The organism is Alicyclobacillus hesperidum, assembly GCF_900107035.1.
Classification (GTDB): Bacteria; Bacillota; Bacilli; order Alicyclobacillales; family Alicyclobacillaceae; genus Alicyclobacillus; species Alicyclobacillus hesperidum.
Map to the genome: position 1 here is coordinate 1 of NZ_FNOJ01000005.1, position 114,998 is coordinate 114,998.

The 114,998-nt window shown below is 53.8% G+C and carries 134 protein-coding genes, 2 tRNA genes, 1 rRNA gene and 1 other annotated feature (1 of these 138 running past the window's edge); of the genes, 14 read left to right on the plus strand and 123 right to left on the minus strand.

The features are described 5' to 3' along the window. Together BLU70_RS04950 and BLU70_RS04955 are read right to left on the minus strand one after the other, a co-directional pair. Positions 1–142 (minus strand): 16S ribosomal RNA (locus BLU70_RS04950); the annotation flags it as partial. Positions 143–445: 303 nt separating this feature from the next. Continuing rightward, positions 446–1,819: a UvrD-helicase domain-containing protein gene (locus BLU70_RS04955; RefSeq protein WP_083341169.1), complete on the minus strand. Its 1,374-nt coding sequence runs from the start codon at positions 1,817–1,819 to the stop codon at positions 446–448. 150 nt (positions 1,820–1,969) lie between these two features. Between BLU70_RS04955 and BLU70_RS04960 the strand changes: the two genes are divergently transcribed. Continuing rightward, positions 1,970–2,671 carry a metallophosphoesterase gene (locus tag BLU70_RS04960; RefSeq protein ID WP_040288983.1) on the plus strand — a complete coding sequence of 234 codons (702 nt, stop codon included), beginning with the start codon at positions 1,970–1,972 and terminating at the stop codon, positions 2,669–2,671. 275 nt (positions 2,672–2,946) lie between these two features. Here the strand turns inward: BLU70_RS04960 and BLU70_RS04965 are convergent, their stop codons facing one another. Continuing rightward, entirely contained in the window at positions 2,947–3,669 is a 723-nt protein-coding gene (locus BLU70_RS04965) for a class I SAM-dependent methyltransferase (RefSeq protein ID WP_006446271.1), read from the minus strand. A gap of 140 nt (positions 3,670–3,809) precedes the next feature. Between BLU70_RS04965 and BLU70_RS04970 the strand changes: the two genes are divergently transcribed. Then, positions 3,810–4,181, plus strand: coding sequence for a hypothetical protein (locus BLU70_RS04970; protein ID WP_006446270.1), 372 nt, complete (start codon positions 3,810–3,812; stop codon positions 4,179–4,181). Here BLU70_RS04970 and BLU70_RS04975 read toward each other — a convergent pair. From BLU70_RS04975 to BLU70_RS04985, 4 genes are all read right to left on the minus strand, one after another. Continuing rightward, positions 4,139–4,447 carry a rhodanese-like domain-containing protein gene (locus BLU70_RS04975; RefSeq protein ID WP_006446269.1) on the minus strand — a complete coding sequence of 103 codons (309 nt, stop codon included), beginning with the start codon at positions 4,445–4,447 and terminating at the stop codon, positions 4,139–4,141. The genes BLU70_RS04970 and BLU70_RS04975 overlap by 43 nt on opposite strands. Positions 4,448–4,540: 93 nt before the next feature. After that, the gene (locus BLU70_RS04980; RefSeq protein WP_232302221.1) at positions 4,541–5,248 is read right to left on the minus strand and encodes a S1C family serine protease; all 708 of its coding nucleotides are present in this window, start codon (positions 5,246–5,248) and stop codon (positions 4,541–4,543) included. A gap of 107 nt (positions 5,249–5,355) precedes the next feature. Next, on the minus strand, positions 5,356–5,529 hold the full coding sequence (locus BLU70_RS14560) for a hypothetical protein (RefSeq protein WP_176780842.1): 174 nt from the start codon (positions 5,527–5,529) through the stop codon (positions 5,356–5,358). An 86-nt stretch (positions 5,530–5,615) separates the two neighbouring features. Then, entirely contained in the window at positions 5,616–6,428 is an 813-nt protein-coding gene (locus BLU70_RS04985; RefSeq protein WP_100218598.1) for a DUF2797 domain-containing protein, read from the minus strand. Positions 6,429–6,470: 42 nt separating this feature from the next. Here BLU70_RS04985 and BLU70_RS04990 point away from each other — a divergent pair, with 42 nt between their 5' ends. Further along, a complete protein-coding gene (locus BLU70_RS04990) occupies positions 6,471–7,142 on the plus strand; it encodes a PrsW family glutamic-type intramembrane protease (protein WP_237716403.1) in 672 nt (223 codons plus the stop codon). A 19-nt stretch (positions 7,143–7,161) separates the two neighbouring features. On the opposite strand, the gene BLU70_RS04995 is transcribed toward BLU70_RS04990, so the two are convergent. Both BLU70_RS04995 and BLU70_RS05000 read right to left on the minus strand, forming a co-directional pair. After that, entirely contained in the window at positions 7,162–7,539 is a 378-nt protein-coding gene (locus BLU70_RS04995) for a hypothetical protein (protein WP_040288981.1), read from the minus strand. Between the two features lie 213 nt (positions 7,540–7,752). Next, on the minus strand, positions 7,753–8,433 hold the full coding sequence (locus BLU70_RS05000) for an SIR2 family NAD-dependent protein deacylase (protein ID WP_040288980.1): 681 nt from the start codon (positions 8,431–8,433) through the stop codon (positions 7,753–7,755). 118 nt (positions 8,434–8,551) lie between these two features. On the opposite strand from BLU70_RS05000, the gene BLU70_RS05005 reads away from it, so the two are divergent. Further along, positions 8,552–8,971 (plus strand): helix-turn-helix domain-containing protein, encoded by a 420-nt coding sequence (locus BLU70_RS05005; protein WP_040288979.1) that lies wholly within the window; start codon positions 8,552–8,554, stop codon positions 8,969–8,971. A gap of 249 nt (positions 8,972–9,220) precedes the next feature. On the opposite strand, the gene BLU70_RS05010 is transcribed toward BLU70_RS05005, so the two are convergent. The 19 genes from BLU70_RS05010 to spoIIAA all read right to left on the minus strand — a co-directional run bounded on the left by BLU70_RS05010 (position 9,221) and on the right by spoIIAA (position 22,866). Beyond that, complete coding sequence (locus tag BLU70_RS05010) at positions 9,221–10,987, minus strand: ATP-binding protein (RefSeq protein ID WP_006446261.1); 1,767 nt, start codon at positions 10,985–10,987, stop codon at positions 9,221–9,223. Then, positions 10,984–11,688: a response regulator transcription factor gene (locus BLU70_RS05015; RefSeq protein WP_040288978.1), complete on the minus strand. Its 705-nt coding sequence runs from the start codon at positions 11,686–11,688 to the stop codon at positions 10,984–10,986. The genes BLU70_RS05010 and BLU70_RS05015 overlap by 4 nt, the downstream gene beginning before the upstream one ends. 111 nt (positions 11,689–11,799) lie before the next feature. Next, positions 11,800–12,423, minus strand: coding sequence for a YhcN/YlaJ family sporulation lipoprotein (locus BLU70_RS05020; RefSeq protein ID WP_052012231.1), 624 nt, complete (start codon positions 12,421–12,423; stop codon positions 11,800–11,802). Between the two features lie 61 nt (positions 12,424–12,484). Beyond that, the gene (locus BLU70_RS05025) at positions 12,485–13,336 is read right to left on the minus strand and encodes a pseudouridine synthase (protein WP_074692499.1); all 852 of its coding nucleotides are present in this window, start codon (positions 13,334–13,336) and stop codon (positions 12,485–12,487) included. Between the two features lie 56 nt (positions 13,337–13,392). Continuing rightward, positions 13,393–13,938 carry a spore maturation protein gene (locus BLU70_RS05030; protein WP_040288977.1) on the minus strand — a complete coding sequence of 182 codons (546 nt, stop codon included), beginning with the start codon at positions 13,936–13,938 and terminating at the stop codon, positions 13,393–13,395. After that, a complete protein-coding gene (locus tag BLU70_RS05035) occupies positions 13,938–14,534 on the minus strand; it encodes a nucleoside recognition domain-containing protein (protein WP_006446256.1) in 597 nt (198 codons plus the stop codon). Before BLU70_RS05035 ends, BLU70_RS05030 begins: the two co-directional genes overlap by 1 nt. Before the next feature lie 97 nt (positions 14,535–14,631). Then, complete coding sequence (gene ytfJ / locus BLU70_RS05040) at positions 14,632–15,054, minus strand: GerW family sporulation protein (RefSeq protein WP_052012230.1); 423 nt, start codon at positions 15,052–15,054, stop codon at positions 14,632–14,634. Position 15,055: 1 nt separating this feature from the next. After that, positions 15,056–15,685 (minus strand): DUF2953 domain-containing protein, encoded by a 630-nt coding sequence (locus BLU70_RS05045; protein ID WP_006446254.1) that lies wholly within the window; start codon positions 15,683–15,685, stop codon positions 15,056–15,058. 69 nt (positions 15,686–15,754) lie between these two features. Further along, positions 15,755–16,315: an SMC-Scp complex subunit ScpB gene (gene scpB, locus BLU70_RS05050; protein WP_040288976.1), complete on the minus strand. Its 561-nt coding sequence runs from the start codon at positions 16,313–16,315 to the stop codon at positions 15,755–15,757. Position 16,316: 1 nt separating this feature from the next. Further along, positions 16,317–17,036, minus strand: coding sequence for a segregation and condensation protein A (locus BLU70_RS05055; RefSeq protein WP_006446252.1), 720 nt, complete (start codon positions 17,034–17,036; stop codon positions 16,317–16,319). Positions 17,037–17,049: 13 nt separating this feature from the next. Next, on the minus strand, positions 17,050–17,655 hold the full coding sequence (locus BLU70_RS05060; protein WP_006446251.1) for a site-2 protease family protein: 606 nt from the start codon (positions 17,653–17,655) through the stop codon (positions 17,050–17,052). Between the two features lie 32 nt (positions 17,656–17,687). Beyond that, positions 17,688–18,425, minus strand: coding sequence for a spermidine synthase (locus tag BLU70_RS05065; RefSeq protein WP_237716402.1), 738 nt, complete (start codon positions 18,423–18,425; stop codon positions 17,688–17,690). A gap of 268 nt (positions 18,426–18,693) precedes the next feature. After that, on the minus strand, positions 18,694–19,302 hold the full coding sequence (locus BLU70_RS05070) for a stage V sporulation protein AE (protein WP_074692502.1): 609 nt from the start codon (positions 19,300–19,302) through the stop codon (positions 18,694–18,696). A 5-nt stretch (positions 19,303–19,307) separates the two neighbouring features. Beyond that, positions 19,308–19,670, minus strand: a complete 363-nt coding sequence (spoVAE, locus tag BLU70_RS05075) for a stage V sporulation protein AE (protein WP_006446247.1) — start codon at positions 19,668–19,670, stop codon at positions 19,308–19,310. Positions 19,671–19,673: 3 nt separating this feature from the next. Then, positions 19,674–20,693 carry a stage V sporulation protein AD gene (gene spoVAD / locus BLU70_RS05080; protein ID WP_006446246.1) on the minus strand — a complete coding sequence of 340 codons (1,020 nt, stop codon included), beginning with the start codon at positions 20,691–20,693 and terminating at the stop codon, positions 19,674–19,676. Between the two features lie 13 nt (positions 20,694–20,706). After that, positions 20,707–21,171, minus strand: coding sequence for a stage V sporulation protein AC (gene spoVAC, locus BLU70_RS05085; protein ID WP_052012235.1), 465 nt, complete (start codon positions 21,169–21,171; stop codon positions 20,707–20,709). Positions 21,172–21,277: 106 nt separating this feature from the next. Continuing rightward, the gene (sigF, locus tag BLU70_RS05090) at positions 21,278–22,033 is read right to left on the minus strand and encodes an RNA polymerase sporulation sigma factor SigF (protein ID WP_006446244.1); all 756 of its coding nucleotides are present in this window, start codon (positions 22,031–22,033) and stop codon (positions 21,278–21,280) included. A 15-nt stretch (positions 22,034–22,048) separates the two neighbouring features. Continuing rightward, the gene (gene spoIIAB / locus BLU70_RS05095) at positions 22,049–22,510 is read right to left on the minus strand and encodes an anti-sigma F factor (protein ID WP_040288974.1); all 462 of its coding nucleotides are present in this window, start codon (positions 22,508–22,510) and stop codon (positions 22,049–22,051) included. Between the two features lie 5 nt (positions 22,511–22,515). Then, complete coding sequence (spoIIAA, locus tag BLU70_RS05100; protein WP_006446242.1) at positions 22,516–22,866, minus strand: anti-sigma F factor antagonist; 351 nt, start codon at positions 22,864–22,866, stop codon at positions 22,516–22,518. Between the two features lie 164 nt (positions 22,867–23,030). Here spoIIAA and BLU70_RS05105 point away from each other — a divergent pair, with 164 nt between their 5' ends. Further along, positions 23,031–24,347: a helix-turn-helix domain-containing protein gene (locus BLU70_RS05105; RefSeq protein ID WP_040288973.1), complete on the plus strand. Its 1,317-nt coding sequence runs from the start codon at positions 23,031–23,033 to the stop codon at positions 24,345–24,347. A gap of 82 nt (positions 24,348–24,429) precedes the next feature. Here the strand turns inward: BLU70_RS05105 and BLU70_RS05110 are convergent, their stop codons facing one another. From BLU70_RS05110 to moaC, 11 genes are all read right to left on the minus strand, one after another. Then, a complete protein-coding gene (locus BLU70_RS05110; protein ID WP_040288972.1) occupies positions 24,430–25,689 on the minus strand; it encodes a D-alanyl-D-alanine carboxypeptidase family protein in 1,260 nt (419 codons plus the stop codon). A gap of 124 nt (positions 25,690–25,813) precedes the next feature. Then, complete coding sequence (locus BLU70_RS05115; protein ID WP_006446239.1) at positions 25,814–26,992, minus strand: phosphopentomutase; 1,179 nt, start codon at positions 26,990–26,992, stop codon at positions 25,814–25,816. 21 nt (positions 26,993–27,013) lie between these two features. Then, the gene (gene xerD / locus BLU70_RS05120; protein WP_074692503.1) at positions 27,014–27,895 is read right to left on the minus strand and encodes a site-specific tyrosine recombinase XerD; all 882 of its coding nucleotides are present in this window, start codon (positions 27,893–27,895) and stop codon (positions 27,014–27,016) included. A 94-nt stretch (positions 27,896–27,989) separates the two neighbouring features. Beyond that, complete coding sequence (locus BLU70_RS05125) at positions 27,990–28,316, minus strand: RNHCP domain-containing protein (RefSeq protein WP_040288970.1); 327 nt, start codon at positions 28,314–28,316, stop codon at positions 27,990–27,992. Between the two features lie 11 nt (positions 28,317–28,327). Further along, the gene (gene spoIIM / locus BLU70_RS05130) at positions 28,328–28,993 is read right to left on the minus strand and encodes a stage II sporulation protein M (RefSeq protein ID WP_074692504.1); all 666 of its coding nucleotides are present in this window, start codon (positions 28,991–28,993) and stop codon (positions 28,328–28,330) included. Between the two features lie 173 nt (positions 28,994–29,166). Next, a complete protein-coding gene (locus BLU70_RS05135) occupies positions 29,167–30,348 on the minus strand; it encodes an endonuclease Q family protein (protein WP_237716401.1) in 1,182 nt (393 codons plus the stop codon). Then, positions 30,327–30,860: an NUDIX hydrolase gene (locus BLU70_RS05140; RefSeq protein WP_006446234.1), complete on the minus strand. Its 534-nt coding sequence runs from the start codon at positions 30,858–30,860 to the stop codon at positions 30,327–30,329. The genes BLU70_RS05135 and BLU70_RS05140 overlap by 22 nt, the downstream gene beginning before the upstream one ends. Position 30,861: 1 nt before the next feature. Beyond that, positions 30,862–31,944 (minus strand): M20/M25/M40 family metallo-hydrolase, encoded by a 1,083-nt coding sequence (locus tag BLU70_RS05145; protein ID WP_006446233.1) that lies wholly within the window; start codon positions 31,942–31,944, stop codon positions 30,862–30,864. A 22-nt stretch (positions 31,945–31,966) separates the two neighbouring features. Next, positions 31,967–32,659: a lipoyl(octanoyl) transferase LipB gene (gene lipB, locus BLU70_RS05150; RefSeq protein ID WP_006446232.1), complete on the minus strand. Its 693-nt coding sequence runs from the start codon at positions 32,657–32,659 to the stop codon at positions 31,967–31,969. 59 nt (positions 32,660–32,718) lie between these two features. After that, complete coding sequence (gene lipA, locus BLU70_RS05155; RefSeq protein ID WP_081503888.1) at positions 32,719–33,642, minus strand: lipoyl synthase; 924 nt, start codon at positions 33,640–33,642, stop codon at positions 32,719–32,721. A gap of 82 nt (positions 33,643–33,724) precedes the next feature. Continuing rightward, positions 33,725–34,219 (minus strand): cyclic pyranopterin monophosphate synthase MoaC, encoded by a 495-nt coding sequence (gene moaC / locus BLU70_RS05160; RefSeq protein ID WP_006446230.1) that lies wholly within the window; start codon positions 34,217–34,219, stop codon positions 33,725–33,727. 51 nt (positions 34,220–34,270) lie between these two features. On the opposite strand from moaC, the gene BLU70_RS05165 reads away from it, so the two are divergent. The 3 genes from BLU70_RS05165 (at position 34,271) to BLU70_RS05175 (ending at position 36,928) form a co-directional block, all read left to right on the plus strand. Continuing rightward, positions 34,271–34,945, plus strand: a complete 675-nt coding sequence (locus BLU70_RS05165; protein WP_006446229.1) for a molybdenum cofactor biosynthesis protein — start codon at positions 34,271–34,273, stop codon at positions 34,943–34,945. Between the two features lie 101 nt (positions 34,946–35,046). Further along, a complete protein-coding gene (locus BLU70_RS05170) occupies positions 35,047–36,405 on the plus strand; it encodes a glycosyl hydrolase family 18 protein (RefSeq protein ID WP_074692506.1) in 1,359 nt (452 codons plus the stop codon). A 19-nt stretch (positions 36,406–36,424) separates the two neighbouring features. Then, on the plus strand, positions 36,425–36,928 hold the full coding sequence (locus tag BLU70_RS05175; RefSeq protein WP_006446227.1) for a hypothetical protein: 504 nt from the start codon (positions 36,425–36,427) through the stop codon (positions 36,926–36,928). A 24-nt stretch (positions 36,929–36,952) separates the two neighbouring features. Here the strand turns inward: BLU70_RS05175 and BLU70_RS05180 are convergent, their stop codons facing one another. Continuing rightward, on the minus strand, positions 36,953–37,468 hold the full coding sequence (locus BLU70_RS05180; RefSeq protein WP_074692508.1) for a hypothetical protein: 516 nt from the start codon (positions 37,466–37,468) through the stop codon (positions 36,953–36,955). Between BLU70_RS05180 and BLU70_RS05185 the strand changes: the two genes are divergently transcribed. Beyond that, a complete protein-coding gene (locus BLU70_RS05185; RefSeq protein WP_006446225.1) occupies positions 37,463–38,314 on the plus strand; it encodes a M48 family metallopeptidase in 852 nt (283 codons plus the stop codon). The genes BLU70_RS05180 and BLU70_RS05185 overlap by 6 nt on opposite strands. Before the next feature lie 72 nt (positions 38,315–38,386). On the opposite strand, the gene BLU70_RS14875 is transcribed toward BLU70_RS05185, so the two are convergent. From BLU70_RS14875 to hemQ, 3 genes are all read right to left on the minus strand, one after another. Continuing rightward, the gene (locus BLU70_RS14875) at positions 38,387–38,509 is read right to left on the minus strand and encodes a hypothetical protein (protein WP_269744863.1); all 123 of its coding nucleotides are present in this window, start codon (positions 38,507–38,509) and stop codon (positions 38,387–38,389) included. 118 nt (positions 38,510–38,627) lie between these two features. After that, entirely contained in the window at positions 38,628–39,803 is a 1,176-nt protein-coding gene (locus BLU70_RS05190; protein WP_006446223.1) for an amidohydrolase, read from the minus strand. Positions 39,804–39,832: 29 nt separating this feature from the next. Beyond that, the gene (hemQ, locus tag BLU70_RS05195) at positions 39,833–40,579 is read right to left on the minus strand and encodes a hydrogen peroxide-dependent heme synthase (protein ID WP_006446221.1); all 747 of its coding nucleotides are present in this window, start codon (positions 40,577–40,579) and stop codon (positions 39,833–39,835) included. 130 nt (positions 40,580–40,709) lie between these two features. Between hemQ and BLU70_RS05200 the strand changes: the two genes are divergently transcribed. Further along, complete coding sequence (locus BLU70_RS05200) at positions 40,710–41,078, plus strand: hypothetical protein (RefSeq protein ID WP_040288968.1); 369 nt, start codon at positions 40,710–40,712, stop codon at positions 41,076–41,078. 58 nt (positions 41,079–41,136) lie between these two features. Here BLU70_RS05200 and BLU70_RS14565 read toward each other — a convergent pair whose 3' ends face one another. From BLU70_RS14565 to BLU70_RS05355, 31 genes are all read right to left on the minus strand, one after another. Beyond that, the gene (locus BLU70_RS14565) at positions 41,137–41,289 is read right to left on the minus strand and encodes a hypothetical protein (protein WP_176780844.1); all 153 of its coding nucleotides are present in this window, start codon (positions 41,287–41,289) and stop codon (positions 41,137–41,139) included. Positions 41,290–41,614: 325 nt separating this feature from the next. Continuing rightward, complete coding sequence (gene spo0A / locus BLU70_RS05205; protein ID WP_074692511.1) at positions 41,615–42,412, minus strand: sporulation transcription factor Spo0A; 798 nt, start codon at positions 42,410–42,412, stop codon at positions 41,615–41,617. A gap of 185 nt (positions 42,413–42,597) precedes the next feature. Continuing rightward, the gene (gene spoIVB / locus BLU70_RS05210) at positions 42,598–43,875 is read right to left on the minus strand and encodes a SpoIVB peptidase (protein WP_074692513.1); all 1,278 of its coding nucleotides are present in this window, start codon (positions 43,873–43,875) and stop codon (positions 42,598–42,600) included. A gap of 92 nt (positions 43,876–43,967) precedes the next feature. Next, the gene (recN, locus tag BLU70_RS05215; protein WP_006446635.1) at positions 43,968–45,659 is read right to left on the minus strand and encodes a DNA repair protein RecN; all 1,692 of its coding nucleotides are present in this window, start codon (positions 45,657–45,659) and stop codon (positions 43,968–43,970) included. A 7-nt stretch (positions 45,660–45,666) separates the two neighbouring features. Beyond that, complete coding sequence (locus BLU70_RS05220) at positions 45,667–46,518, minus strand: NAD(+)/NADH kinase (protein ID WP_040289228.1); 852 nt, start codon at positions 46,516–46,518, stop codon at positions 45,667–45,669. Between the two features lie 16 nt (positions 46,519–46,534). Further along, on the minus strand, positions 46,535–47,035 hold the full coding sequence (locus tag BLU70_RS05225) for a hypothetical protein (protein WP_006446637.1): 501 nt from the start codon (positions 47,033–47,035) through the stop codon (positions 46,535–46,537). A 41-nt stretch (positions 47,036–47,076) separates the two neighbouring features. After that, the gene (locus tag BLU70_RS05230; RefSeq protein ID WP_074692516.1) at positions 47,077–47,907 is read right to left on the minus strand and encodes a TlyA family RNA methyltransferase; all 831 of its coding nucleotides are present in this window, start codon (positions 47,905–47,907) and stop codon (positions 47,077–47,079) included. Between the two features lie 19 nt (positions 47,908–47,926). Further along, positions 47,927–48,511 carry a CNNM metal transporter family protein gene (locus BLU70_RS05235; protein ID WP_058094514.1) on the minus strand — a complete coding sequence of 195 codons (585 nt, stop codon included), beginning with the start codon at positions 48,509–48,511 and terminating at the stop codon, positions 47,927–47,929. Positions 48,512–49,299: 788 nt separating this feature from the next. Then, positions 49,300–50,175, minus strand: a complete 876-nt coding sequence (locus BLU70_RS05245) for a polyprenyl synthetase family protein (protein WP_074692629.1) — start codon at positions 50,173–50,175, stop codon at positions 49,300–49,302. Between the two features lie 5 nt (positions 50,176–50,180). Continuing rightward, positions 50,181–50,429, minus strand: coding sequence for an exodeoxyribonuclease VII small subunit (gene xseB, locus BLU70_RS05250; RefSeq protein WP_006446641.1), 249 nt, complete (start codon positions 50,427–50,429; stop codon positions 50,181–50,183). After that, entirely contained in the window at positions 50,383–51,786 is a 1,404-nt protein-coding gene (xseA, locus tag BLU70_RS05255) for an exodeoxyribonuclease VII large subunit (RefSeq protein ID WP_074692519.1), read from the minus strand. Before xseA ends, xseB begins: the two co-directional genes overlap by 47 nt. Further along, a complete protein-coding gene (locus BLU70_RS05260; RefSeq protein ID WP_074692523.1) occupies positions 51,779–52,645 on the minus strand; it encodes a bifunctional 5,10-methylenetetrahydrofolate dehydrogenase/5,10-methenyltetrahydrofolate cyclohydrolase in 867 nt (288 codons plus the stop codon). Before BLU70_RS05260 ends, xseA begins: the two co-directional genes overlap by 8 nt. A gap of 100 nt (positions 52,646–52,745) precedes the next feature. Further along, complete coding sequence (locus tag BLU70_RS05265; protein WP_052012284.1) at positions 52,746–53,711, minus strand: NAD(P)/FAD-dependent oxidoreductase; 966 nt, start codon at positions 53,709–53,711, stop codon at positions 52,746–52,748. A gap of 167 nt (positions 53,712–53,878) precedes the next feature. Beyond that, on the minus strand, positions 53,879–54,874 hold the full coding sequence (locus BLU70_RS05270) for a tRNA (adenosine(37)-N6)-threonylcarbamoyltransferase complex transferase subunit TsaD (RefSeq protein WP_074692526.1): 996 nt from the start codon (positions 54,872–54,874) through the stop codon (positions 53,879–53,881). Then, positions 54,858–55,337 (minus strand): transcription antitermination factor NusB, encoded by a 480-nt coding sequence (nusB, locus tag BLU70_RS05275; RefSeq protein WP_420168236.1) that lies wholly within the window; start codon positions 55,335–55,337, stop codon positions 54,858–54,860. Before nusB ends, BLU70_RS05270 begins: the two co-directional genes overlap by 17 nt. After that, a complete protein-coding gene (locus BLU70_RS05280) occupies positions 55,334–55,564 on the minus strand; it encodes a DUF2273 domain-containing protein (protein ID WP_006446647.1) in 231 nt (76 codons plus the stop codon). Before BLU70_RS05280 ends, nusB begins: the two co-directional genes overlap by 4 nt. Then, positions 55,561–56,106, minus strand: coding sequence for an alkaline shock response membrane anchor protein AmaP (amaP, locus tag BLU70_RS05285; protein ID WP_040289234.1), 546 nt, complete (start codon positions 56,104–56,106; stop codon positions 55,561–55,563). The genes BLU70_RS05280 and amaP overlap by 4 nt, the downstream gene beginning before the upstream one ends. 17 nt (positions 56,107–56,123) lie before the next feature. Next, positions 56,124–56,555 (minus strand): Asp23/Gls24 family envelope stress response protein, encoded by a 432-nt coding sequence (locus BLU70_RS05290; RefSeq protein WP_040289235.1) that lies wholly within the window; start codon positions 56,553–56,555, stop codon positions 56,124–56,126. Positions 56,556–56,607: 52 nt separating this feature from the next. Beyond that, entirely contained in the window at positions 56,608–57,951 is a 1,344-nt protein-coding gene (gene accC / locus BLU70_RS05295) for an acetyl-CoA carboxylase biotin carboxylase subunit (protein WP_040289236.1), read from the minus strand. A gap of 66 nt (positions 57,952–58,017) precedes the next feature. Beyond that, positions 58,018–58,494, minus strand: a complete 477-nt coding sequence (gene accB, locus BLU70_RS05300; RefSeq protein WP_040289304.1) for an acetyl-CoA carboxylase biotin carboxyl carrier protein — start codon at positions 58,492–58,494, stop codon at positions 58,018–58,020. 134 nt (positions 58,495–58,628) lie between these two features. After that, positions 58,629–59,207 (minus strand): SpoIIIAH-like family protein, encoded by a 579-nt coding sequence (locus tag BLU70_RS05305; protein WP_040289237.1) that lies wholly within the window; start codon positions 59,205–59,207, stop codon positions 58,629–58,631. A 25-nt stretch (positions 59,208–59,232) separates the two neighbouring features. Next, the gene (locus BLU70_RS05310) at positions 59,233–59,688 is read right to left on the minus strand and encodes a hypothetical protein (RefSeq protein WP_006446653.1); all 456 of its coding nucleotides are present in this window, start codon (positions 59,686–59,688) and stop codon (positions 59,233–59,235) included. Between the two features lie 2 nt (positions 59,689–59,690). Next, on the minus strand, positions 59,691–60,227 hold the full coding sequence (locus tag BLU70_RS05315) for a stage III sporulation protein AF (RefSeq protein WP_083341163.1): 537 nt from the start codon (positions 60,225–60,227) through the stop codon (positions 59,691–59,693). Continuing rightward, complete coding sequence (spoIIIAE, locus tag BLU70_RS05320) at positions 60,224–61,444, minus strand: stage III sporulation protein AE (RefSeq protein WP_237716428.1); 1,221 nt, start codon at positions 61,442–61,444, stop codon at positions 60,224–60,226. Before spoIIIAE ends, BLU70_RS05315 begins: the two co-directional genes overlap by 4 nt. 16 nt (positions 61,445–61,460) lie before the next feature. Further along, positions 61,461–61,847 carry a stage III sporulation protein AD gene (gene spoIIIAD / locus BLU70_RS05325; RefSeq protein WP_006446656.1) on the minus strand — a complete coding sequence of 129 codons (387 nt, stop codon included), beginning with the start codon at positions 61,845–61,847 and terminating at the stop codon, positions 61,461–61,463. A 9-nt stretch (positions 61,848–61,856) separates the two neighbouring features. Next, on the minus strand, positions 61,857–62,060 hold the full coding sequence (gene spoIIIAC / locus BLU70_RS05330) for a stage III sporulation protein AC (protein ID WP_040289238.1): 204 nt from the start codon (positions 62,058–62,060) through the stop codon (positions 61,857–61,859). Positions 62,061–62,111: 51 nt separating this feature from the next. Continuing rightward, the gene (locus BLU70_RS05335; RefSeq protein WP_052012274.1) at positions 62,112–62,627 is read right to left on the minus strand and encodes a hypothetical protein; all 516 of its coding nucleotides are present in this window, start codon (positions 62,625–62,627) and stop codon (positions 62,112–62,114) included. 13 nt (positions 62,628–62,640) lie between these two features. Further along, complete coding sequence (gene spoIIIAA, locus BLU70_RS05340) at positions 62,641–63,633, minus strand: stage III sporulation protein AA (protein ID WP_074692532.1); 993 nt, start codon at positions 63,631–63,633, stop codon at positions 62,641–62,643. A 258-nt stretch (positions 63,634–63,891) separates the two neighbouring features. Beyond that, on the minus strand, positions 63,892–64,173 hold the full coding sequence (locus BLU70_RS05345; RefSeq protein ID WP_006446661.1) for a YqhV family protein: 282 nt from the start codon (positions 64,171–64,173) through the stop codon (positions 63,892–63,894). Between the two features lie 135 nt (positions 64,174–64,308). After that, positions 64,309–64,866, minus strand: a complete 558-nt coding sequence (efp, locus tag BLU70_RS05350) for an elongation factor P (protein ID WP_006446662.1) — start codon at positions 64,864–64,866, stop codon at positions 64,309–64,311. Between the two features lie 31 nt (positions 64,867–64,897). Further along, on the minus strand, positions 64,898–65,338 hold the full coding sequence (locus BLU70_RS05355; protein ID WP_040289239.1) for a type II 3-dehydroquinate dehydratase: 441 nt from the start codon (positions 65,336–65,338) through the stop codon (positions 64,898–64,900). 107 nt (positions 65,339–65,445) lie between these two features. Between BLU70_RS05355 and BLU70_RS05360 the strand changes: the two genes are divergently transcribed. Further along, positions 65,446–66,030: a histidine phosphatase family protein gene (locus tag BLU70_RS05360; protein WP_040289240.1), complete on the plus strand. Its 585-nt coding sequence runs from the start codon at positions 65,446–65,448 to the stop codon at positions 66,028–66,030. Here BLU70_RS05360 and gcvPB read toward each other — a convergent pair. The 3 genes from gcvPB to gcvT are packed head-to-tail and all read right to left on the minus strand — an operon-like array spanning position 65,986 to position 69,949. After that, on the minus strand, positions 65,986–67,464 hold the full coding sequence (gene gcvPB, locus BLU70_RS05365; protein ID WP_074692535.1) for an aminomethyl-transferring glycine dehydrogenase subunit GcvPB: 1,479 nt from the start codon (positions 67,462–67,464) through the stop codon (positions 65,986–65,988). The two genes, BLU70_RS05360 and gcvPB, sit on opposite strands and share 45 nt — an antisense overlap. Then, positions 67,461–68,816: an aminomethyl-transferring glycine dehydrogenase subunit GcvPA gene (gcvPA, locus tag BLU70_RS05370; RefSeq protein WP_006446666.1), complete on the minus strand. Its 1,356-nt coding sequence runs from the start codon at positions 68,814–68,816 to the stop codon at positions 67,461–67,463. The genes gcvPB and gcvPA overlap by 4 nt, the downstream gene beginning before the upstream one ends. A 38-nt stretch (positions 68,817–68,854) precedes the next feature. Beyond that, positions 68,855–69,949, minus strand: coding sequence for a glycine cleavage system aminomethyltransferase GcvT (gene gcvT, locus BLU70_RS05375; protein WP_074692538.1), 1,095 nt, complete (start codon positions 69,947–69,949; stop codon positions 68,855–68,857). Positions 69,950–70,133: 184 nt separating this feature from the next. Here gcvT and BLU70_RS05380 point away from each other — a divergent pair, with 184 nt between their 5' ends. Together BLU70_RS05380 and BLU70_RS05385 are read left to right on the plus strand one after the other, a co-directional pair. Continuing rightward, positions 70,134–71,849 (plus strand): DEAD/DEAH box helicase, encoded by a 1,716-nt coding sequence (locus BLU70_RS05380; protein ID WP_040289310.1) that lies wholly within the window; start codon positions 70,134–70,136, stop codon positions 71,847–71,849. Positions 71,850–71,854: 5 nt separating this feature from the next. Then, positions 71,855–72,772 (plus strand): YqhG family protein, encoded by a 918-nt coding sequence (locus BLU70_RS05385; protein ID WP_074692635.1) that lies wholly within the window; start codon positions 71,855–71,857, stop codon positions 72,770–72,772. 15 nt (positions 72,773–72,787) lie between these two features. Here the strand turns inward: BLU70_RS05385 and zapE are convergent, their stop codons facing one another. From zapE to BLU70_RS05535, 30 genes are all read right to left on the minus strand, one after another. Continuing rightward, positions 72,788–73,714, minus strand: a complete 927-nt coding sequence (gene zapE / locus BLU70_RS05390; protein WP_074692541.1) for an AFG1/ZapE family ATPase — start codon at positions 73,712–73,714, stop codon at positions 72,788–72,790. Positions 73,715–73,726: 12 nt separating this feature from the next. Then, positions 73,727–74,245: a shikimate kinase gene (locus BLU70_RS05395; RefSeq protein ID WP_074692545.1), complete on the minus strand. Its 519-nt coding sequence runs from the start codon at positions 74,243–74,245 to the stop codon at positions 73,727–73,729. A gap of 5 nt (positions 74,246–74,250) precedes the next feature. Then, a complete protein-coding gene (locus BLU70_RS05400) occupies positions 74,251–74,655 on the minus strand; it encodes a hypothetical protein (protein WP_143027486.1) in 405 nt (134 codons plus the stop codon). Then, the gene (locus BLU70_RS05405) at positions 74,655–74,960 is read right to left on the minus strand and encodes a hypothetical protein (protein ID WP_040289245.1); all 306 of its coding nucleotides are present in this window, start codon (positions 74,958–74,960) and stop codon (positions 74,655–74,657) included. Before BLU70_RS05405 ends, BLU70_RS05400 begins: the two co-directional genes overlap by 1 nt. A gap of 97 nt (positions 74,961–75,057) precedes the next feature. Beyond that, complete coding sequence (locus BLU70_RS05410; protein ID WP_040289246.1) at positions 75,058–75,399, minus strand: hypothetical protein; 342 nt, start codon at positions 75,397–75,399, stop codon at positions 75,058–75,060. Then, complete coding sequence (locus tag BLU70_RS05415; RefSeq protein WP_074692550.1) at positions 75,396–75,872, minus strand: pilus assembly FimT family protein; 477 nt, start codon at positions 75,870–75,872, stop codon at positions 75,396–75,398. Before BLU70_RS05415 ends, BLU70_RS05410 begins: the two co-directional genes overlap by 4 nt. After that, complete coding sequence (locus BLU70_RS05420) at positions 75,872–76,252, minus strand: type II secretion system protein (protein ID WP_074692553.1); 381 nt, start codon at positions 76,250–76,252, stop codon at positions 75,872–75,874. The genes BLU70_RS05415 and BLU70_RS05420 overlap by 1 nt, the downstream gene beginning before the upstream one ends. Before the next feature lie 26 nt (positions 76,253–76,278). Continuing rightward, positions 76,279–77,283, minus strand: coding sequence for a type II secretion system F family protein (locus BLU70_RS05425; protein ID WP_074692554.1), 1,005 nt, complete (start codon positions 77,281–77,283; stop codon positions 76,279–76,281). A gap of 43 nt (positions 77,284–77,326) precedes the next feature. Continuing rightward, a complete protein-coding gene (locus tag BLU70_RS05430) occupies positions 77,327–78,313 on the minus strand; it encodes an ATPase, T2SS/T4P/T4SS family (RefSeq protein ID WP_006446678.1) in 987 nt (328 codons plus the stop codon). Positions 78,314–78,438: 125 nt separating this feature from the next. Continuing rightward, entirely contained in the window at positions 78,439–78,810 is a 372-nt protein-coding gene (locus tag BLU70_RS05435; RefSeq protein ID WP_052012277.1) for a Mov34/MPN/PAD-1 family protein, read from the minus strand. Continuing rightward, positions 78,794–80,074 (minus strand): GTPase ObgE, encoded by a 1,281-nt coding sequence (gene obgE / locus BLU70_RS05440; RefSeq protein WP_006446680.1) that lies wholly within the window; start codon positions 80,072–80,074, stop codon positions 78,794–78,796. Before obgE ends, BLU70_RS05435 begins: the two co-directional genes overlap by 17 nt. Positions 80,075–80,080: 6 nt before the next feature. Then, positions 80,081–80,548: a Spo0B domain-containing protein gene (locus BLU70_RS05445; RefSeq protein WP_006446681.1), complete on the minus strand. Its 468-nt coding sequence runs from the start codon at positions 80,546–80,548 to the stop codon at positions 80,081–80,083. An 87-nt stretch (positions 80,549–80,635) separates the two neighbouring features. Next, complete coding sequence (gene rpmA, locus BLU70_RS05450) at positions 80,636–80,935, minus strand: 50S ribosomal protein L27 (protein WP_040289316.1); 300 nt, start codon at positions 80,933–80,935, stop codon at positions 80,636–80,638. A 17-nt stretch (positions 80,936–80,952) separates the two neighbouring features. Continuing rightward, positions 80,953–81,276 carry a ribosomal-processing cysteine protease Prp gene (locus tag BLU70_RS05455; protein WP_074692557.1) on the minus strand — a complete coding sequence of 108 codons (324 nt, stop codon included), beginning with the start codon at positions 81,274–81,276 and terminating at the stop codon, positions 80,953–80,955. Beyond that, entirely contained in the window at positions 81,276–81,587 is a 312-nt protein-coding gene (gene rplU / locus BLU70_RS05460; protein WP_006446684.1) for a 50S ribosomal protein L21, read from the minus strand. The genes BLU70_RS05455 and rplU overlap by 1 nt, the downstream gene beginning before the upstream one ends. Positions 81,588–81,595: 8 nt before the next feature. Then, positions 81,596–81,673 (minus strand) — a sequence feature (ribosomal protein L21 leader region). Positions 81,674–81,717: 44 nt separating this feature from the next. After that, complete coding sequence (locus tag BLU70_RS05465; protein WP_006446685.1) at positions 81,718–82,617, minus strand: M50 family metallopeptidase; 900 nt, start codon at positions 82,615–82,617, stop codon at positions 81,718–81,720. Continuing rightward, a complete protein-coding gene (locus tag BLU70_RS05470) occupies positions 82,614–83,522 on the minus strand; it encodes a M23 family metallopeptidase (RefSeq protein ID WP_006446686.1) in 909 nt (302 codons plus the stop codon). Before BLU70_RS05470 ends, BLU70_RS05465 begins: the two co-directional genes overlap by 4 nt. 67 nt (positions 83,523–83,589) lie before the next feature. After that, positions 83,590–84,384 carry a septum site-determining protein MinD gene (gene minD, locus BLU70_RS05475; RefSeq protein ID WP_040289247.1) on the minus strand — a complete coding sequence of 265 codons (795 nt, stop codon included), beginning with the start codon at positions 84,382–84,384 and terminating at the stop codon, positions 83,590–83,592. A 5-nt stretch (positions 84,385–84,389) separates the two neighbouring features. After that, on the minus strand, positions 84,390–85,085 hold the full coding sequence (locus tag BLU70_RS05480) for a septum site-determining protein MinC (protein ID WP_040289248.1): 696 nt from the start codon (positions 85,083–85,085) through the stop codon (positions 84,390–84,392). Positions 85,086–85,200: 115 nt separating this feature from the next. Beyond that, positions 85,201–85,722, minus strand: a complete 522-nt coding sequence (gene mreD, locus BLU70_RS05485; protein WP_006446689.1) for a rod shape-determining protein MreD — start codon at positions 85,720–85,722, stop codon at positions 85,201–85,203. Next, the gene (gene mreC / locus BLU70_RS05490) at positions 85,719–86,588 is read right to left on the minus strand and encodes a rod shape-determining protein MreC (RefSeq protein ID WP_040289250.1); all 870 of its coding nucleotides are present in this window, start codon (positions 86,586–86,588) and stop codon (positions 85,719–85,721) included. Before mreC ends, mreD begins: the two co-directional genes overlap by 4 nt. A 24-nt stretch (positions 86,589–86,612) precedes the next feature. Beyond that, positions 86,613–87,647: a rod shape-determining protein gene (locus BLU70_RS05495; RefSeq protein WP_040289252.1), complete on the minus strand. Its 1,035-nt coding sequence runs from the start codon at positions 87,645–87,647 to the stop codon at positions 86,613–86,615. 36 nt (positions 87,648–87,683) lie between these two features. After that, positions 87,684–88,379 carry a RadC family protein gene (gene radC, locus BLU70_RS05500; RefSeq protein ID WP_074692560.1) on the minus strand — a complete coding sequence of 232 codons (696 nt, stop codon included), beginning with the start codon at positions 88,377–88,379 and terminating at the stop codon, positions 87,684–87,686. 109 nt (positions 88,380–88,488) lie between these two features. Beyond that, on the minus strand, positions 88,489–88,728 hold the full coding sequence (locus BLU70_RS05505; protein WP_157785461.1) for a DUF4321 domain-containing protein: 240 nt from the start codon (positions 88,726–88,728) through the stop codon (positions 88,489–88,491). 117 nt (positions 88,729–88,845) lie between these two features. Next, a complete protein-coding gene (locus BLU70_RS05510) occupies positions 88,846–89,859 on the minus strand; it encodes a hypothetical protein (RefSeq protein WP_074692563.1) in 1,014 nt (337 codons plus the stop codon). Between the two features lie 264 nt (positions 89,860–90,123). Further along, positions 90,124–91,110 carry a 3D domain-containing protein gene (locus tag BLU70_RS05515; protein ID WP_074692565.1) on the minus strand — a complete coding sequence of 329 codons (987 nt, stop codon included), beginning with the start codon at positions 91,108–91,110 and terminating at the stop codon, positions 90,124–90,126. 265 nt (positions 91,111–91,375) lie between these two features. After that, positions 91,376–92,767, minus strand: a complete 1,392-nt coding sequence (gene murC / locus BLU70_RS05520; protein ID WP_006446697.1) for a UDP-N-acetylmuramate--L-alanine ligase — start codon at positions 92,765–92,767, stop codon at positions 91,376–91,378. 14 nt (positions 92,768–92,781) lie between these two features. Continuing rightward, the gene (locus tag BLU70_RS05525) at positions 92,782–94,086 is read right to left on the minus strand and encodes a bifunctional folylpolyglutamate synthase/dihydrofolate synthase (RefSeq protein ID WP_074692637.1); all 1,305 of its coding nucleotides are present in this window, start codon (positions 94,084–94,086) and stop codon (positions 92,782–92,784) included. Positions 94,087–94,119: 33 nt separating this feature from the next. After that, entirely contained in the window at positions 94,120–96,774 is a 2,655-nt protein-coding gene (locus BLU70_RS05530; protein ID WP_074692567.1) for a valine--tRNA ligase, read from the minus strand. A gap of 288 nt (positions 96,775–97,062) precedes the next feature. Next, positions 97,063–97,596: a hypothetical protein gene (locus BLU70_RS05535; protein WP_006446700.1), complete on the minus strand. Its 534-nt coding sequence runs from the start codon at positions 97,594–97,596 to the stop codon at positions 97,063–97,065. Positions 97,597–97,735: 139 nt separating this feature from the next. On the opposite strand from BLU70_RS05535, the gene BLU70_RS14570 reads away from it, so the two are divergent. Then, on the plus strand, positions 97,736–97,897 hold the full coding sequence (locus tag BLU70_RS14570; protein ID WP_176780846.1) for a hypothetical protein: 162 nt from the start codon (positions 97,736–97,738) through the stop codon (positions 97,895–97,897). Positions 97,898–97,987: 90 nt separating this feature from the next. On the opposite strand, the gene BLU70_RS05540 is transcribed toward BLU70_RS14570, so the two are convergent. From BLU70_RS05540 to rdgB, 16 genes are all read right to left on the minus strand, one after another. Continuing rightward, a complete protein-coding gene (locus BLU70_RS05540) occupies positions 97,988–99,496 on the minus strand; it encodes a hypothetical protein (protein WP_074692568.1) in 1,509 nt (502 codons plus the stop codon). 131 nt (positions 99,497–99,627) lie between these two features. After that, positions 99,628–100,929, minus strand: coding sequence for a glutamate-1-semialdehyde 2,1-aminomutase (gene hemL, locus BLU70_RS05545; protein ID WP_006446703.1), 1,302 nt, complete (start codon positions 100,927–100,929; stop codon positions 99,628–99,630). A 13-nt stretch (positions 100,930–100,942) separates the two neighbouring features. Continuing rightward, entirely contained in the window at positions 100,943–101,923 is a 981-nt protein-coding gene (gene hemB, locus BLU70_RS05550; protein WP_074692570.1) for a porphobilinogen synthase, read from the minus strand. An 11-nt stretch (positions 101,924–101,934) separates the two neighbouring features. After that, positions 101,935–102,669: a uroporphyrinogen-III synthase gene (locus tag BLU70_RS05555; protein WP_052012278.1), complete on the minus strand. Its 735-nt coding sequence runs from the start codon at positions 102,667–102,669 to the stop codon at positions 101,935–101,937. Next, positions 102,659–103,606 carry a hydroxymethylbilane synthase gene (hemC, locus tag BLU70_RS05560; RefSeq protein ID WP_074692571.1) on the minus strand — a complete coding sequence of 316 codons (948 nt, stop codon included), beginning with the start codon at positions 103,604–103,606 and terminating at the stop codon, positions 102,659–102,661. The genes BLU70_RS05555 and hemC overlap by 11 nt, the downstream gene beginning before the upstream one ends. A gap of 22 nt (positions 103,607–103,628) precedes the next feature. Next, complete coding sequence (gene ccsA, locus BLU70_RS05565; protein ID WP_244885121.1) at positions 103,629–104,441, minus strand: cytochrome c biogenesis protein CcsA; 813 nt, start codon at positions 104,439–104,441, stop codon at positions 103,629–103,631. 6 nt (positions 104,442–104,447) lie between these two features. After that, positions 104,448–105,830: a glutamyl-tRNA reductase gene (hemA, locus tag BLU70_RS05570; RefSeq protein WP_244885122.1), complete on the minus strand. Its 1,383-nt coding sequence runs from the start codon at positions 105,828–105,830 to the stop codon at positions 104,448–104,450. Between the two features lie 114 nt (positions 105,831–105,944). After that, positions 105,945–106,550 (minus strand): ribosome biogenesis GTP-binding protein YihA/YsxC, encoded by a 606-nt coding sequence (yihA, locus tag BLU70_RS05575; protein ID WP_040289257.1) that lies wholly within the window; start codon positions 106,548–106,550, stop codon positions 105,945–105,947. Continuing rightward, positions 106,547–108,982, minus strand: a complete 2,436-nt coding sequence (gene lon / locus BLU70_RS05580; RefSeq protein WP_074692572.1) for an endopeptidase La — start codon at positions 108,980–108,982, stop codon at positions 106,547–106,549. The genes yihA and lon overlap by 4 nt, the downstream gene beginning before the upstream one ends. A gap of 84 nt (positions 108,983–109,066) precedes the next feature. Continuing rightward, positions 109,067–110,755 carry an ATP-dependent protease LonB gene (gene lonB, locus BLU70_RS05585; RefSeq protein WP_006446711.1) on the minus strand — a complete coding sequence of 563 codons (1,689 nt, stop codon included), beginning with the start codon at positions 110,753–110,755 and terminating at the stop codon, positions 109,067–109,069. Positions 110,756–110,874: 119 nt separating this feature from the next. After that, complete coding sequence (gene clpX / locus BLU70_RS05590) at positions 110,875–112,149, minus strand: ATP-dependent protease ATP-binding subunit ClpX (RefSeq protein WP_040289259.1); 1,275 nt, start codon at positions 112,147–112,149, stop codon at positions 110,875–110,877. 75 nt (positions 112,150–112,224) lie between these two features. Further along, positions 112,225–112,806 carry an ATP-dependent Clp endopeptidase proteolytic subunit ClpP gene (gene clpP / locus BLU70_RS05595; RefSeq protein ID WP_006446713.1) on the minus strand — a complete coding sequence of 194 codons (582 nt, stop codon included), beginning with the start codon at positions 112,804–112,806 and terminating at the stop codon, positions 112,225–112,227. Between the two features lie 105 nt (positions 112,807–112,911). Continuing rightward, the gene (gene tig / locus BLU70_RS05600; RefSeq protein ID WP_006446714.1) at positions 112,912–114,204 is read right to left on the minus strand and encodes a trigger factor; all 1,293 of its coding nucleotides are present in this window, start codon (positions 114,202–114,204) and stop codon (positions 112,912–112,914) included. Positions 114,205–114,377: 173 nt separating this feature from the next. Continuing rightward, positions 114,378–114,454, minus strand: a tRNA-Arg gene (locus BLU70_RS05605). A 1-nt stretch (position 114,455) separates the two neighbouring features. Next, a tRNA-Gly gene (locus BLU70_RS05610) sits at positions 114,456–114,529 on the minus strand. Between the two features lie 14 nt (positions 114,530–114,543). After that, on the minus strand, positions 114,544–114,998 hold the 3' portion of the coding sequence (rdgB, locus tag BLU70_RS05615; RefSeq protein WP_074692574.1) for an RdgB/HAM1 family non-canonical purine NTP pyrophosphatase. It continues 151 nt past the right edge of the window; 455 of the gene's 606 nt are visible here — the last part of the coding sequence; its start codon lies off the right edge, out of view; its stop codon occupies positions 114,544–114,546.

A 114,998-nucleotide genomic window follows, 5' to 3' on the forward strand; every position in this document is an offset into this window, starting at 1 on the left:
GAGTGTTATTCCGGTCTGAAAGGCAGATTGCCCACGTGTTACTCACCCGTCCGCCGCTGACATCCGAAGATGTCCGCACGACTTGCATGTATTAGGCACGCCGCCAGCGTTCGTCCTGAGCCAGGATCAAACTCTCAATGAAATCTCACTATCCCGCATACGCGAGACAGATGAACTGGCGTGGTGTGTGTTTAGTTTTCAAGGAGCGACGCTGCCGTTCGAGGCAGCCCAATCAATATATCACATCTCACACTTCATCGTCAACCGGTAAGTTTTGCACCGCTCACGCACTCGCGAGCTCAGCATCGTAACCGACTGGCCACCGGGCGTCACAAACTGCGCCGTCCGCAGCGGCATCGACTACTATACTACGCAGGATGCTGGTTGTCTACTGGGAAATAGGTCCAAATAGCAACCTGCAACACGCATCTTTTCTCAATATGTGTTACGCCTCTACCGTCAAACACTGTTGAATTTGTTGCACTTCCCCTTGTGACCACGTCCCAAATAAGACTTGAGATTCAAACAGAAAGGGACTCGGCAGGGTTTTGACACCGTCAATGGTCCGCGGCACAAGGCATAGCAATACCGATCTGGCACGAGTCATCGCCACGTAGAATAGACGGCGTTCCTCATCATTGATGACATTTGGATCAACACGCTCAACGACGGTGTCTAGCAAAATGACAATATCCCATTCCTTTCCCTTGCTATCGTGGAACGTTCGAAATTCCACTCTTCTTTGCAACGAACCCCATGTGACTCCTAGTTCACGTTGTAGCGCCCCCCAGACGCGAGCGACCTGCCGACGGGTTCGCGCTAAAATCGCTATCGAACAGGGGATTTCCAGACAGCTTTTCAGGATATCTTTGATGCAGTTGATTTCAGCCCCCTCATGATCTATTTCCACAGCACGAACGTATCCCTCGCGGCTCGACACGGACCGTAATGGCTTATCAATGCGAGATGACACGTGCTGAATCAGTCGTTCAGCTGCATGTACGATAGAGATACACGACCGAAAGTTTTTGGTGAGTAGAAACTGCTCGATATGAAACAGTTGTTCGGACGCGTGTTGCAAAAATAATGGTGAGGCTCCGCGGAACCCATAAATGGATTGATCGTCATCGCCGACAACAAAGATAGGCGTATGGTAGGATTCGTGTAACAGGCGGACAATTTCCCACTGCGGCTGATTCGTATCCTGGAATTCATCGACAAGAATATACCGGATTTTGGTCCACCGCTCAGGCTTCGTTCCGGATCGAAGAACGGCCAAACTTTCAGCAAGAATATCGTCATGATCCCACCGATTGGCACAACGCTTGATGCGATTGTAGGCCTGATAAATCTTATGCTCGTGCCGCTCCCCCATCGTTCGGCCTGTGCCGACATATTTTGTGTAACGCGTCAGCCAAGATGCGGTTTCGTAGAAACCTACAGCCTTTGACTGACCGATGACTTTCTCAATGGCCTCTCGCATACATGCGAATTGTTCTTCACGGCTGAGTAGCACCGGAATATCAGAACGCAGCTCCATCATGAAGCGAAACATCGATCCATGAAATGTGCCAATCTGTATAGACTCGACCTCCTTTTCGTTGAGCAAGGGATGAGTACGAAGTTTCATGCGCATATGTTCAGCGGCTTGCCTGGTGAAAGTCATCGCCAACACAGAGGCTGGCGCAACCCGACGAGCCTTGACAACCTGTGCAATATGTTCGGTTAGAACCGAAGTTTTGCCGCTACCAGGTGCGGCCACTACACATGTTGATCCTTCACGCGGGGAAATAATGCTAAATTGTTCATCAGTCCACATCTCGCCACTCACCTCGACAATCATCCTGGCAAATGTGGCGCGAGCAGTCGATAATGTTTAGACCAATTCGAACTGATTCAAGAAAAAATCCGCAATCGATTTATTCTTTCAGAAGTCGTGGTATCATGGGCATTTAAGGGGGCGTCGTATATGGCAATATACGCAATCGGCGATTTACACTTGGGAAGCTCGGTCAATAAGCCGATGGACATCTTCGGTGCCCTGTGGAAGGATCACGTTGCTCGCATTCGCTTTGCATGGGAAGAACGCGTTACTGATTCGGACATCGTATGTATTCCTGGCGATATATCGTGGGCCATGACACTGGACGAAGCCCGGAGCGACCTACATTGGATCCAACAGCTCCCTGGCACCAAAATATTGATTCGTGGAAACCATGACTATTGGTGGAGCGGGATTCAAAAAGTTCGTCAGTGCATGGATGCGCAGACATTCGCGCTACAAAATGATTGTATACGCATTGGCGGAGTCTGTTTTGCAGGTACCAGAGGCTGGCTCCTGCCATCACACCCAAGCTTCACAGAAGATGACGCCAAGCTTTTGCATCGAGAAGAACACCGCTTAACGCTGTCATTAGAAGAGGCGAGTCGCACCAACTTACCTATCGTATGCTTGATGCATTACCCGCCCGTCGACAGCACCGGTGAGTCAAGCACTTTTTCGTCACTGTTACAGTCCTATAACGTGAAGGTTTGTCTATATGGGCATTTGCACGGGGCGTCACACAAATTTGCCTATAACGGTCATTTAGAAGGCGTTTACTACCGGCTTGTAAGCAGCGATTATCTCGGGTTTGCACCCTTTCGTATTCCTGATGAATGGCTGTTATAAATACGGCCGGCGGTCACCCAACCGCCGGCATCAAACACCGCTTCGCGATTCCCCCGTATCCGACTAACCTTGGAATTCAAGTTCAGGCGTTTGACAGCTCTGTTGAATCCCATAAGGCCCAAACCGTCCTCTGCAACCTACACAACTGACATCCGTCGCCCTGATATCCGTCGAGACCGGGTTCAACATAGGCTTGCATCATCGGACGTTTGGAGCAAATACGATCGCGATCGCGAAAACGATGTCGATTGTACTATGTCCAGTGAGCACAAGGTTTATGTTCGTCTACAACGTAGTTCAAACACGCCGTAACCCATTTCTTTCCCATGCTCATCCATCCATTGGGCATTACGCTGCAGAACTGCTCTAATTTGAGGATCCAATAATGCCTTCGGATCAGCCAAAGTTGAGTCTTGCTGATTTACCGGCAGGGGCAAACTTGACACCGAGCCGGAGCGCAGCACCTTGACCTCAAAACCGGCATCGTGAAAAAGTCGTTTCCACCCGGACAGATCGGGCACATACTGAGCGCCATACAGATTTCGGACTTCTCTTCGCCAGGCGTCCGTCACAGGGCCAAGTGTCATCATCTCAACCGCAATCACGACACCACTTTCCTCCATCACGCGTCGATATTCTCGAAGCGCACGGTGGGACTTCGTAAAGACCAATACAGATTCACTGACAATCGCATCGAACGATTCGCGCTGGAACGGCATCGCCTCGGCCGAACCCACCACTCCACGCAAACGTAGATTGCGCTCGGAAGCCAAACGAAGAGCGTGATCGATCATCTTGCGACGCACATCGAGCACGGTGACATTTGCATCCCAACGTTGCGCAAGTAAACATGCAGTTGCACCGTTACCACAGCCAACATCCAAGACACGAGCGTGTTCTCGCAACGAAACGCGATCCATCCACCACGTAGTCAATTGTTCACCGCCAGGGTGCGCATGAAGAATTCCAAGTTGTGCCAAGGCATCATGATATGTCACCGCTCGCCCCTCCTCAGCCCATTGTATGCGGCCAAGAAGCTTTACGAACCCGATGAATGCCTAGACACCGACAACCTGCAAGGTTGCAGCGCCTGGTCTGATCTCGTACAGTGAAGAAACGAACCAGGAGGGAACTTGACATGGCCAAGATCAGGCGTATCTTTGAGGCAAGTATTGAGGAAGCAGGGGATTACATCTTCACACCGTCCGGAGTGATCATCCTGATGGAGAGCGGGGATTTTCAAATATATAGCGAGAGCGCTCGCCACAACCTCCTGCGTCGCACTTGCATGCGCTACGCTTGGGATCAGCTCGTCGACGGTGTGAAGGTGGATGAACTAAACATCCGAATTCGCGACATCACCGCAGATCTACGGCGTCGCCTCGACTCCGAAAATGAATGGACGACGGACGAAATTCTGAAGACGTGGTACGAGCAAAACCCACGCCAATTATTTTTTCTCCGCCGTTATTCAAGCTCGCCATCCCACACCAACATGCCGCCGCTGTAATTGGCCACATGTTCGAAACCGTTGGCACGTAAAAATTCCGCAACACGCTGCGATCGATTGCCGCTACGGCAGACAAACACATACGACTTTTGCGGATCGAGCTCTGACATCCAATCTGCTACTTCCTGCATCGGTCGCAGCGGCACGTTGGGAATGTGGCCCTCTGCGTATTCTTCTGGTGTCCGCACGTCGATCACCTGTACATCGCCAGCCTGTAGCAACCGCTTCAGTTCATCCGCATTGTACTGAGGAATATCGTTGACCATAACTGCCTCCAAGGTACAGATTTATCTCCGCCTCGCAACCTAGTCGTGGCAGACGGACATCGATACTGTACCACAATCGTGAGGCAATGAATATCAGAGTGGCTCATGCAAAATTTCGCTCACTCGTTTTCTAAGCACATCCGCGCTGATGGCAAAACCGATGCCCTGTGAACTTTGTGACACCGCTGTGTTCATGCCAATCACTTCGCCACGAAGGTTGATGAGTGGTCCACCACTATTGCCTCGATTGATGGCCGCGTCTGTTTGGATGAGATTTGGGTAGTCGCGATCGCCAATTTGTAGCGGACGGTTTTTCGCACTAACGATGCCTACCGTCACCGTATGATCGAGGCCGAGCGGCGAACCAATGGCCAACACCCATTCTCCCACGTGAATGTCTCGACTGTGGCCAAGTCTTAGGATGGGTGAAGGGACAGGCATGTCAGCCCGTAAAATGGCGATATCATGCCGGCGATCGCGCCCGACAACTTCGGCATCGATGAGTTCCTTGCGCCCAAAAGCACGTAGCATAATGCGATCTGCCTCGGCGATCACGTGTTCATTGGTCAAAATGTACCCTTTGGGGTGGAATACAAAACCTGTTCCAATGTTCAGGGCGGAGCGACCGACTCTTGGCACAGGGCGATCCCAGGGGAAAAACAGCGTTCGATCGCGGTACGGAGTCTGAACAACCTCAATGCCGAGGACAGACTTTTTATAACGCTCAACCAATTTCACGAAATTGGGAATCGCAGCTCCGGAATGCCGCTTCCCAGCCGACACCTGCGACTTTTTCATCATGTGCGTCACCCCTAAGAACAACAAAAGCCGCATACGCCCACGACGATGCGTTGTACATTGTATTCTTGGGGAGAAACGGGCGTGAGATGGGTTTCCAAAAACGGGCTTTAGACCGATATATTTCTCCGATAGCGCACACCATAGTTGCCCCGTCGTGTTTTGTAGACCTGGACGCGAAGATCCGTATTGCCACTTTGTAGATGATCGTCCCGTATGCACATTGCGACGTATGACGCCACCGACTTCGAGTCGTATAGGCGAGCTTCATACACCCATGTCATGTGATATCCCCCTCGCATGGGATAGTGTGTCCACATAGCATGAGTTCATGAAATGGTTTTACGGATAGCTCCTACACTACCAATGTCTACAGACATGTAATTGACACTTCATAACCAGCGAACTTCTTTACATTCCACACCCCCTCGTCAAACAACAAGTATTGGCCCTTAGCGCCCCTTAACGTCCCCTCCCAAATCGGTTGCTTGTCCAATTGAACAGACTTTATATTGACATTAAACCCTTCCGGCCGCGGATAACGAAACGCGTATGTTGTAACATCCGAAAGCACGTACTGTGAAAACTCTGGTGTCAATCGTGCCACGACTTCTTGACGAAGTTCCGCAAGCGACTGTTCCGGCCGTTGCTCTTCTTTAAGCATTTTTCGCCAATCCGTTTTGTCCGGCAAGTGCTTCGCAATTTCCATTTCCAGTTCCCCAGCTAACTTTCTAGTTGGAACTTCCGCTATCGGCAACGCCAGTGTGGCACCTTGATCCATCCATCGTTTAAACTGTCTTCCCTTTCTGGTAAGACCAACCTTATAACCACTACTCCAAGCGAGATATACATAGTGCGGAACCATGCAATGTTCTTCTGCAAACGTCTCGTCTCTGCATGTACCGAGGTGAAAGTGACAGTCATGGGGTTTGACAATGCAAAGGTCACATTCAGCCAATGAGCGAACGCACGGGAAACAATATCCGTTTTGAAAAAGCTTGTTTACCTTCCGCCCACAAACAATGCATCGCCGGACGCCTGTAAAGTTCACTCGCACCGTCTTGTTAAACCAACTGGCAAGTTCTATCGTTCCCGACGATAACGATAAGCGATAGGTGACGGGCTCACCTACCTGCGGGTCTAATTCCCGGATGTCTCCTTCAAACATATTTGCCGCCTCCATTCGCCAAACTACGGGCACAATTTCCGACAAGGAGTGGGCCCAATGTTGTATGTTGCACTCGCCGTCATTCCGGGCTTATTTTTGTTGATCTTTATTTACACGCGCGATCAACTCCACCCCGAACCCAAGCGGCAAATCATACGGCTGTTCCTCCTCGGGGCCGCCATCGTCTTTCCAGCAGGGCTCATCGAGCGAATGACAATGGATAGCCCAGGCTTTCAACAAGGAGGTCTCGAGGGACGGATTATTACGGCCTTTTTTATTGCAGGGATGATTGAGGAATTTCTTAAAGCCTCGATTTTTGACCGCACAGTCCTTCACAGCAGTCTTATCCAAGGCCGTGTCGATTGTATCGTCTATGCGGCTGCTATCGGACTTGGTTTTGCAACCGTCGAGAACATCTTATATGTGACAAGTTCTGGCTTTTTGACGGCCATCGTACGCTCGGTCACAGCCGTGCCAGCTCACTTCATGTTTGCCATCATCATGGGATATCGATTCGCTAAAACTAAGTTTGACGGCAAGAACAAAGCTTTCGCATATTTGCTGCCAGCGCTTGCTCACGGAACCTACGACACGTTTGCGCTGGCCTCCACCTTGTGGGCCGACATGATCTTGGCCGTATTGCTTCTCGTTCTCGCCGAAATGTCTGCAAAAATTTTACGAAATGTCGGCGCCACACGGCGTAGGACAGTACACCTTCGCAACAGCTAGCACAACTGCAAACCGGTGCCTAGCGTAAATCAAACCCGTTCTGTCCAAACGGCACCGGTCCAGTAGCGACACCATGAAATTCAAAGAGCCAGGCCCGCTCGGCACGAAAGATAGACATCTCTATGCTTTCATCTAGCATCAGCATTTGAAATAAATTCATGGACGTACGGAAATAAGGGCTCATGTGCTCATCTTGCAGACGAAGGTTTAACACTTTGTAGCGATCTGGCTCCCTTACGCGCACGCCATCCCGTCCGATTACCTCACCGAACACCGCAACGTCTAGTAGATCCTCTTGCTGTGCGCGAGCGCGTAGGACGTCATATAATTGCCGGACCGATTTTGCTTTACGGCTATTGTCGAATACAAGCGCATGATGCGCTATCCGCTCTGTCAACCGTCCATCCCTCTACTTTTTCTCGCAGACGGCGCACCGGCCATCTCGAATATGTTCCCATGCAAAACGCCCCCTGTGGTAAACCAACCTGATTAGGGGGCGATCTGCGCATAAGGATATGGGAAAGTCTGTTCTCATTATACATGACAAAAGTCGAGAAAGAAATAGGACGGGCCCTAGTTCCTGTAGAAAATTCGCGATTTTGTACGAACTTTAACGACACGCATCTACCAATGCGCAAACCCATGCCTCCGCGTCATCCAACACCCAAATGATGTCCGCACCAGCTCGCACCCCCACTTCTCGTAACCTGCGAACGGGATCCATATTCATTTCTGTGCCCACAACGAGCACACAGCGCGCAGCTGTGACCCATTCCGTCGCTCTCGCGATGTGGCGTACCTGTTCACCCTCAAACACAACTCCAGGGAATAGCCTTCCCGCACACGTTGGGCATCGGGGAACCGCTTCCCGAAAGGCCAACTTGGCGGTGAAAAGCGAGCTACATGCATCACATCGCAATTCCCGCAAATTCCCATGTAATTCAATTACGCTTTGGCTACCAGCATCACGATGAAGGCCATCGACATTTTGGGTGACAATGCGCACGCCCGCACGTGCCAATGCCAAATGTGCGGCATTGGGAGAAGCGCTCCGCCATGTCGACACCATGTGACGATAAGCATCAAAAGCTGAGTGAGGATCATCCAGCCAAATATCCCGTCGAAAAAAGTCGTCAAGCGAAACACCCATAACGGCGCCGGTTCCAACAGGTAAACCACTTTCCACACTGATGCCTGCACCTGTAATGGCCACTAATTGGGAACTGTAAAACCGTGACATATCGATGCGTTTTAAGGTATCCAGGATATTACCGTTACAGTAAAAAACCATTTCATCGCACACCTATACAAAATTTTATAGATTATTTCCAGTATTGTATTTACATATGCACGCTCAGCCTATATATTTACACCGTGAGCATGATTCACTAATTGTTAGGAGGATTTACATGAAGGATTCTTTTGGGAGCCGTGTTCGAGCCATTCGACAGAGCAGATCGTGGTCACAACAGGAATTGTCTATGCGCTCGGGAATTTCGACACCGCACATCTCGTCGATTGAACGCGACAAGCGTCACCCGTCGTTGGACTATGCCCAGCGATTGGCCGCGGCATTGGGCGTACCGTTGCATGTTCTATGTGATCCCCATACGGCGTACAGAGCGCCGAACATGCGCAACTCGCCGGATGAACTGCCGCTCTCCATGCAAAACTTTATTTTGAATGAATCGGCCATGCCCTACCTTGAAGCAGCCCAGCGAATGGCTACACTATCCGAAGCAGAGGCATCATTTTTACGCGTCGTTATCGAATTATTAGCACAACGGAAATGCCTGATGAACTCCGACAAAGAGAACCGCAAACCGTGACAAAACGGTGCGGGTACTATCGCCGTCTCATCCGATTTTTCAGGTACTTGTTCCACCCCGTCGCAAGGGGCGCATCAGTCCCAAAGAACCTTGACGCCATAGCGTCCACGCTGCGTTTGGAAGACACCGATGAACCTGGGCGGACGCTTTGGCATCCACCATACTCCCTCTTCCAAGCGGGCTGCAAGGCAGTCCGCTTGAAAACGAGTATCAACCAATCGATAATAATATACCCAGGCCAACGTTGATTCACTCCCACTCGTCGGATTGACGTTGCTCTGAATCGGTGCTGATGGGTAAAACAACTGTGAACGTTGTGCCCTCGCCGAACCGGCTTTCAACCAATATGTCGCCGTGGTGTTCCAGCACAATTTGTCTCGCAATCGCTAAGCCGAGACCTGTGCCAGATCGAGAACGCGTTCTCGCTTTGTCCGCCTTATAAAACCGCTCGAAGATATACGGTAAATCTTCTTCAGGAATGCCTGCTCCCGTATCGGACACCCGAATGTATGCGTAGCCGTTGCGAATATCCGACGCAAAGGAAATCGTGCCTTCCGCTGTATGGCGAAAAGCATTGTCCAACAGGTTTGTAAAGACTTGTTCAAGCCTGTCTTCATCCGCCTCAATCCATACCGGTTCGTCCTGCGTAGACAGCTTGAACGCCAATCCATAGTCAGAGGCGAGCGCCTGAAATTTCCGTGCTGTGCGCCGGATCAGTTGCACCAAATCGATATGATGAATATTCATTTGGAATTGTCCACTTTCTAACTGTGCCAAGTTGAGCAAGTCGTTGACCAAGCGTTTCATGCGGAGCGTTTCATCGTGAATGATCTCGGTGAGCTCGTGACGCATGGCCGGATCGTCCGAGATATCATCCAGAAGTGCTTCTGTATACCCTTGCATCATACTCAGAGGAGTACGTAACTCATGTGACACGTTTGCAATAAAATCCTTGCGCAAGCGGTCTAGCCTGCGCTCTTCCGTCACATCTCGCAATACGCATAACGTTCCCCGCATCGTCGTAGCATCGGCCTCGTACAAAGGAAGCATCGTGATGGCCATCGTGCGACCTTCCCACGTATCTTCGCGGAAGACCGGTTCCTGTTCTTGGGTAACCCGAGCAAACAGCTTCATCAATCGATCCGGCAATAGTTGTTCATTGACCACGCCTTGCTCGGCAACCGATAGCATGCGCAACCTTCTCCTTGCCGGAGGATTGGCAAGGACCACACGGCCTTGCATGTCCGTTGCAACAACACCATCCTCGAGTGAAGACAAGATGCGCTGTAGCCCTTCTCTCTCCATCGAAAGTTGTTCAATCGTTGCGGACAACTCCTCGGCCAGTGCATTAAAGGTGTGGCCCAACCTGCCGACTTCGTCATTGGTTACGACTTTGACTCGCTGCCGGTAGTGTCCACGGGCCATTTGCTCCGCCGCACGATTCATTTGCAACAACGGCCGTGATAGGTTGTTCGAAATGACAAAAGCGAAGCCTGTCGCGAGGATAACACCCAAAACCGTATCAAAAATAACTAAGTTGCGCATCTCGTGCGCAGGTTCATCAAGAACGCTCATCTGCTGCGTGACTACCAGCATACCGGGCGGCGCCCCCGCATCCGCGAGCTTGACATAGACAGCCAACTCATCGGATTTGTTCCCCACGCGATGCACAGCTACCGGCTCGCCAGCGTTAAATTGGGATTTTTGCGACGGTGTCAAACTGCGGTATGCTTGAAGCAATGTGGGGGTTTTTGTATAAGGAATTCCATACTTAATCTCCGCTCGCTCCACATTTCGTGCGAGATCGCTCGCAACCCGTTCCTTGACACCACGATCGGAATTAGATGTCAACACGGACTGGATTGACGTGGCGAGTTGAGTCAAGGTTTCAACTTCCCGCTGGACAATGTATTTGTTAAAGACCTGTTGCAAAAGCACGGACAACAGGGCCTGAATGACGAATACCATACCTACGATGGTCAGCCACAGCTTCGCGACCACACTGTTGCGAATCACGAGGCCACCTCGAACTTGTAACCGACGCCCCAAACCGTGACGATGTATTGGCTGACGCTATGCGACACTTGTCCAAGTTTTTCTCGGAGTCGTTTGATATGCGTGTCGACCGTGCGCTGATCTCCGTAGAACTGATAGTTCCAAACATCGCGCAACAACTCTTCGCGGCTGAACACTTTGTCGGGACGCTGTGCCATGTAGACCAAGAGGTCAAACTCTTTTGGGGTCAAACCCACCTCATTTCCATCCACTTCCACGCGGCGGGCATCAATCTGGATGGACAACCCGGGAAACGTAAGCGTCTGGTTTAAATCATTACGAGCGTAATCGACTTCTCCCGTTCGTTTCAGCAATGCCTTGATGCGCATCACCAATTCACGAGGGCTAAACGGTTTGACAACATAGTCATCCGCGCCAAGTTCGAATCCGTGTATTCGATTGGATTCATCGCCCGCAGCCGTCAACATAATGATGGGCACGTTGCTATGTTGTCGAATTTGCGTACACACATCGCGCCCGTCCATTCCTGGCAACATCAGATCCAAAATGATCAGCGAGTAGGGCTCGGACAGCGCCTTGTCCACAGCCTCAATGCCATCTTCCGCCTCCGCAACAGAGAATCCGCTACGTTCCAAATACATTCGAACCAATCGCCTTATGCGCTCTTCGTCGTCAACGACCAGAATACGTGGTTGTGGCATCTTGCGACCTCCGTCCCTGTCTTTCTGTCCATTATAAGGCCAGAAGATCTCGTCAACAACGATCCGCCGATCGCAGAGCGCTCAAAGCCCTGCAACCGACGGATCGACTGTTTAGGATTGAGTCGGAAACATCCGGCTAACAGAGGTCCGAAAGTTGTTCCAGACTGCATCTACCGGTCGACCTGCAGCTAGGTCTTTCGAAAAACTTTGGAAACGCGTATAAACGTCTGGATTAGCGCTTACATACACTGTGCGAATTTGCGGATTCATGCGACGTACGCGATGACTGATGGCCTGTTTGTCCTTCAGTCCCTGATTGGTCGTTGCAGGGTGGGCTTGTTGCAGTGCAACATAAGCCGTGTCGCCAGCGACAAACGTCACGGCCCGTTTAGCATAGCCGGCCCGCACAAGATCATCGGAGATCTTTTGGGCAATCTGCATGTGCACAGCATTTGCATGCTGGGGATTGGCCGGGACGCCCGGGACGCGATTGCCAATGTCGGCGGCAGCTTGTCCTGCTCGACGAGTTGCCGTCGCCGCGCCATTCGCGAGATCGCGCGCGCCCTTGTCCGCTATCTGTCCGGCTCGGCCTGTGGCGTTTGTCACCGCGTTGCCGGCTTGACGCGTGGCATTCAAAACATCAGTACCTGTTTGCGCTGCGTTTTTGCCTGTACCACAACCGGCGACGGACAGTGCAACCAAACCAACTGCTACCATACGTACAACACGTTTCACTTGGCAACACCTCCTCCGCCCTTAGCATGTGGCCTAGGCGAAGGAAAATACGTAGCGAATTTCACCGAAAGCCAGTCGTGTTGCCCTTCCTCCGCGCTCCTGTTGCAGATTTCTCCTTGCGCGCCTGCGTAACACCGCGTCGAGAATCGCGCTTCGGGCGTGGTGAATCAAGAAATGTCGGCTTTGTGTATGGCGGCGCCGTCAAATCGACACTCCGATATAACGCCTTCCATTCATCAGGCTCAAGCATGCGCCACTCACCCGTCTTTAAGTGGCCGAGTGCGATAGGGCCAAACGCGATTCGCTTGAGCCGCTTCACCGGTAAGCCGAGCGCCTCGAACATGCGGCGAACCTGCCGATTACGCCCTTCGTGAATCGTCAAGTGAACAACGGACTCTTCCCCTTGCCGCAACACCTCGACGACTGCAGGTGCGGTTAACCCGTCGTCAAGTTCAACACCTTGCTGCAACAATTGACGGGCCTCTTTGTTCACTCGGCCTTGCACCGTGACCCGATAAACCTTCTCGACATGATGAGAAGGGTGCAACAAGCGTTCCGTCAATGCGCCATCGTTCGTGAACAGCAAGAGCCCGCTCGTATCATAATCGAGCCGGCCAATGGGATAGAGCCTCTCTTCGATTTTCGGCAAAAGAGACATAACCGTCCGTCGCCCTTCCGGGTCGGACACCGTCGACACGTAAGCCGTCGGCTTATTCAGCAGAATAGTAACCTTTGCTTCGAGGCGAATCGGCTTGCCGTCGACGGCGATCACTTGACGAGCGGGGTCGACTTTATAACCAAGCTCGGTCACTGCTTTTCCATCGACGCTTACCCGACCATCTGCAATCAAAGACTCACACTTGCGTCGAGATGCGACGCCAGCATGTGCCAAAACCTTTTGCAGTCGTTCCATGCTTATACTCCCGTCTGCCGCCCTATGTAGATGTCTTCAAAACATCCCGCGATGTATCAGAAGTGTATCATACCAGAAAAGAGCGATACGGCGAACACGGATGCAAGGACACTGATGAAGTCGCTGAGTAAACCTACTTTCAGCGCATACCGAAAGCGGCTGATGCCCACGCTGCCAAAATAAACAGTTAAAATATATAACGTTGTATCCGAAGAAGCTTGCATCGTCGATGCTAGCATGCCAAGCCACGAGTCTGGACCATGCTTCTGAAAAATGTCGATCATCATGGCTAGACTACCTTGGCCGCTGATAGGACGGAGAATGCCCATAGGGGCAACCTCAGCAGGAATGTGCAACCAATTGAGTACGGGATGCAAACATTTGACGAGCAAGTCCATGGCACCTGATGCCCGAAACACGCTGACCGCCACAACCATCGCGATCAAATGCGGGATCAAACGAACTGCCGTGCCAAAACCACCTTTCGCACCGTCGACGAACGCGCTATAAATGGGCACGCGTTTCACGATGCCATGAAGCAAAATGACGCCAACAAGCAGTGGCAACATCCATTCGCTAATTGCCGAAATCGCCTGCTGCATCACGCTCTCCCCCGCCGTCGCCGATCAACTGCACGGTACATGCGATCCAGCGCGATCGCGGCGACCGTTCCGATGGCCGATGCGATGAGTGTGGTACCGACGACCGCAGTCGGATGCGCCGAATGATATTGCATGCGCATGGCGATCACGGTCGTTGGAATCAGCGTGATACTCGCCGTATTGACTGCCAACAGCGTACACATGGCGTCACTGGCAGTCTCTTTGTCGGGATTGAGTGTCTGCAACTCGCGCATCGCCTGTAGACCGAGCGGTGTGGCCGCATTGCCAATACCAAGCAAGTTGGCACTCATGTTTGCGAGAATTGCACCCATAGCCGGATGGTCCGGCGGCACGGACGGAAACAAAAAACGCGCCACAGGTCGCAAGCGAGCGGATAACCACCCCACCGCACCGGCCTGCTCCGCAATCTTCATGAGACCCAGCCACAGCGCAATTGCGCTAATCAGTCCAATCGACAACTGCACGCCGCTCTCCGCCCCTTTTAATATGGCGTTTGCGACGTGCGACATCTGGCCTGTAAACATAGCTGTGACGATGCCTGAGAGAAACAAAGTGAGCCAAATAAAGTCGATCACGCAGGAAACACCCCCGTCGGACAACACCTTGTCCGTACAGGGTATGCCGACTTTGGCCCAGATAACACTCGCGCAGAGCCAAAGCCGGAACTCGATATCACATCACAGGAGGTTGGCCGTGCTGCTTGTTTGCCTGTCCACCGCCGCCGGCAAACAACTGTTGAATGCGTTCGATTACGCTAGGAGCCATATCGATTAACCGGTCATACAACTGGTTTTGATTGTCGGTTGAAAGTAACCTCACATTGTTTCCGTGTACAATGAGGAAGCCGATTGGCGTGATCGAAACACCGCCGCCAGAACCTCCGCCAAACGGGTGTTCACCTCCCTGGCCAGATCCCCCGTCGCCGCCTTCAAACTCGCTACCGCCAGCCGCAAAGCCAAACCCCACTTTTGAGACGGGTAAAATGACAGTCCCATCAGGGGTTTCAACAGGATCACCAATTATAGTATTGACATCCACCATTTCTCTGATGTTGGCCATCGCCGTTTGCATCAATCCTTGGATTGGGTGCTCCACGTCAAAAAGCCCTCCTTTTCCAGGCTACAAGCAGTCGGATTCCTGCGCTGATAACGTACCCCATTCGTATCCGCAATATGCTTTGCGTTCGCAGATGAAACAGAGTCTGATGAAAGGCGGGACGTACTTGAATATACGGGCGATCGACAAACTTGCACTGGTGACTGAGCCAACCAAGCAACGTGCTGATCGCTGCATACATGGTGCCTACAAGCATGCCCGTTTGCACCGAGTCGTTGACCCCTATGTGGGCTTCGACACGTAGATTGTAGATGTGAATGTGCGGGGACGTGTTTTTGGCGATGTGCAGAGCACGCTTAATAAACGCGACGAACTCGCGAATTTGATCCCAGCGCCGGGGAACATCCGCCGTCGAAATGCCTCCCTCGTCGGTTGGGCCATCGTGCCCTGCTTTGCCATGCACAACGACGGCCGGTCCTCCCTCGGTCTGCGTCGCTTCCAGTTTCGTCAACTCGCGCCGCACGCGAACCAGACCAAGCAGTGTTCGAACTTCAATAGACGCGCTGTCGTCCGCATGCACGCGCTCATAGGCAAGCGAAATTTCAACAGGAAGGCAAAGGAACAAAAAGACGAGTACAAGCAGTGCCAATACAATGAGGAGCAGCCACATGGTACGCACGCCACCTCTTTCGTGTCGATGACATTATGCGTACCTTCCAGCACTCCTATACTTAACCTGTCAGTCGCGAGCGATATCGGACGGCAGTTGGAACAGTGAGACGCCTTCGCGCCCTAAATCTTCTGGCAAGGGGGGCAGTTCGTCGAGCGAACGAAGACCGAATTGGCGTAGAAATTCGCTTGTTGTGCCATAGAGAATGGGCCTACCTGGGGCATCCTGACGACCGACCTCTGCGACAAGTTGGCGGTGAACCAATGTAGCCAAGGCGCGATCCGACTGCACGCCGCGAATTTCGTCGATTTCCGCGCGTGTGATGGGTTGCTTGTAGGCCACGACTGCGAGCACCTCGAGCGCCGCGGTCGACAATGTGCTTTGCATCGGCGTTTGCGCCATCCGCTTAAGATAATCTGCGTATTCAGGGCGAGTGACCAATTGCCACGTATCGGCCACTTGTTGCACGGCGATCCCGGCCGCGCGCTCGTCCAGTTGTGCCCGCAACTGTAGGCATAGACTCTCCGCCTCGCCCAGGGAAACACCGAGAATGGAGGCGATGTCCCTCGTCTCTAAACCGTCGCTTCCGACTGCAAACAAGACGGCTTCTAATGCGGACAACAAGTGCATATCAATCCCCTACCCAAATCAGCTCAAGTGGACCAAAAGGTTCTGTTTGGCGGCACGCCAAGCGGCCATCTTTAATTAGTTCAAGGACGGCAAGAAACGCCGTCACGAGCGCTGGGCGCGTGCGTGCTCCCTGAAATAACACGGCAAACTCCGTCATCCGGTAGCGGCGCATTCTTTCCACGATTTCTTCCATAACGTGTTCGACGCGCTCAACATGGCCCCGAATTTCGGCGACCCGCTCGCTAGGCGGTAAACGCAAGTACAACTTGCGAAAGGCGTCCACCAAATCCCAAAGTGTAACGCCGGATAAAGGAGGTACTTCACGCGTGCGAAACGGATGCAAATCCATCGGCTGCCGGGAATAAACCTCGGCACGATTGGCAGCCATCGTCGACAATTGAGCAGCTGCCCATTTGCAGCGCTCATACTCCAATAATTGCTCGACGAGAGGAGCGCGCGGATCCTCGACTTCTTCTTCATCGTTGGTACGCGTGCGCGGCAGAAGCATCCGCGATTTGATAGATAAAAGCGTTGCAGCCATCACCAAAAACTCACTGGCGATTTCCAGAGACCAAGTTTCCATCTCGTGTAGATACTCCATATATTGATCCGTAATGGATGCCATCGGAATATCATAAATGTCGACCTCGTGCTTGCGGATCAGGTGTAGTAACAAATCCAGTGGGCCTTCAAACTGAGCCAGGCGAACTTCGTAAGACATGGCACACACCCCTTCACGTCCCGTAAAACCAAGACATGAGCAGATACACGAGATCGGAAAAAGCGGCGTTCAATGGCGGCACAAGGAAAACGAACAGCAGAATCCACGGCCCGTAAGGTTCAATCCGACTGTACACAGCCGCTTGCCGATACGGCAACAGTTCGTATAAAATGCGCGAGCCATCAAGCGGCGGGATGGGAATCATGTTCAGCACGAACAGCGCAATATTGATCTCAAAGAGCATGCCAAGTACCGTGCCCAAAATTCCGTATGTGTACGGTTGCATCGCCCGCAACACGCCATAACTCGCCGCCGCGATCACAAGGTTGGAACATGGACCGGCGGCCGCCGTGACGATCACGCCAAGACGCCGATGGCGAAAGTGTGCAGGTTGGATGGGTACAGGGCGCGCCCAGCCAATTGGCGCGATGAGCATGGCGATGACACCTGTCCACTCAAGGTGAACGAGTGGATTCAAGGTCAACCGTCCCTCGTGGCGAGCCGTCTTATCTCCTTGAAGATCAGCTGCCAAAGCGTGGGCAAATTCATGAAGAACGAGACTCGCAAGTACCAGTAAAACGCGCAAAATCCAGGTTGGCGACGACCATTGAGCGAACAAAGCGAAACCTCCCGCCGCGATCGATAGACGAATTATAGCACAGCCCCGCGCAAGTCACGCAGACGAGCACGCCATAGGCTACGCTCTACGAAAGCGGCATCCGTGCACAGGAGAGCCTCTTTTAATTCGCCGGCAAGATTGAGTTTGTCACTGGCAATGAGCAGGCGATTTTGGCTCGTCCACGGCACGCCCACAGGTAGATCGACGATAGATGCGAAACGTTCGGCACCTGCTCTGACAAACGCTCGCAACTGTCCAGCCCGATAATGGGATGCGATGATGTTGTAGACGATGATCCCTGACGGTTGCAAAACGGCACGCAACCAATCCCACACCTCAGTGGCCAGGGCTGGCTGGTATATGCGCGTCTTGAGGTAGGCATCGACGAAAATGAGATCGTATATTTCGGCCATCTCCGAGCGAACAAACGCGAAGCCGTCACCCACCCAGTAGTCGGCCTCCTTGTGTGTTGGCGCTTGAAAGTACTCGATAGCGAGCCCAAGGACCGTTTCGTCGATCTCGACGCCGTGGAGCTGACAGTTTGGATGTGCCTTACGAACATGGTACAGACTTGTACCTGCACCCACACCTATTGATAAAAACGAAGATAACTGAGGTCGTGTTTGAACAAGTCCCCGAAACGCACGTTGATAAGGGAAAACCGGCCGGTCGGGCCGGGCGAGATCGACCGCTCCCTGCCACCCGCCCCGCTTTCCAAATCGCATTTGGCGCACGCGTCCGTCTTCGATGACTTCTATCCAATCGTGCACCGAACCAGGTCCAGAAAATAGTTCTGAAATCGCACGTCATCCCCAATCGCAATCAGTCTGCAATTAGTATAACGGAACGACGTCAGGCTGTCGCTGTCGCTGGCTGACGTGACCAGAACCGTGAAAGAAACGGCCAAACAGGGCGAACGATCCCCACAAACGTCTGAAACATGCCGAAATAGCGGAATAGCCGGGGAAGGAACATCAACATGCTGAGCATGACGGCTCTCACCTCCACCTCTCTTCTGCACGATATGCGCTGGCGAGGTCATTCTTGTGGGCGCTCTTGCCGATGATTGTGCGCCAACATCAACACCCATTCGATTGCGGAGGTGGTGACAGGAGAGCCACGTTGCGGAGCATCGCGCCCTTGCATTTTGCCGATGTCTCCGATGCCAATGACCACGGGGGCGTCAAGTCGCCGCAAAATATCGACCGTGTCCCCTTCGACGATGTATGAGTTTAATTCAAAGCCATCCTTATCGACTGCCCGTTCCACCCGGTTGCCAAAACGGTCGATGCTAAAATCGACCGCCGCACCTTCGACATCTGTAGTCTTGGAAGCGACGGCGAGCGCTCCAATGACCTCGATGTCAGGGTGGTGTAAGAGCACGCTTAACGCCGACTCTCCGCCTGACTCGTGCTTGTTGCCGTTATCGTCGAGCATGACAATCACAGGATCGCCTGCAGACTGGCGAATCCAGTCGACTAGTTGGATGCCTGTCGCTGGCGTCGGATTGCCGGCACTCTCCGCAATCACTTGGCAGCCCGTACGCCGCGCCGCCATTTTGAGCGCACGTAAGGCCATGTGATCGCCATCGGTGACGACAATGACTCGCCTCCTGCATCCCCCTCTGCCGCTATTTGCATGTGACATAGCACTCACCCTTTGGGTTTAGCAAACATGGCCGCCAAAAAGGCGAAGACGATTGCCGCAGAGATGCCTGCGCTGGTCACTTCAAAAATGCCAGTAATAACGCCAATCCAGCCATGTGTCCGCGCTTCGAGCAACGCCCCGTGGACAAGCGCATTGCCAAAACTGGTGATGGGAACTGTCGCACCCGCACCCGCAAATTTAATGAGCGGATCGTAAAGTCCTAACCCGTCGGCCACTGCCCCAGCCACGACCAATATGGACATCACATGTCCAGGCGTCATTCGCGTCGAATCCATCAGAATTTGCCCGACGGCACAGATGGCACCTCCGACGAGAAACGCCCAAAGAAACGTCGACCAAGTTGGCATGGCTTACACATCCTTTCGTTCGAACGCGATCGCGTGGGAAATGCCAGGAATGGTGTCGCTTTGCTGGGCGCTGACCGTCGATAGCAAGGCACCCGTAGCACTGACCAGAATCCGTTTGTAGGTACCGTCGAGAAGTCGTTTAAAGAGATGCCCAAACGTGACGATGGTACAGCAGGCTCCGCCGCTTCCACCGGAAAAAACTTCAGGCTGCTTCGCATCGTAAATCAACGCCCCACAGTCGTTTAAGCGCTCTGGCTCAGGGTTTATACCACGTTCTAGCAAGAGCTTACGCAACAGCCGCAAACCGATGTGGCCAAGGTCTCCCGTGACGACCAGATCGTAATCGGCAAACGTACGCCCTGTATCGCGCAGATGTTGCAAAAGGGTATCGCAAGCGGCTGGTGCCATGGCGGCACCCATTTCCCAGGGCGACTTAATACCGTAGTCGACAACACTGCCAATCGTCGCGTGAGTCAGTTGAATGGTGCTCGATGCTCGAGAAAGAACTGCGGCTCCAGCCCCTGTCACGGTCCGTTGCGCTGTCGGTGGCTTTTGTGCGCCGTACTCTGTCGGGTAGCGAAATTGACGCTCTGCCGTGCTGGTGTGGCTGGACGTCCCGACAATCACCCGCTGTGCGTGACCAGTGTGAACAATCAAGGCACCAAGCGCCAACGACTCACAAATCGAAGCACAGGCGCTATACACTCCTAAGGCAGGCCGCAGAAAGGCGCGCGTACCAAAGTAGAATCCCGTCAACTGAGCGTTGAGGTCGCCCCCGACTAAAACGTCAACATCTTCGCTCGTCACATGTGCTTTCTCCATGGCAGTCTGTACCGCTTGCGAAAACATTCGCTGTTCTGAATGCTCCCACGTGTCATCGTCGATGCGGTCGTTGTCAAGACGAATATCAAAATCTTGTCCCAGCGGTCCTTGCGCTTCGACCTGACCGGCAACCGTACCAACGCCAGAGACGTATACAGGGTTTTGTTGCAAATCCCACGTGGATCGCCCCAGACGCGCCATGTCCTCATCCTCCTTACAGGTGCTCGATGATATAACGAATGAGCGCGATAAAGAAGGCACTCACGACCCCATAGACAATCACCGGGCCGGACACCTTAAACATGTTGCCACCGATACCTGCAACAAGCCCCTCGCTCCTATGTTCCATGGCGGCCGAAGTCATCGTGTTGGAGAATCCTGTGACAGGCACAGCGGACCCCGCTCCGGCCCACTGCGCAAATCGATCGTACACGCCAAAAGCGGTGAAGCAGGCCGCGAGGAAGATGAGCACTGCGACGGTAGGGTTTCCAGCTTCTGTAGGTTTGAAGTGTCCGTAGCGGATAAACAGCGTTTGGATGACCTGTCCAAGTTCGCAAATCAGACCACCCACGATAAACGCCCGTACCGTGTTTCGTACAATTCGGCGAGCAGGCCGCTCGCGTTTGACCAATTCTTGATAACGAAGGCGATCCTCTTTTGTGACCAGCGACACGCACATCCCTCCCACAAGCGTTCGTTTGATCGACGATAGGATGCCCAGTGCAAAATGAAAAAAGCCGCCAATGGCGGCTTTGCAATTATCCACTTAAAGAATTTCCAACCCGTCACTCCAGTTCCTTCTTGATGTGCTGTAAAATGCGTTTCTCAAGCCGCGACACTTGAACTTGCGAAATTCCCAAGACGCGGGCGACGTCGCTTTGCGTCTTGTCGCGAAAGAAGCGCATGTACACAATGAAACGCTCTCGTTCGGGCAAACGCCCGATAATTTCATGAAGTTCGACTTTATCAAACTTCCCATCCGTCTCTTCGTCGGCAATTTGATCCATCAGATAAATCGGATCGCCGTCATTTTCGTACACCGTTTCATGAATCGATGCGGGTGCCCGCAAAGCCTCCTGCGCAAAGACGATCTCCGAAGGCTCCATGCCCATAGCTTCTGCGACCTCGGTAATGTGCGGCTGCCGGCCAAGTTCTTTGGATAGCCGATCGCGCACGTGTCGTATTTGTTTTGCCGTCTCCTTAAGGCTACGACTCACCTTTACCGTGCTGTCATCGCGCAAAAATCGTTGGATTTCGCCGATGATCATGGGGACGGCATACGTGGAAAACTTCACGTCGTAAGACAAGTCGAACTTATCGACCGCCTTCATCAGGCCAATGCAACCGATTTGAAAAAGATCATCCGCCTCGTACCCGCGGCCCAAAAAGCGTTGCACTACCGCCCACACAAGCCTTTGATTATGTACGATCAACTTATCGCGTGCCTCTGTATCACCATCGTGACTCAACTCAAGCAGCTTGCGTACCTCGTCATCGGAGAGCTTCTGATGTTTCAAAGACGACTCTTTCGCATAGTCCATCGCGAAACTGCCCCCTTACATGACGTCAGGGGCGGTTCGAAACGTTTTAACGAGCGTGACGCGAGTTCCTTCCCCCACTTCAGAGACAATTTCCAGCGAGTCGACAAATGTCTCCATGATGGTCATGCCCATCCCAGATCGCTCCAATTCGGGACGCGATGTATACATGGGTTGTTTGGCCATTTCAATATCAGGGATACCTACACCATGGTCCTCGATGACGACGCGCACCGTGTGTTCAAATAACGCACACTCGACGGTGACTTCTCCGTCACCCTCCTGATAGCCATGAATAATGGCATTTGTGACCGCCTCCGAAACAGCCGTCTTTAATTCTGTCAGCTCTTCCATCGTTGGATCCAATGCTGCAACAAAAGACGCAACGGCAACCCGGGCCAGTGATTCGTTTTCCGACCTACTTGGGAACTGCAGACGCAGGTAATTGTCAAGGCGGACATCCTCAGCGATGTGATCCATATATATCACGCTCCCAGAATGGCTGCCATCGCAGCTTCCTCAGATTCATACACGGGCAGTATTTTTAACAGGCCTGACATCTCAAACAATCTTCGCAACGGCGCACTCACTTCACAAAGAGCCATCTTACCACCGTGTTCCATGACAGTGCGATACCTGCCAAGAATCAGCCCTAACCCCGAACTGTCCATAAAGTCGATGTTGCGAAACGACATCACTAAGCCCCGATACCCATGTTCCTCCAACTGCTGTTCGATTCTATCCCGAATTTGTTCCACAGCATGGTGGTCCAACTCACCTTTGAGTCCAATGACCAAGACACCTTGTTCGTATCTCGTCTCTACCGGCACTGTCATTCTCCCTCCATATCAGCGATCTGGCCAAGAAATTCACGCTTCAAACGGTCAATTCCTGCCCGTTGACAAAAGTAGTTGTGATTCTTGCGTTTTCGACAATTCTCCCATTTCAAGCTAAACTTCTACGTAGTAAAATGGACAAAAGCGGTCGTGGAGGTAGCTTTATGGAAACCCTCGGAACAAAAATGCGGGCTTTGCGCAAGCAACGCGGTTTAACTCAACTACAACTCGCCAGTGGAATTTCAACGCCAAGTATGATTAGTCAAATTGAAAGTGACCGAGCAACACCGTCACCACAATTGCTTGAACAACTCGCAAATCGTCTCGGTGTCGAACTCAATTATTTTGAAACTGAGTTCATTGAAAAATCGGACGAACTGCAGTGCTATCGGTCAGCAAAAGAACACATGGAGGCAGGGAATTACCGTGAGGCTATCGACTTGTTCCAATCCCTAAGTTGGCCACTAGCGCCACAATTTCGTCCAGACTCCATCTATCTGGACGTGGCCACCTGTTACTTCCGACTTGGGGAGTACGAACGGGCAGCCAATATGTATGAGTCGCTCGTCGAGTTGGGATGCAACCGCTCGGAAGTTTCGGTGGTGGTGAGTGGATATTACCATGGTGCGTTGGCGCACCGGAAACTAGGTCACGACGATGTTGCGATCGCGTACTTAGAACGTGCTCGCGAAATCATCCGCACTCATGTGGAACATTACTCCTCTATGTCAATCAAAGTAGGGCTCAGTTTGGCGCGACTTTACCTGCAATCGAGTCATTTTAAACAGGCAAAGGAGATTTATCTCGAACTACTCGAACTCTCACAGACATATTCGAGCCGTGTTGACTTCGCGACGATTTACCATGGTCTAGCGTGTTCGTCGACCTACTTAGGCGAATATGATGACGCTTTAGTTTACTGTGAGCGAGCCGTCGAAGAACACCAAAGCTTACAGAACATCGGCAACGCCATGCGCTGCCGGATCAATCGTAGCCTCATCCTGCGTATGGCGAATCGCTACGACGAGGCCTACACGTATCTGCAGGAGCTTGGTGCGCATGTAAATCCGCATGACAGTTTACTTCGGACCGCCATACACCATGAACTCGCTCAACTCTGCTTGCAGTTCGAACGGCTACACGAGGGGATTGAACACACCGAAATCGCGCTTACATCAAAACGCCTTGACAGACGAGCGGAGGTCGCATTGCGAACGTTGCGTATCAAGATCTTTTTACAACTTCAGGATCTTGTGAACGCGCATGCTGAATTGGATCGATTGGAAGGTTGTTGCAAAGACGATGCAACGGCGTTGCCCACGGACTATGTCCGCTTGAAGTGCGAGGTTCTACACCAAATTGGAGCTGACGCTGAGCTTATCAAGTTTTGTCAAGCACAAGCGGAACAAACAATCTCCGCCGACGAAAACCAAGAGCAAGAGATAGCACCGTTCACATTTTGGATATTTCCAAGACAATAAGATTCATCAGCAAAAAACTCGTTCGCTCGACACGTTGTCGATAGGAGTCGAGCGAACGAGTTGCAATTTCGACACGAGATCGTCATGACTCGGCGTGACCAAAGGTGACGACCTTTTTGACGGTTTTCGCAAACCCCTGGAAGAAATTCGCCTTGTCCACGGACTCCTTGGCCACCAAAGGCACTTGTGCGACCGTCTGTCCTCCCGAGCGTACAACGACCTTGCCGACCACAGTCCCCGCATGCACTGGCGCCTTGACCTTGTCGAGAAGTACCTCTGTCGTATAGGGCTTGCGCATTCCCTTTTCCGTAACAAAGGCGACAGGTTGTTGCGTGACGGCTTCCACCGTATCTCGTTTACCCTTTAAGACCTTTGCCTTACCCACAACTTGCCCCTTTGGAAATACCGAGACGGTCGTATAATGAGCGAACGCCCAGTTGAGCATACCGCTGACTTCTGCGTTGCGCACCGCAGGCTTGGGCTCGCCCATGACCACCGCGATCACGCGAAATCCTTCGCGCTTGGCAGTCGCCGATAAGCAATATTTGGCTTCCTGTGTATACCCCGTTTTCAATCCGTCGACACCATCGTAAAAACGCACCAGTTTATTGGTGTTGACCAGCCAAAGCGGGTGATCGGTGTCCTTGCGCAGATAGTCGCTGTAGATGGATGTAAAGGACGTTACTTCCGGATGTGCCAACAGCGCGCGCGACATCACCGCAATATCGTGTGCACTCGAATAATGGTTTGCGACAGGAAGCCCGTTACAATTCGAAAAGTGCGTATCGGTCATGCCAAGCTGTTTGGCACGCTCATTCATGCGAGCGACGAAGGATTCTTCACTGCCATCCAGATGTTCCGCCATCGCCACACATGCGTCGTTCGCAGAAGCGACGGCAATGCCTTTGACCATGTCGCGGACCGTCATGCTTTCTTCGGGTTCGAGAAAAATTTGTGACCCACCCATGCTCGCCGCGTGTTCACTGACCTTAACCGAATCGGTCCACTTGAGCTTTCCTGAGTCGATGGCCTCAAAGATGAGAAGAAGGGTCATGATTTTCGTGATGCTCGCCATGGGAAGCCGTTCATGTGCGTCCTTGGCGTATAACACTTTTCCTGTTGTCGCGTCCATGAGCACGGCAGAACGGGCCTGTTTGGCGAGATCGACAGACGCCCCCGATTCTGGTGGTACGGGTGTTTCTAGTATCTCCTTAACCTGGACGCCAGAGCTAAGTTTCGAAGTTGCATCCGCGTACACCATGGGTGCACATGGCCCGGCGAGAGTCGCCAGCAACGCGGTTGTGGCGACGGCCTTGTGCATACGTTTGGAGTGCCGTTTCATCCTGCACAACCCCCTTTTCGTTCGGTTTCGAATCGAATCGGGGTTATTTTGTGCAGAGAATCACGCATCTACACGCCCGCGCTGGCCGATACCCCACAGTCTCTACACGATGTCCAAAATCTGTTTAGCAGTCGAGCAAATCGAGGAACGAACCACCTACGGGTGGCGCTTCCACGCCAAAGAACGCAGCAACCGTCGCACCGACATCGGCGAAAGTAGAGCGTACGCCTAAATCGATGGGGGAGGACATCCGCGTGTGCCAAACGAGCAGCGGAACGCGTTCTCGCGTGTGATCCGTACCAGGAACCGTTGGATCACATCCGTGGTCTGCCGTCACAATGAGCAAATCCTGCGGCCGCATCGTGGCGAGCAAAGAGCCCAATGAGTGATCGAATGCTTCGATGGCCCGCGCAAACCCGACCGGGTCATTGCGGTGTCCATACTTGGCATCAAAGTCCACTAGATTTGCATAAATGAGACCTTCTTGGACGACTTGCATCTGCTCCAGAAGGATGCGCATCGCATCGTCGTTGTCGTGTGTATGAATACTCGTGGTAATGCCCGATCCACCATAAATGTCCCCAATCTTTCCGATCCCGATGACCGGATACCCAGCTTGCTCGACAGCGTTCAACACCGTATCGCCAAAATGTAAAGAGAAATCGCGGCGGCGATCCGTGCGCACAAAATGGCCAGGCTCACCGATAAACGGACGAGCGATCACGCGCCCGACCGCATGCCGTCCTGTCAGGATAGAACGCGCATACGCACACCAATCGTACAACGTGTCGACGGGTATGATCGCTTCATGAGCAGCCACCTGAAACACGCTATCTGCCGACGTATAGACGATTGGACGACCGGTCTGCATATGAAGGTGGCCATATTCGTCGATCACGACGGTGCCTGAAGCCGGCTTGTTCGCAAGCACAGGTTTGCCAACATACCGCTCAAACGGCTCTATAATTTCGGGAGGAAATCCATTTGGGTACGTCGGCATTGGCTCGGACAAAACGACACCGACGAATTCGAGGTGCCCGTTAGTCGTATCCTTTCCCGCGGAGCGTTCGACCATTGTGCCGTATGCGCCTGTCGCCGCAGCGGCCGACACACCTGGCACGCGATCGATCCGCCCCAAGCCCAGGCGCGCCAAGTTGGGAGCAACCAGGCCGCCCACGGCCTCGGCGACGTGAACGATGGTATTGCTCATAGCGTCAGGTTCACCGTACGATGACGCGTCTGGTGCGGCGCCAATGCCACAACTGTCAAGGACAATCCAAATACAGCGTCGCGATGCCAACATGACATCTCCTTCCTAAAACACTTAAGAACGTGGATGAGCAGATGCGTACACTTGCTTCATGCGCGTCTTCGTCACGTGCGTATAAATTTGCGTCGTCGAGATGTCAGCATGCCCGAGCATCTCCTGTACTGCCCGCAAGTCGGCGCCCCGCTCCAAAAGATGTGTCGCAAATGAATGCCGCAGCGTGTGGGGCGTAATGTCCGATACGATGCCTGCTTCACGCGCATACTTCTTAATAATTTTCCAGAATCCCTGCCTGGACATTTGCGTGCCATGATGATTGACAAATAGTGCAGCCTCACCCACACGAACCAGAGTAGGGCGAGCATGCTCAAGATATAAAAGAAGCGCTCGCAAGGCGTACTCCCCAATGGGAATGACACGTTCTTTGCCGCCCTTGCCAAAACATCGCAAAAAGCCTGCGGCAAGATGAACGTCTTCACAGCGTAGTGCGACGAGCTCACTCACGCGGATGCCTGTAGCGTAAAGCAGTTCCAACATCGCTATATCGCGAAGTCCAGTCGGGCCACTAGGGTCTGGTGCGCGCAGCAGACGATCCACATCTTCCGGCGCTAATACGCGCGGCAACCGCTTTTCAGTTCGTGGCGTCTCCACATGTCGCGTTGGGTCCCGCTCAAGAAGATCCTCACGTACAAGAAAGTGAAAAAACGAGCGAATGCTCGCCAAATTGCGCGACAACGTTGAACTCGCTCGACCTCGAGCATGCAGATGAGCTAAGTATGCGTTGATGTGGTGCCTTTCTACGTCCTCCCAGCGACATCCGCGTTCGTTTAAGAACGCATGAAAGGCACGCAAGTCGCGCTCATACGAGTCGAGTGTGTTGACGGACAACCCTCGCTCCACACGAAGATGTTCCATAAACTGCCGAATCCACTCGTCCATAAGAACGCTCCTTTGCCGTTCAAAACTACACGCATTGGAGTATTCCACGATCCGAACTGAAAGTCCTGCAACAACCATACGAGCCGGAAAACGATCACGCCTTTGGGTGTTTCATCAATTCATAAAGAGCCTCTTGTTCATCGGGTTGAACCGCCACATCTTGAAGTACAATGTTGCGCGATTCGTGACCACATCGCTGGCAACGATGGACGATTTGATACCCTTTGCGCGAATTGTACTCTATTCGCAAAGGTTCCATGATGCCGCCGCAGTTCGCCTGTCTGTCACCCGGAAAGACGTCGAGATGCACAGAGTATAGGCAATGTGGACAGTGATTGCGGCATGTCCTTTCGCTCGGCTCGACTTGAAGCCCGCAGTTTATGCAGGTAAACGATTCGTTGCGATGCGTAAAACGAGACAAGAGCTAAAACCTCACCCAATGAGTTGAGTCAGCAAAGCGGGAACCATGAAAGCCTGAATCGACGCACCCAACATGATGCCGCCGCTGCATAACAAAAATGTACCAGTATATCGCAAAAACTGCACGGTGAGACGAGACACCGGCACTGCTTGCATCACCAATTCGTATGAAAAACGGATGGCAGTGGCACTCGCAATGAACAGCGTGAACAGGAAAATCAACTGATGTGCAAAAATGCCGATGGAGGCTACGACAAATCCTTTCCATCCGAACTGAAGCGTGGTATAGGCGACACCGAAGCCTACCGTGAACGATTTAAGGAACACGGCACCCACAATGAAGGGAATACCGATGACCGAGACGCCAAATAGCCAAATGCAACCAATGAGTTCTGCGTCAGACAATGCTCGCTGTGCCCACACTTCGCTGCCAGAAGCTACCTGATGATGTGCGAGCGCGATAAAAAGCTGCTCCAAGGCATTGCCCAAAACCAATTTGTCCGCCTGCCCCAGTTGTCCCGCAACAATTGCGCCAAACACCAGTCCGCAAACGGCAATACCAAGCAAAAACGACCATGTGTGCGCATGTTTTCCGACCTGTGCGCGCAGCTGGCGGCGGATCGTATGCGTGAGTAGATCCCAGCGGCGTCGTTGTGGTACGAATGCGGTCGATCTCACGTTCCATCCCCCAAATTCGGCCTCGGCTGCCTGGCCTGACAGGCCGTTTATGCGAAAGGTAGTACCTCAGCCACCTCTCATCAGGATTCTATGAAACGAACATCGCCGCTAGACTTCGAAATTGAGATGACATGATGGAATGCAAGATTCGGCGAAAAAAGAAGGATGCCGCCTCACACTAAAACTTTGCCATAAGTGCCTGCCCCGCCAACAGCAAACGAGACATGACCCTGCAACGTCTGAAACACGCGTTCGCCGAGCGCTGCCCCGACGACCTGTTGCACATCTTGTTTGGCGACATGTTCGCGGAGCAACGCCAATTCGCTACCAAACGCATCGACAAGTGAGCGATACGCCTTCGGTCCAACCCCGGGGATGTCTAGCAACGGTACTATGTGGCGATACGGTGGCCGCCACTCTGGGTGTTGCGGTTCATCAAAATCGGCCAGAGCGTCAATCCGATCCGAGACGCCGGTAACGACGTTGCGATCCGTGCCACAACTGCACACGCGGCCATCCCCTGCGATCTCGCCACAGCGCCGGCAACGTGTCTGATAATACTTGCCGTGAACCGGATGCAGACCGATATTTTCGACAATCTCCCTGCCATCCTGACGTGCGAGAAGGCGACGCACCTCGGCGAACGATACGTGGTCGAGACGAACGCGATTGCATTCACGAGCGATGGTATCGAGACCATGTGCGTCGGAATTGGAAAGGTATGTGAAGGGCTGAATTTGCTCAATGCGATCAGCCATTGATGTATCCGCCGAAAGGCCGAGTTCCAACGCATCGATGGCGCCGAGATCGATAAAGTCGGAGACGCGATCGACGGCAGCGCCGAGAATACCTTTAAATGGCGTGAACGCGTGATGGATGACAAGCAGCCCGCCGCGCTCATGCGTCTCCTGACTTAGCGCAAAAGAGCTGGTCCGGGCAAGCTGGGACGACAAGGACGTGTTCTTTTGCACCGTCTTTAACCACGCATTAAAATCGTGTGCCGCAGCCAGGTTGGGAAACCAGCAGCCAAAGTGAGCGGCACGTCCCTTCGGCCCCTTTAACTCGACCTCTGCCCCAGCGATGACCAGCAGTCGATCCCGGTATAACAGCCCCCCTTCCGGCAACTCGGCGAGCTCCCCTGCGGCGACCAACTCGTCGAGTTCGGCCAACACCGGGTCACACACGCCGTCGATCACGCCGACAATGTCGAGCCCCTTGACCTTTTGTGAATGCTCCAGCAGGTTCGTGAGCGTGAGATTATTCCCAGCGGCAATTTTCACAGGCCGATCTTTTGCGCGCCCTACATGAATGTGGAAGTCAGCAAAGTAGGTCTTCATCGGCCGTTCTGGCGCCACCAGTAAAGCGCCACCAGCGTTTTCGCATCTTCGATTTCACCGTTTTCGAGCATTCGCTCGACTTCATCCCTCGTAAACAGGCGCGCTTCGACGAATTCATCTGCGTCCGGATGAACTTCACCCGCTTCTACAACACTCGTGAAGTACACGTGCAGGCGCTCGTTTGTAAATCCAGGAGCTGTGAAAAAACGGTGTACCAATTGCACGTCCTTCGCCACATAACCCGTCTCTTCCGCTAACTCGCGCAGCGCAGCTTGTTCCGGTGCCTCACCCGGTTCCAACTTGCCCGCAGGGATTTCCCATAAGATCTTTTCACACGGCTTGCGATATTGCTGCACAAGCACGATGGAACCGGGTTTGACCTCAGCCAACACCGCCACCGCACCTGGATGAACGACCACTTCCCGGGTACTGGTCGAACCGTTGGGTAGTTTCACCGTCAAACGCTTCAGTTGGATCATGCGTCCGGTAAACAAAGATTCCTCGCCAATCGTCTCTTCGTGATGAATCACGTCACAATCCCTCCTCTTCCATACCGAGTCCGCTGCAAATCTTAACAATGAGATGCTCCAACTGGTACAGACTGTTTACACTGATGCGCTCGTCCTCCGAGTGCTCGCCTTCATAACCAGTGCCTAGGTTCAAGGCTTCCACGCCAAGTGTGGATAACCAATTCGCGTCACTGCCATGCATGACATGAAGTTCTTGACATGCGAGGCCACAATCGCGGATCGCAGAAGACACTGCGCGATACCAACCTCCATCGCGCGCGATGGCGTAGGGTGGGTACAACAGTTCCTGCTCAACTCGAGCGTCATATCCCCATAAAGTGGCTGTCTGCCGAAACCTATCTGACGCAATACGGGCAGCCTCAGCGAGTCCAAGCGCTTCGCTTGATACCACCCTCCCCACAACCTGTATCCCATTTTCGATCGGTTGAAACGAATCGATTTCGATTGTCGCACCGCCAAACTGTGGCTGGCGCATGGCCGCGATGGCTTGCGTGGCCGCTTGCACCAGCCCGACTCGTGGCACAACCCCGCCAGTCGGCAAGCCTAGCGTGCAGGTCAGGCGAACGAGACCGGCTCCAGATAGCACGACGGACCCCACCGGCCCATGACAGTCCAGTACCAGTGCTCGCTTGGCGCACAGAGCACTCGGGTCAAGTGCCCGCACACCATAAAGTCCTGCCTCTTCGCCGACGGTCATAAGGATCTGAATATCCCCATGCGGTAGGTGCTCTTCGTGCAAACGGCGAATGGATGCGAGAATGGCGGCAACCCCTGCCTTATCATCAGCCCCTAGCTGGGATCCGGTTCGACTGCGAATCATGCCTTGACAATCCATATAGGGCAGGACTCCCGTCGCTGCACTTACCGTGTCCAGATGTGCGCACAATAAAACGGCAGGCATGCCGGCTCTACCAGGCATAGATGCCCATAGATTTCCGGTTTGCCCACCGAATTGCTCATTGGCGTTGTCGATTTCCACCTCGCACCCGAAATGTTCGAGCCAAGTTCTGCATGCATCAACGATTGCCCCTTCCTGAAACGAAGGGCTGGGGATGGCGACGAGATCGAAGAAAAGTTCGATCACGCCCTCCCGCCCCTTGCTTGACTCACACGTCCGCATGGCTCATCCCAGAATGGGTCGGCGCACAGTCAAACACATCACAGAATGCATCACAAAGGGCCTGCTCCCAAAATGGCATGGATTGAGCCTGGCCCAATACCTTTGCAACCGATGTCACGCCGCGATCTTGAATACCGCAAGGGATGATCGCACCAAAGTCGGCCAACTGTGTATTGACGTTGAGTGCAATGCCATGGTAAGAGACGAACTCCCCGCTCGGGCGCCGCTTGACGCGCGCACCTACGGCGCAAATCTTGTCATCGCCAACCCATACGCCTGGTAAATCGCCGACACGAGTACCCGTGATGCCGACGTTTGCCAAAGCACGGATCACAAACTCCTCCAAGTTGCGAACAAATTTGGCCACATCGTTTTCCCATGGGGCAAGGTGAAGAATCGGATACAAGACGAGCTGTCCAGGTCCGTGATACGTCACATCGCCGCCGCGGTCGACCTCGCGCACGACGAAGCCCTGACGCTCAAGCACTTCAGCCGGTAACAGAATGTGATCGCGCGTGCCGTTGCGGCCGATGGTGATGGTCCGTGGATGCTCCAACGCGAACACGGTCTGTCGCTCATCCACGCCGGCAAGTAGTGCCTCGACGCGAGCCAATTGCAATTGCAATGCCCTATCGTAGTCGATCTCGCCGAGCGACTGCCAATCAAGCGCAACTGCCATCTCTATGACCTCCAGAATGAAAATCCGCTAGTAAACCATTTCACCACGTATTCGCCGCGTCAGCGCAATTTTCGTGCACCTGCTGGCACTTGCTCTTTGGCATGATAAGAACTGCGCACCATAGGTCCTGACTCGACGTGTCGAAAGCCACGCTTCAAGCCTTCGCCGCGCAGCCTCAAGAATTCGGTCGGCGTATAAAACCGTTCAACGACTAAATGTTTTTCCGTCGGCTGTAGATATTGTCCAATGGTCAAGATATCGACGTCGACAGCGCGAAGATCGTCCATGGTCGCATAGATCTCGTCCATAGTTTCGCCCACGCCAACCATGATACTCGACTTGGTCGGAATGTCGGGTTTCATCTCCTTGGCACGGCGCAAAAGTTCCAGCGTGCGATCATACTTCGCGCGCGAACGGACACTGTCGGATAGACGGCGAACTGTCTCCACGTTGTGATTTAAAATATCTGGTTCAGCGTCCATGACGAGCCGCAATGCGTCCCAATTGCCATCGAAATCAGGAATGAGCACCTCGACGCTACAACTTGGCACTTGTTTACGGACTTCGCGAATCGTCGCAGCGAACATTGACGCGCCGCCGTCGGCGAGATCGTCCCGGGCAACACTCGTGATGACGACGTGTTCAAGACCCATGGCGACCACTGCTTCAGCGACTCGCTTAGGTTCCCGTAAATCGAGTTCCGTCGGTCGTCCCGTATGCACGGCGCAAAACCTGCAAGCTCGTGTGCAAATATCGCCGAGGATCATAAACGTAGCTGTTCTTTGCTCCCAGCACTCAAAAATATTTGGGCAATGTGCCTCTTCGCAGACCGTATGTAGCGACTGCGTGCGCATGATGTCCTTGAGCGCCGTATAGTTTTTGCCTGTTTTCGCTGTCACCTTAAGCCATTCAGGGCGGTTTTTACGCTGTTCCTCTATCTTTTGGGCCCGCTCTTCCTTCGCCCCAATCGTCGATTCACTCATTTTCATCATCCCAACTTGTGAGATCAAAAGCGGCACCCCGCTTTCGTCCTCTCTCTATTGTACCGCTTGCGAACTCGAGCTTCTAGCGGCGCTCAAACGTGCCGCTTTCGCCCCCACTCTTATAAACCAAGCGCGTATGTTCGATCTCGATGGCGCGATCGATTTTCTTGCACATATCGTAGACTGTGAGCGCTGCGACGGCACAAGCGGTGAGCGCCTCCATCTCGACACCCGTCTGGTGTGCGGTGTCGACTTGCGCCTCGATGCGCAACCAGGCATAATCTGGATTATTCCGCTCCTCGAAGTCTATATCGACCGCAACGTGGTGCAAGGGCACAGGATGGCATAAGGGAATAAGGTCGGACGTCTTTTTAGCCGCCATAATCCCAGCTAATTCTGCAATCGCTAGGACATCGCCTTTGCGCATTGCTTGGTGTACAATAGCGTCGCGCGTCGCTTTTTGCATGCGCACCAGTGATTCGGCGACAGCTGTACGCTTGCTGATGGCCTTCTCGCTGACGTCGACCATGTGTGGTCGGCCGTCCTGTGTAAAGTGGTTCAAGCTTTGCTCCGACACATGACATCGCTCCTGTTGTCCAATTGTACGACTGGCACGAGGTGATCCGACATGCAGATCGAAATTCGCCTGTTTGCAAATTTAAAGGAAATCATGGGACAAGACAAAATTCGCATCGATGTGCCAGACGGGCTACCAGCTAGTGAACTGGCCAGTTTGGTTGCAAGCCGATATCCACAACTGGAGGATGCGCTGGCGAACGTTCTCGTCGCGAAAAACCATGCGCTGGCACGGCCGGCAGACACGTTTCGCCCGACCGACGAAATTGCCTTCATCCCGCCTGTCGGCGGCGGTGAAGTCGAAAATGCGACACCGTGGCTGCGGGTTAGTGAACAGCCGCTCGTCGTCGAGGAAGCGTATAAACTTTTAGAAAACCCAAAACACGGTGGAACCGTATTGTTCGTCGGAACCGTTCGCGAATGGACCGGCCAGCGACACACAGATCACCTGTTCTACGAAGCGTATCCGGCGATGGTATACAAACAGTTGGCGGCCATTCAAAGCGATGTGGAGCGGCGTTTCCCGGGTATTCAAACGCTGCAATGGCACCGGATTGGAAAGCTCGTGCCCACGGACATCGCCGTCATCTGTGGGGCATCCTCGCCGCATCGCGCCGCTGCCTTTGAGGCGGCGTACATGCTGATTGAACGCCTTAAGCGCGAAGCTGCGATTTGGAAAAAGGAGTTCTTCGCAGACGGGTCAACCGCTTGGCGGGCGAATCCGTAATGGCTGCCCGTCGTTTATTCTAGCACGTTGCGTTTATTCTTCTAAACGGGACAATCCGGTCATAGACTCTCACAGGAATGTCAATAGAGAGGTGTGTGGCCATGGATCGTACCACGCTTCGCAATGTCGTCTCGCAGTTCATTGCCGCTTCCGCCGCACTCCTGCTCCTCTTGGTGGGTTGCACGTGCACGGTATGGGCCTTCCTTGGCAAGTCCGGGATGGAGCAAATCGCCACCTCCGAAGCGGACGAGCTGTCGAATATCGAATTAAACCAACTCTATGGGACGGCAGACTATCAAGGACAGTCCACGACACAGACGCAGTCCATCGCGTCGGCTGTCGCGGCTCATGTCCGACTGCCGTTTTCTAACCCCCTTAAGATGTTGACCTCCTTACTGCCTGAAACAAGCGCACAAGCTGTCCAGAATAGCGGTGCACAGACGTCGTTGTTCCAGTCGATCACGACCATCGCCAACAACCCCCAGGACATTGTCCTTGGTTGGCTGCCATCGACGTCAAGCAGCTCTTGCATTCAGCTCATGGCCGATAATCCTGGAATGAACGTCGTGAGTCCCGGATGGCTGCATCTTCAGGATGCCTCTGGAAATTTAAGCGGTAGCGTACTGCCGTCCGTGATCGAGTACGCTCACCAACATAACATCAAGGTCTGGGTGATGGTCGACAATCAATTTTCCGCGACCTTGACGCACGAGGTTTTGGCCAATCCCAAAGCGGAGTCGAACCTAATCGACGAATTGGTATATCAATCCAGACTCTATCACTTGGATGGTATCAACATCGATTTCGAAAATTTGGCGGCGGCGGATCGAAACCTGTTCACGCAATTTATCGGGAATTTGCATCGCGCGCTCTCCCCCATCCATGTCAATCTCTCGGTCGACATTTCGCCTGACATCGTTCCACTAGACGACAGTCTCGCGTTTTTCCATGCGGGGTTGGCTGACAATGCTGACGAAATTGTCTTAATGGCATACGACGAACACTGGAGTACAGACCCCGATCCCGGTCCTGTCGCCGATCTGCCATGGGTGACGGCAGGCGTCAACGATTTACTCGACACGGGCGTGCCGACTGATAAGCTGATTTTGGGTATGCCATTTTACACGCGTTTCTGGTACGTACACAGCGATGGGAGCGTCACGAGTTCAGCGGTCAGTGCGGGCGCGGTCACCGATATCCTGCGTCAGGACAAGGCGCCTTTAGGCGTATGGGACCCGAAGCTCGATCTCATGTACACAAAATTCCCAAGTGCAGACGGTTATACAGAGGTATGGTATCCAACGGCCAACACCTATCAGGATACCTTGTCGCTGGTAACACAAAATGGGCTTGCTGGCGTCGCGGTATGGTCGCTTGCATGGTCAGATCCAAGCACTTGGACAGCGACGGTTCACTCCTTACGCACAGAAGGCGTTCAAACGAGCCACGCCGCCAGTTGATGTCGAGGGGGAGATGCGTATGGATAAAACGCTGATCGGCCTCACAGCTGTGACGATTGCCGGGTACGCGATTTGCGCATGGACGCGCCCAGAACTAGCCTCCGAAGGTTGGCATGAGGCCATGGAAATGTTGGTGCAAGCGGCACCGTGGATCCTAGTGTCCATGTTTGCCGCTGGCCTCATAGCACAGCTTTTCGATCCGGCGGCAATCGCCCTCTGGCTGGGACCTAAGTCTGGTGTGATCGGTATCACATTGGCAGCCTTTTTGGGGCTTGTCGGCACTGGATCCCGCTTTGCCGTGTATCCACTTGCTGCTGGACTGTTGGCAGCGGACGCCGCACCTGGTGCCGTCTTCGCATTCGTGACGTCGTGGCAGTTAATATCACTTAGCCGCCTGCCAGCAGAACTGCCGTTTTTCGGGATCCGCTATACTGCGCTCAAAACGGCAGTGTCTTTGCTGATGGCCATTGCAGGCGGCATAGCTTTTCAAGGGCTTTGGGGACACTGGCAGCGATTTCGCTGACGACAAATGCCCGCAAAAGGTTCATCATTGCACGCGCGATTCCGCGCCTCCCTCGATATACCGTTGGTTCATCCAAAGCACATGTTCGATATTGGCCTGCCCGACGTTCGTTTTTGCAAGCAAGTAAAATTCCCGCGGCAATGTATGACCCTTTACATTCCAGACGGCCACCCAAGTCTGATTGCCTTTAAGCGGAACCGAAGCAATACGTTGCAAGTGCGTTGTGTCGCGCAGCACATAGTCGCCGTCGTGGATCATAACAGCCTCTGACGGTGCGTAATAAATGTCAATCGTGTGCCCGTTCCAACCGTGATCGTCCGACCGAACGACGATGTTGCCGTCTTTCGTCATAACGTCAAAGTGCGGATTACGTGCCTGATAATGAGGGAGATCGACCTTGTTGGGCGGATCGGCGATCGCGCTGGGTAGAGCTTGTTGGGCAAGAGCAGCTTGGTTCGCTGGCCGGTTTTCATCACCGCAGCCAGTAAGAAGCCATGTAGCAGAGAAAACAGCGACAGCCACAGATGTTAGCCGATGCATGGTCTAACCTCCAATCTTGGACTGGATGGACTATCGTGTAGTCTGCTTCCCAGCGACACGGTTATGCCCGTGCGTTACAATGTGTCTATGGACAAGCGCAAAGCCCAGGGAAACGAGCGACAAGACAGCAACCAAATCCACCAAATTAAGCTAAACGGTGGCATCATCCCGTACAAGATGATGCCACCACGACCACACCAGGTGCGTATCATTCTGCGGTGGCAGGATGGCATACTGTGCGTCAGTGCGCCGCGCGGAACACCGGAGGCAACCATTCAAAGTGCGATTGAGCGCAACTGCAAGTGGGTTCTGGCACGGCAGCAAGCGTCATCCACGCTTCACATCCGCCCTCTCGTCCCCGGCGACAGCATCTGCTTGCTCGGCGTGCCATGGTCCATCCGCCAAGCTGGACGAATTGTTGGTCCAGATTCACTTCACAGATGCATTTATGTACCAGAGGCGCCACCCTCCTCTCAACACGAGGTGCTATATGCTTTGATCAAGCAGATGGCGGCGGAAGTTTTGCCGAAGCGAGCCTGGGAATTGGCGAATGCGCACGGACTCTTGCCGGACAATGTGCGCGTCAGAGAGCAAAAGAGTAGATGGGGGAGTTGTTCAAGCAAGCGTAATATCCAATTGAACTGGCGGCTTGTACAGGCTCCGGAATGGATTTTCGACTACGTTATCATCCACGAACTGGCACACTTGCGCGAGATGAATCACAGTGTGCGCTTCTGGTCCATCGTCGAATCCATCCTGCCTAATTGGCAAGAAGCACGCAACTGGTTAAAGCAGTATGGCAATGATTTGTTTCGGCTACGAGCGGATGGTTGGGTGCAATTCTAAACAGGCGCCAAATTCCACATGGTAGAAAACGGTCCGCCTTTCGAGTCGGACCGTTTTCTGAGCCACCATGCATTAATACACCGGGGTCGTGGTGCAGGTTGTGGTGGTACCATAAGGAACCAACAAGATGAACAGGACGAAGATGATGAGGAACACAACCGCCCAGCGGGTGTAACCGCCAAACACTCCGTACATCACTACACCCCCTCGCTCAATTCTGGTGTAGTGTATGAGGGCCTCGATTGCCCCGCAAGTGACAGCCGCCCTTGTCAAATCCACCTTATCTTGGCATAGCGTAGAACGCCGCACTCTGTTACACGGTTTCGCTCTTAAGAAACTGTAAAGCGATGGCGACAAACGCCCGACAACCGACAGCAAGCGCATCTTCATCAATATCAAAACGCGGATGATGGTGAGGAAACGCGTCCTTGACAACTGGCCGAATGCCAGTGAAAAAGAACGTACCGGGAGCCGCCGTTTGATAAGCTGAAAAATCCTCACCACCCATGGTCGGCACGGCTTCGGTCACCAGATTGCCCAACTCAGCTTGCAGTACATCGCGAACAAAACGCGTAAGTTCTGGATCATTGTTTACTGGGCGATAGCCTTTGTCGTAATGAAACGTGTAACTCGCCCCATGCGCGGACGTGATGCCACGAATGATGTCCTCCATAGAGCGCGCCGCAAGATCGCGACGTTCTTCTCGAAAGGTGCGCACCGTGCCAGCCAATTCCACGGAATTTGGAATGACATTGTCGGCGGTGCCCCCGATGAATTTCGTCACGCTCAATACGAATGGTTCAAGCGGATCGATCATCCGGCTTGCAATGTGTTGCAGGTTGACGACGACTTGTGCGGCGATGGCTATCGGATCGACATTCAAATGCGGTTGCGCCGCATGGCCGCCGCGCCCGATAATCGTGATGTGGAAAGTATCTGGCGAAGCCATCAATGCGCCTTCACGCACCCCGATGCGGCAGCTTGCAAGCTCTTGCCACAAGTGTTGTCCAACAACCGCGTCCACGCCATCCAAAACACCCTTGTCGACGAGTTCCTGCGCGCCGCCTGGATTCAGTTCTTCGGCATGTTGAAATATGAAGCGAATTTCGCCGCTTAATAAATCTCGTCGGTCGTGTAGAACCTTTGCCGCACCGAGCAACATGGCGGTATGACCGTCATGGCCGCAGGCGTGCATCACACCTGGATTTTGCGACGCAAACGAGAGCCCGGTTTCCTCCGTAATCGGAAGTGCATCCATGTCGGCTCGCAACGCGAGCACCTTGCCCGGCCTACCCGTAACGAGCCGAGCCACGACGCTCGTCTCGGTGGGACGGGAAATTTCAAGTTCAGGCAATTGTGAGAGCGCATCAAACACAAACTGTGACGTCTGAACCTCTTCGAACGAAAGTTCAGGATGTGCATGCAGGTGGCGCCGCCAGCGGACTAAATCTGGCTCAATCGCCTTGACCCATTGTTCAATTTCTGACATCGTTCCCCGGTTCCCCTCTCGTAAGCGAATTATCCGCGTGAACTCATGAGCCATCGCCACAATCCGTCTGTGTCGACTTGGTGTCCGACATAAAACGGACCAAATTCTGCAAAACGCGCGCTCGACTCGTCAAAGCGCATCTCATGCACCAGTTTTTTAAATTGCAGCGGATCGTCCGCGAAGAGCGTCACACCCCACTCCCAATCGTCAAGACCGATCGATCCACAAATGATCTGTTTGACAATTCCTGCGTAGCGCCGACCAATGGCCCCATGAGCTTGCAAGAACTTGCGCCGTTCGTCTTCATCGAGCATATACCAGTTATCCGGATTCATCCGCCGTTTGTTCATCGGGTAAAAACAAATATGGCGGTGTGACGGCATGGTTGGTTTGAGTCGAGCTTGGATGGCTTCGTCCTGCTCGATATCTACACCAGGCTTCGCCAAGTACCCGCCGAGTTCAACCACCGAGATGTACGAATATGTAGATTCAGTCAAGTCCGCCATGGGAGTTGCCGCAAAAGCCGCCTTCACTTCGTTTAACTCCTCCAGCGACGGACGCATATACAAAAACAAGACATCCGCCTTGTGACCAGCAATCACGAACTGACCAAAGCTGCCCTTGCGATCACGCTGAAGCGCATACTGACTTTCCGCAAACTCCGCATAGGTGCGCAGCACCGAATTGGGCTGTGGAGTGTTCTTCCATACGTCATAACGAACCTTCCGAAAGTCGTGATAAACATACCATCCATCCAGTGTTTGGGGCGCACCCATAACGACCTTCCTCCTTTGCCTGTGACCACATTATAGCAAGGTAAAGCACAGGCCCAAAGGCGCGAGGATGCATGTTCAAATGATACGCGGCATATTGTTCTATATGTTTGGACGGGCAGGAGGGAGAATGATGGTTCGTACTGTGAAATGGACCGTCTTTGCAATTTCAGTTGCCATGGCTGTGTACAGCACGGGTTCGGCCCTCATGATCGCACGAGCAGGGGCCCTGAACGAAATTGATCAACTTGCAGCGGCTGGTGCCGCCGAGACCATCGCGGGCCTCGCTTTTTGCGCTGCAGGTTTGGTCGCCCTGTGGAAGTTATGGATTGGCGCGATTTTTCATGGGCTAAATTTCCTTTGGTGTAGTGCTGTGGCGGCAGCTTATGGCGACGTAACCGTGTGGCTATGGTGCGGTGTCGCAGCAGTTCTCTGCGCTGTGTCGCTTTTGACAGGATGGCGCCAGCGCAAGCGTCAAATAGTCTCCTTGCACAGCCCGTGAAGTTGCGTCGACTCGCCGGGAGAGTTACAGCATGGTCCGGGTACGTCCATCTGGATTCTCAATAAGGCTTGATACGCAAAGATCCGTGGACGCTCCCCTGACGACCGACCTTGGCGCCAGCTGCGCTCAAGTTTAACGACTCCGTGTACGGTTTGCAGTCCTTGTCGACAAGCAGCGCCTCCGCCTCTATCACCTGTTCCGTGCGATTCACAGTGACAAACACTCATTTACGTTTCCCATCCTGCCCACCACGTTGAATGACGGCATTTGTGACGGTTTTATCAAGCACATTTTCAACAAACTTGAAGAGAAGACGCGTACAGAGGAAGCATGGCGCAAGCAATAAGGGATATTTCCTCAACCTCGTACGATTTAGCATGTAGGATAAGAAAAAAAGGGCACGAAGCGTGGAACTTACCTATCCAGGAGGTGCACAACGTCAAAAACCACGTCCCCACGGACATGGTTTTTGGCGTCTGGTATGGAACCCCTTGGTTCCCGCAATACTCTTCTTTCCAATTTTCGCGGCTCAGGGTTTAGCCGACTCTATGCTCCATTCTCAGCTTGTCTGCGATCATCGCTATAAACTCCGAATTGGTGGGTTTCGTCTTGGAAGCGCTCACGGTATACCCAAACACTTTTCGAATGGCATCGATATTGCCACGCCCCCAAGCGACCTCAATGGAATGGCGGATGGCCCTTTCAACACGAGAAGGGGTTGTTTTGTATCGATCCGCAATTTTAGGGTACAAAATTTTTGTGATGGAACCTAGAATTTCGACATCTTCATACACAATTCCAATGGCTTCCCGTAAATAATGATAGCCTTTGATATGCGCTGGGACCCCAATCTCGTGAATAATTTGAGTGATTTGCGCATCTACAGAGCGACGGGTAGGCTGCGCTGGCGTGTATGTATTCGTACTGTTGTAGGCTACAACTTGTTGTGTAGCTGCCACAGGCGCGGCATTGCCGTTCATTACCTGACGGATTCGCTCAGCCAGAAGCGGCATATCAAAAGGCTTCAGAATGAAATACGACACGCCCAACTCGACAGCGCGACGCGTAACCGTCTCCTGACCAAATGCAGTTAACATAATAACTTTCGGTGGACGCCTCGTGACTTCGGAAAGTCGTTCCAACGCTCCAATGCCATCAAGAACTGGCATAATGATGTCCAATACCAAGACATCGGGCTCTGTATCGCGAATCAGATTGAGAACGTCGCTTCCGTTATAGGCAATACCACAAACTTGCATATCCGGCTGGGCCGAAATGAATTCGCCCAAAAGTTCGGCGAACTCATGATTATCGTCCGCAATTAGCACCTTCATTCGAGAAGACACGAATTAACACCCTCCCTGCTTATCTGTCAGTCTAAAGATTCGACGGCAAAACGTACACTCCTGCCAAATCTATGTAATACTTTTCGTGTCGATATATGGCTTTTCGACAACATTCGACAAGGACCATCTTGGATGGCCCTTGTCGTGCACCGAATTGCTTTCAGGAGAGTCGTTTATACAGCCTTCGCCGGACCACTCGTAAGCGCTGTCGAAGCAGGTTCCTCGTCGTGCCCGGTATGATGCAACATCCAGTAGGCATACACGCCATATCCACGCGTAGGGTCTGAAACAAACACATGCGTCACGGCTCCGACGAGTTTTCCATCCTGCACGATGGGACTGCCACTCATACCCTGAACGATACCACCAGCGGTGGACAACAAACGAGGATCTGTCACTCGCAAAATCAGACTCTTGGTCGAAGGCGTACGCTGTCGTGATGTGTTTTCAATTCGGACTTGAAATGGCTCCACCTTTTGCCCGTGCAAAACCGTATAGATAACTGCCGGTCCCGGGTGAACCTGCGTCGGCAGCGCGACGGGTATAGGTTCACGCAAGCCTCCAGTGGCATGGCAAGCCGCGACATCAAGCTTCCCAAAGATGCCATATGGTGTGTTCTCCGCGATATGGCCTAGCTCACGGCTGGAATGTACAAACATCCCCTTTTTTTCACCCGGCTCCCCTATTTTACCCGCCTGTACCCCCGTGATCACAGCAGGATACATGGCGCCCTGCCCAACAATAGGCCGCCCCGTGTCGACATCACTAATCATGTGTCCAAGCGCTGCAAATGCGCCCGTTTGGGGATTATAAAAGGTCAAGGTTCCAACACCGACCGTCTTGTCTCGAACATAGATGCCCAATTGCGATCCGTTAGCAGTTGCTGGAACAGGTACAACCACATCCCGTTTGCGCTGGCCGCGCTGAATGGTCAGAACGATTGATCCTCGCTTATCGCGTATCGCTTGTTGCAATTCAGTCGCCGTACGGACGGGATGTTTGTCGACAGAAAGGATCATGTCACCAATTTCCACGTGTGCATTGGCTGCGGGCGACGACCCATCGGATGTTCGATGAAACCCGACAACAATGGGGCCCATGGACGACAGACGGATCCCCACAGCCTGTCCACCGACGATCACCCGTTCCGCTTGCTCTACATGAACGTGTGTGTGCCAAGGTATGAGTCCGAATACACGATTTTGAATATCGACTTCACCAGGCTGTTGCGACGAAAGATCGACAAATGTCGGATGGGAAAAATCAGAACGCGTTTGCTCTGGGGAATGAATGATTCGAAAACCACTCGTTCGAGGTACCAAGATATCATCGTCGGTCGTCATATCGATATTGGTCGGCAAGGTTTCCAGGTGCCGAACCGGTGGCGCAAAGCAAGCAAGTGTAACCGCAATCAAACTGGCAAACTTCAGCGCACGCAACCAACCCGCCATGGTTCGTTCCCTCCCCTTGGACATGACACCTCGTGCAGCGTAATCCTAAGGTGCCCGCGGCGGGCCGATCTATAACGTAAAAAAGCTCCCACCTACTTCGCGATGGTGGTCCCTCTTCGGAAGCTTTCCAATAGTGCACGTGCATGGCGCACTGCCGTTTCATCCGAGACGCCAGCCCCGAGCAATCGCCCGATCTCCAACGCCCGTTCGCGCTCTTCGAGCTGGCGAACACGCGTCGAAGTCGCGTTAGCGACCACTTCTTTATGAATTTCAAAATGCACATGCCCCGCTGCGGCCAACTGGGGTGAATGCGTCACACATAAGACTTGTTTGTCGCTACCCAGTTCCCGCAAAAGCTCTGCAACACGTTGCGCCGCATCACCGCTCACACCCGTATCGATCTCGTCGAACACGAGCGTCTCGACTTGCTCGATATCGGCGACAACGACTTTGACAGCCAATAGCGTGCGCGAAAGCTCCCCGCCCGATGCAACTTTTTGCAGTGGCAGTAACGGCTGACCGAGATTTGCACGAAAAAGAAACTCAATGTCGTCCATACCATCCTCAGACCGTGCGCTGTCCTGCCAATGAACAGCAATTTCACACTGAGCATCCGTCATTTGCAGCCGATGTAACGCCTCGTTGACTCTGACTTGCAGCCGTTTCGCCGTCTCAACACGCGCATCGTGCAGTCGGCGTGCAGCTTCGATATATTGCGTTTCCATCACCGTCACTTGTTCTTCAAGAGTGGCGAGACGCTGTTCATGCGATTCGAGCTCAGCAAGCTTCATCTTCATGCGTTGTAAATACTCGGCGATCTCGGCTGCGGTAGCGCCATATTTGCGCGTCAGTCCCCGCAACTCGGCCAACCTGTCTTCAATCTGTGTTAAACGAATTGGATCGACATCCAGGCGTCCCGCGTAACGGCTCACCGTAAACGCAGCCTCTTCAACCTGGATTTTTGCAGCGACGATCAATTCATGGATTTGGCCAAACTCCTGCACACGTTCAGCCAATTCGGCAGCTTCCTGCTCCGCTATCGTCAACTGCGCTATGGCTCCACTGCGCGGATCGTCCAGGCTGTTGGCCAAGACGTCGACATGCCCTCGAAGTTTTTGGGCAGCCAAGAGACGTTGTCGTTCTTCGCGAAGCTCGTCGTCTTCTCCGGCGACAACGCCCACCCTTTCAATTTCTTCGATTTGAAAGCGACACATGTCGATCTGTTGCGCCCGCTCCCGTTCAGTCACCTGCGTCTGTGCCAACTCCCGCACAAGCGATTGCCATGCTAGATATGCTGAAGCAGTCGCATCCAATAGTTCTCCATGTCGGCCGTAGAGATCCAACAAGCGCCGCTGATAAACAGGCGTGACTAACGCAACCGATTCGTGTTGATCTTGCATTTCGACCAGAGCTTGGCCAACCTGGCGCAACATCTGCACGGTGGCCGCACGTCCGTTGATCCGGCACTGGGAGCGTCCGTTTGTGTACACCGTACGCGAGACCACGAGCACGTCGTCATAGTCGATTCCCCATTGCTCCAACAGCTCTACACAGGCCGAATTCCGGCCGACGGCAAACACAGCTTCAATCAGCGCATGGTCCGCCCCCACCTGCACGATTTGAGAAGACACCCTTGCGCCGAGTACCGCGCGCGTCGCATCGAATAAAAGCGACTTCCCAGCTCCCGTTTCGCCTGTGAAGACATGGAGTCCCTTGCCAAACGTGAGCCGCAATTCGTCAATCAGGACAAAATTGCGAACATACAACTCAATAAGCAATGCCATTTCCTCCTCACATAGCAGAGGACGGATCATTGTGGAGTTTGTTTCGCAGTACATCAAAAAATTCGCGATCCGGCCATCGAACCAGCGTCGCATCGTACGGTGCCTGTCGGATCAAGACTTCATCGCCCTCTTGCAACCAAATACCCTCTTGCCCATCGACGGCGAGTGCTACGTCGCGATGTCGCGCATGTACGGTGAGACGGACGACAGACGACGAGTCGATAACACACGGACGGGAAAACAGTGTATGCGGACAAACTGGGGTAACGAGCATCACTTGTAAGTGCGGACTCACAATCGGTCCGCCACAGGACAGAGAATAGGCTGTGGACCCGGTAGGTGTCGATATGATGACACCATCCCCCGTGTACGTATCCACGTATACATCGTCGACGTAAACGTCAAGAGTCACCATGCGTGCAAACGATCCCTTGCCGATGCCCGCATCATTGAGCGCCGTGAATTTCGCGACTTCTTTGAGGTCGCGATACACAAAGGCTTCAAGCATTAATCGGTTTTCTAAATGGTAATCTCCGTCAACGATGCGACGAATAGCCGGCTCTAGTTGGGAAGGTTCAGATTCCGTAAGAAATCCTAGATGTCCTACATTGATGCCAAGTAGCGGAATGTGATATGGCGCTAGCTGACGCGCAACCCCGAGCAGTGTTCCATCGCCGCCAAGAACAATAGCCAATTCTGCTGTCTTGACCTGCGAGTTACTCGCAATAATGTCTGTGTCGTGAGCGACCGAGACGTCGATCACGCCAATGCCGGCTCGTTCCAATTGCTCAGTGACATCATTGCGAACCGAACACGCTTCGGCCTTCTGCGGATTATACAAGAGAGCAATTTGGCGCAAATGTCCTCCCCCATCCCTACATGCGGTGAAGCCAAGCGAACACGACAAGAGCACCACCACTAAGCCAAGCCAGATTGTGCAGCCATTGTCGCATTAGTTGACGCCGCGGTTTGGCAATCGAAAATTCGGCACGCTGAATTCGCTCATGCAACACATCGACAAAGAGCACACCGTGGACACCAAGAATCACAGTAAGAGGAAAATATTTTTCATTCACTTCAGTTTCTGGTACCTTCTCTAGCGTTACAAACACAGCATACTCGCGTCCATTTTTACGCGCAATGAAGTCGGCGCTCATGGAATAACTCCATTGTGAATCGTCAACCCAACCAACGTATTCCGCCTTGCCTTCGATCCGCAGAATATCGTACCCATTTTCTTCAAGCCACTTGCGCGCAACCGATTTCAGGCCATCGACACCAACTTCGCGATCACGATAGAGCCATTCGCGACACAAGGAGCGAATGACGATGCCAACACAGATACACGCCGCCAGCAAAGCCAAGCCCGTCAGCATGTGACAGCCAACTCCCAACCGTCACCCAGATTTATGGCTGGTCAACCTGGCTCCCTTCCCTCGCTTCCAACAGCGTGCCATGCAGAATCGACGAGGTCAGAACAGCGCGATCTCCATGTAGCGGTTTGCTCTGGACTCGGAAACATTCGCCACCATGCAAGAAATTCAATATTTCCGTCGCCACCTGAAATTGGAGAGTAATCGAGCCCCCAACAGGACCAGCCGAGTGTTGTGACATGATCCAGCATGTCCAACAACACGTCGAGATGAACCTGTTTGTCTCGGACAATCCCCCCCTTGCCGACTCTCCCCCTGCCTGCTTCAAACTGTGGCTTAATCAGACTGACGATATCAGCAACAGGATTACATACCTCTGCTAACTTCGGAAATAGCAATTTGGTCGAGATGAACGAAACGTCCATCACAGCCAAATCTGGAGTCGGATCGAATAACACTGGATCGGCATGGCGGAAATTGAATCGCTCCATCACGCGGACGCGATCGTCTTGGCGCAACGACCACGCCAATTGCCCATATCCGACGTCGACTGCATAAACCAAGCGCGCCCCGTGCTGCAAGAGACAATCCGTGAAGCCACCCGTCGAGGCTCCAACATCGATAGCGACGCGATCCACAACGGGTATACCAAAGGTCGTCAACGCCCGTTCCAGCTTCAACCCACCGCGCGAAACAAATTGATGCGGTGGCCGCTTCACCGTAACCTGTCGTTCCGGGTTAATTTGCGTCCCCGGCTTTTCGACACGCACGCCATCGACATCGACAAGACCGGCCATCACAGCCCGGCGCGCCGCCTCGCGGCTTGGAAAGTCACCCCGTTCATGTAAAAAGACGTCCAATCGAACCTTGGTCATGGTGTCTTCCTTTCTTGCCTCACGTCCGATTTGTCCGCCGCAGCCGGGCCGGATTGCGCCCGACAAGAGCGACTGTCTCCCACACACGTGCGGCAAATAGGATAATGGGCGTCGGTGAGTGAATAGCCACGGTCTTTCCCACGGCCTTGCCTCCGACCGTCAGGGCAGTAATGACAGCCGTAATTCCAATTTTCCACGCTTCTTGTGCCCAGCCCTGCGCGTGCACAGCAAGTAATACCTGCACGCTGACAGCCAGTGCGCCAGCCCCGCTCAAAACACCCGCGATATCGCCAATCACATCACTACATACGCTCGAAACTTTCTCTGCGTTGCGTACAATGGCGATGGCACGACGGGCACCGTAAACCCGCTTAGATGCCATCGCATGGAACGGCGTCTCCCGCGCCGCAGCTGCCGCCATACCAAGCATGTCGAACAAGGCGCCGATACAAACGATGAGCAGTACGATCACGGCTCCGATGTACCAACTCGTCTGATTTAAAAAGATTGTAGACGTATCGAAAACCGCACTGATGGGCAAAGTCAGTGCGGCGATAGTCCAAACAAATTTGAAATTGGCTGACCTCGAACCGTTCTTCTTCATCGAAACCTCGCTTAAAGCTGGGTTCTCACGCACCTATGTAATGAAATCAAAGGGTGGCAGTTTCCTGAGTAAACGCTGTGGCTTAGGTCCAGTAGGTTTTCCCAAGCGTTCACCGAGACGTCGCCGTCACGGTGGTTTCCCATTATGAACACCTTGACAGCGTCACCGACTGTCAGACTGGATTACCACTTAGTCCACACTATAATCCTCAGAAAACCTCGCCTTGTAGCGAACAGTCTAGGCGTTTTCCGCAACAGCCGCGAACGCGCCCTAGCCTCTTTTGCAGTACGGATTTCACCCAGCACCGGCGGCATCTCCGTGGCCGCGGGACGCCGCCTGAATTCCTGGGATCCTTCAGCACCACTTCAAGGCAGGCTACACTGCACACAGATTGCCTCCGCATGCAGGTTCATACCCCAAGCCATAACCCTTCCCATGGATTGCGAGCTACGCACTTGGGCCTCCGCGAAAGCTGGGTTAGTCTCCGCATGCCATTGCGGGCTACCCAACTTTCTTAACTCCCAGCATAAGCCCAAGGCTGGGCGCCCCAAGCCAACACCAGGAACTTCATCGATGTGCCCTTTGACGGATTTTTAGCCCCGCCTTCAGGCGCGGACGGCTGACTAGAATACTGCGCCACCCAATGACAATCGCAAGCACATTGTCATAGACCGAAAGCGACTTTACATGTTTGTATTATAGCACATCATAAGGCCAATACCTGTAGTCGTCTTCTGGAGTGTTACGCAAATCTGAGATGAGACGGCAACTGTTGGCGTTTTACAGTGTCAATGGGAACGAACGAGTACAAGCGATTGTAATTCCGCTAAGTACGGAGAATGAATCCCACACCTGTGCAATGCTTCTTGCCCGCGGGCGATGGTCTCCTCAGCAAGGCGGCGGGTTTCCTCAATTCCTATGAACCGCGGATAGGTCAGCTTGCCTTCCGCCTCGTCCTTGCCGGCAGTCTTGCCCAGTTCGGAAGTTGAACCCACGACATCCAACACATCGTCAACCATTTGAAACGCAAGTCCCAAAGCCTCTCCATAGGTCGAAAGGGCTTCTTGTGCTTTTTCATCTAGATCTGGAAACAAACTCCCGATCTCCACTGCAGCCTGAATCAAGCGCGCAGTCTTGTGAAGATGAATAAACTGGACATCCGTTAACGTCCCCTGTCCACCGGTTCGCTCGACGTCGACCGCCTGTCCGCCGACCATACCGTCTGCTCCCGCACGCGAAGCCAGGATTTGAATCATGCGCAACTGCCGCTCAGCAGGAACTTCTGGTATGGGCCTGGCCAATAAGGCAAACGCTTCAGTGAGCAACCCATCGCCTGCGAGTAATGCTATGGCCTCGCCGAACACCACATGGTTGGTTGGCTGTCCACGTCGCAAACTGTCGTCGTCCATACAAGGCAGGTCGTCGTGAATCAACGAATAGCAGTGTATCATCTCCAAAGCCGCCGCTGCCGGCAACACACGTTGGAGTTCCACGCCAAATGTCTGGGCCGTCGCCATCAGTAACGCCGGGCGGAGACGCTTTCCATCTGCCATCAAACTGTAATTCATCGCTTCATACAAACGCGTCGCCAGACCGTCCGTGTGAAGAAGACCTTGCAAATACGCTTGTAACTCTGTCTTGCAGAATTCCAAATAGGACCCCATGTCGATCACGCCCTTTCCTCGCCTGCAGGTGTTTCTTCCACCGCATCGAGGGTAAGCTGCTCTAACTGGAACTCCGCTTTGTCTAACTGTTCACGGCAGAAGGCAACCAACCGCATCGATTCCTCGTACGCGCGTATCGATGCGTCAAGCGGCAAATCGCCGGCCTCCAACTTGCGGACGATTTCCTCAAGTCGTTGCATCGCTTGTTCAAATGTCAAGTCTAATTTGCTCGTTTCGTTCTCGTTTGCTACCATGCCGTTTCACCTCCGCTTGGACGATTCCATCGGCTACCTGGATTTGAATGTCTCTGCCCGGCGTCAGTTGTTCGACGCTCGCCAGCACGTGACGACCGGCTTCATCGAGTACCAAACTGTAGCCGCGCCGCAAGACCGCCAAAGGATTTAACGCCTCAAGAGCCGCAATGGTTCTGTCGAGATCGGCTTGTGACCGCGCCATGCGCGCCCGCAAAACCTCGCCCAGTCGACTTTCCAACCGCTCAATGCGATGGCGAGACGCCCCGACACCATGTCGCAAATCGACCCGATGCAGGCGGCGTTCAAGCTCGTCGAGGCGCCGCCGGGCTTGGGCTGTCGGGCGCCGAAAAGACTCGCGCAGCCTGCCTTCCAAAAAGTCAACGGCCTGACGCTGAGGCATCAACAGACGAGATGGGAAGCGAAACAGCGGTCGATTTTCGAACTGTTGCAGCGTTCTGCGATACAACTGTACCTTTGCCGCAACGGCCGCCTGCGAACGCGCTAACGCCTGCGACAGTTGCAACTGTAAATCTCGTCGGTGCGGCGCTACCAACTCCGCCGCCGCGGTCGGTGTCGCCGCGCGAACATCTGCGACATAGTCGCAAATGGTGACATCAGTTTCATGCCCGACCGCGGAGACAATCGGAACCGGAGACCGTGCGACGGCACGAGCCACCTCTTCTTCATTGAATGGCCAGAGTTCTTCGAGCGATCCACCGCCGCGCCCCACGATGATGACATCTACCGGCTCCGACAACTGCCATAGTCGTTCTAAGGCCGCGACAATGGTACGGGCTGCGGTAACGCCCTGTACCTGGGCTGGTGCCAAAATCACACGGGCCAGCGGATAGCGGCGCTCCAAGGTCGTACAAATATCGCGTATCACCGCACCTGTTGCGGAAGTTACAACGCCGATCCGCTTGGGATACGCTGGTAGCTTCCGCTTTCGCTCGGCGGCGAATAAGCCTTCCGCTTGCAGTTGATTCCTTAACTGCTCAAACCGAACATATAACGCCCCGATGCCATCAGGCTGCAAATCGTCCACATACAACTGATACTGACCATCGCGATCGAACACGCTGACCGTGCCCAGTGCGATGACTCGCATGCCATCTTCCGGCTTAAACCGCAACCTACGGTTCCGCCCGGCAAACATCACGGCTCGAATGCGGCTGGTTTCGTCCTTTAAAGTAAAGTACATATGGCCGCTAGAATGGTGTTTGAAATTAGAAATTTCCCCTGCCACGTAACACTGTGCAAAAGTTGGGTCCGTCTCAATCCGGCGCTTAATCCGCAGGTTGAGCTCAGTAACCGTAAAAACCGTCGCTGACGAGGGCGATCGCGCTGCTTCACTCATCGACGTCCCCCCTCATTCCACGCCTCTGCTCGCAAAGGGAAACCGCATTGGCGACGAGCATGGCTACAGTCATCGGCCCGACGCCGCCCGGGACCGGCGTGATGGCACTGACCAGAGGCGCGACGTGCGCAAAGTCGACATCACCAATTAAGCGGCCATCGACGCGATTCATCCCAACATCAATCACGGTCGCTCCTGGTTTTACATGCTCTTTGCCGATGAGATGCGGTACACCTGCAGCCACGACAAGTACATCTGCTTGTCTCGTGTAGGTTGGCAAGTTAACGGTCTGACGATGGCATTGTACCACGGTGGCACCACGCGACAATAGCCATTGCGCTGTGGGCCAGCCAACCAACCGACTACGACCGACGACGACCGCCGTTTGACCCGCAATGGGTACACCAGTGAAATCCAAGAGCCGAGCAATGCCTGCTGCCGTGCAAGGCCAAACCGACGGGGCGCCACGGCTGGTCAGTCCGAGGTTGATCGGGTGCAGACCGTCGACATCCTTTTCGGGCGCAATGGCCTCCAGCACGCGTTCCGCGTTCAAATGCGGGGGCAACGGCAGTTGAACGAGAATGGCATCCACGCTGTCATCCTCGTTCAACTGCCCAATGATCTGAAGCAGCTCGGATTCTTCTACATCGGCGGGCAATTCGCGAATCACTGCATGCAGTCCCAAATCCATGGCCAATTTGCGTTTGCTGCGCACATATGAGGCCGAAGCTGCATCATCCCCGACGAGGACAAGCGTTAAACCAGGCACAACGCCTTGCCCGCGCAAGCGCTGTACGCGTTCTCCCACATCTCGCTTCACTTCAGCTGCGACCTGTTTACCATCGATGATTTGCGTCACATGTCACACCTCCATCCGACACCTAACATGTACAAATTCGGAAACGAGCAGGGGCCGTCTCACCCGATCACGCATCCGAGCAAGACAGCCCACTCTCGTTTTAGCGACTCATACTTGTGCTGTGACCCGGGAACAACTTGGCCTGCGGGTCGATAAACGTCTTGGCATTGTTGACTGCCGTCGGTGCTTCTCCAAAGCCAGTCGCGATGAGCTTCAGTTTACCAGGATAGGTGACCACATCGCCGGCCGCGTATACACCCGGAATGTTGGTCTCCATTTTCGAATTGACGACGATGTCATTCTTCTCGATTTCAAGCCCCCACTCTTTAATCGGTCCGAGCGAAGCGGTAAATCCGAGGCCGCTGACAATCGCATCAACTTCGATGGTCTCTGTCTGCTTCGTCTGGTTATTCACGATTACCGCGCGCTCTACCCAGTTGCCGCCTTGCACGTCGGACAGTTCGTAGAACGTCTTAATCTGGATGCGCGACTCGTAAAGCTGCCGCACACTTTCTTCGTGTGCGCGAAACTGATCCCGGCGGTGAATCAACGTGACAGAGGCGGCTACTTCTTCGAGCATTAGTGCGTAATCCACCGCAGAGTCGCCGCCACCAATGACCAGAACATTTTTGCCGCGGTAGTTTTCGACTTTATCAATATAATAGGCAACGCCACGCCCCTCAAAATCCTTAGCCGTCGGAGCCGGCAGAGGCCTTGGTGAAAAAGCACCAATACCTGCGCAAATGATGACTGCACGACCGATATGCACAGATTTGTCCGTATGCAGTTCGAACAAACCATCTTCACGACGAACGAGGGTTTGAACCGACTCGTTTAGGTGGATGCCCGGATTGCGCTCCATCGCTTGTTCAATCAATTGATCGACAAGTTGACGAGCGCGAATTTTCGGAAATCCGGCGACATCGTAAATAAATTTTTCAGGATACAACGTAGCCAACTGCCCACCCAATTCCGGCAGGCTATCGATAATTTTGCATGTACAATTGCGCATACCGCAATAAAATGCCGCAAACAGTCCGGTTGGACCGCCGCCGATGATCAGCATGTCTGTGACGTTTTCTTGGACAAAAGCCTGATTTGACAACGTGAAACCTCCTTAGTCAACGTAAAAACACACTTGCGCTCATTATACAAGAGACAGAAAAAAAAGACTACGAAAACCTATGTGTTTTGTCGACAATTCGGTCTTTGCCAACTTGTTTACCCGGTTTTTTATGCATGAATTCGCCAATATCCGATTTGCGCTACCCCAAGCGCATTGTCGCGCGCAAATAGAGACGGTGCAAACGCGATATGCACGTTCCGCAAACGCCTGCCCAGTCGGGCGACGACTTCTCGTTGAATCTCTCGGTTCGCGGCGACTCCTCCAGCGATGAGTACATGAGCGAGTGGATCGCGATGTGTCCGTATCACATACTCGACAGATTTGGTAAGTGCACGAGCAATACACGACTGCACAGCGCGAGCTACGACTGGACCGGGTACTCCCTGCTCTATGGCCGTGAGCGCCTTCGTCAACGGCCCGGAAAAGCTCATTCTGGCACCGCGCACAGGTGCAGGCAACTCGAATTGATCGGTGAGATGAAGATCAACTCGACTCAACGCTTCAAGATGTGGACCGGCTGGGAAAGGCAACCCGAGAGCCACACCGACGCGATCGACAAACTGTCCCACATGCAGGTCCGCCCCTTCGCCGACTCGGACAATTTGATAGCCAAAGGGGGTACGCTTGGCAACCATGACATCACACGTTCCACCAGAAATATGGATAGCTACGAATGGAGTTGGTGGCATCGGCTCAAAATATTCTGCCGCCGCCAGGTGACCTTCCTGATGGGATGTACGTGTCATGGGAATGGAAAGCATCTGGGCAATGGCAAGCCCAAACGAAGCACCCGCGTGAAAGGCTGGCATGTAGGAAGTCGCCCACGGTCGCGGCCGCACACTGGCCGCGACATGCACAAAGCGCGGCTCTATCCCATCACGTGTGAGTTGATCCTGCAAGGCCGCCATCATTTTGGGCAGATTTTGTACGTGTTGAAATACGACTTCGGACTGGCGCAGACCCTTCGCGCCATTCGCGACACGTAAAAGCGTTCTGGATTCGGCGAGCATTTTTCCATCCTGAGCATCGATAGCACACAAAGACGTCGTATAGTTGCTCGTATCGATGCCAAGCACACACGCTACTTTACGACGGCTCGCCATCTACCGGTTCGACCTCCACATCAGAAACCTCTTCCGTAGGCACATCACGTTCACGCGCAATGGTCGGCAACACTTTCGCAAGAACGCCATTAACAAACTTCCCTGACTGCTCTGTCGCGTACCTTTTCGCTAAGCGAACCGCCTCATTAATAGCACTTGCCATCGGAATCTCTGGCTCATACAGCAACTCAAAGACAGCGAGCCGCAACACGTTTCGCTCCACGCGACCAATCCGCTCCGGCGACCAACGGTCCATACTTCCGGCAAGAACGCCATCGATCTCATCCAAGTGCTCCATGACGCCTCGTACAAGCCTCGTCATATAGTCCACATCGGCGTCTGTATAGGACTTGTCCTCCAAAACAAACGAAACGGCGTCGATCACGCCGCTATCGCTCAGGTCAATTTGATACAAAGCCTGCAACGCACACTCTCTAGCTTCATGTCGAGTCAAGCAAGTCACTCCGTATATCGATCTGAAAGTAGTTTATCCAAAATCTCGCGCCATGATTGATTCTCTTCGAGCACGCGACCAACCATGTAACCCATTGCAGCGAGTACCGCCAGCAACAGTGTGCGCCAGAAACCGAACAGAAGCCACAAAATCCAAAGCACAACCCCTACGAGCAGGCCGTGATAGCGCCGGGGCCAAGCCCGAAATGCCGCAATCGCGCGACGCAACGCGTTCATACGCCGCTCCACGCCTTACCTGAACGCGCACCGCCAGCCAACTCCGTCACATGCACGAGTACGCGCTCCACCACGACGCCCGTCGCCCGCTCGACATATTCTTTCACGGCTGTCTGCGCATCCCGGCTCAACTGCGCAATATCGACGTCAGGCAACACCTGCATCCGCACCAGAATCAGGATTCCCTCCTGCCCCTGGCGAATTCGCGAGTCAAACGACTCCGCACCTTTGAGTTGCGACCCCCGACGATTGGCGAGTTGGCGCAAGGTATCATAAGAAATCCGAATTTGGCCATGATCCCCCGTCAGCGCAACGTACTCCGCCGTCTGCATACGCGATAGTCGATAAAACAAAAAACGGAGCGACAAAAGGGCTGCCACGACTCCGACGACAATTGCCACCATGTTATAGGGCACGGTCAATAACTCCGTACTCAACCACGTGACGGAGATCACGTTGGCGCCGACCAAAGCCAGCACCACGCCAACAACCAAACCGATTACGGAGAACAAAAACAACAACAAACGATCCAACAGGCTCATGCTATCCCCCCAACGGGTCAGAGGCCCGGACTTCGCTCAGTACTAAGAATTTGATCCGCATCGGCCGTTTTTGCGTCTCCGTCCGATTGAAACGCGACCCCTACGACGTGAACGTGAACCGCGACGACCTTTAGACCAGTCATCCCTTCTACCGCCGCTTTGACCCGCTCTTGAATTTGATATCCTGTATCAGGAATGTTGACACCAAACCGGAGCGAAACCGAGACGTCAATCGTACATGCCCGTTCGTTTTCTACGAACTGAACTTTCACGCCCTTCGACAGGTTTTTACGACCTGTCAACGATTCCGTCAAGCCGCCCGCAAACGAACCGCTCATGCCCGCTACGCCCTCGACCTCGCTCGTCGCGACGCCAGCAATAATTTGCACCACTTCGTCTGCAATATGGACGGAACCTCGATCTGTCAGTTCGTACTCCATGTCAGCCACGCTTATCACACTCCTGATTATCGTTGTCCCTTCATCCTATGACAAGCTTCGCCTAAAGTATGTGATTCTCCTCCAAGAAGCGAGTCGTCACATCCGCACTGCGAAACTTCTCGTTCTGCATCAGGGCGATGTGAAACGGAATGGTTGTCCGAACGCCATCGATTTCATACTCGTCCAAAGCGGCGAGCATCCGAGCAATCGCTTGTTCGCGCGTGGGCGCCCAAACGATGAGCTTTGCCACCATTGAATCGTAAAACGGCGGGATTGTATAGCCTTGATAGCATGCTGAATCGACACGAACACCCGGTCCCGACGGCGGTAGATACGTTGTGATGGTTCCGGGAGACGGTGCGAACTGCCGCAATGGATCTTCAGCGTTGATTCGACACTCAATTGCATGTCCACGAAGTCGGATGTCCTCCTGGCGCACCGACAACGGCTCGCCGGAAGCCGCGAGAATCATTTCGCGAACGAGATCGACACCGGTAACCCATTCGGTGACCGGATGCTCAACCTGAATACGCGTGTTCATTTCCATGAAATAAAAATCGCCATCGTCTGTATAAATAAATTCAATGGTGCCCGCGCCTACATAGTCGACTGCACGCGCAGCCGCAACCGCAGCCCGCCCCATTCGTTCGCGCACTTCATCGCTCAACACAGGACAAGGAGACTCCTCAACCAATTTCTGCAGACGACGTTGCACCGAGCAATCTCGCTCTCCAAGATGGATTACATTCCCGTGACGATCCGCCAAGATTTGAATCTCAACATGCCGCATGCGCTCAATGTACTTCTCAATGTAGATGCCACCGTTGCCAAACGACGCCTCCGCCTCGCGACGAGCCGCGTCGACCGCCTGCCGCAAGGCTTGTTCATCGCGCACCACGCGGATGCCGCGACCACCGCCGCCAGCCGTCGCCTTGATAATCAGCGGATAGCCTATTGCATTTGCGATATCCAACGCTTCCTGTAGGCTTTCCACAAGCCCATCACTGCCAGGAACCGTTGGCACCCCAGCCTTGCGCATGGTTTCTTTCGCTGCCGATTTGTCGCCCATCTGTTCGATGGCCTTCGGACTTGGCCCGATAAACGTGATGCCGCACGCTTCGCATGCCTCAGCAAAATCGCTGTTTTCCGACAAAAAGCCATATCCCGGGTGTACAGCGTCCACTCCGCGCAACGTCGCCACAGAAATTAAACTTGGAATATGTAGATAGCTAAGTTTTGGCGCCGCAGGCCCAATGCAATACGCCTCGTCGGCGAGACGAACGTGTAAAGCGTCCTGATCTGCCGTCGAATAGACAGCGACCGTCTCGATCCCCAACTCGCGGCAAGCGCGAATGACGCGGACAGCGATCTCGCCGCGATTAGCCACAAGTACACGTTTAAACATACCGCGTTGCCCCTTGTCGAAAATTCAAAATGATGTAGAACAGGCCACGCCTCCTGTGGTAACTCCTCAGGCACGGCGAACTTTGAACAGCGGTTGCCCATACTCAACCAGTTGGCCGTTCTCGGCCAAGACCTCTATGACTTCTCCAGACACTTCTGCCTCGATCTCATTCATCAGTTTCATCGCCTCGATAATGCAGACGACGGTCTTGCTGGTCACTTGTGAGCCCACTTCGACGAAAGGCGCCGACTCAGGCGACGGAGCACGATAAAATGTGCCGACCATCGGCGACGCAATCACATGAACATCTGCACTTTGCAGTTCCTGTGCTTGCGAGTGAGTCGCCTGCGTAGCGGCAGGGGTCGGCGCCGGCGCAACCGGAGCAGCAAGGTTCGGCGCGGACTGTACTGGCATGTACGCAACCGCCTCCGGTGCCGCCTTTTTTAGTTGCAGCTTTCCATCTTCAAATTCAATATTGATTTCACTTAAACTACTTTCATCCAAAAGACGAATCAGCTCGTGGATGTCTTCCAATTTCAGCAATTTGTTCTCTCCCCGATCCATATCTCGTAAATGCTCGTCCAAGTATACCATAGCTTTGACCGTACCTCTAGGTTCCTTGAACATGAAAACAGCCGCCGCATCGGCTGTCGATGCTGGCGGCGCACAAGCACGCTTTACGCATGGGGCTTAACAGAGATGTTCAGAATGGATACGTCGAGTTGCTGACTGACGACATTCATGATTTTCACTGCATCTGCCCGCGAGATGTCTTTAGCCTGAACATAGACTGTAAAGGTCTTCTGATCCTTGTCCGGCTCAATTACTGCGTTTGCGTAGCCTTCTGCCAGAACCGCCTGTGTCGCCTGTTGGAGGCTGTTATACAGAGATTCTTCATTGCCGAGGGCCTTTTGTGCCTCTGCAATTTGGGATTGTGACGCATTGTTATTGGCAATCACCGACTGATAATTGCTGATGCGCTGACTGATTTGGTTATTGACCAATGTCTGCAAAGAGTTATACCAGTTGCCCGTTGAAGTCATACCCGTCTCACTAGAACTGTTGCTTGGTTGGTTGTCCCCCGACTGAGTCTGGGCGCTATTGCCCGTATCTGGAGTCGTTACGACCGTGGTCGTGTTCGAAGTTGTCGGGGTTGTCGTCGTCGGACTTGCTTGATTATTCATGGTGTAGTACCCGATGAGCATCAGCGATAGTACCATCATCGTAGACAACCACACTGTTTGCCGCTTTACCATGCTATACATCCTCCTAATCTAGCGTCTAGTCTCCCTTTTGAGGTTCCACACTAATCTTATATGCAGGCACGTCCAACACATTCGTAATTGCGTCCACGATTTCGGTTTTGGCGGTAAAAAAATTATCCGCAGCGACCGTGACCAGCACTCCAGCGACACCAACCCCGGTGCTGCCGCTGCCGGCGAGGTTGCCTTGGTTAGTCAGTACGACCATCACATTGACCGCGCGCACTCCTTGTATCTTGGCGAGTATCGCATCGAGTTCGTCGTCGTAATGCCGCTCGATCGGTGCTGCTGGCAAGGGATCGGACGAATTTGCAGGACTCAATGCATTGGTGAACGACGTAGACGTTGAAACCGGCAGAGCGCTTGAAGTGTTCGCTGGATGCGCTTGCACCATCGATCCGACAACCAGCATGAGCACACCGACGGCAGCTACGAAAAGCAGCCATTTTTGTTTCCAAAGCTGTTGCCAATCCAACCTCATCGCCCTCCATCGTCGACGACAAGCACCTGATCCGATTCAACGCCAAGTGCTTCAGCGATTGTCTGCCCGATCTCGCCGCTCCAAGGTGTCCCGTTTGCTTGGATTGCCACGGTAACGCTGAGCTTCGCGGGATTCATCGCGTTTTCTACTTGCACATTTGTCACATACTTCGCCAAATTCTCCGGTAAAGCTGCCTTCGCTTCCTGTGCCAGATACTTGTCCGCATCCAGGCTCTCCTCCTGATTGAGTGCGGCGGCATACCCACGAGCCGTAGCGGATCCATCGTCCACATTCGTGGCTTGCGTCGCCGACGTGTTACCAAACAAGGCTGCAGAAGCCTGGGTAGCCAACTGTGATGGCCAATTGGATCGCAGCATCGGCACCAACGGGCTCAGCATGGCGGCGATCATCGCAACGCCCAGTACGCTTCGAACGTATCTCACAAGCACCCTTGTCGGAAGTAACATTTCGGCAATCCCAGCCAACATGGCAATTGCCACGATTTGTTTCAGCCATTCCCCTAGCGCGGTCACGCGGTCATCACCGCCAGATTCGCCGATGCGAGGAGAATGCAAATAGCGAAGAAAAACATCAGGGCGACACCCGCGACACAGGCAAAGACAAGCACCATGGTCTTGCCTAAGGCCCCCAGACAGGTGACGATGGGTGTCTCGCCAAGGGGTTGCATTAAGGCAGCGCTACCGCCGTACATCGTCGCCACTGCGAGGATCTTTAACGCCGGGAAGACGGCGATGAGCGTGATGATCACTAACCCTGCGACGCCAACCGCGTTCTTCACCAACAGCGAGGCACTCAATACCGTCTCGGCCGCGTCCGAAATTGCTTTGCCCACCACTGGTACGAATGTACTGACCCCAAGTTTCATCGTCCTAAGCACAACACCGTCAACGATGCCTTTACCAGCACCTTGTACGGTTGATATGCCAATGAACACAGCCAATCCAAAGCTGAGGACAGCGACACTGACGGTTCGGATCAATCCCGCTAAGCGAGATAATGTGTAGCGAACCGATAGGGCACTCGTGAGATCGAGAACAGCAGCAAAAAAGATCAACGGGAAGACCACGTAAAACACCAAGTTGCTGACGAAGTGAACGGTAAATAACAGCATCGGTTGGAAGAAAGCGGCGGACGCAAGCGAGCCAGACGCAGCCAGTAGTGTCACGGTGAGCGGCACGGTTGCAAGCATGAAATGATTCATGGTTTCAATCGCATGGCGAGCTGCACCAATGGTCTCGATGAGCGAGTGGGCGACCAGTGCGATGAGCACAAAACACACGACCATATCGGCCAATTCGCTGATGGACTCCTGCTCGAACGACGTTTGCAAGGTCTTTAGCACGGCGCCTGCAACACACAGGATGAGAATGCTACCCAAGAGCCCTGCGTCATCGACTAGTTCCTGAAAAAAATAGCGTAAGAGACCGTGTGTCACAGAGACGAAATTAGGGGGGCCATTGTGCAGGATCGATTTCACCAGACCTGGCCCAGACAGATTCGGCAAGTAACCACCGTACTCATTTAACAGATCTTGCCAGTATTCATCGATCGTCCGGGTCGGCAGGTGATCCAGTTGCGTCTGCGCCGCCTGTTGTATGGCGCTTTGTGCCTGAGCTTCCGCCTGGGTCAAGGAGGGGGCTGTCGTATCCGCAGAGACAATCGTCACTGGAACGATCAGCACCAGAAAACAGCACACGACGCACGCACACATCATGATGATCCGCCGCACCCCCGCTCCCTCCTTCTCACGGCAACAAGTGTACGATGGTCTGCACGACATCCGTGAAAATCGGAAGCGCAAGTACCACAATCCCCACTTTGCCCGCCAGTTCAATCCGCCCGCCAAGCGCTGACTCCCCCGCATCCCTGGCCACCTGTGCTGCAAATTCAACGATATAGGCGATGCCAATAATTTTGAGAACAGTAGTCAAAAACGTCTGGCTTATCTTGGCATCCGTCGCCATACCGCGTAACTCCTGCACCACACCAGTCAACGAGTGCACGACCATCCACAGCAAGACAGCACCAGCAAAGATGCTGATAAGTGTCGCAAACTGCGGCGAGTGTTGCCGCAAAATGGTCGCTAGAACCGTGGCGGTTAAGCCAATGCCAACCAATTGGAAGATGTGCATTGGCCTCACCTACTGCAGCAAAAATACACTGGTAATTTCATGATACAAGTGATCGACGTAGCCAATGACGATGGCAAATACAGCAACAAGGCCAGCCAACGTCGCCCAGTGCGCAAAATCCTCTTTGCCGCTTTGCTTAAGCACGGTGTGAAAAATGGCTGCGATAAAGCCTACTGCAAAAATTCGAAAGATGTCCCGAATCTCCGGTGACACCGCGTCGCCCCCCCATCTCCCCATCCACAGGCCAAATTCCTCGAAACAATCTCAATAGAGTAGAATGACAAGCAGAACGCCGGCGAGGACACCAAGATATTGCCAAAGGCGAGCACTTCGCTCAGCCTCTTCCCGAGCCTGTACCTCGGCCTGTTCAAGCGCCTGTGCCGCAAGCTGAAACTGTCCATGTAAATGCACCGCATCCATCGTGGCCAAGGATGCTGCCACGCCATCCAACGGATCGAAATCGGACGATCGATACGCACTTTCCGACGCGACGCTCTGTGCTGCGGCAGCAAACGATTCGGCGACACTACGTCCGTCTTCCTGCAGGTGTTTCGCAGCCGTAACAAACCACTTGCCACATGCGCCTCCACTATTCTGACCGACATCGATAAGGGCTCGTGGTAAGGGTTTGGCATGATACTCCACTTCCGCTTGCAGTTGTTGCACCGCTTGTAAAAGACGGCGCAGTTCGCGTGGGCGCTCCCGATACGCATGTGCCATGCGAAACCCAATGAGCGTGGTCGCGAAGACGATGATCACGGACCCAACTAGTTTCAACACGCGATGCGCCCCCTCAAGTCAACGAACGGCCGTCTCCGTCCAGCACGCACTCGATTGTGCCGGGGCCGCGCCGCCGGCTGAGTATGATGTAGCGTGCAAACGCGTGCGCCTGAAACAGTTCTTCCATGTGTGGTCGTCTGCGCCAGCTTGCCAGCGACGAGGCGTGAGCGGTAGTGATGACCGCAACCCCCGCATTGGCCGCCTCGAGTATGGCCTCGACGTCTCCGTGCTTGCCAATTTCGTCGGTGACGACAATATCGGGCGAGAGGCTGCGAATCGCCATGAGTAGGCCTTCTGCTTTCGGGCACCCGTCCAAGACGTCGGTCCGCGGACCGAGGGCAAACTGTGGACGCCCTTCGAACATGCCTGCAATTTCTGAACGTTCGTCGATGATGACGACTTTGCTGGGAGACCTGCGCCGTGTGACAAGATTTTCGCTCCACTGGCGAGCTATGTCGCGAACCAACGTCGTTTTTCCACACTGCGGTGGTGAAATCACCAGGGTCGACAACGGGTGCCCATCTCCGCGATCCGCCAACCACGGCCGCAGGGGTGTCGCCATCCCTGGATGGGCGCGGGCGATGCGAATATTGAGCGATGAGATGCTGCGAATGGAGCGAATGTGTCCGCCATCCGTGACGATACGACCGGCAACGCCGATGCGATGGCCTCCAGGCAACGTAATGAACCCCTTGCGCAACTCCTCTTCGACCGCGTACAGAGAAAACTGTGTAACTTGCTGCATGACGTGCTCGAGAGCGGCTTGCGACAGCACGGCAGCGGCTGGCGGCATCAGCGTGAGTCCACCGCCTTGTTTCAGGTATTGACTATTTACTCCAAACCGTAATTCGATTGGCTGGCCAATCCGCAGGCGAACTTCCTCAAGCTCAGCCAAAATGGTGTCGTCGAGGGCAAGGAGTAAGCGCTGAAGATCGACCGGAAGCACAGCAAGGGCCTGATTCCAGCCATCCGTTTCCTGAGGTCGGAATGGCGGCGGGATCGACATCGTTGTCCACCTCCCATCTACTGCAATATATATGGACAGGGGTACAAGCATATGCGAACAATCGCCGGAAACACGAACGGTTTACCGCTCACTTGCATTGACTGAAGGGAGAAGGTTGGGGAGGTAGCGCCGTGGATGTCTCAATCATGATCCGATGGATTGTCGTGTTTCTGATTATTTTCGTCTTGTTGATGGCGCTCGTTTTCAGCTTGCTCAAAAAGAAAGCATGACCGTCAGACCTGCTTGCCGCGAGGTGATTCAAGGACGCGAGCCATATAAAACCAAACCCACTCCAATCACGACGAGGGCCATGCGCCACAGTCTCACCTCGCCCGCAAGCCCGGTCAGCCCGAGCGCAGTCACGGAAACGAGAATGACAGGCCCCACCAAGGCCAGCAGCCCATTCACTTGCAGAGCACGTCCGACCGTGCCATACCAGAGCATGGCGAAACAACCGGTCAACTCGCAAAGACCGGACAAGAAACGCAGAGCGGCCATCGGATAGACCCATTTTTCGATATCACCCAAGTTGCCAAACATGTAAACATGCCTCCTTTGCCTGTACATATGCGCGGGATCCTGTAAGCATGTCTGTGCTGGGCAACAATATAAAGACAAACAAAAGAGCCGCATGAGGAGACCCGTGCCTCCTGCATGCGGCTTATCACCTTTCGATTACGCACGTGATACATATTCGCCTGAACGCGTGTCGATGATCAACCTATCGCCAACGTTCACAAAGAACGGAACTTGTAGTGTATATCCCGTTTCGACGGTTGCCGGTTTACTTCCCCCCGTCGCCGTATCACCGCGAATACCAGGCTCCGTCTCGACGACTTCCAGCTCAACGGTGTTCGGCAAGTCAATGCCGATGGTCTCTCCTTGATACAGGACAATGTAGCAATTCATGTTCTCTTTCAAAAAGTTGAGTTCATACTCGAGCTGCGCCCGGCTGATGTTGATTTGCTCATACGTCTCCGTATCCATGAAGGTGTAATTCTCACCATCGTTGTAGAGATACTGCATCTCACGCGTCTCGATGTGAGCACGCGGCACCTTTTCACCAGCCCGGAACGTCTGTTCCTTGACGGCACCCGTTTTGACGTTTTTCAACTTGGTGCGTACAAAAGCCGCGCCCTTACCGGGTTTCACGTGCATAAATTCGATCACGCGCCAAATGGCTCCGTCGTATTCAATTGTGGTACCCGTCCGAAAATCATTACTTGAGATCATATGTTGGTAACCTCCACATCAATAGGCAAAATCACGGCCTCGGCTGACAAAGAGCGAGCGTCGCGTAGCGATACCCTTCTGTCCCCAGGCCAACAACCTGGCCGCGGACCACATCGCTCAACACGAGATGGTGTCGAAACGCCTCCCGTCGATGCACGTTCGAGATATGCACTTCGATGGTTGGGCGATCGATATCCTCCAAGCAGTCCCGCAAGGCGTAGCTATAGTGCCCAAACGCTCCTGGATTGATGATAATTCCGTGGGCGTTTGGGCCATAGGACTGCAGAAAATCGATCAGTTCACCCTCGTGGTTCGACTGTTTATCGACAACGCCATAGCCGTATGATGCCGCCGTATCGCGAACCATTTGCACGACATCCGCCAAGGTCCGGCTGCCGTAGGTTTCCGGTTTGCGGACCCCAAGACGATTTAGGTTTGGTCCGTTCACCAGCAGCAGATATGGCTCCGTCATTGGCGTATCCTCCCTTGTGTCCCAACCCTTCCAGCGCGAAAACCGCCATCATTGTATCACAGGCCTACAAAACCTTGCTATACTGGTCTCGCGAAGGAGGAAAGCTCATGGAAATCTGGCTCGTTCGCCACGGCGAGACCGATTGGAATGCCGAGGGCCGCGTTCAAGGATGGACCGACGTTCCGCTCAATGCTAGAGGGCGGCAACAGGCATCCCAACTGGCGCAATGCCTTAGGTCTATCTCATTTGCACATATTTACGCAAGCGATTTAACGAGGGCGCTGGATACCGCGCGCATTGTCGCCGATGCGGTGGGCGCTCCGATTACCCCGCTCGCTTGCTTGCGCGAACATCGATTTGGCCAAGCCGAAGGCTTGCTGCGACAAGAAAGCGACCGCAGGTTTCCCAATGGTGCGCCGGATCGCGAACCACCAGAAGCGTTGCAGGCTCGCGTTACACAGTGCCTACAAGACATTGCGAAGCGACACGCCGAAGGTCGCGTTCTCATCGCAACCCACGGCGGTGTCATTCGATCCATTCTCAATTGGTTAGGACATAGCCATCCGCCCATCGCGAACACGAGCATCACTCGGCTGCGAGCGCGCGCGAATGGCTTTGACATCCTAGGCGTCAACGAAACACCTCACTTAGACGGCGGATCCGCGATGGAACTGATATCGCAACACCGGTGAGCGCGCTGCCGTCACCTCGTCGAGGCGGCCGACAATCGTTCGGTGAGGCGCGGACTTCACCAACTCCGGATCGGTCGCCGCCTCCTCTGCGACCTGGCGCATGGCCGCAATAAATTGGTCGAGCGTCTCTTTGCTTTCACACTCTGTCGGCTCGATCATCAAACACTCGTCGACAATAAGAGGGAAGTAAATGGTCGGCGGATGAATGCCGAAATCAATAAGCCGCTTGGCGAGATCTAAGGTGCGCACGCCTTGCTGCTTTTGACGCGCACCTGATAACACAAATTCATGCTTACACGGACCAGCAAAAGGCGCTTCATAGACGTCGGACAATTGGCTGAGCAAATAATTTGCCGCGAGCACCGCCGACTCGGAAACCATCTTGAGCCCGTCCGGTCCAAGCGTTCGTATATACGCGTACGCGCGCACCAAGATCCCAAAGTTGCCGAAAAAGCCTTTGACCTTACCGATGGACAAAGGACGATCCCAGTTCCAATCGTAACGGTTGTTGTATCGAACAATCACGGGTTTTGGCAAGTAGGGTTCCAAGAACTGCTTCACACCAACAGGCCCTGCTCCCGGGCCCCCACCCCCATGCGGTGTCGAGAAGGTTTTATGCAGATTCAGGTGAACCACATCAAACCCCATGTCCCCCGGCCGAGCATATCCCAAAATGGCGTTCATATTGGCACCGTCGTAGTACAACAAACCGCCAGCCTCGTGAACGATGTTCGCAATTTCCAAGATATCCGACTCAAACAGGCCCAAAGTGCTCGGATTGGTGAGCATCAAGGCGGCGGTATCAGGGCCAACCGTCCTGCGCAAAACGTCGAGATCGACACGTCCATCCGCCCGCGAGGGAACCGTGATCACGCGCAAACCTGCCATACTGACGCTCGCCGGGTTGGTACCATGCGCAGAGTCCGGCACGATGACCTTATCGCGACCCACGTCACCACGGCGACGATGATACTCGCGAATCATCATCAGGCCGGTCCACTCGCCGTGTGCCCCTGCTGCAGGCTGTAAACTCACAGCATCCATACCTGTGATAGCCGCAAGGTCGTTCTGCAACTCGTACATCAACTGAAGCGCCCCTTGCACCGTTTGAGTTGGCGCAAGCGGATGGATGCGAGCGAAGCCATCCAGGCGTGCCGCTCGCTCATTGCGCTTTGGATTATATTTCATCGTACAGGAGCCAAGCGGATAAAAGCCGCTGTCCACGCCATGATTTTTTTGCGACAAGGCCGTGTAGTGGCGCACGACATCCAACTCGCTGACTTCGGGCAAGTTGGCTGGCTCACTACGCAAAAACGGGGCAAGCTCTTCTGCTCCACTTTCTGGTACATCAAGATCAGGGAGTGTGTAAGCACGCCGACCCGGACGGCTCCATTCAAAAATTAACGGCTCCTGCCCATCGCGCTGAATGGTCACGACGCGAGCACCTCCTTTAATCTTTGCACCATTTCGTCCATTTCTTCGCGAGTACGCATCTCTGTCACTGTAAGCAACACGCTATTCCCATATTGCGGATAATCCTGCGACAAATCGTAACCAAACAGATATCCAGCCTCCAGCATCGCAACCTGTACGTCCGCGACAGACTTTGGCAACTGTAGAGCAAACTCGTTGAAGAACGGCGTCGAAAACACGGGTTTTACACCATCGATCGCAAGCAGGCGATCTCGCAAGTAATGGGCCTTATGAAAATTTTGTTGTGCAAGTTCCTGCATGCCCGCCTTGCCCATGTACGACATAAACACGGTGGCCGCAAGTGCGCACAGCGATTGATTGGAGCAAATATTGGACGTCGCCTTTTCTCTGCGAATATGCTGTTCGCGCGCCTGCAACGTCAAGACAAAGCCGCGTCGCCCGTCAGCGTCTGTCGTTTGCCCAACGACGCGCCCTGGAATACGGCGCATCAAGGGTGCCTTCACAGCCATAATCCCGAGATACGGGCCGCCATAGGCCAAGCTGTTACCCAGGGACTGTCCTTCTGCGACGACAATGTCGGCTCCCAAGTTGCCTGGAGCCTCCAATAGTCCAAGGGCGATAGGGTACGTGTTGACGATTAGGAGTGCACCAGCACCGTGCGCCTTTTCGGCAATCGACCGCACGTCTTCGACGACGCCGAAGAAGTTTGGATATTGAATCATGACACCAGCCACAGTCTCGTCACAAAGGCCTTCATATGTCGCCATCTCGATTTGTCCACCATCAGCCGGCAAATAAAGAACTTCAACACCTTGTCCGGATGCGTATGTCTCCAGCACACGACGATATTCGGGATGGACGTTATCCGCAATCAACAGGCGATTGCGCCGCGTGTGAGCGCATGCCACCAAACCCGCTTCCGCAAACGCGGTTGGGCCATCGTACATGCTTGCATTCGCCAAATCCATGCCTGTCCATTCGGCGATCATCGTTTGATATTCAAAGATTGCCTGGAGCAATCCTTGACTCATCTCCGGTTGGTATGGTGTATACGAGGTGTAGAATTCAGATCGACTGACTATGGCGTCGACGACACTCGGCTGATAATGTTCGTACGCACCTGCCCCAAGGAAACTGACCAATTCACCCAAGTGCTGATTGCGCCCTGCCAAGCGCTCAAGATGCCGCGCCAGCGCCAGTTCTGACATCGCCGGCGGAATCGCAAGCGGCTGCTGCAAGCGAAGCGAATCTGGAATGTCGGCAAACAGCGCCTCCGTGCTGTCTAGGCCAAGTGCAGCAAGCATTTCCTCGCGATCCTCTCGCGTGTGAGGAATATACCCGAATCGATTCAAGACACAAACTCCTCTCTTCCCAGATGTACAACCAGGTGTTACGAGGGACGATTGCCTCGCAGCCGTTTGTAAAACGGTGTTTGCACTACATGTGCTCCATGGCGCCTGCTGCGAATCTCCACAGCGAGCTGTTGGCCGACTTCAGCATAGTTGGCATCGACAAGGGCAAGCGCGATGGGCACCCCTAATGTCGGCGAAAGCGTACCCGAAGTGACCTGTCCCACCATCTTCTCCCCATGCCACACGGGATAGCCGGCGCGGGCAATTGCACGGTCATCCATTTGGAGTCCGACCAATTTGCGTGAAACGCCAGCCTCACGTTGGCGTACGAGCGCATCGCGACCAATGAAGGGTCCTTTGTCGAGCTTTACAAACGCCTGCAACCCCACTTCCAGCGGTGTGACGTCGCGATTTAACTCATTGCCGTATAAGGGCAAACACGCTTCAAGCCGCAGTGTGTCACGGGCACCCAGTCCACACGGAAGTGCACCGTGATCGATCAAGCTGGCAAATAGGCGCTCTACCGCAGTTGGACTGGCATAGACTTCAAAACCATCTTCACCCGTGTACCCCGTGCGCGATATGATACTTGGATTGCCATATAGCTCTGTACGCACAAATGAAAACGGTCGCAATTCGGTCACGTCGACATCGGCGACGGATTGTAGCAGCGTTGCGGCCTCAGGCCCCTGAATGGCAACAAGCGCCACCTCGTCCGATCGATCCTTCACCGTCACTTCGTATCCATCTGCATGCGCGCGAATCCAGGCGTCATCCTCTGCGATACGACTAGCATTGACGACGAGCCAATAGCTATCCTCAGCCAGTTGATACACGAGTAAATCATCGATCACGCCGCCAGTTTCATCAACCATCAAAGTGTACATAGCACGCCCTACCCGCAGGCGTTCGACATCATTGGTCACGATGTACTGGAGAAAACGCCGAGCGTCCTCACCCTTCACTTCGATCTCGCCCATATGCGATACATCGAAGATGCCGACAGCCGAACGAACCGACGCATGCTCCTCGCGAATGCCGCGATACTGAACAGGCATCTCGAAGCCGTGAAAATCGATCACTTTTGCGCCCAACTGCAAATGGGCATCATATAGCGACGTTCGCTTTCCCATTGCTATCCCTACCTTTGCGAAGGTATCCGAAGCGATGATGGCCACACAGCCAGCCCGCGTGTTGACGCAAATATGTTTCGCATCAACTGTAGCGCATTTGTGAAAGAATACACACCACTTGTCACATACTACATGACGCAATAAGAGAGAAACAAGCAACCAGGAGGGGATCCCTGTGCCTACGATGTTGCAAGCAGATTGGCGCAACTCGTTCGCTCGGCCGAATTCGACCAGTGTGCCGATCCAGTGGACGGGCCTGTCGCTTGCACAGGAACTCAATGCAATGCTCCATCTTGGCCAAAGCTACGACCACCGACACTGGGAGTTGTTCCAACTGGCGGCCATTGCGACACAGGCGAATATGGCGCCAACTTTTGAAGACTTATTGGCACTGGAACACGTGCGTGGCTTTGCGCCCCTACCACACCAAATTGAAACCGCCAAACGGGTAGTTCGAGAGTTGCGTGGACGCGCCATCTTGGCCGACGAAGTGGGGCTTGGCAAGACGATTGAGGCTGGCCTTATCTTAAAGGAGTACTTATTGCGTGGCCTCGTCAAAAAAGCTTTAATCCTCGTACCAGCTTCGTTGGTTCTCCAGTGGACCAAAGAATTGAATGACAAGTTTCGGATCAACGCAATCCCGCAACGCAACGAGTGGACCTGGGAACAGGAAGACATCGTCGTCGGATCCTTGGACACTGCGAAACGCCCACCCCATCGAGACATTGTGTTGCGACAATCGTGGGACATCGTGATCATTGACGAGGCTCATAAGCTGAAGAATCAGAAGACGAAAAACTGGCAGATGGCAAACCAAATTCCGAATAAGTATTTGTTGTTGCTTACGGCGACACCGATGCAGAATCAACTTAAGGAACTTCATACGCTCGTTACACTTCTGAAACCTGGACATTTAGGTAGCGCCAATCAGTTCTCTGTACAATACGTCGCGGACAAGCGAACCGCCAAGGATCCTGACAAACTGCGCGAGACCATTGCCGATATCATGATTCGCAATCGCCGTCAGGACGGCGGAACGCGCCTACCGAAACGCCACGTGCAGGTTGTGGATCTCGATCTCTCGGCTGAGGAAAGGTCTTTCTACGAAGAAGTTCAGCAATTTTTAAGGGACGAATATCAAGCAAGGCTGTCGATGCATGCCTCGATGTTGCCACTGCTTACCTTGCAGCGTGAAATTTGCAGCTCGTCATATGCTGCACTGATCTCTCTGGAGAAGATGCTGAAAAAAACAAGCCACCCGATCCGTCAGGAGCGCCTGCAGAAACTGATTGAAATGGGTACCGCGATACCTGAATACACCAAGATTCGCAAAGTCCTAGAACTCGTCGATGAGTTTGACGACAAGTGCATTATTTTCACAGAGTACCGCGCAACCCAAGACTTCATCATGTACATGCTGAAGAAACGCGGTATTTCGGCGGTGCCTTTTCGCGGGGGTTTTAAACGCGGCAAAAAGGACTGGATGACCGAGCTATTTTCCCGCAAAGTCCGCGTTCTCGTCGCAACTGAGTCAGGAGGGGAGGGAATTAACCTTCAGTTTTGCCACTATATGATCAACTACGACTTGCCGTGGAATCCTATGCGCCTTGAGCAACGGATTGGCCGTATACATCGTCTTGGACAATCCGAAGAGTGCCATGTTTTCAATCTTGCGACACGCGACACGATTGAACAACATATCGTGCAAATTTTATATGAAAAGGTTCGCATGTTTGAAAGCGTGATTGGGACGCTAGACGATATTGTAAGTGATACTCGATTAGATGCATGGGAAAAACGGGTCTTTGAAGCAACCATGACAAGTTCGTCACACGAAGAACTCGCAACGAAACTGCGGGCGCTTGACCCAAGAGACATGTCAGTGCGAAAGGGACGGTGAACCCATTGACAAACGGCCACCCATTGCGGACAAGTGACGAGCGTCTGGCGTTTTGTGATCGATACTTTGCCGCGGTCGGGGCAGATGTCATTTGCAAACGGCCAATGTATCGCGAATTCGTGCTGCCGATCGATGTCGATAAAGAGTTGACAGATCGTCCTTTTTATTGGATGTGGGTGGAAAAGACAAATCAAACCGTTGAACCCACCACACTCCGGCTCGCCTTTGACCAAGAGGCAAAGTTGCGAGAAGATGAACACCTTGCCCAGTTACACCAGCAGTCCCTGGCCGAAGCGCAACCCCTAAGCGGATTGGATATCTTGTTTCGCAAGCCTAAGCAGACCGAACTCGTCGATCTCGGTAGCTTTCGTCTGGACAAAATACTGGAAAGTGCACGTCGGCGCGGACAAACGGTTTGTGTCACGCCATACAGCGAACACCCCCATACGCAACTCATCCCTTGGCTGATGACGAATGGCCTTACGCGATACGTGACCGACTCTGTAAGCGAAACCTGGTGGTCCATTGGTGTCTGCCTCTTGAACTTGCAAATCGTCGAATCGTTTTACAACAAAATTGCACATTTGGAGATGACGGGCACCTCTCCTCAAATCATCGTTGGCCAAGCCAAACACTCATTGCTGGAAGCAGCAGATGCTGTGACGACATATCTCTCGCGTCTTGTGGAGCAAGGTGACTTGGCCTGGGCAGAAGAAGCCCGCCTTCGTCTGGCGGACGATCTCGCCCAACTCGACGCCTATTATCGGAGCATCGAAGCGGATTACCCTCCCGAGGAGCGCGACCTGCTACAGCGAGAGCATGTCAAAAAACGGCAGGCCCTAATTGAGAAAAGCACGCCCCGAGTCGAAATGGAGGTTGCACAGATAGCTCTCATCGGACTCCCGCTGCGGACACATACATAAAGCGAGTCGGATGTATCATACCAGGGTTTTCAGATGGCGTTGACGGGCATCTGGCCCATCCATTTTCACAAGAATTGCCATATTCATCACGCGCGATCGCAAAGGAGCCACCGCATCATGGATGTCGTCTGCCCCTTTTCGGTATGCGTCAGGAGGACTATAGTTGCTCGTGAACCAAGTCGACAACTTTGCATGGAAGCGATGATTGATGACGCGGAATAGCTTCTCCATACTAAAATCGTTTGCTCGTTCCTGGGCGAATTCGTCAATTCCAAGCACCGGGACGGTCGACAGTGCCTCGAGAAAGGGCTCAAGATCTTGCCCATCTGCAATCAGGTGGCGCATGTGATCAAAAAGCGAGTCGGAGCGGACAATTAACGATGGTACACCCCGTTCACGCAACTGATGAAAGACAGCAAACATGAGATGGGTCTTACCGACGCCAGGTGGGCCAAAGATATACAACCCAGGCTTATCACCAGCAGCTGACGGCTGAAAGTCGCGCGCAAATTCCCGGGCATACTTGATTACGTTTGGATAACGCTTAGCTTGTTCCAATGGATAATTGGAAAATTGAAATGAGTCGTCCACTTCTGTCACGCCAGCCACGCGCGCGAACCGATCGACCTTGGCCTTCGCCATGAATTCATGAAATGGCTGGCAACGGCGAACGCCAAACGAAACCCCTGCAGTACTCGGTTCGAGAACTTGGACAAAACCCTTCATGTCCCCGTGCTTTGCACATGTGGCAAAACCTCGGCATGCCCGACATATGGATGACTGCCGCAGATACTCGAGCAGTGCAGCGCGATGGCGGTGAATGAATGCATCGGAAACGTTTAATTCATGGAGTTCGGGTATCTGCCTGCGGAAGTACGCGACGTCGTATCCTGTGTCATGTCCGGAAAACTGCTTGGGAAAGAGACTTTCAATGTGCCGCATGCAATTCGCCACCTACTCCCCTATAGCCGTTTCAATTACGGACTGCGCAATTTCCTCAACACTTCCATGGTCGACATCGACAATCCACGACGCTACATCCTCGTACCACGACTGACGTTGCATCAGCAAATCGCGCACGCGTTGAACTGGATCGCCACCCACTTGAAGCAACGGACGCTGTGTGGCGGCATTCTTTAGACGGTCGAGAATCGTTTCGGGCTTGGCGCGTAGATACACGGTCGTAAACGACGCCTTCAACAGTTCCCTGTTTGCCGGATGGACGATGGCGCCCCCCCCTGTTGCCAAAACGACACACTGCATGTCTCGTCCAATGGCACGAAGTGCTTCTGATTCTATAGCGCGAAATCGTTGTTCACCCAGTGTCACAAAAATGTCTGGGATTGTCATTCCCGTTTTGGTTTCGACATAGCGATCGAGATCGACAAACGGCACGTCCAATCGTGTCGCGACAACCTCACCAACCGTCGACTTACCACTAGCCATGAAGCCAATCAAGGCTAAACGCTGCATGATGATCACTCCGTCAGTTCAGGACCATTGTCCTGCCACGCTCGTGTTGTACGAGCGATTGTATCATAGACAAACGAAATTGTATCGGAAACAGCCCCGTTCACAATCTCAATTTGTGTAGATACGTTACGCCCATCGACCATACATTCCATGGTAACGTGGTCGCCCGCTATCGTCCAGGATTCAGCACTGGGAAGTTTTTGCCCCGCTTGGAGAGCCTGCAGTACGGTCAACGCAATACTTCGCCCAACCACATTGCACTGAACAAACTGGAGTTGCCTTGCCTGGCTCATCCATGCGATCCGCCCCGTATACACGAGGGCCGACAACAGAACACTTAGGGCTATTACAATGGTCAGCACGTAGACCAGAACCGCCCCCGACTCACAATTCATTTTTCCGCTTTGCATCATGTGCCACTCATTCGAGCCACAAACCAATCTCTTTCTCCTGACGTCAAAGTCAATTGGCACGCAAGGATCCCCCCTCCTTCCATTTTCATCTGAAGCGATTGCACATGAAGAGCAAGGACGGCAGTACCCCCGCCTGTCCGATAGCGAATCAATTCGTGTTCGCGATTTACGTAATACGTGTATTGCGTTCCATTGAGTTCGTCGAGCAACAAGTTTGATCCGAGCGTCGAACACGTAGTGGCAGCGTGAATATCCTGCGTGAGCACACGATGGATACCATCGACAGCTGCCATGTCTTCCACCAGTTCCTCCTGTTTATGAAGAAACATATGGACCTGAAAAAACAGCGCGCTTGCCAGAGTCACTGCTAGTGTTCCGATACTGAAGCCAATCATAGTTTCAATGAGAGAAAAGGCTAGTATCGCATCTGGGTATTTGGCTGGCAACAAGGGGACCATTTCCTGCGTCGATTTCAACTTGGTAACCAGTGCTACACCCCGCCTGACTCGGTGCCTCATAGGAAATCTGAACCACTTGATAGCGCATCCCTCCCTCCTCAACGCTTGTTGGCGCCGCTTGGCCGCTTAGCGTCAATTCCGCGATCGCGCTGTAGACCATTTCCGCTCCTTGCAGTTCGCGAGCCATCGCGTAAGCGTTTAAGATATTCTTCTCGGCCATTGCAGATAAAGGCAGCACACAAGCCAACACGAAGGTCGCGATAAGGCTCTCCCATACGTTCATGAATCGATCCACCCCGCTGCTTGTAACCCGGATCCCATATACAGATGGATATCTCGTTCATCCGGACCATCGGTCATGCGAATGACACCCGCCGCCTGGGCGTCACCAAGATTGTCGTAAGATATTTCGTGAACAGGAAACGCAAGGTAGCCGTCAACATAGTGGATACCAGGGGGAAATTCGTCCTGTTCGATCGTGACAACCCCGTGCGTAAGGTGGTACCGCGTGTCGTACGGATCGAGCCACACAGTTGCAAATGTCCCGCTCGTCGCGGCTAAGGTCTGTACCATTCTCATCTGTTCGAGTAGCTGATAGGCTCCCACATCCAGCTCGCTGCCACGAATCATGCCGATTCCTGCCCCAGCCGCAAACAAGATACCTACGCTCATGAGCGCAACGGCTACCATCATCTCAAACAGCGTAAAAGCAGCCGCGTCATGCCTGAAGGGCGAGTGCTGTTTGACTGGGACCATTACTCATTCTCCGCGCTGTTCCCATTTGCGGAACAGCTCACATTGATATTGTTGGTATCTGTATCCTGAATCACATAGTTACCCTGTAATGCGTCATTTGAAAGCAAACCATCTCCCACTAAAGCCTGAATTTGTTGTGCAGAATTTCCTGCCGGCAGGGACTGATGTAAAAGCTGATACTCGGCTAGTGCCGCAGAGATCGTCCGCACGTTCCCGGAACAGGCAGTGGCCTCTGCCCGCGCGGACGCATGCATCAACTGTGGAGTAATCATAGCGACCATGATGGCGACGATGACGACAGCAATCATCAATTCAATTAAGCTAAACCCTTCCTGTTTCGTTTTCAGATCTAGAATTCGTCTAATCGTGTGCGTCGGCACCGCAATCCCCCCACATTGTTCAATGGCTAGCTCAACTGCGCAATGGCCGTATACATTGGACCAAACACGCTGTACACAACGCTTCCGACGATGAGGCCCATGATGCAAGTCACCAACGGCTCAAGATAGCGCCGAGTGGTGTCCAGTTGATTGATGATCTGGCGACGTAACAGTTCACAAGCGCGTGCCATGCAACTCGCCATATCGCCCGTTTCCTCCGCGACGCGTACAAGTTCGAGTAAAAGCGGATCGTAAGCAGTGGGGCCGGAGGCATCTTGTAAAGCTACGGAAAGCGAACGCCCTTGAAGCAAGGCTTGGTGCAGCCGTGCAGCCTCATGGGCATAAAGCTTCGTCGTCTGCTCACTCTCCGCTTGTAGCACATCCAACAACGGGATTCCAGCGGCAAGTTGAATCGATAACTGGTAAGCCAATCGTTCACTTCGCTGGCGGACTATCCATAGGCGAAATGGTAGGCGTAGTTGATGTGCAAACGAAGTTCGTCGTTGTAATGCCCAGATAAGTAGCAAACCGACAGCGCTACACGTCAAAAGAACCATCAGCATGACTGGCAAATTAGCTGCCAGTGCCAGAATGGGGTTCATGCGGTCATGAGAAACCGCTAAAGACGCCACCAGTTGCCTGAGCATGGGGTCGACCTCAAATCGCACGAACAGCGCTAAAACGTAACAACTAATCAATAAGATGCTTGGATAAGCGAGCGACCGCGATATCGTTCGTTTCCACTCCAATTGTTCATCAATGCGCTTCGCCACAGAGAGTAAGCCATCTGCAAATGTTCCTGCCTGCTCCGATGCGCGCAAGATAAGCAAATGTTCCGGAGTCAAAAAGTCCTGAAAGGCGGGTGTCAGACTGGCCCCCGATTCCACGCGACCGAGTGTCCGTGCGGCAAGTTCCCTTCCGACCTTGCCCTCGCCCATCGCCGCTACGGCTGCTCGGCGAATGTCGAGGCCAGACCCTAGCATCTGGCCAACAGACTCCAGCCAAACATGCGTGGCGTGCAGGCGACGCATACTACGCCATCTTCGTTGGGCAAAATACGTGCGCCAAAATTGACTACATACTCGAAGCGAATGGCAGACACTCCACCCTCGCCAACGACTCGTCACATAGAATACCCAATCCGTTCCACTCACCTTGCTGTTGAGCACCTCCAACAACGGGAGACGGTAGTGTCTCCAAGGTGTACTGTTGTTGATCCTTCCCTTCATCTGAGAGAACTGCATGCTGCACGATCACGCCAGCCAGCACATCCCGAACCACAGCCTCCGGTACGCGAAAATCGATAAGGCGCATCATCGTTCCACGAAGGCTGTTTGCATGCGTCGTGGCAAACACCAAGCGACCGCTCAAAGCTGCTCGGCAGGCCGCGTGCGCGGTTTCTTCGTCTCGAATTTCACCAATCATCATCACGTCCGGGTCTTGCCGCAAAAGCGAACGTAATGCGGCATGAAAGGTCAAGCCCGAACGCTCGTGAATCTCAATCTGTCTGCAATTCGGCAGTGGCATTTCGACCGGATCCTCTAACGAAAACACCTGGTGGCCACGATTAGCCAATTCGTTCATCAAACTATACAACGTCGTGGTTTTCCCGACGCCTGTGCGACCAGAGACGACGATGAGACCACTTCTATGGCACAACCAACGTTCAATCTCGCGAAGCTGCGCGTCCGTAAATCCCAAACTCCTCATCGGTAAAGCAGCCCTTTGATCCATCAGGATCCGCATGACAACCGATTCTCCACGGTAAATGGGCAAGGCAGACAGGCGTATAAATACCTTGCCCTTCGCCCACTCCCAAACAAAACTACCCTCCTGCGGGGACTGCCGAACGGTCACATCCATGCGTGCCAAGGCTTTAAACCTCCGCAGCAACTCCTCACCTAAGTACGAGAACGACATAAGCGGACGCACAGTGCCATCAACTCTGCAGGAAACGGTGACCTGTCCTTCGTACATCTTCAGATGAACATCGCTGGCACCCAATGCAATGGCTGCATCCAGAACGTCTTGCACCATCCTGGCCGTCGTCAAAGCTTCCATGACTCGACTCCTCCTTTGGCACTAAGAATTCTAGGCAACACAAAAAACGCCTGTTTTCTATCCATACAGGCGCATATCATTATGTAAATTTTCACAGAGTTTGATCACGTTTTACGATGGGAAGATCACGAAGACCAAATGAAGGTGCGCGGAGTGAACGATTCGTGTTCACGTACGAGCAAAATATGCGATCCACCGTACAAGCGAAACCCGTCATCCAATTTGCTAGGACGTTCTAATCCATTCGGATGGCTATGGAAAGACGCAACGATGCACACACTATGGTGATCTAAAAGATAGAGCGTGGGAATGAGCACCGCCGGATCGACCAAGACGGATCGCGGCGATGCTATCGCAGGAAGAGGCACTGTCCAATACCGACGCCGCCAAACGACAAGACCCACGCATTCGTAGGGATGGCTTGCCACCGCGATCGACGTCAGTTCGCACAGGATTTCTTTAGGTAACGAGTGACTGGTTTCAGTCCACAAAGTCAAACACCATATCTCCAATGCGAATACTGTCGCCGTCCTTCGCACCGCGCTCACGCAACGCGTCGTCGACTCCGCGTTGCTTGAGAATTCTCTGAAATCGTTTCACCGCATCGAACTGCTGAAAATTTGTCATTTTAACAAGTTTCTCAAGCTCTTCACTTTCGACAATGAATGCACCGCCTTCACGGCGAATTGTGAATGGCTCCTTACGCACAAGCCGATAGACTTTATGCTCCTCTTCGTCCTCCGTGATGGTTTGCGGTTCTATCTCTTGTGGCAGGGCATCTAGCATGTCAGCCAGCTTGCGAATGAGAGGCTCAAGACCCTGATGTGTTGCGCCCGAGATGGGAAACACCTCAAGCTCCGGATACGCTTGCCTAAACCGCTCTAACCCGTCTGCGGCGCCTGGCAAATCCATCTTATTTGCCGCGACGATGCGTGGACGTTCAGCCAGCACCGGGTCGTACGCAGCTAATTCTCTTTCGATAATGCGGAAGTCCGCAACCGGATCGCGACCATCCACTGATGCGACATCAATTACGTGAACGATCACGCGCGTTCGTTGAATATGGCGGAGAAATTCGTGTCCCAGGCCATGCCCCGCGTGCGCGCCCTCGATAAGGCCCGGGAGGTCGGCGATGACGAATCCTCTGCCGTCCGATGTTTCGACGACACCAAGTTCGGGGTTAAGCGTCGTAAAGTGATACGCGCCAACCTTTGGTCTCGCGCGCGTCACTGCCGCAAGCAATGTGGACTTCCCGACAGATGGGAAACCGACAAGACCGACATCTGCCAAGACACGAAGCTCAAGTTCTAACCAGCGCTCTTCGCCTGGCTCACCCTTCTCGGCCATATCAGGAGCTTTATTGACAGCAGTGGCAAAGCGCGCATTTCCACGCCCCCCGCGGCCGCCCCGAGCAACCACAAGACGATCTCCGTGCTGCGTCAGGTCGCCGAGAAATTGTCCGGAATCTGCATCGCGTACGACCGTTCCGGGTGGAACTTTGATCACCATATCTGGGGCATCCGCACCGTGTTTATTTTTGGTGCCTCCCTGCTCGCCCGGTTTTGCCTTAAAATGGCGTTGATAGCGGAAATCGATGAGCGTCCGCAAACCTTCGTCGACAACGAATACGACATCGCCGCCCCGCCCCCCATCACCACCGGCTGGTCCACCGAGCGGCACATATTTCTCGCGTCGATATGAGACGATCCCGTTCCCGCCATCGCCGCCTTTTACATAAATTTTGGCATGATCAAAAAACACTCGTTATCACCACCTATTGACGACAAAGTTGAGGGCTGGGTAGATGCGCACCCATTCATCGAACCGTTCCCATCCCTCACCTGAACAAACGACTTGAAATCCATGCTCATCCACAGTAACCCGCATTCTACCTCGCTGTCCGTGTATCGAAAGTTCGTCATTCCACGTTTGTAACCACTTTCGAAATTGCTCCACTGCCTCATCGTCCGGCTCTTTGTGACACGCGAAAGACTCTAAAAGGACATGCGGGCAGACTGCTGCCGTCCACATCAATTGTTCACCGAAAGCACCTGCGTTAATCTGCCATGTGGTTAGGGACTGCAACCAGGTTGAAAGACGATCCACTACAGCGACAGCCTGCGCCGGGCGTTCCATCTGAAGATACGCCCGAATGAGTTGTAATTCATTTAATACGTCATGCCGATGCGCCCGAAATTGGACCGCCGGATTGGATTGTTGCATACCATTCGGCATTGATAGCCACCTTTTCAACACAAAAGGGACTGGCTCAGGCGCCGTAGCCATTGCGCCCATGAGACAGCCCCTTCTGCTCTCATCCAATTACTGAGCTGCAACTTCCGCAGCGACTGGATACACACTCACGCGCTTCTTGCCTTGTCCAAATCGCTCAAAGCGAACGCAACCTTCAACTTTTGCAAACAGCGTGTCGTCCTTACCGATGCCAACGTTATGACCAGGATGGATCTTCGTTCCCCGCTGGCGAACGAGAATGCTACCCGCTGTTACAACTTTTCCATCGGGCTCTTTAACACCAAGGCGCTTAGAAATGCTGTCGCGGCCGTTGCGGGTCGACGATACGCCCTTCTTATGAGCAAAACGTTGCAGATTCATCAACAACATGACATCCATTCCTTTCTTCATCGTTCTGCCTGAACTGCACGTAAACGCACGAATTCAGGATATTGCTCCGCAATCTGCTCGATCCCGTAAAACAAACTGTTCATCAGTAACCTGACTGCCTCGGAAGGCTGACTCGGAAGACGACATTCAAGAACGTCCCCAGCGTCAGAAACATCCAAGGTTGTGCCAGCAAATCGTTCACACGAATTGATGGCATTGTAAACCAAAACGCTCACAGCAGCACACACAATGTCGTTTCCAGATTCCGCATATCCGGCGTGCCCCTGAACACGAAAACCTGTAACCTGCTGCCCACGCTGTAGAATCTCAAATCGAATCATTACGCCTCAATCGATTCGATGGTCAATTTCGTATACGGTTGACGATGACCCTGCTTCTTGTGGTAGTTTTTCTTAGCCTTGTACTTGAAGACGATAATCTTCTTCCCGCGCCCATGCTCAACGACCTTGGCCACCACTTTTGCCCCAGCGACCAGCGGTGAACCCACTTTCACTTGCCCGTTGTCCTGCACGAGAAACACCTTGTCCAGCACGACTGTCGATCCGACTTCGCCTTCCAGCTTTTCGACGACAATCGTATCGCCCTGGCTAACCTTAAATTGCTTTCCACCCGTTTCAACAATTGCGTACATGATTAATCTCCTTCACTCAGACTCGCTGCTCCAGGTATGGGCTGCAACCCATTTAACAACCTGGAACCATGCGGTTGTAGCGCTATACCCGCAATATATTATCACAAGGAAAAGGTGTTTGCAATGCAAATTACAGCCGCAGGCTGGCTATCGGTTCCAACCACCTACCTTCAAAAACTGCATCGAGCAGCTCTGGCTCTTCTACAAGACTCGCAACGGTACCATCCTCGTGCAAAATATAGACGATATGATATCGATCCGGTGAAAATCGCACAACCACATCGCGAATGGGAATTGCCGCAGACACCGCCAGCGCACGAGTGCGAAGCATCGTTGACCCTACATCCCGCCGCTTCGCATCCAGAAAGCGCATCGTCTCGAGACGCAAATCGCGCCGACCGCGCCATGCTGTTACGAACAAGAATAAACCGAGAACGACCATTCCAATATGAGGCCTGCCGGCAAACAATGCGGCCACACCGGCGAACATAAGAACAGCAGAGAGCGCAATCGACATTCGGTATGCCTCCTCGGTCGCAGGTTCATACCCTTTCTCTCGAGATCGGACAGCTCGATAAATACGCCCACCGTCAAGCGGAAGACCAGGCAGTAAATTGAATACAGCAATCCAACCATTCAGTCCGATGATTTCGCCGTAAATCCGACCATCGATTACCCCTGCCGTGTATAGGACGAGTGCGAGTAGCGCGCAAAGCAAATTTACGGCTGGACCGGCAATGGCGACCATTGCTTCAGACTTTGGGGAAAACCCAAGTCTGACGTACGACAGCTGTGCGACACCGCCAAAGGGCAAAAGCGAAACTTCCTCAATTTCATAACCTAACCGTTTCGCGACGACGGCGTGCCCGCATTCGTGAAGAAACACAAACATGAATAACAACAGGGCTTGCTTCAACATGCCTACAAAGTAGGCAGCCACGAGTAAGGCGACAAAAAGCGGGTGCACGCGCACCCGCGATACGCCAAACCATCGCCCGACCACTCGTTCCAAGCGCTCTAAAGCCGTCATGACGAGGCTCCTGGGAACGAGATATACTGATGTGGGTTTTCGTATTTTCCATCCTTCACGAGCGAAAACCGAAAGACAGGGTGTGTTGGCGTCGACGGCAATCTACCAATCGCTTCACCGGCCGATACAAACTCGTCCGGTTGTACACTTGCACTTGCTAAACCACTATACACAGCGGTACCTAACACACCGTGATCGATTTTTATCAAATAAGAGCCGGAACTTTTGACCACGGTTAGCACAGTACCCGACGCCGCCGCCTGCACGACATCTCCAGCATCGCCTGCGATCCACACTTCTGGATGATCCGGACCGTAATCCGCCACAATGGAGCCGAAGACAGGAGCATGCATGGGCCCTGATACCGCTTCGAGTGAAGGTGGTCGCAGGTGCAACTTGGCGAAGACGCGATCAATCGAGGGTTGCACGGAAGATGTGTAGTCTGTGTCAAACACGCTTACCGCCCGCGCAGCAACCGAGGCGGGAATCCGCGGATCATGTTGAATCGTATAGCCAACTGCCACGAGGACGACGGCACCAAGCAATTGCCACGCCCAATTCGCGCCAAATCGCGCACGTGGACCTGCACCTGTCGCCGGAACAAAACTCCGTCCGCGACTCTGTTTCATACTGCCCATCGGCGGGCGCCGCCAGATTTCACTTTCCACCTGGCGCATGCCTCCGTCATCGTCCGCAAATCCGTATGGTGACACTGGCGGCGAAACCGGTTGCTTCTGTAGGCTTTTATCCTCATCCGCGTCGACGATCCACCGCCTAGGAGCAGGCTCACTGGCATCTGTTTTAACTGGCCCAGACCCATCTCTGGGCAGAGCTCCATTCGCCCAATGTTCATGTTTGAGCCGGCTGGGGCTCTGCCAAGGCCACTTTCGCTTCACCCGCGCCATGAGGCGTTCCTCCTCTCACATACACCACATGGTTATGTGCAAAGGAGGACAAGTATGACGACCTGCATCAACGCCCTCCAATTAACTTACGAACCCGTCCCCAGAGACCCGATTTCTCCTCCAACTGCATAAGCGGTACTGATTCTCCCAAAATCCTGCGCGCTATGTTTCGATATGCAAGAGATGCTGGTGTGTTAGGTTGAATAACAATCGGTTCACCGCGATTCGCATTTCGAATGACAGCTTCGTCGTCCGGTACGACCCCTAAAAGGTCACAACCCAACATCTGAACAATCTCGTCGATATCGAGCATTTCGCCGCGCTTGACCATATCAGGGCGAATTCGGTTCACAATGAGCCGTGGGTCTCCGACCTTGTCACGCTCAAGCAGCCCTATGACGCGATCCGCATCTCGGACTGCAGTGTTCTCCGGCGTCGTGACGACGATAGCCGAATCAGCCGGAGCCACCGCTACCTTGAATCCTTCCTCGATGCCTGCGGGACAGTCGATCACGACATAGTCATAATTGACTTTTAATTGCCCCACCAAGTCCACCATTTTGGCTTCGGTAAGGGCTCGTTTGTCTTTTGTCTGCGCCGCAGGTAACAGCGTAAGGTGTTCAAAACGCTTATCTCGAATCAACGCTTGCTCTAATCGACAATCACCGTTTGCGACATCTACAATGTCATAAATAATCCGATTTTCTAATCCCATGACGACATCGAGATTGCGCAGGCCGATATCGGCGTCGACGATGCAAACCTTTTTACCGAGAAGGGCAAGTGCCGTCGACATGTTGGCCGTGGTCGTCGTTTTCCCGACGCCGCCCTTGCCCGATGTGACTACGATTACCGACCCCATGCCAATCACCTTCGTTCTTGATTCGTGTGTCTGCGTCGAGCTTTGTTCCACGTCATGAACTGCTTCATTTCGGCAACCATCATCTGATTGTCCATAAGGTACGCATACTCCATCGTAGCTTTGAGCTGTGGTGCACGACTTATGACGTCCGCAATCCGCAATTGCATAGGGGCGAATTCGGCTGCCGCAATAATCGCCGTCGTGTCTCCGTGCATTCCGGCATGTGCAATGCCGAGCAAGCGGCCAAACACGTAAATATCACCGGTCGCCTGGACATGCCCACTTGGATTGACATCGCCAATAATCACAACATCTCCGTCGAACATAAGAGGTTGGCCGGACCGCACGAGACCATGGTAAATATGTTGCGCTCGTGCCGAGGATTTACGTTGGAACATCGACTGTCGCGCATCTGTCCCCCCGCCCCATGATTTGATCAAGAAGTTGTCGCGCGCTTGAAATTGACCAAGAATGCGCCATGCCTCTTCGGGTGTCAACGCTCGCTTGCCGTAATCGACAACCACTTCGATCACAGGGCCATCAAAGATGCTGGCCGTTTCACCGAAAAGTAGGGAATGCAGATATTCGCATAGATGATCCATGTCCGCTTGCTCATCTAGTAGAAAAAGAAGTCCGTCGCGGGTACCTTTGACCGTGACGGGAGGCTTCGCATCGGATAGCGTTTCACTGTTGACAATCAACGACAATTCCCTCCAGGGTGGGCACTCGCCCAACAGGCACTATTCGCGTTCAGATATCGATTTTCCTTCATGTGCAAAGAAACAGTTGGGCGAGCAATTCCCCAGAAAGGTAAGCTCAACTTGCATCCACACTGCCGCGGGCATCATAACGGCCGCCGCGACGGTCGCGGAGCAACTTGACGTAGGCAGGATATAGCAGGAGGACGAGTACACCGTTGACAATCATCGTCTGCAAGGACTCAGATAATGCGTAATGTGCCGGATCGGCCGTCATTTGGAACAAGCGCATGAGGCCGTAAGTCACCCATGTATGTAAAAATGTCAGGGCGACTGTGGTAAAGAATGTGACCGCCAAGTTCCGCTGTAAAAATTGGCTAAAAACCGCAGCCGCAAAATACGCGACAATACCGAACGCAAACGCATTAAGACCAATAAACGAACCGTAACAAATGTCGTCGATAAGGCCAATGAGAATCGCCATCACGACTGCCGTGTTCGATCCGCGCATCAAAGCAACGAGAACAAGAATGACCAACACAAAGTCGGGATGAATCGCATTCATCGGTGGAATTTGAAAGAGTGTGGCTTCCAAAATCAAGCCCAGCCACAACGTGATAAACGTAATGGCCCATCTCATGGTGTAGCACTTCCCGATTGCCGCACGACAAACACGTCCTGAAGGTAGTCCATTTGTGCGGCCGGTTCGACGATTGCCGACTTCACCGTGTTGTGGGCGCCGTATTGAACCTTTGTAATCGTGCCGATGACGAGACCTCGTGGAAATACGTTGCTTAGCCCGGAGGTGATGACCTCATCCCCGATCAATTGAGAGGCTGGCATTTGCACGATTTGGCCAAGAAAATCGAGCGCCAATTCTCCTGCACTTGCGCCAGATCCTGTGACCACAGCAAAGGGTTGAGCTTTTGCCGCCTCCACTAAAGCAGCGACGCCATCTCCAACCTGCGTATCCGTAATGAGAATGACCTTCGCACTGTGCGTAGCAACCGTGTCTACACGACCAACCAAGCTGCCATCAGGAGCGACCACGGCCATATTCGGCTGAACACCATCGGCCGTGCCAACATTAATGGTCAATTGCGAATTCCACTCCGACGGCTCGCGCCCTACCACCGCTGCCGGGATTTCATGCAACGTATTTTTTGTTCGATTGTAAAAGTTGAGCATGGTTGCAAGCCGCTGGTTTTCCGCTTCGGCATCGCTCAACTCAGCGCGCAACGCCTGGTACTTTTGCATCTCATGCTTCAACTGGGCATTCTCCTGGTACATGCTACGCATGTCGCCCAAACCAGCAAAAAATCCGGTAATCTTACTGACAGGTCGATAAATCCATCCAGCCACCGTATTTTCTACATCCATGACAACGCGCTCAGGGAAGCTGGCCCGACGCCCACTCTGCGCCAGCGTCAGACCCGCGATGACCATTAGTACAATGACGCTCCCAAGGAGCAAAAACAGCCTGCGGCTGGTAAGGTAACGGGACACCCGAATCCCTCTTCCCCTCGAATCTTAGCCTCTGCCCTGCGCCTTTCGCAAAGCCACCGTGCGCTTGCGGTAAACATCGTAATTATCCAAGGCCTTGCCCGTTCCGATCGCGACGCAATCAAGCGGCTCCTCTGCCACCAAGACAGGCATCCCCGTTTCCCTGGCGAGCCGTTTATCGAGATTGCGCAACAATGCGCCACCGCCTGTCAACACGATGCCACGATCCATAATGTCTGCAGCCAATTCCGGAGGCGATTTTTCAAGCGTTACCTTGACAGCCTCCACAATGCTGCCGACTGTATCGGACAGGGCCTCGCTGATTTCCCGCGAAGAAATCGTAAAGTTTCGCGGCAAACCGGTGAGCAAATCGCGTCCACGAATATCGAGCGTGCGCTCGACCTCCAGATCTTCTGCAGCACCAATTTGGATTTTTAACTCTTCTGCCGTCCGTTCGCCAATCATTAAATTATATGTCTTCTTGACATACTGAATGATTGCCTCGTCCATTTCGTCGCCAGCGACGCGAATGGATCTCGCCGTGACGATTCCGCCGAGCGAGATGATGGCGACTTCTGTCGTTCCGCCACCGATGTCGACAACCATCGAACCGGTTGGCTCCCCTACTGGCAACCCAGCGCCAATGGCAGCCGCCATGGGTTCTTCAATAACCTGTGCATCCTTTGCTCCAGCTTCCAACGCAGCATCTTCGACGGCACGCCGTTCCACGGCAGTAATACCCGAAGGAACGCTGATCATCACCCTTGGGCGCCCCGACCAATTCGACTTTGCTTTCATCGCTTGACGAATGAAGTGGCGGAGCATCGTCGACGTCGTTTGAAAGTCTGCGATCACGCCGTCCTTCATGGGCCTTACCGCAACAATGTTGCCAGGGGTTCGCCCAATCATCTGCTTGGCCTCTGCACCAACGGCTTCGATGGCTCCGGTGTCGGTACGCATAGCGACGACAGACGGCTCGCGAACGACGATGCCCCTCCCTTTTACGTACACCAGCGTGTTCGCTGTCCCTAAGTCGACACCCATATCGCGAACGGAAAACATTCCTGGTCAAAACTCCTCTCATCCTGATCCAAATAGTCATCCGTGATCCAAATAGCCTGCTGCACGAAGGCTGACATACCTGCCATCTCCGATGACAATATGATCCAAAACGTCAATCCCCAGCAACCTTCCCGCTTCAACCAACCGCTTTGTCACCGCAATGTCCTCTGGGCTCGGCGACGGATCTCCACTCGGATGGTTGTGCACGCATAAAATTCCCGAGGCGCTACACCGCACCGCACGTCGGAATATTTCCCGAGGGTGCACAATCGAGGCGTCGAGACTGCCGATGGACGACGTATCTTCCGCCAAAACGTGGTGCCGCGTGTCCAATAGAAGCGTAACAAAATGTTCCTTTTTAAGATACCGCATCCTGTCCATAACATACTTGGCCGCATCGTCCGCCGTCCGAATTTGTCTCTTCTCCGTCGCTGGCTTACGCGCAATTCTGCGCCCTAGCTCAACAGCTGCCGCAATTTGCACAGCTTTCGCTCGGCCAATTCCAGGAATTTGTAACAATTCCGCCACTTCGATATCCGCAAGTGCATCCAGCCCGCCCAAATGGTCCACTACCGACTGTGCGATGGCATAGACGTTTTGCCTGCCGTTACCGGATTGCATAATGCAGGCCAGTAATTCGTCAATTCGCAAAGCAGATGCGCCCAAACGCAGCAAACGTTCCCGCGGACCATCTTCCAATTGATAAGCCCGCACCGCAGTTTCTCCGTCCATCGTAGGAACCACCCCTTCAAACTACTCACGCATAGAGTACGAAGGAAAGGTAGTCCATACAAATCCAATCCATTAAACATATGTACTGTCGCCGACGGAATCACGAAAATTATTTCGCCCTGCGGGCCAACAGCAAACCAATGACAAGTCCAACAAGGGTTCCCCAGTTGATCGCAAATTGCAGGTTCATCGAGAAACGTACAACTGAGAGATCAAACCCGGGGTGCCATGAAACCTTTGTCTGCGAATTGAGAATGGGAATATCTGAGGAAAGGAGATGGTCTGCCAACGTCCCAACCACTGTAGTCACCGCAACCAGGCCGAGCGTATTCCAACCTCGTTTTTGCACAACTTCACCCTCAGCCTGGCTGTCGCCGAGTCGTTCCAATTCCTCGTAACTTGGCGAACCGTGTCGGTATTATTGTGACCATGTTCCCATCTGTTCGTCAATGCTTGACCCCGGAATTTACATATTCAATCCGCCGAAACTCATAAAATCGTCGAATCCTTGGATCGCATCGTCCATGGCAGCGGCGCGATCGCGATGTACGAATGCGCCATTTGCAGCCACCAGTGCTTTATACAGTGCATGTAGTTGGGGCTCCACACCCATCTTCGCCAACCTGCTATCCCCCGGATATAAGGCGAGTGCCGTGTGTAACGCCATGGCTGCATCGGCTTCACGCCCGCCATCCGACAGCCATGCGGTCAAGCTGCGCAGTGCGCTGCCCGAGGCAGAGAGCCATTGCTCCGTGCGGTTGAGAGTGGGCTTGTCTACAGTTCCTAAGACAGGGACCATCTTAGCCGGCAACTGTACATCCTGAACCTGCACATGACTTGAACCCAGACCAGCGCTTCGGATAAAAGAATGAGCACCTGTCTTCGTCAAGGCGAGTGCATAGACTTGTTTGCCATTGATGGATACAGGCTTCTCACTTCCTGTCTGTTTGGCGCCGTTTCCCTCGACGAGAACAAACTGCAATCCTGGCAATTCCATCGCTACACGCGTTTGGGGCGATGTAGACTGCGCTTTAACCACCGCTGGCGTTGGCGGAACCGAGAATTCTGCATCGCCAGCTTGTCCTGCCGCCAGAAGGGGAACTTGGTGAAATAGGATCATGACGATGCACCCCAAAGCCATGCCAATGGACAATCCGCCCCGAAGTCCAGACCACAGCCGCTTTTCGCCTGCTGGAAACAGCATGTCCTTGCACACTTCTAGAAGCCAACGCCAATGCTTAGACCGCTCTCTTGCCTGCTGTTCGCGCTGAGCATTTGCGATACGCTCCCTCATAACGCGCAGCGTGATCGGCGCGGTGGATGACTTCTCAATGGTTAGCACGCGTGGAGGTTGATCTTCCGCAACCGTTTCAGACGCGCTCTGCGATGTATGCCAACTGCGCTCGCCGACGCGCACTAAAATCGAAGACGACGACGGCCTGGTTGATGTGTAGCTACGATGAAAGCGCGTATCGTTCAACGTCCACCGCCTCCTTGGGACTGGCGAATTTCTCTCAACCAGTCTATGAGCGGCAGATAGTTGATATGCGAACCACGCACTCAAAACAGGCGAAGCCGAATCGTCATTCGGATCTACAGACGAAATGACTGGCCATGCAGTTCAATTCAATTGTTGGAAGTCTATGAAGAATCCTGGTTTCAAAGTAGGATGAAGCTACTAAAACAAAAGAGGGCGCTATCGCGCCCTCTTTTCACCTAACCCTTTACCCTATCGCCTGCGTGGTCACTGTAGGACATAGATGGTGATGGTACGAGCACCCCACGCATCCGCCTGTGCATTACTGGCCATGCAAATATCGATATGGTCACCGATAATTGCACTGCCCGTATCTGCCGCGACCACAGTGCCAATGCCAGGAATATAGACGCGACTGCCAAGTGGAATGACACTTGGATCGACCGCAATCACTCCTGGTTGAGCTGGCACCCCCGTGGCCGTCAAGCCACCTGCTGCATACGCAGTGGCAAGCACGGTCAAACTTCTCCGAATGAGTCCCGGATCCGGATTGGCAGAACGCGTGGCCAACACAGGATGATGCACAAGCTGCATCGTACCCACCTCGACCACTGCGTCCACGGGATTGCGAACGACGCGCTTTACGACGTGCTGCGAAATCTTATGCCCGTCGCGATAGACGCTTGTTGTCTGTATTTCCAGCAACCCTTTCACACCGTGCGTCACGTATTCCTTGTGCCCGACTACCAAATCGGATGCATTGCGACGTATGGTCTGAAATGGTATTTCCTGCATCTGCGTCGTCGTCTTTTTGACAATACTGTGGATCTCAACCGTTTCCCCGCTCGTCACACGGTCCTTTGTCGTCAGGTTCATATGATCCGACGGCTTAAGTGTGATCCCCTCCGTTTGGAGTAGCTCACCAACCGTATGGGCGAACGTCCATCTGTGTTCAACCTTGCCTTCGTAATCAATCGTGACTGGCTTCGGACTGACGATCTCGACGGTCTCCCCGTTGACAACGGAACTGTCGAGCGCCGGGCGAACGCGATCGCGATCGCTTACGTGGACATCGTGTTTTTGTAAAAATTCGGCGATGGTGCCTGTGCCAAATCCACGCAATGTCCTGCGCTGCCCGTTGTCTTTCACCGTGATGGTTTTATAGGTGCTTGCGACCGCGGTTCCGGCACCGCCAAGAACAACAACAGCCGCTGCGACCGCTGCCAACACGGCCTTCGACTTAGGTAGACGCACTCCCTCACCTCTTTCCGTATCTTACGAGAGAAAGAAGGCGAATAGGGGATCAGGCTGGGCTCAGTATAGCCATACCACCAATCAATTGCAAACCACCTTTTGTCAACCTTCGTTTCCTCGCAGATGTTGGAGATATTTTATAAAGAATCGTATGACACTTACTGGCGAACGATGTCGGGCAAATGCAGGGATGCTTAAAAGATTCCGACAAAAAACGAAACAGCCGCTCCACTTTAAGTAGAGCGACTGTCTCGCGGGCCCTCGTTTATACCAAAGCGCGTTGTTGAGCAAATGGTGCATCTTCCGCTAAGCGCTTTGCTACCTTCCAAATATCCCCCGCCCCCATCGTCAGAACCAGATCCCCGGGCTGAATATGCTGCTGCAAATAACTGACGATATCGTCCTGAGAACCGATATAACTCGTGTTTGGATTACTTTGAAGCACAATTTCGCGAGCGAGAGCCGATGCAGTCACACCCTCGATTTGCCTTTCTCCTGCGGGCGAGTAAATCTCGGAAATAATAACTTCGTCGGCCTCCGCGAACGACTTGGCAAACGCGTCAAACAAAAAGTAGGTTCGTGTATACCGCTGCGGTTGAAACACTGCAATAATGCGACGGCCAGTCGCCTTAGCGGCGGCTATCGTCGCCCGAATTTCCGTAGGATGATGGGCATAATCATCGATGATAAGAACGTCGTTTTTCTCCGAAATCACTTGAAAACGGCGTTTTGCACCATGAAATTCGACGAGTGCCACAGCAATTTGTTCAAACGTCAAGGACGCTTCCAGTCCCACGACAATCGCAGCCAACGCATTGGCCACATTATGACGTCCTGGCAGCGACAGCAACAAACGTCCTACAAACTCGCCGTGGACGTAGACGTCGGAAGCTGACGAACGGTCGAAGAGCTGGACGTTGCGCGCTTGCACGTCGGCATCTTCCGCAAAGCCATACGTAATGACGCGCGACTTCGCAAACTTGCGCAATTCACGCAAATGTTCATCATCCGCTGACAACACGGCAAGACCGTCTTCGGGAATTTGACTGATAAACGTCTGGTAAGCCTGTTTCAGGTTTTCAAAATCACCACCGTAGTGCTCCAAGTGATCAGCTTCAACGTTCGTGACGACGGCGATGGCAGGCCGGTAGTGTAAAAACGACCCATCCGATTCATCAGCTTCAGCCACGACGAAACGCCCCCCGCCAGCCTTGGCGTTATCACCCATATTGGAGACCACGCCACCCACGACAAACGTGGGGTCCAAATGATTACGCTCCATGACATACGCGATCATGGATGTCGTGGTCGTCTTACCGTGTGCTCCGGTCACCGCCACGCCCACGCGATCCGCCATCAAACGAGCCAGCATCTCGCTGCGATGAATCACAGGTATATTGCGCGCCTTAGCTTCCTGTATCTCAACATTGTCCGCCTGAACAGCGGTACTGTGAACGACGATATCGGCACCTTCGACCTGCTCTCGGGCATGGCCGTAGTACACTTGCGCCCCTCGAGCAGCTAACTTATCTGTCAACTCTTGCCGCGACACGTCAGAGCCAGATACTTTATAGCCCAAATCGAGCATGACGCGGGCAATCGCACTCATTCCATAACCACCAATACCAACAAAATGCACGTGTTCCGAACCGCGCACGCGCCTCACCGTCCTCACATCCAATAGTCCAACCCGAGCGTGGTTATAGTCTTCCTCGCCGTTTCCGCCATATGCAAATTTCCCCAAATCACAACAGGCAAGGAATCGCTTTGAAGCGCCATTCGCACAGCCGCATCGATATCCGGCTCGACGGTCACCTTTAGTTCAGGGCGCAGCCTTCTCATCTCCTCGGCGATGATCTGTGGCTCTGCGCCACGCGGATGATTGGGTTTGCAGACAATGACTTCCGCCGCAAGCGGGAGTACGTGCGGCAGCATCTGTCGAAAATCTTTGTCTGCAAAGACGCCCACAACCATTTTCCAACCGCATAAAGCCATAGATCGATTGAACTTGACTAGACTTTTGGCAAGCTGCAAGGCTGCATCCGGGTTATGCGCGCCGTCGATGACAACTGGCCGCTCTCCATCGCGGAACACTTCGAAACGCAAGGGCCAACGAACTGACGCAAGCGAAGCGAGCGTCCTATGCCAATTCGCCTGTGAAGTGGGGCCTTCCCCCAACTCGTACATCGCCAAGGCGACCCCGGCATTCGCAGCCTGATGTTCCCCAAAAAGGCCCAGCTTGACACCGAATGCATCCCGGAACAGCCCCCGATAAGCTCCGATTTGCCCTGAACCGTGCGTACCCGTGGTCACGAACACCGCATCGCAGCCGATCCGAATGAGGGGCGCTCTTTGGCTTTTGGCCACCCTCTCTATGACACGGTACGCGTCTTCGACCGCAGCGGTCACCACCGGTATTCCCGACTTAATAATGCCCGCCTTGTCACTGGCAATATCGACGATGGTTGGGCCAAGGATCTCCACGTGATCATATGTGACATTTGTGATGGCCGTGACCACGGGATGGACAACATTTGTTGCATCGTAGCGACCGCCAAGCCCCGTTTCCCAGACGACCGCATCGACGCCTGCGTCGCGAAAGTAAAGTAAAGAAATGATGGTCAGTACCTCAAATTCCGTCAATGGATCCTTCATCTGTGTTTCTGTGACAGATCGGACCCGTGTCGCATATTCAGCAAAGGCCTCTGCGGAAATTGGCTCGCCGTCGATAGACATACGGCCGTTAAAGCCACCAAGGCCAGGCGACGTATAAAGGCCCGTCCGCCGTCCTGACGCCACCAAAAGATTGGCCAACATTTGGCATACTGAACCTTTGCCATTTGTGCCTGCCACATGATAAAAACGCAGGTTTCGCTCTGGATTGCCCAAATTCGACAACGCATGCCGAACCCGCTCCAGTCCCGGCTTGATGCCGAAACGGCGGAGCGAGCCAATCCATGCGTAGGCTTCTGCCATATTCAAAAGCACAAACCTCTTTTCAATGCGCCCTTATTCGGCTACCGAAGTGATGCGATCGCGAACGGCGACTAACTTTGCAGCATAATCCGCCAACTTTTCACGCTCTGCCGCCACGACATCAGCTGGAGCTTTCGCAATGAACCCTGCGTTGGCCAGCTTTTTCTCAAGTCGTTCTACTTCACTTACGAGACGCTTCTCCTCTTTGCGCAACCGCTCGCGTTCCGCATCCATGTCAATGAGACCAGCGAGTGGGATGTGGATTCGCGCCCCAGTGACCACTTGTGTCGCAGACTGCACAGGGGCTGTTCCTCCCACCGTGATGACAAGATCATCTGCATGGCAAAAGCGTTGGATCATGTCGCGAACTTGCTCAAATAGCGCCTTATCTCTGTCTGTGTCACACTCGATTCGCATCGAAACGGACTTGCTCGGTGCCAATTGCAACTCGGCGCGAACATTGCGCACCGCACGAATCGCATCCATCACCAAGCTCATTTTGCGCACTGCATCCGCATTTTCCCAATTTGTGCTTGGTTCCGGCCACTGCGCGGCGACCAATGCACCAGAAGTCTTCGGCAACGCCTGCCAAATCTCCTCTGTCACAAATGGGATATAAGGGTGCAAGAGCGTCAACAATTGCGTCAAAACGGTGTACAAAACGTTTTGTACACTGCGTTTGCGCTGCTCATCTTCACCGTAAAGGCCAATTTTCGCGAATTCAATATACCAGTCGCAAAAGTCGTCCCACGCGAAGTCGTACATGGCGCGGGCAGCCTCACCGAAATCGTACACATTCAGGTGCTCACTGACTTCCGCGATCGTAGCCTGCAAGCGATCTAGAATCCATTGATCCGCCAAATCCAACTCCAGAACACGCAACGCTTGCGGAGCAAAATCGTCGCCGAGGTTCATGAGTACGAATCGCGACGCATTCCAAATTTTATTGATAAAGTTACGCGACCCCTCGACCTTCTCCCAGACGAAACGTTGATCATTGCCGGGCGATGTATTGGTCGCGAGAGTGAAGCGCAAGGCATCCGCGCCATATTTTTCGATCACGTCCATCGGATCGACACCATTACCTTTACTTTTGGACATCTTCTGACCTTTGGCATCGCGCACCAAACCGTGCAACACGACGGTTTGAAACGGCATGGTACCCGTGAAGTGCACACCCATAAAGACCATGCGAGCGACCCAGAAGAACAGGATGTCATAGCCAGTAACGAGCGTGCTGGTCGGATAGAAACGCTCGAGGTCGGCCGTGTTGTCTGGCCACCCCATCGTCGAAAACGGCCATAATGCCGAAGAAAACCACGTATCGAGCACATCCTCGTCCTGACGCACACGCGTGGATTGACACGTCGAACAGCATGTCACATCGTCACGCGACACCGTAATAGCCCCGCACTCATCGCAGTACCATGCTGGAATGCGATGCCCCCACCAAAGTTGGCGCGAGATACACCAGTCTCGGACATTCTCCAACCACTGCTCAAAAATGCGCCCAAATCGTCCCGGCACGAACGTCAACTCTCCGGCACGAGCCCTCTCCAACGCAGGTTGTGCAAGAGCTTCCATCTTGACAAACCATTGGTCGGACAGAAACGGCTCGACAACCGTTCCGCAACGTTCACAATGACCAACGGCGTGATCATGCTCTTCACGTTCGACGAGAAACCCTTGTTCCGCTAAGGCATTCGCAACGGCCAATCGCGCCTCTTCACGCGACAATCCTGCAAATGCGCCGGCCAAATCCGTGAGCTTGCCATCGCTGTTGATACATTGCAACATAGGTAATCCATGTCGCGCTCCGACTTCGAAGTCGTTCGGATCGTGTGCTGGCGTGATTTTCAAACACCCCGTACCGAATTCGGGATCGACATATTCGTCTGCAATGACAGGAATGGTTCGTTCCGAGAGTGGCAACCGCAACTCTTTGCCGATGTACGCCTGATAACGCTCGTCCGCAGGGTGAACGGCGACTGCGACATCGGCGAACATGGTCTCCGGGCGCGTCGTGGCAATCGTCAGTGCGCCGCTGCCATCTACGAGTGGATAGCGCACATGGAACAATATACCCTTTTCCTCTTCATGTTCGACCTCAATGTCGGACAAAGCTGTCGAACAGCGCGGGCACCAGTTAATGATGCGGTTTCCACGGTAAATGAGCCCTTCCTCGTACAGCGTGACAAATACCTCGCGCACCGCTTTGGACAGTCCAGGATCCATCGTGAACCGTTCGCGGGACCAGTCGCACGAGGCACCCAAGGCTCGAATCTGCTGCGTAATGGTCCCGCCGTATTCTTGTTTCCACGTCCAGACGCGCTCGACAAAATTCTCGCGACCGAGATCATGGCGCGTCTTTCCTTCCTCCTGCTTGAGCGACTGTTCAACGCGCGCCTGCGTGGCAATGCCTGCGTGATCAGTCCCCGGTACCCAAAGCGTAGAATAGCCGGCGAGGCGCCTATAGCGGATTGCAATATCCTGCAAGGTCGAATCGAGCGCGTGCCCTAGATGCAAAACACCCGTCACATTCGGCGGCGGCATGACGATGGAATACGCACCCTTGCCAATATCCGCTCGGGGCTGAAAATAGCCGCCGTTCTCCCACATCGCATAGATGCGTTTTTCGACCGACCGCGGATCGTAAACGGTCGATAGCGACTTCGAAGGTGTACTCATCTGCAGACTCCTCCTCCAATGAAAAAGCCCTACCGTCCTTCAGGACGGAGGGCTCCGCGATACCACCTGAATTCCCTGCAGGCAAAAATCAAGCCAGAGGGCTCTCAACCATCGCTAACGGGATGAACCGAAATCGGCTCCAGGACGACCTTCAGACGGCCGGAAGGGGCGCGGTCTCAGCTCATGCCCGCCCTCTCTGAACAACCGGTGACGCCTTACTCCTTCCCTTCACTGCCGCTCTCATATCAAAAGTTTCGTCTGTATCGTACGAAAATCCGGTCAAAGTTGTCAAGATTTTGGCCGTTTGCCACGACCGCGCCGCTTTTTCACGCGGTGCACACGCACGCGCGGGGGCTCGTCCTGTTCGCGTTCCTGCGCCCGCTTCAGAGCCCGTTCTGCTTCGGCTTTTGCGCGACGGCGATCCGACATTTCCGTGCTCCAAGCATACACAAATGCGAACAAGACGCCAATCGCAAGGATGATCACGTTTTGAACGATCAAACTCGTCGTCTCATGATGTTTGACGATGTACAGCGTGTCAGAGCGTCCCAACGTCAATTGAAAAACGACATCGATGAGATAGCTGACGATGGCAACCGCGACAGCATTTAAGCGGCGCTTCACCTTGGCGCGCTGCACGACGACGAGCACCGCCACAAACATGCCCAATTCGCCACTCGCAACGAACGAGTAGCGGCCCTTTGAAACGTAGAATGCAATGCATTCCAAGATGGCGATAGCGGCTACTAACAAGGCATCAAATCGCCAGTACCAGCCGCGCCAAATGCCTTTTTGCATATCAACTGCATGCGTCGTATCCAAGAAAGAACCTCCAAACTGCTGACGGCGAATCTTCGATTCTTTTATCTTATCAAATCAGACAACCGCTTGACAGGACAAATACATCCTTCACCTGTGCGCATATACATGTAGGGGCTGTCGAGTTAGGAGGGTTGGCAATATGGGCTTTTTTAACAGTCTGCTTCGGTTCGTCAAACTGATCTTGGCGCTCGCCATCTTCCTCCTGTTTCTGCGCGCCATCCTTTGGCCGAGTGCACTCGATCTTCTGATCCTTATGATGCTGTTCATCGTCTTCGTGGCGATGTTCATCGGCGGGCCGTAGCTTTACATGCGCGATACACAAACGGGAACCGCGTCGGTATCGGCACGATTCCCGCAAGTGTGTTGCGATGATGTCGGTCAATCAACCGTCTTAAAACGAGACGATTTTCGGCAGCGTAAAGGGCTGACTTGGCACCGCGAGCGCCATCCCCGGCACCACAGGACCGTCCAACCACGGGTTCGCCCGCTGTAACTCGCTTGGCAAGCAGCCACACCGATCCGCCACCGCTTCCAACGTTTCATCTTCCATGACGATGACATATCGCAAAGTGTAACGGGTCTCAGGCCCGTTAAAATCGACGAACGACCAAAGGCTGTGATCGCCAATGGAAACGAGCGTCTTTTCACTGCGTTCCAAGGTGGCACCGCCTGCGGTCTCGGCAACATCGCCCGCTGTGTCAACGTCGATATCGGATGGGACCGCAGCAGAAATCGTGACCATGGGTGCCACGGTAGCTTCCTCCGCCAATTCCGAGCGTGCCACTTCCACGGGCAATGAAAGGGAAGGCGCTGCGTCCTGAACGGCGGCCTGCTCGAGGTCAACCTGGTGTTCAAACTCAAACGAGGCAACGGGTTCTGCGCGGCTGTCGCCAGTCTGCACAGGCGCGGTGGGTTCTACAACCGACGGCTCGCTCACGGCTTGCACTGGTTGAACAAAGAACCGATCCAACTCGCTCAATTGCTTACGAGCTGTCTCTTCCCCACGGCTGGCAAACTCAGTTTCACTGGACGCATCTGCCCAGCCGTGGCCAGCGCGAGCAGCAGAGACGTCTTCGACGGCTTGCTCACGAATAAACCGTTCCTCGTTCGTTTCGTCGTCTGCCGGAGCTTGTCGAAAGTCACCTGCTTCCACTAACGCTTGAGGCTCCACATCGCCGGGGGGCACGTTTTCCTCGTCGGCCGAACGCGACTCGCCCCATACGGCCGGATCGACATTGACAGCATGCGCAGGCTCTGCAAACGTCACTTCCGCTATTTCAGCATCTGTAGATGCCGCCGCAAACGAGTCAGGCGAATCGCCCGCGCCTTCCATCTCGACATCTTTAGCGACCTTTTCCACCGCGTCGGCCACAATAGACTTCGTATCGTCAAGTGCTGCATCACGAACTGCCTCTACTGCCTCGCTGGCCACTTCCAGTTCTTCTCCTTCGCGATCTCGCGGCCCTAGTTCGCCGATTTCCTGTCCCCCGCAGCGAAAATGATAGCCTTGTTCGCCGGACAGCCCGTGGATTTCCAAGTGCCCTCTCGCACGCAGCCAATGATCCCCAGCCACGGTCAGCGCAAATCCGCTCAAGCGGCTTTTTACGTTGACAAGGCCGGGGGTCTGTGCAGAGATTGGCACTCGCAAGACAAACGGAAGGCGCTGGTGAACATGTACGATCCCAGCGGCGTCTCCGGCACCCGAAGCGGCCTCTTTTCGCACGTAGCCAGCAAAGACAACGGCACCTTCGAGTTGGTACATATCATGATCCCGATCAAACGCCACCACTTCTGTGGCGACCGTGGCATCTTCGACCGTATCCCCGGCTGTGACCGCCTCCACATACACTTCTTGGTCGACCGGGAGGCGAATGAGCGGTTCACGCCCTCCTTCAGACATTTAAGCCCCTCCTCAAACGGCAAGATTCCACCACCAATGTATGTACTCGTCTAGCGACATATGTCGAACTCAGAGAGACATCCCTTGGTTTGCCCTGCCGCTTGCGAGGGGCTTTCCATACATTTTCCCGTTTAGCCCTGCGAGAGCGATGCCATCACGCGCTCCATCGCCGCAATGGTCTGTTCGATCTCGCTTTCACCATGGACGCATGACATAAATCCCGATTCCAACTGCGCAGGTGCAAATGCCACACCCTCCGCAAGCATCCCGTGAAAAAAACGCGCGTATAGCGACTGATTGGACGCGCTAGCGGTGGCAAAATCGACCACTGGGCCTTCATGGAAGAATAATCCAAACATACCACCAATGGCGTCACCTGTGGTAGGAATGCCGTACTTCTTACCGAGATCGCAGAACGTATCGACAAGGCGTTTTCCATACGCCTCCATCTGCTCGTAAATGCCCCGCTTTGCAGCCTCCTCGAGCATGCGTAACGAGGTAAGGCCAGCCGCCATCGCAAGCGGATTGCCGGAGAGCGTACCACCTTGATAAACTGGGCCTTCCGGAGCAATCATCTGCATCAAGTCACGACGGCCACCATAGGCGCCAACCGGCAACCCCGCGCCAATCACTTTGCCAAACGTCGTCAGGTCAGCCTTCACGCCAAACCGCTCCTGCGCCCCGCCGAGACCGAGACGAAATCCCGTGATCACCTCGTCGAAAATGAGCAAAGCGCCATGCTCGTTCGCGATGTTCCGAACAGCTTCTAGATAACCTGGGCGCGGACGCACACAACCCATGTTACCCGCCACCGGTTCGACGATCACGGCGGCGATTTCAGATCCTCGTTCCGCAAACAAGGCACGCAAGGCAACTTCGTCGTTATATGGAACCGTCAGCGTCCGTTCGGCCGTCGTCTGGGGTACGCCAGGCGAATCCGGCAATCCCAGAGCCGCGACACCGGAACCAGCCTTGACGAGGAACGAATCCGCGTGTCCGTGATAACAACCGACAAACTTGACGATATATTGTCGACCCGTAGCAGCGCGGGCGAGCCGGATGGCACTCATCGTCGCTTCTGTGCCACTGTTGACCATGCGCACTTTCTCGACAGATGGTACGAAACGGCAAATCGTTTCCGCCATCTCCGTCTCCAACTCGGTTGGCACGCCGAAACTCGTTCCCTTCGTCGCCGTCTCGGTAACCGCCTGCACGATGTCAGGATGAGCATGCCCCCAGATGAGTGGCCCCCAGGACATCAAGTAATCGATATAGCGGTTGCCATCGATATCGTACAAATATGGTCCTTCGCCGCGCGCGGCAAAGTACGGCGTTCCGCCGACGGCGCGAAAAGCTCGCACCGGTGAATTCACACCGCCCACGAGTACCTGCTGCGCCTTTGCATACGCTGCTTTTGACGCTTGGCCTGTCATCGTCCAGCCTCCCTCAACCCCGCTCCTCACGCAGCCATTGCAACACATCCGGCGCGTGATACGTCAAAATGATATCGGCTCCAGCCCGCTTAAAAGACGTCATCATCTCCAAGACGATTGCGCGCTCGTCGATCCAGCCGTTTGCTGCGGCGGCCTTGACCATGCTGTACTCTGCACTTACGTTGTACGTGGCAATAGGCAGCGCGAAAGTTTCACGTAGGCGAGCTGTGACATCGAGGTACGACAGGGCTGGTTTAACCATCAACATGTCTGCGCCTTCCGCAATATCAGCCTGCGCCTCGCGCAATGCCTCACGCGCATTGGCAGGGTCCATTTGATACGTCTTGCGATCGCCAAAGGCGGGCGCCGAATCGGCGGCCTCACGGAAGGGACCATAGAAGGCAGAAGCGTATTTCACTGCATAGGACAGGATTGGCACGTCCTCGTAACCCGCGTCATCCAGCGTCTCGCGGATACGTGCAACGCGTCCGTCCATCATGTCAGACGGAGCGACGACATCCGCGCCGGCCGCCGCGTGCGACAGAGCCGTTTTCGCAATCAGGTCGAGCGACGGATCGTTGACGATTTTCCCGTCGTGAACGACCCCGCAATGGCCGAGCGGATTGTATTCACAAAGACACACGTCCGTCATGACAATCAAATCTGGGTTTTCTGCCTTCGCGGCGCGGATCGCCTCCTGAACGACACCACGTTCCGCGTACGCGGAAGACGACAACTCGTCTTTGGCCAGGGGAATGCCGAACAGAATGACCGACTTTAACCCCAGCTCTGACAGACGAACAATCTCCCGACGAAACGCATCTAAGCCAAACCGATCGATGCCAGGCATGGACGTGATGGGGGATCGGTCCGCAAGTCCCTCTTCGACGAACATCGGATAGACGAGATCGTCGGCGTGTACGCGATGCTCTCGCACCAAATCGCGAAGCCAAGCCGTGCGTCGCAATCTGCGATGCCGCTGAAACGTTGCCATACATATCACTCCTAGTCCTGTATAGACAGTGCACTTTCGATCGCGACCAACATATCAGCACGCGTTGGGCGCTTTGGGATCACAGTCACGGCAATGTCCTGTTGGACGAGCCTGTCCAAGGTTGTATGACCAAAGGGAACAACTCGTATGCCGGGCTGCTTCGCCCACAGGCGTAGCGGTTCGAACGAGCACAACACGTCGACCGCCGAAGGTGAAAATACAGTTAGCACAGCTTGGCCATGTTGAAGAAACACTTCGGGCTCGACGACTGCTGGAACCGTGTCGTAGACGACCCACTCCATGACCAGATGACCGTATTGGCGCAGTAGTTCTGGCAGCTCTCGCCTAGCCTGCCGGCCGCAGACAAAGACGAAGCGACGGGGGGAGTGCTGGTATTGCGCAGCGACACGAACAGCGAGTGAACGTCCGTCGCGCACATCGGGAAACGTCTTGACGAAAAGGTCCAGGCTGCGAAAAGCCTCGGCCGTCGCCTCGCCGACGCAGTAACAGACGGGCGGGCGGATCGCACGCAAATCAAGTCCTGCCTGAGCAATGACTCGGGCCGCGGCTGCCGATGTGCACAGCCACGCATCGACCCGATCAAACACCACATCTGTCGAGGGTAGTAAAGAAACCGTCTCAATGAGTGGCACGTGCAAGCATCTGTGCCCCCGTATAGCCAACTCCCGTACCAGTGCTTTGCCATTCGCCCCCGACTGCGTCACAAAGACGACTTTATCGTGCATCCGTTTGGCCTTCTTCAAGCGCCATTTGGATCCACCGATCCGCACCTCGCGCCAAAAGCTCCTCGGCCACCTTTACGCCCACTGCTTGTGGATCATGGCCGTCCGCCTCCAGCCTCAACAATTCGCTTCCTGCTGGATGCGCGACTACGCCCGTTAAACGGATAACCTGGTCAAGGCCTTCGCCACTCACGGTGGCATAGCCAGCTATGGGCACTTGGCAGCTTCCTTGTAAGCGCCGCAAAAAAGCTCGTTCTGCCGCGACCGCCGTGACGGTTAGCGGATGCGACCAGCGGTTGAGCATATTGACCAGCGTTTCGTCATCCTCGCGACACTCGACTGCCAGAACACCTTGTCCAACGGCCGGAACACAGACGTCGACAGGCAGGTACTCGTGTATCCGTTGCTGCCAACCCATCCGATGCAGTCCAGCCGCCGCCAGAACCACCGCATCAAAATCACCTTGTTCGGCGCGTCGCAAGCGCGTGTCGATGTTCCCACGCAAAGGCTCGATCCGCAAATCCGGCCGCGCGCGCCTCAATTGTGCCATGCGACGCAGACTCGAGGTCCCCACACGCGCCCCGTTCGGGAGTTCGGCAAGCGAGCACCCCGCCCTTGACACCACCACGTCGCGCGCATCTTCGCGCATCGGTATCCCGGCGATGACAAGCCCTGCGGCCAGCTCGTACGGAACGTCCTTCATGCTATGTACAGCGAGATCGGCCTGCCCCAAGCGAAGCGCTTCCTCAATTTCCGAAACGAATAACCCTTTGCCACCGATTTTCGAAAGGGTGAGATCAAGAATGCGATCTCCCTTGGTGCGAATGGGCACCAACTCAAATGTCCAGTCTTCGCGCAACGCGCGGAGTTCGTTCACCACCCACTGCGTTTGCGTCATCGCCAATTGGCTTGTCCTTGTTGCTACACGCACTGTCCGCATTGGCTATCGCCTCCCCGCCTTCTCACGCGACGCCAGCAGGCGTCCGGCCGCTAACCAGAAACAAATTGAATAGGAGCGCCACAAAACAGACCACCTGATAAAACATGAGCCGCCGATCCGCCGCTCGCCGCACGATGCGCAACCCCAAGTAGATGACATACATCGCCCAGCAGACGGCTGTCGCGATGAACTTCGGCCACAACAAGAGCCACCTGTGCAACACCAAGTCACCCCAGAAGCTTCCCGTCGCCATCGCTAAGAGCATCAACGCACAGCCCACAGCACTCGCAAACAGGGCCCATGTGTCAAGTGTGGCAAGCGAAGGAAGTTGCAAAAACCAGCGATCGAATCGATGCTGACGCAAGCGCCGTTCCTGAACCAAATGCATTAAGGCGAACGCGAATGCAAAGGCGAAGGCCGCCTCACCCAAAGTCGCAAGCGCGATGTGTACAATCAATAAATTGACAGCTGGCAACCAGTGCTCCCGTGCATCCGCCTGCAGCCCCCCTGCAAATAGGGCCAGTCCAAAACTGACCACATTCGCGAAAAAGACCACCACACCAATGCGGAAACGGGCATCCACCACCAGCGTCACCGTGAGCATGAGCCACGATACGAGCAAGGCCAAATCCGACTTCGAATAGTCGATTGCGCTTGGCAACCGCGACAGGCGCAAAAACAGCAGAGTTGTCATGGCCACAAACGCGGTAAAAAGCATTGCCACGGCTGTCCGATTGCGTACTCGGCTTGGATGTACGACATCCGAGAACAGCAACGAAAGGCTCAATGCATAGGCGACGATCGCGACATCAAAGCAAACGCTGGGCCACCCCACGAGGCATCACCGCAACACGGGGTGAAGATTGGGTTGTCCTTGGTGCGAAACCTCGCCCAGCACGCGAGACAGCACATCCATCAAACGCACCGCACGAGACTCCGCCGCCGCGTCGTCTGTCTTTACCGAATCGATCCCGAACAACTGTGCAAACAGCGAAGCATAAGCGAGATCGCCAGAGGCAATGGACAACTCTTTGACGTTTTGAATCGGTTCGCGCAACAATTGATTGACGATACTCATCGTGTGCTTATGAATGATTTTTTGATCGCGCTCGCTCAAATGCGGGAGTTTGCGCACCAAACTCTCCATGACGTCGCGTTGGATGGCTTCACCTTTTTGCCGCAGCGCGACAATCAGAGGTACGACCTCTTGCTCCGTCAACCAATCCGAGAATGCGCGCACACCCGCCGCAACCATGTCCTCAACAAGCGCGGCCTGGCGCGCGCGTTCCTGTACATTTGCGTCGATCACTCCGTTTAAGTCGTCCACGTCGTACAGGTAGACGTTCGGCAACGCGGCACAGGCCGGATCGATATCGCGGGGTACTGCAATGTCCAGCAATACAAGTGGACGACCGCGCCGCCCAACGAGTGCCTGGCGAACGTAAGCGGCCCTTACCGTGTGGCCGGGACGCCCGGTTGCCGACACGACGATATCCGCATCCTTGAGTACAGCTTCAACGCCATCGAGCGACAACGCCTGTGCGCCAATCTCCGACGCGATCGCGCTGGCCTTGGCGAGCGTACGATTAGCCAGCAACACGCGCTTAACGCCCTGCGCGGACAAATGCTTCGCCGCCAGGGCGCCCATTTGGCCCGCGCCGATGACAAGTGCAACCTTGCCTTCTAAACCGCCCACAATTTTGGACGCCAGTTGGACGGCTGCATAGCTCACCGAGACCGGATGTTGGCCAACAGTTGTCTCGGTTTGTGCCCGTTTGCCAACGTGCAAGACTTCGCGGAACATGCGGTTGAACATCGCGCCTGTGTTGCCCGCCTCAAATGCAGTCTGGAACGCCTCGCGCATCTGGCCGAGGATCTGCGTCTCGCCAACGACAATCGAGTCCAGTCCACAAGCGACACGCATGGCATGCGCCACCGCTGCTTCCCCTTGCTTAAGGTACATATGCTCTGACAAATCCTGCTTAGATACCCCCGACGTGTTGGCCAGCAACGTCAGAATGAAATCGTGAGCCGCATGCGTGCTATTGACGAGTGCATAAACCTCAGTACGATTGCACGTCGAAAGCACGACACTCTCCAGCACTGTCCGCGATCCGCCGAGCTGCGTCAATACGTGACTGTGGGCATCGCCACTTAAACTCACGCGCTCACGCAGATCGACGGGCGCAGAATGATGACTCATACCAACCACGATGATATGCACACTAACACCTCCCACCGTTCGACATTATAGCACGTCCCCGCGCACATGACGGCGGCGCGAAGCACCGCCATGTGACACGTGTATGAACTTCGCTACGAGCGCCCCATCACGGGCCTAGCAGTCTGTTCCGCCGCTTTGTGCACGATCTAAATCCGACTCCAACAGCGTCCACAATTCGTCGAGACCCAAGCGCTTTTCCGCAGAGATGGGATAGATTTCGACCCTTGTTTGCAAGGCATCGCGAATGTCTCGAACCTGTTTAGGAATTTGCGATTTCCCAACCTTGTCAAGCTTCGTGGCAACGACGGTGACTGGCACATCAAGCTCCAACAATCCCGCGTGTATCGCCACATCGTCCTTGCTTGGCAAATGGCGAATATCAACTAATTGAAGAATGCGGACGAGCGGTTCGCGCTCCAGGAGGTAGCGGTCAATCATCTTGGCAAACTGTTCGCGTTCGCGCTTGCTCACTGCAGCGTAACCATACCCTGGCAAGTCGACAAATCGAAAAGCGTCATTGATCCGAAAAAAGTTAATCTGCCTCGTTTTCCCTGGCTGTGCCGATACCCTTGCGAGCGCCTTACGGTTAAGCAAACGGTTGAGCAACGTCGATTTGCCGACGTTGCTCCGTCCTAAAAACGCAAACTCGGGCAGGCCGTCATCCGGCCACTGTTGCGGCCGGACAGCACTAATCTCAAATTCTGCACCACGGACAATCACTGGTGTGCTTCTCCTCCACCGTAGCTGCCGCTCTCGCTCAGATCGGCGAACCAAGCGCTGTGATCCAAACCCTTTGCTGGAGCGTCAAGCGGATTGTCGACGAGCGCGATCGCGAGAACCTCATCCATGTGGGAAACCGGTCGAAACTCAACCTGTTCTCGCACCACCGACGGCACATCCTCAAGATCTTTCACGTTGCCCTTTGGGATGACAATCGTGCGGATTCCTGCCCGGTGCGCGGCGAGACTCTTCTCTTTCAAACCGCCGATGGGAAGCACGCGACCACGCAACGTAATTTCTCCTGTCATCGCCACATCGCGTCGCACCTTGCAGTTCGTCAGCGCCGACGCGATCGCGGTCGCCATCGTGATGCCCGCAGAAGGCCCATCTTTCGGGATGGCACCCTCCGGAACGTGGATATGCAAATCCACCTTTTCATGGAAGTCGACCGGAATGTGTAACGCCTTCGCTCGAGACCTCACGTACGATAGAGCCGTCTGTGCACTTTCCTTCATCACATCGCCCAAATGGCCCGTCAACACAACTTTGCCCGAACCGGGTATCACAGACACTTCCACCGTCAGCATGTCACCGCCAAGCTCGGTCCACGCCAAGCCTGCAACGACGCCCACTTGATCCACTTCCTCGATCTCGCCAAACTCGTATCGATGCGGTCCTAAAAAGGACCGTAAGATAGTCGAGGTCACAACGACACGCTTGCTTTCCCCTGCCGCAATCATGCGCGCAACCTTACGACAAACCGTGGCAATCGTGCGATCGAGCTGGCGCACGCCAGCTTCGCGCGTATAATGCCGGATGAGCTCCATCAGCACGTCCTCGCCAATTCGCATCTTATCCCCTTTGAGTGCGTGGCGCTCGCGTTGACGGGGAAGCAGATGATCCCTTGCGATGTGCAACTTCTCCAACTCCGTGTAGCCGGACAGTTGAATGACTTCCATTCGATCTCGCAACGGACCTGGTATCTGGAACACGTTGTTTGCGGTCGTGATAAACAAGACGTCGGACAAGTCATAGGGCATTTCAATGTAATGATCCGAGAAGGTCGCATTCTGCTCTGGATCGAGCACTTCCAGCATAGCCGCCGCGGGATCACCGCGGAAATCGCTCGCCATTTTATCGATCTCGTCCAGCAAAAATACGGGATTCACCACTTCGGCCTGCCGCATGCCTTGAAGGATGCGCCCTGGCATGGCGCCGATATAGGTTCGCCGATGGCCACGGATTTCTGCGTCGTCGCGCACGCCGCCAAGAGAAACACGGACGAATGGGCGTTTGAGCGACTTCGCAATCGAACGAGCCAAAGACGTCTTACCAACGCCTGGCGGACCGGCCAAACAGATGATGGGCCCCGACTGCTTTTCCGTCAGTGCCTGCACAGCAATAAACTCAAGAATACGCTCCTTGACCTTCTCAAGACCAAAGTGTTCCTCGTTGAGAATCCGCTCCGCCCGCGCGATATCCGCTTGCGTTCTGGCCTTTTCCGTCCAGGGCAACGCCAATACCCAGTCTATGTATGTCCTTGCCACCGTACCTTCGGCCGACGCGGTTGGTATTCGTTCAAGCCGCGCGATTTCCTTATCCACTTTCTCGTACACAGCCGGCGGAAGCTTTTTCTTGGCAAGCTTCTCACGCAATTCTTCAATCTCGGCCGTGCGGCCCTCTTTGTCCCCCAACTCGCGTTGGATGGCCTTCATCTGTTCGCGCAGATAGTACTCCTTCTGCGTCTTTTCCATTTGCTTTCGCACGCGTTGATGGATCTTTCGCTCAAGCTCAAGAACTTCGCGCTCATCTGACAAGATTTGCAACAACCGTTCCAATCGCTCTTGGATGGAAAACGCCTCTAGGATGTCCTGCTTTTCACGAACCTTGAGCGGCAGGTGTGACGCCACAGCATCGGCGAAGCGGCCGGGATGATTGATATCCACCACCGCCGCATACGTCTCTTGATCAAGCTTGCGCGACAACTTGACGTACTGCTCAAATTGCTGAGACACCGAGCGCATCATCGCTTGTAGCTCGGGGGTCACTTTGACCTCGTCCTGCTCTTCTTGAGTATGGACACGAACCGAGAAGAATTCATCTTCTGTGACAAACGCAAGGATCTCCGCGCGACACAACCCTTCGACGAGAACGCGGATTGTGCCATTCGGCAACTTCAACATCTGTTTTACACGAGCCAGCGTGCCAACTCGATACAAGTCACTCGTCGTCGGCTCGTCAATTTGACCATCTTCTTGGGAAGCGAGGACAATCAAGTTGTCTTCCACCATCGCCTCTTCGAGTGCTCGCACCGAGCGCGGACGCCCGACGTCAAAGTGCAGCACCATCGAAGGATAAACGAGCAACCCGCGGAGTGGCAACAACGGGTACACATCTCTGGACTGCCCGATGTCGGTATGATCTGTTGCCATGCCCCCACCTCCGATTTTCACGCTCTCCCCGCTGGAATGGCCTTATTGTACAGAAACGGATCGGCCAAGTCTAATTGGCAAGGGTCACTGCGCTGAAGACAGTGGTTTGTTGATAGAATTTGCCACAATATCGCCCAAAAACCGCTCTGTGTCTTCTTCTAAAGCGCCAACCAAAGAGAGCTTTAGCACGTCTTCCAGTCGCTCCACAGGAACCACCTGAATATCTTCGATCTGCCGGAATGTCTCCTGCCAATTGGCCTTTGGAACCAGCACGATCTTCGCGCCTGCTTCCACGGCAGCCAAGACTTTTGCAGGCACGCCGCCAACAGGGCGGACAGACCCCAGAATCGAGAGTTCCCCGGTCATCGCAATCGTATTCAACACCGGCTGCTTGCGCACGGCGGAATAAATCGCAACCGCCATCGCCACTCCTGCGCTTGGCCCGTCGACCGGCATACCTCCGGGAAAGTTGACATGAATATGATAGTCCTCAACGCGTATACCATACAGCCGATGCAACGTCGTCAACACGTTTTCTAAGGAGGACTTTGCCATACTCTTTCGCTTCATGCTTCGCTCGCGACCGCCAATCGTCTCTTCTTCGACGAGACCCGTGATGGTCAAACGACCATCGCCATTCGCAGCCGGAGCCGCAGTAACTTCAATTTCCAGCAAAATACCGGACTGCGGACCGTAGACGGCTAAGCCATTGACGACGCCGATCTGCGGTTTGTCGGCAATTTTCTTCTCAGGCCGTGGGCTCAGATGGCTAAACTGGACGACCCACTCGATGTCCTCAATAGAAATTTCGGCGCGACCTTCCATCATCGCCACGCTTCCGGCTACTTGGACAAGATTTACAGCATCTCGTCCATTCGTCGCATACTCTGTGATAGCCTCGGCCACACCCTCACCGAGCGGCATGCCAAGTTTGCGTGCTGCACCGGTGGCGACTTGGTCAATCTCGTCGCGGGACAAACTGCGGAAAAACACCTCAACACAGCGCGATCGCAACGCAGGTGGCAACTCCTCCGGCGAGCGTGTGGTCGCCCCAATCAACCGAAAATCCGCTGGCAAACCGTTTTGAAAAATATCGTGGACATGAACCGGAATGTTATTATCCTCACTGCTATAGTACGCACTTTCCAAAAAGACCTTGCGATCTTCCAGAACCTTCAATAGTTTGTTCATCTGAATCGGATGCAGTTCTCCTATTTCGTCAATGAACAATACGCCCCCATGCGCCTTGGTCACCGCTCCTTGCTTGGGTTGCGGAATACCCGCGATCCCCATTGCGCCAGCACCCTGATAAATCGGATCATGGACCGATCCAATAAGCGGATCGGCAATACCGCGTTCATCAAATCGGGCAGTTGTCGCGTCCAACTCGATGAACTTAGCATCAGACTGAAACGGTGAAGTTGGCATCCGCTTGGCCTCTTCCAGGATCACGCGTGCCGCAGCCGTTTTACCAACTCCAGGAGGACCGTAGATAATCACATGTTGTGGGTTCGGACCACAAAGTGCTGCCCGCAGGGCGCGGATACCATCCTTTTGACCAATGATATCGTCAATCGCGGCGGGTCTAGTCCGTTCAGCGAGTGGTTCAGAAAGCGAGATCGAACGCAATCGGCGGAGTTTTTCCAATTCCTTGCGAGATTCACGTTCAATGGCGTGCTTGTTGTGATTCTGCGTTTTCAACAGGTTCCAAAAGTAAATGCCGATCACGAGCGCAAAAAACACTTGAATGGCGGCAAGTATACTCGCTGTCATCACAATACCCTCCCATGCCTTGCTGCTCTTTGCAGTATTGCCCGGGAGAATTTGTAGTAAACGAAAAAACCGGAACCTCCGTCGAAACGGTTGGTTCCGGTTATGGATTGCTATCGACCTTACGCGGTCTCCTCCGACTTATGCTTAAACGGTATCGAACTTCCGTCCTTCTTCAAGACGATAGGCGAATCTTCGCGCAATGCGGCCGCCTTCGTAATGATGCACTTCTGGATGTCATCGCGCGAGGGCAGTTCATACATCACATCGAGCATAATCGCTTCGATGATGGCACGAAGCCCACGAGCCCCCGTGCCGCGACGGATTGCCTCTTTTGCGATGGTCTCAAGTGCATCCTCATGGAACTCCAACACCACATTGTCCATGTCAAGCAACTTTTGAAACTGCTTGACGAGCGCATTCTTCGGTTCGGTGAGAATTCGCTTAAGCGCCTCCTCATCAAGCGCATCAAGCGTTGTCACAACCGGCAGACGGCCAATGAATTCCGGAATTAGGCCGAACTTCAGCAGATCTTCCGGCAAAACATGGTGCATAATGGCGGTATCCTTTGTATCTTGCGCCAAATTGACACTGCCAAACCCAATCACCTTACTGCCCAAACGCCGTTTGATGATTGGCTCGATGCCATCAAACGCACCACCGCAGATAAACAAAATATTTGTCGTGTCAATCTGAATGAATTCCTGATGCGGGTGCTTACGCCCGCCCTGCGGAGGCACGCTTGCCACGGTGCCCTCCAGGATCTTCAGCAATGCCTGCTGGACGCCTTCACCCGACACGTCACGCGTGATAGATGGGTTTTCCGACTTGCGCGCAATCTTATCGATTTCGTCGATGTAGATAATCCCGCGCTCCGCCTTTTCGATGTCGTAATCGGCCGCCTGAATCAGTTTCAACAGGATATTTTCCACGTCTTCACCGACATATCCCGCTTCTGTCAACGATGTCGCATCCGCAATGGCGAAAGGCACATTGAGAATGCGGGCGAGCGTCTGTGCTAATAAAGTCTTACCGCTACCCGTCGGCCCAATCAACAAAATATTGCTCTTTGCCAACTCGACATCGTCGTTCTTTTGCGTTCCGGCGTTAATGCGCTTGTAGTGATTATATACCGCAACGGACAGCGAACGCTTCGCCTGCTCCTGCCCAATGACGTACTGATCCAAAATCGCTTTGATTTCAGTGGGCTTCGGAACGTCCTTCAATTCAAAATCGTCTTCTTCACCCAGTTGCTCTTCGACGATTTCGTTGCACAATTCGATACATTCGTCGCAGATATAGACACCGGGTCCAGCGACCAACTTGCGTACCTGCTCCTGTGTCTTGCCACAGAAGGAACACTTCAGTTGGCCCTTTTCCTCGTTAAATTTGAACATTCCTCGTTCCCTCCCCAATTCGAGGTTACCACACCCACCGTCCGAGGCAAAGCACAATCCCAAGCAACGATCCGCTTACGGAGTACCCAGTACCTCGTCGATCAAACCGTACGCCTTCGCTTCGTCGGCCGACATGAAGTTGTCGCGATCCGTGTCGCGTTCAATGACTTCAAGCGGTTGACCCGTCCGCTCAGCCAGAAGTCGGTTGAGTTTGTCTTTCGTCTTGAGCATCCACTCAGCATGAATTTGAATGTCAGACGCCTGACCCTGGACTCCCCCGAGCGGCTGGTGGATCATGATTTCAGCATTCGGCAATGCATAGCGTTTTCCCTTCTCGCCCGCAGCCAACAAGAAAGCACCCATGCTCGCTGCCATCCCGACGCACATGGTCGAAACAGCCGGACGAATATGCTGTATTGTATCATATATGGCCAGTCCCGCGGTGACAGAACCGCCGGGGCTATTGATGTACAGTTGGATGTCCTTTTCCGGATCATCAGCCGCCAAAAACAAAAGTTGGGCGACAATCGCATTCGCTACGTTGTCGTCAATTGCCGTTCCAAGTAATACGATGCGATCTTTTAACAGCCGCGAATAAATGTCATACGACCGCTCCCCACGGCTGGTTTGTTCAATGACATACGGAATCAGACTCATACCCCGGCCTCCTTTTGCAATTCACGCTATGTGCGGGACAAGACAAGGCATCACACCTTGTCTTGTTGTCAGTCCATCTTTCAGTTTTCTTCAGACTTGCGCAAATCACACAACCTTGCAATGATCCACCAATAGTTGAATGGTCTTGCGGGTCTTCAACTCGCCCTGGAACGATGCCAAACCGGGATCTCGCATATTCATCAACTGACGTACACGCTCGAGCTCCAGTTGCGTATTGTCTGCGATCTTCTGCAATTCTGCCTCAATGTCCTCAGATGTAACCTCGACATTCTCCGCGTTTGCAATCGCCTCAAGCACCAAGCCAATGCGCACAGATTGCTCTGCCGCCTCCCGGTACTGGTCTTTCAGCTCATCCAGAGTCAACCCAGTAAACTCGAGGTATGCATCGAACGGAATCTGCTGCATTTGCAGCTGTTGAGCAAAGTGACCAAGTTGATGCTCAATCTCGTGCTCTACCATAACCGCTGGAAGTTCAATCGTCGCATTGGCCGTAGCTTTTTTGACGACCTCATCTTCAATATATCGATCATGCTGAACTTTTGCTCGTTCTTCCAACGATTTGCGCAAGTCAGCCTTAAACTCGTCCACCGTCTGAAACTCGCTGATTTCCTGGACGAACTCGTCGTTCAGTTCGCGCAGCACGCGCCGCTTAATATCGTGCAGCAACACATGAAACTTCGCGAGTTTTTCACGCAAAGACTTGACGTGATAATCGTCAGGGAACGTGACCTCAATATCGCGTTCCTCACCGGGTTTCATACCGATCAGTTGCTCTTCGAACCCCTTAATTAAGGCGTTGCTCCCAATCTCCAATTGGAAATTCTCCGCTTCGCCGCCTTCAAACTCTTCGCCGTCGATGGTGCCCTTGAAGTCAATACTGACCGTATCACCGTTCTCCACTGCACCATCTTCAATCACTTCAATTTGGGCATGGCTGCGCAAAATGCTCTGCAATTCTTCTTCAACGGTCTCATCTGTCACATCGAACGACTTGTCCTCGACTTCGAGCCCTTTGTACTCTCCCAGTTGGACTTCCGGCTTGACCGTGACCGTAGCTTTAAAAATGAACGGTTTGCCCGTCTCCACCTGCACCACATCGACGGCAGGTTGATCCACCGGTTCGATCCCTGTCTCAACGACGGCCTCCTGATACGCTTGCGGCAACAGGATATCGACCGCATCCTGATACAGAGACTCCACACCAAAACGAGCTTCAAACAGTTTGCGCGGTACCTTACCCTTGCGGAAACCAGGCACGTTTACGCGCTTCACCACGCGTTTAAACGCTTCATCCAGAGCCTTCGCAAACCGTTCGCTGGCGACTTCGACCTCCAGCACACCCACATTCGCCTCGGTCTTTTCCCACTTAGCCGTCATCCATCATTTCCTCCTAACAGTCCTCGCAACCGTCGGACCGGCAGCTTTCAATATCACTCACGATTTCAGGCGGAGTAGCCCACCTACGGCAAATCACGGTTATCCAGACAACGCACAAATATCATATTTGCGAATCGAGCACCCCTGTCGGGATGCTCAAGCATTGGCCACCGTGGCGTCCCAGGAGGGATTCGAACCCCCGACCCACAGCTTAGAAGGCTGTTGCTCTATCCAGCTGAGCTACTGAGACATGGAGCGGGTGATGGGAATCGAACCCACGCTACCAGCTTGGAAGGCTGGAGTTCTACCATTGAACTACACCCGCACGCGTAACTCCACCTATGATAGTTTAGTCGATTCCGCCATTGATATCAAGATAGGTCGAATGAGTTCAACTGCCTTCGCGCGATGGGAGTATGCAGCTTTCTCTTCCATGGACATCTCTGCGAAGCGACGCCCTTCGCCATGTGGTGTGAACAGCGGATCGTAGCCAAAGCCATGTGTACCCCGCGCAAAGTCGTGGACGGTCCCGGTCACTCGTCCCTCGACGGCGCCGATGACACCATCTGCGTTGGCAAACGCGACAGCACATGCAAAGTACGCCTCTGCCGACGAAAGCCCTTTCTCGTGCATGCGTGCAATTAGCTTAGCATGATTCGCGAGATCATCGCCGTGTTTTCCACCATAGCGCGCTGAATAGATCCCTGGTTCGCCATTGAGTTCGGGTACAACCAAGCCAGAATCGTCCGCTAACACCATAGCACCGAGTTGTCGCGCATAAAACAGGGCTTTTT

Coding starts and splice junctions, on each gene's coding strand:
- BLU70_RS04955 (WP_083341169.1), bottom strand. CDS start 1,819: ATGTGGACTGATGAACAATTTAGCATTATTTCCCCGCGTGAAGGATCA.
- BLU70_RS04960 (WP_040288983.1), top strand. CDS start 1,970: ATGGCAATATACGCAATCGGCGATTTACACTTGGGAAGCTCGGTCAAT.
- BLU70_RS04970 (WP_006446270.1), top strand. CDS start 3,810: ATGGCCAAGATCAGGCGTATCTTTGAGGCAAGTATTGAGGAAGCAGGG.
- BLU70_RS04975 (WP_006446269.1), bottom strand. CDS start 4,447: ATGGTCAACGATATTCCTCAGTACAATGCGGATGAACTGAAGCGGTTG.
- BLU70_RS04980 (WP_232302221.1), bottom strand. CDS start 5,248: ATGATGAAAAAGTCGCAGGTGTCGGCTGGGAAGCGGCATTCCGGAGCT.
- BLU70_RS14560 (WP_176780842.1), bottom strand. CDS start 5,529: ATGACATGGGTGTATGAAGCTCGCCTATACGACTCGAAGTCGGTGGCG.
- BLU70_RS04985 (WP_100218598.1), bottom strand. CDS start 6,428: ATGGAGGCGGCAAATATGTTTGAAGGAGACATCCGGGAATTAGACCCG.
- BLU70_RS04990 (WP_237716403.1), top strand. CDS start 6,471: ATGTTGTATGTTGCACTCGCCGTCATTCCGGGCTTATTTTTGTTGATC.
- BLU70_RS05000 (WP_040288980.1), bottom strand. CDS start 8,433: ATGGTTTTTTACTGTAACGGTAATATCCTGGATACCTTAAAACGCATC.
- BLU70_RS05005 (WP_040288979.1), top strand. CDS start 8,552: ATGAAGGATTCTTTTGGGAGCCGTGTTCGAGCCATTCGACAGAGCAGA.
- BLU70_RS05015 (WP_040288978.1), bottom strand. CDS start 11,688: ATGCCACAACCACGTATTCTGGTCGTTGACGACGAAGAGCGCATAAGG.
- BLU70_RS05025 (WP_074692499.1), bottom strand. CDS start 13,336: ATGGAACGACTGCAAAAGGTTTTGGCACATGCTGGCGTCGCATCTCGA.
- BLU70_RS05030 (WP_040288977.1), bottom strand. CDS start 13,938: ATGCAGCAGGCGATTTCGGCAATTAGCGAATGGATGTTGCCACTGCTT.
- BLU70_RS05045 (WP_006446254.1), bottom strand. CDS start 15,685: ATGTGGCTGCTCCTCATTGTATTGGCACTGCTTGTACTCGTCTTTTTG.
- scpB (WP_040288976.1), bottom strand. CDS start 16,315: ATGCACTTGTTGTCCGCATTAGAAGCCGTCTTGTTTGCAGTCGGAAGC.
- BLU70_RS05055 (WP_006446252.1), bottom strand. CDS start 17,036: ATGTCTTACGAAGTTCGCCTGGCTCAGTTTGAAGGCCCACTGGATTTG.
- BLU70_RS05070 (WP_074692502.1), bottom strand. CDS start 19,302: ATGTCACATGCAAATAGCGGCAGAGGGGGATGCAGGAGGCGAGTCATT.
- spoVAE (WP_006446247.1), bottom strand. CDS start 19,670: ATGCCAACTTGGTCGACGTTTCTTTGGGCGTTTCTCGTCGGAGGTGCC.
- spoVAD (WP_006446246.1), bottom strand. CDS start 20,693: ATGGCGCGTCTGGGGCGATCCACGTGGGATTTGCAACAAAACCCTGTA.
- spoVAC (WP_052012235.1), bottom strand. CDS start 21,171: ATGTGCGTGTCGCTGGTCACAAAAGAGGATCGCCTTCGTTATCAAGAA.
- sigF (WP_006446244.1), bottom strand. CDS start 22,033: ATGGACTATGCGAAAGAGTCGTCTTTGAAACATCAGAAGCTCTCCGAT.
- spoIIAB (WP_040288974.1), bottom strand. CDS start 22,510: ATGGATCACATCGCTGAGGATGTCCGCCTTGACAATTACCTGCGTCTG.
- spoIIAA (WP_006446242.1), bottom strand. CDS start 22,866: ATGACAGTGCCGGTAGAGACGAGATACGAACAAGGTGTCTTGGTCATT.
- BLU70_RS05105 (WP_040288973.1), top strand. CDS start 23,031: ATGGAAACCCTCGGAACAAAAATGCGGGCTTTGCGCAAGCAACGCGGT.
- BLU70_RS05110 (WP_040288972.1), bottom strand. CDS start 25,689: ATGAAACGGCACTCCAAACGTATGCACAAGGCCGTCGCCACAACCGCG.
- BLU70_RS05115 (WP_006446239.1), bottom strand. CDS start 26,992: ATGTTGGCATCGCGACGCTGTATTTGGATTGTCCTTGACAGTTGTGGC.
- xerD (WP_074692503.1), bottom strand. CDS start 27,895: ATGGACGAGTGGATTCGGCAGTTTATGGAACATCTTCGTGTGGAGCGA.
- lipB (WP_006446232.1), bottom strand. CDS start 32,659: ATGGCAGTTGCGCTTGATTGGCAGTCGCTCGGCGAGATCGACTACGAT.
- lipA (WP_081503888.1), bottom strand. CDS start 33,642: ATGAGTGAATCGACGATTGGGGCGAAGGAAGAGCGGGCCCAAAAGATA.
- BLU70_RS05165 (WP_006446229.1), top strand. CDS start 34,271: ATGCAGATCGAAATTCGCCTGTTTGCAAATTTAAAGGAAATCATGGGA.
- BLU70_RS05170 (WP_074692506.1), top strand. CDS start 35,047: ATGGATCGTACCACGCTTCGCAATGTCGTCTCGCAGTTCATTGCCGCT.
- BLU70_RS05175 (WP_006446227.1), top strand. CDS start 36,425: ATGGATAAAACGCTGATCGGCCTCACAGCTGTGACGATTGCCGGGTAC.
- BLU70_RS05185 (WP_006446225.1), top strand. CDS start 37,463: ATGCATGGTCTAACCTCCAATCTTGGACTGGATGGACTATCGTGTAGT.
- BLU70_RS05180 (WP_074692508.1), bottom strand. CDS start 37,468: ATGCATCGGCTAACATCTGTGGCTGTCGCTGTTTTCTCTGCTACATGG.
- BLU70_RS14875 (WP_269744863.1), bottom strand. CDS start 38,509: ATGTACGGAGTGTTTGGCGGTTACACCCGCTGGGCGGTTGTGTTCCTC.
- BLU70_RS05190 (WP_006446223.1), bottom strand. CDS start 39,803: ATGTCAGAAATTGAACAATGGGTCAAGGCGATTGAGCCAGATTTAGTC.
- hemQ (WP_006446221.1), bottom strand. CDS start 40,579: ATGGGTGCGCCCCAAACACTGGATGGATGGTATGTTTATCACGACTTT.
- BLU70_RS05200 (WP_040288968.1), top strand. CDS start 40,710: ATGGTTCGTACTGTGAAATGGACCGTCTTTGCAATTTCAGTTGCCATG.
- spo0A (WP_074692511.1), bottom strand. CDS start 42,412: ATGAAGGTGCTAATTGCGGACGATAATCATGAGTTCGCCGAACTTTTG.
- spoIVB (WP_074692513.1), bottom strand. CDS start 43,875: ATGGCGGGTTGGTTGCGTGCGCTGAAGTTTGCCAGTTTGATTGCGGTT.
- recN (WP_006446635.1), bottom strand. CDS start 45,659: ATGGCATTGCTTATTGAGTTGTATGTTCGCAATTTTGTCCTGATTGAC.
- BLU70_RS05225 (WP_006446637.1), bottom strand. CDS start 47,035: ATGCTGACGGGCTTGGCTTTGCTGGCGGCGTGTATCTGTGTTGGCATC.
- BLU70_RS05230 (WP_074692516.1), bottom strand. CDS start 47,907: ATGACCAAGGTTCGATTGGACGTCTTTTTACATGAACGGGGTGACTTT.
- BLU70_RS05235 (WP_058094514.1), bottom strand. CDS start 48,511: ATGAAGAAGAACGGTTCGAGGTCAGCCAATTTCAAATTTGTTTGGACT.
- BLU70_RS05245 (WP_074692629.1), bottom strand. CDS start 50,175: ATGGGGTCCTATTTGGAATTCTGCAAGACAGAGTTACAAGCGTATTTG.
- xseB (WP_006446641.1), bottom strand. CDS start 50,429: ATGGTAGCAAACGAGAACGAAACGAGCAAATTAGACTTGACATTTGAA.
- xseA (WP_074692519.1), bottom strand. CDS start 51,786: ATGAGTGAAGCAGCGCGATCGCCCTCGTCAGCGACGGTTTTTACGGTT.
- BLU70_RS05265 (WP_052012284.1), bottom strand. CDS start 53,711: ATGCTGATCATCGGCGGCGGTCCAACCGGACTGTTTGCGGCATTTTAT.
- BLU70_RS05270 (WP_074692526.1), bottom strand. CDS start 54,874: ATGGCGAGCCGTCGTAAAGTAGCGTGTGTGCTTGGCATCGATACGAGC.
- BLU70_RS05280 (WP_006446647.1), bottom strand. CDS start 55,564: ATGAACGCGTTGCGTCGCGCGATTGCGGCATTTCGGGCTTGGCCCCGG.
- amaP (WP_040289234.1), bottom strand. CDS start 56,106: ATGAGCCTGTTGGATCGTTTGTTGTTGTTTTTGTTCTCCGTAATCGGT.
- accC (WP_040289236.1), bottom strand. CDS start 57,951: ATGTTTAAACGTGTACTTGTGGCTAATCGCGGCGAGATCGCTGTCCGC.
- BLU70_RS05305 (WP_040289237.1), bottom strand. CDS start 59,207: ATGGTAAAGCGGCAAACAGTGTGGTTGTCTACGATGATGGTACTATCG.
- spoIIIAD (WP_006446656.1), bottom strand. CDS start 61,847: ATGCACATCTTCCAATTGGTTGGCATTGGCTTAACCGCCACGGTTCTA.
- spoIIIAA (WP_074692532.1), bottom strand. CDS start 63,633: ATGTCGATCCCGCCGCCATTCCGACCTCAGGAAACGGATGGCTGGAAT.
- BLU70_RS05345 (WP_006446661.1), bottom strand. CDS start 64,173: ATGTTTGGCAACTTGGGTGATATCGAAAAATGGGTCTATCCGATGGCC.
- efp (WP_006446662.1), bottom strand. CDS start 64,866: ATGATCTCAAGTAATGATTTTCGGACGGGTACCACAATTGAATACGAC.
- BLU70_RS05355 (WP_040289239.1), bottom strand. CDS start 65,338: ATGACGGAGCCATATCTGCTGCTGGTGAACGGACCAAACCTAAATCGT.
- BLU70_RS05360 (WP_040289240.1), top strand. CDS start 65,446: ATGGAAATCTGGCTCGTTCGCCACGGCGAGACCGATTGGAATGCCGAG.
- gcvT (WP_074692538.1), bottom strand. CDS start 69,949: ATGGGAAAGCGAACGTCGCTATATGATGCCCATTTGCAGTTGGGCGCA.
- BLU70_RS05380 (WP_040289310.1), top strand. CDS start 70,134: ATGTTGCAAGCAGATTGGCGCAACTCGTTCGCTCGGCCGAATTCGACC.
- zapE (WP_074692541.1), bottom strand. CDS start 73,714: ATGCGGCACATTGAAAGTCTCTTTCCCAAGCAGTTTTCCGGACATGAC.
- BLU70_RS05395 (WP_074692545.1), bottom strand. CDS start 74,245: ATGCAGCGTTTAGCCTTGATTGGCTTCATGGCTAGTGGTAAGTCGACG.
- BLU70_RS05400 (WP_143027486.1), bottom strand. CDS start 74,655: ATGCAAAGCGGAAAAATGAATTGTGAGTCGGGGGCGGTTCTGGTCTAC.
- BLU70_RS05410 (WP_040289246.1), bottom strand. CDS start 75,399: ATGAACGTATGGGAGAGCCTTATCGCGACCTTCGTGTTGGCTTGTGTG.
- BLU70_RS05415 (WP_074692550.1), bottom strand. CDS start 75,872: ATGGTCCCAGTCAAACAGCACTCGCCCTTCAGGCATGACGCGGCTGCT.
- BLU70_RS05425 (WP_074692554.1), bottom strand. CDS start 77,283: ATGCGTCGCCTGCACGCCACGCATGTTTGGCTGGAGTCTGTTGGCCAG.
- BLU70_RS05430 (WP_006446678.1), bottom strand. CDS start 78,313: ATGGAAGCTTTGACGACGGCCAGGATGGTGCAAGACGTTCTGGATGCA.
- BLU70_RS05445 (WP_006446681.1), bottom strand. CDS start 80,548: ATGCCGAATGGTATGCAACAATCCAATCCGGCGGTCCAATTTCGGGCG.
- rpmA (WP_040289316.1), bottom strand. CDS start 80,935: ATGTTGTTGATGAATCTGCAACGTTTTGCTCATAAGAAGGGCGTATCG.
- BLU70_RS05455 (WP_074692557.1), bottom strand. CDS start 81,276: ATGATTCGATTTGAGATTCTACAGCGTGGGCAGCAGGTTACAGGTTTT.
- rplU (WP_006446684.1), bottom strand. CDS start 81,587: ATGTACGCAATTGTTGAAACGGGTGGAAAGCAATTTAAGGTTAGCCAG.
- BLU70_RS05465 (WP_006446685.1), bottom strand. CDS start 82,617: ATGACGGCTTTAGAGCGCTTGGAACGAGTGGTCGGGCGATGGTTTGGC.
- BLU70_RS05470 (WP_006446686.1), bottom strand. CDS start 83,522: ATGGCGCGGGTGAAGCGAAAGTGGCCTTGGCAGAGCCCCAGCCGGCTC.
- minD (WP_040289247.1), bottom strand. CDS start 84,384: ATGGGGTCGGTAATCGTAGTCACATCGGGCAAGGGCGGCGTCGGGAAA.
- mreD (WP_006446689.1), bottom strand. CDS start 85,722: ATGAGATGGGCCATTACGTTTATCACGTTGTGGCTGGGCTTGATTTTG.
- BLU70_RS05495 (WP_040289252.1), bottom strand. CDS start 87,647: ATGTTTTCCGTTCGCGATATGGGTGTCGACTTAGGGACAGCGAACACG.
- radC (WP_074692560.1), bottom strand. CDS start 88,379: ATGGACGGAGAAACTGCGGTGCGGGCTTATCAATTGGAAGATGGTCCG.
- BLU70_RS05525 (WP_074692637.1), bottom strand. CDS start 94,086: ATGGCAGAAGCCTACGCATGGATTGGCTCGCTCCGCCGTTTCGGCATC.
- BLU70_RS05530 (WP_074692567.1), bottom strand. CDS start 96,774: ATGAGTACACCTTCGAAGTCGCTATCGACCGTTTACGATCCGCGGTCG.
- BLU70_RS14570 (WP_176780846.1), top strand. CDS start 97,736: ATGGGCTTTTTTAACAGTCTGCTTCGGTTCGTCAAACTGATCTTGGCG.
- BLU70_RS05540 (WP_074692568.1), bottom strand. CDS start 99,496: ATGTCTGAAGGAGGGCGTGAACCGCTCATTCGCCTCCCGGTCGACCAA.
- hemL (WP_006446703.1), bottom strand. CDS start 100,929: ATGACAGGCCAAGCGTCAAAAGCAGCGTATGCAAAGGCGCAGCAGGTA.
- hemB (WP_074692570.1), bottom strand. CDS start 101,923: ATGGCAACGTTTCAGCGGCATCGCAGATTGCGACGCACGGCTTGGCTT.
- BLU70_RS05555 (WP_052012278.1), bottom strand. CDS start 102,669: ATGCACGATAAAGTCGTCTTTGTGACGCAGTCGGGGGCGAATGGCAAA.
- hemC (WP_074692571.1), bottom strand. CDS start 103,606: ATGCGGACAGTGCGTGTAGCAACAAGGACAAGCCAATTGGCGATGACG.
- lon (WP_074692572.1), bottom strand. CDS start 108,982: ATGGCAACAGATCATACCGACATCGGGCAGTCCAGAGATGTGTACCCG.
- lonB (WP_006446711.1), bottom strand. CDS start 110,755: ATGACAGCGAGTATACTTGCCGCCATTCAAGTGTTTTTTGCGCTCGTG.
- clpX (WP_040289259.1), bottom strand. CDS start 112,149: ATGTTCAAATTTAACGAGGAAAAGGGCCAACTGAAGTGTTCCTTCTGT.
- clpP (WP_006446713.1), bottom strand. CDS start 112,806: ATGAGTCTGATTCCGTATGTCATTGAACAAACCAGCCGTGGGGAGCGG.
- tig (WP_006446714.1), bottom strand. CDS start 114,204: ATGACGGCTAAGTGGGAAAAGACCGAGGCGAATGTGGGTGTGCTGGAG.